The organism is Corynebacterium sp. P3-F1 (genome assembly GCF_030503635.1).
In the GTDB taxonomy this organism is placed as follows: Bacteria; Actinomycetota; Actinomycetes; order Mycobacteriales; family Mycobacteriaceae; genus Corynebacterium.
In genome coordinates this window covers 1204428-1317944 of sequence record NZ_CP129965.1, presented here as the reverse complement: position 1 = coordinate 1317944, position 113517 = coordinate 1204428, and the positions used below count along the sequence as shown (strand labels likewise).

Genomic DNA, 113517 nt, shown 5'->3' with positions numbered 1-113517 from the left:
CTCGTGGTCGGAGGGGCTGAGCAGACGGAAGCACAGTGCTGCTAGTGCGGCACCCACGAACGGTGCGAAGATGTAGATCCACAGGTTGGACCACCCGAAGTTGCCGTTGACCGTAAAGCCGAGTGCGACAGCCGGGTTGAAGCCGCCGCCGAAGATCGGGCCCACTGCGAAAGCACCGGTCATGACGGTGGCACCGACGGCGAGGCCGTAGAAGGAGTTATCGTCGTTCGCGTTAGCGGTGGCGACGTTGAGCACCACGAAGACGAGGATGAAGGTGAACTCTGCCTCGACGATGCTCGCGGAGCCGGACTGGATTTGTGCGGAAATTACCTTTCTGAGCAGGAAAGATGATACCGAAGAAGGCCCTCCGTTAGAAGCGTTTTGCTTTAACGACGGGCCTGCCGTTTGTGCCCGGGGGGGGACTTGAACCCCCACGTTCTTGCGAACACTGGCACCTGAAGCCAGCGCGTCTGCCAATTCCGCCACCCGGGCGGGCGACTAAGTTAACATAGCATGCGGTCACCCGCTTCCTCCAAATTCACTGGCAGATGCCGGTTTTCGGCTCAGTAGCTATGTTGTGGGAACCTTGAACCCTATACTGTCTGTCGAAACATTAGTGCTGGGAGTACCGCTGGAAGGAGGTGTGGGTAGATGGGCATGATGGACAGGCTGGCCAGGATCGACAGTTCTCTCCAACGCGGGCTGGACAATAGCTTTGCCGCGGTCTTCGGCGGGCGCGTCGTGCCCGCCGAGCTGGAGGAGCTGCTGAAGCAGGAGACACAGGACGGGTTGTTCAACAACGAGTACGACGAGTTGATCACCCCAAATGTCTTCGCAATCGGCGTGTCCAGCAAGGACTTGGAGAACTTGTCCCAGGACCCGGATCTGCCCACTCACCTCGCCGGCCAGCTCACACGTTTCATCCGTAATCAGAACCTTGGCCTGTACGGGCCCGTCGTCGTGCGGGTCGCGGAGGAGTCAGGTCTGCGGACCGGGCAGCTCCGCGTGTCGTCGTACGTCGACGAGGAACCGGACGTCCAGAGCGGGTTCGATGCGATCCTGTCGGACCGTTCTCCACACCACCAGGAGGCACCCATGACTCAGCCCCCCGCCGCCGCTGCTGCGAGTGACCCTTCCACAGGCGGCGCCGCCGTGACCCTGTTGCTGTTGGACGGAACTTCACGCACGTATCCCGTGCATGAAGGCTCCAACATCTTGGGCCGCTCCAACGATTGCGACTTCCGGTTGCCGGACACGGGTGTTTCCCGCCAGCACGCGGAGATCATTTGGGACGGCGCTACCGCGTTCCTGGTGGACCTGCAGTCCACGAACGGCACGACTGTCAACGATCAGCCGGTGGAGAACTGGGAGCTCGCAGACGGCGACGTGATCACGGTGGGCCATTCGAATCTTGAGGTGCGTATCGCAGGCACACGCCCCTACCCCGGCTCCGCCCTCGATTACGGCGCTCCGGCTGAACAGCCTGAGCAGTCAGGGCAGTCCGGGCAGGCTAGGCAGTAAGGTGGCGATCTGATTTATGGACTCTGCATTGATGCTCGGGGCCCGCTTCGGTCTCCTCATTCTTCTCTGGCTCTTCATTTTCGTGGTGCTCGCGGTGCAGCGGCGCGATATCAAAACCGCCGAGGTGGCGCAGCGCCGCAGCGGTGGAGCGCTAGTTCCCGCGTCGACGCGCCGCGAAAAAGCGCGTGAGGTCGTCGTCGTCGAAGGGCCTCTGCGCGGTTCCCACATGAATATCTCCACGGTGGAAGATCTCTCGTTGGGCCGCGCCGACGACAACGACTTCGTGCTCGGCGATGATTTCGCGTCTTCGCGCCACGCGCGCCTGTTCCGCCGCGGATCCGACTGGTTCGTGGAAGACTTGGACTCCCGTAACGGCACGTTTGTCGGCGGAATCCGCATCGACCAGCCTGAGCGCGTCCAAGTGGGAACCGACATCAAAATGGGGCGCACGATTGTGAGGTTGATGCCATGACGAACTTGAAGCTCAACTTCCACACCGCGTCGGACCGCGGGCTGGTCCGCGACAACAACGAGGACTCTGCCTACGCTGGCCCGCACCTGCTGCTGCTCGCGGACGGAATGGGGGGCCATGCCGCCGGAGAAGTCGCCTCCCAGCTCATGGTCGAGCACATGGAGCACTTAGACCGCGACCCGAAAGACGCGGATATCCTGGCGCTGCTCGGGGCGGCCGCCGACGATGCCAACGCATCGATTTCCGACTCCATTGCGGAGCACCCCGAGCAGGACGGGATGGGCACCACGCTCACTGCCCTGATGTTCGACGGCCGGAATATGGGTCTGATCCATGTGGGCGACTCTCGTGGCTACCGGCTCCGCGACGGTGAGCTGACCCAGATCACGGAGGACGACACATTTGTCCAGTCCCTGGTCAACGAGGGCAAACTACAGCCGGAGGATGTGTCTTCGCACCCGCAGAAGTCGCTGATCCTCAAAGCGTACACCGGCCGGCCAGTAGAGCCGCACCTGGAGTTGCTGCCCGTTCAGCCGGGCGACCGTTTCATGCTGTGCTCCGACGGCCTGTCAGATCCGGTCACCCACTCCACGATGGAGACCAGCCTCGCGGAAGGCACACCGGAGCAAGCGGTGACGCGGCTCATCGAGCTTGCGCTCCGCTCCGGCGGCCCGGACAACGTCACTGTCATCGTCGCTGACGTGGTGGATTCGGACTCCCCCGACTGCCCCGAACTTCCCGCGGCCTCCGCAATGGCTGGCGCGTTGGTCACCGGCGAGGAGCCGACGCACCCGGACACCGCTGCCGGCCGAGCCGCGAAGCTGATGGGGGCGCAGAGGAACAAGGGGGCGCAGGGGGCGTCGATAAGCAAAAAAGAGGAACGCGCATCCGACGATGAGGAGGATCACCAACGCCGCTCCGTGTGGCCGTGGGTGATCGGTGTGCTCGCGGTCGCTCTAGTTGGGCTCGGCGGACTGTGGTGGTTCGATTCCGCACGCTCCGACACATATTTCGTGGCGGTCAACGACCGGGACGAATTCGTCATCCAGCAAGGCATGAAGAGCACTCTGTTTGGCCGTGACATGCACAAACCGGTCCAGCAGGTCTGCATCAACGACGATAACCAGATCCGGCTCGTCGACAGCAACGACGTCCCTGGTGATTGCCGCGTGTTCGTCTTGTCCGACCTGCCTGAATCCACTCAAGGGCGCGTGCACAACCTCGGCACCGGGACGTACGCGGACGTCACGGGTCAGCTCAACCGGCTTGCCGACGACGCCTTGCCCCCCTGCGTCGACGAAACCGACGCAGGCAAATGCCGGGAGGTGAAATAGATGCGCCAGCTCTTCTCCCGCGGCCGGGAACTCTTCCTGCTCGTGCTGTCCGCCGCCCTGCTGCTGCTCATGCTCGTCGGCCTGGAATTGTCGCAGGGCCACGCGCTCACAGTGGACATGCTGTGGCTCGTGGGCGGCTTCATCGGCGTGTACGCAATCGCGCATATGGCCATGTGTTATGCCGCACCGCACGCTGACCAGGTGCTTTTGCCGCTAGCGGCGACGCTCAACGCGATCGGCCTCGTGATAATCTACCGGCTCGACCTCGAGACCGATTTTGGGCTCGCCCCGCGCCAGTTGATGTGGTCGCTAGTGGGAATTCTGTTCTTGGTGGCGACACTACTGATCGTGCGCGACCACCGCGAACTCACCCGCTTCTCCTACCTTTTGGGCCTGCTCGGACTCGTCCTGCTCGCTTTGCCGCTCGTGTGGCCGCAACCGCCGGACGCCGAGGCCCGCATTTGGATCTGGCTTGGCCCGTTCTCCATCCAGCCAGGCGAATTCTCCAAGATCCTGCTGCTTCTCTTCTTCGCTCAGCTATTGGCGCAGAAGCGCTCGCTGTTCACCGTGGCGGGGTACCGCTTCCTCGGCATGACGTTCCCGCGCCTGCGCGACTTGGCGCCGATCCTGCTGGTCTGGGCCATCGCGATTGTCATCATGGGCGTGTCCAACGACTTCGGCCCGGCACTGCTGCTCTTCGCCACCGTGCTGGGCATGGTCTACTTCGCCACCGGCCGCACAAGCTGGCTGGTCATCGGCCTTGGCCTGGTCGCCGTCGGCGGCATGGCCGTGTACAAGGTGTCCTCGAAAATCCAGGACCGTGTGTCCAACTTCCTCGATCCGCTAGCCAACTACGACACCACCGGTTACCAACCCTCCCAGGCGCTGTTCGGCCTGAGCTGGGGCGGCGTGACCGGCACCGGCCTGGGCTTTGGCCATCCGCAGATGGTTCCGGTGGCGCACGCGGATTACATCTTGGCCGCCATCGGCGAGGAATTAGGTCTGGTCGGGTTAGCGGCCGTTCTGATCATCTTCACCATCCTCATCACCCGCGGCTTCCGCACAGCGTTGGCGGTGCGCGACCCGTACGGCAAACTCGTCGCGTCGGGTCTGTCACTGACCATCGCAGTGCAAATCTTCGTCGTCGCTGGCGGCGTCTCGGCGATGCTGCCCATGACCGGCCTAACCACACCGTTCATGTCTGCCGGCGGTTCCGCAATCATGGCTAACTACATCCTGCTGGGCCTCTTGCTGCGCATCTCCAACAACGCCAACCGGCCTGTCGAAGACACCGAAAGCGTCAATGAACCCGAGCTCGTGGGGGTGCGATAGATGAATACGTCGATACGCTGGGGCGCGTTTGGTTCCATCCTGCTCACCGTCGTGCTCCTGGCAAACTTCACCTGGGTTCAGGCATTCCACGAAGACGAGTACGCCCGCAATCCGCTTAATTCCCGAAATTTCATCGAGGCCAAGAAGGTCGAGCGCGGCCAGATCAACGCCGGCGGCCAGATTCTCGCTGAATCCACCCCGGTGGGCGACGGCTTTTTCGAGCGCAGTTACCCGAATATGCCGTACTCGTTCGCACCTGTCGTGGGGTACCTGTCCGACCGCTACGGCGTAGCCGGCATCGAATCCGGTTTCAACGCCGACCTGAACGGCGAGTCCAATGCGAAGGGCAACCGCTTCCTGCGCACAAACCAGGACGGCCGGGTGGGCGACTCCGTTGAGCTGACCATCGACCCGAAGACGCAAGCAGCCGCGTACGACCAGCTGGAAAGCCGCGGCTACAACGGCGCTGTCGTGGCTATCCGACCCTCCACGGGCGAAGTCCTGGCTATGGCGTCGAACCCGTCGTACGACCCGAACGCAGTCGTGAACGAGGACAGCGCCGAATCGACGTGGGAGCAGCTGAACAACGCTCCCGGCCAACCGCTGCTCAACCACGCGACGCAAGAGCAGCTCCCGCCCGGCTCGATCTTCAAGATCATCACCACCGCAGCCGGCCTGAAAAACGGCTACACCCCGGATTCCCCGCTGACAGGCGAATCCGCCATCACGCTCCCCGGCACGGAGGTGCAACTTACCAACTACGGCGGGAACGCCTGCGGCGGCGCTTCCACAACCACTTTGCGCACCGCGTTCACCCTGTCGTGCAACACCGCGTTCGTCCAGATGTCCACCGAGCTTGGCGACGAACCACTGCGCCAAGCCGCCACCGCCTTCGGCGTGGGGCAGCGCTACGATCTCGGCCTGCCCAACGCCGCTGGTTCCCTGGGCGACCTGGAAGACCTGGCTGCTGTGGGCATGTCCGCCATCGGGCAGCGCGATGTGACGATGACAGCGCTGCAGGCCGCGGTCATGGCCGCAACCATCGCCAACGAGGGACGCCGCATGGAGCCCCATGTCGTCTCCCGCGTGGTCAGCCCCGAGATGAGGACGGTCCGGCAGATCCGCCCCCGCCAAGCAGCGGAAGCCGTGACCAAGGAAGAAGCCGAAACCATCACCGATTTGATGTTCAGCTCCGAACGCAACACCTACGGCTACAACGGCAACGGGTACGCCTCCAAGACCGGCACCGCCGAGCACGGAGAGAATCTCCCGCCGCACACCTGGTACGTCGCCTTCGACCCAGACAAAGATGTTGCAGTAGCGGTCGTGGTCAAAGACGGCGGCGGACTCGGCGAAAGCGCAACGGGCGGACAAGTTTCCGCCCCAGTGGGCCGCAACATTCTGGCCGTGGCTCCGGCCCCCAAGAAGGACGACAAGCAGGACAAGAACCCCGCAGGAGGCGCTGAGTAATGCACACCGACAACCGCGCTGAACTCCAAGAGCTGATCGGCCCCGACTACCAGCTCCAATGGATCATCGGGCACGGCGGGATGTCCACCGTCTGGCTTGCCGACGACCCCGCCAACGACCGCGAAGTGGCCGTAAAGGTGCTCCGCCCCGAATTCTCCGGCACCGAGGAGTTCCTCACCCGGTTCCGCAATGAAGCCCACGCCGCACAGGGCATCAATTCCGCGAATGTCGTGGCCACCTACGACTACCGCGAGATCCCCACGCGCGAAGGCTTCAACGCGTGCTTCATTGTCATGGAGTACGTCCGCGGTGAATCCCTCGCGGACCTGATCGCCCGCGAAGGCCAGCTGGAAGAGTCTGTCGCCCTCGACGTGCTCGAACAGGCGGCGCACGGGCTCTCTGTGATCCACCAACTGGGCCTGGTGCACCGCGACATCAAGCCGGGCAACCTCATGATCACCCAGAACGGCAAGGTCAAGATCACGGACTTCGGCATCGCTAAAGCCGCGTCCGCGGTGCCTCTGACCCGCACCGGGATGGTGGTGGGCACTGCCCAGTACGTCTCCCCGGAGCAGGCGCAGGGCTTAGAAGTCACTGCCGCCTCCGACGTGTACTCCCTGGCCGTGGTCGGCTACGAGCTGCTCACAGGGCAGCGCCCATTCACCGGCGACTCGTCCGTGTCGGTTGCACTCGCCCACGTGTCCAACGAAGTCCCGCCGATGTCCACCGCGATTTCCGCACCGACGCGCGAATTGATCGGCATCGCCCTGCGCAAAGACCCGGCAACCCGCTTCGCGGACGGAACAGAATTCCAGCAGGCCATTGCGGATGCCCGCGCCGGCGAGCGCCCCACCACCGCTGTGACAAAGAAAGTCCCGGTGGAGCCGACCCCGCAGGAGTCCACCGCGCAGCTTGCAGCCGTCACCGAAGCGACGACGATGCAGCCGGAGGCACCGCGCCCGGCCCCGCGTCCCCGGCCGCGGCCCCAACAGCCTGCGGTACAGAAGCAACCGCAAAAGAAGAGCTCCAGCGACGGCTTCGGAACCGGCGTGCTCGTGGCACTGCTGGTCATTCTCGCCGGCGTCGCCGCAGTGTGGGCCTTCACCTCCGGGCTTTTCGACGACATCGCGGGCAAGCCATCCAGCACCACCGCCACCAGCACAACGCAGGAAACCAGCTCCGCTCCCCCGACAGAAACTGTGACGGAAACAGAAACTCCGGAAGAGCGGCCGACAACGCACGAGCGCCGCACCCAGGCACCCCCATCAACGCTGTACAATTCGCCGGAAACGCAACGGCCCACGCAGCAGCAGCCGGAGCCTGCGCAACCGCGGCCAAACCACCAGACCCGCCAACCCCAGCAACCATCGGCACAGCCGTCGGAGGCTCCGGCCACGCAGCCGCAGCAACCGACCGCGAACGACAATCCGGGACTGAATATCCCAGGACTGCCCAACCCATAAACCCCATAAGGACCTTCGACACATGACTCTCATCGGCGACCGTTACCAGCTTGGTAACTCCATCGGCACCGGCGGCATGTCCGACGTCTACGTGGCCACGGACACACTCCTGGGCCGCGAAGTGGCAGTCAAAATGCTCAAGATCGACATGGCCCGGGACGAGAATTTCCGGGAACGGTTCCGCAAGGAGGCACAGAACTCGGCGCGATTGAACCACCCGAATATTGTCGCGGTCTACGACACCGGCGAAACTATTGTCGAGGGCATCTCCATTCCGTACATCGTGATGGAACACATCAAGGGCCGGGATCTCCGCGCGATTGTGCGCGAAGACGGCCCACTGCGGCCGGAAGAAGCAGCTGCGCTGCTCTACCCGGTCACGCTCGCGCTGCAGGCCAGCCACGACTCCGGAATCATCCACCGGGATGTCAAACCCGCAAACATCATGATCACCAGCACCGGCGAGGTGAAGGTGATGGACTTCGGCATCGCGCGCGCACTGGACGATTCCACTGCGGCGATGACGCAGACGTCCGCCGTGATCGGCACCGCCCAGTACCTCTCCCCAGAGCAGGCGCGGGGTAAGACGGCCGATAACCGCAGTGACCTCTACGCCCTCGGCTGCGTCATGTACGAGGCGGTCACGGGCACACCGCCGTTTGAGGGCGAAACCCCGTTTGCCGTCGCTTACCAGCACGTCCAGGAAGACCCGGAACCGCCGAGCGCGCGGATCCCGGATCTCACGGAATCGGAGGCGGTCAACGTCGACGCGGTGATCCTCACCGCAATGGCGAAGCACCCGGCGGACCGGTACCAGACGGCCCTGGAAATGGCCGACGACCTGCAGCGTCTTGAGCGTGGTGCGGTCACCGAGGCAGCACACAACCACCTGTCCGAGACAGACTTGGCGGACGCTCCTGCCCCCGTTCCGGAGGAAAGCCGGTACGCCCAGCACCGCAAAGAGACCCAGAAGTCCAAAAAAGGTGGCGAAAATACCGGCATGAAGGTCCTTGCGATCTTGATGGCGGCCGTGATGTTGTTGGGTGGCGGTGCGTTCGCCTTCAACAAGGTGCGTAACGACGACGAGGAAGAAGTAGCCAAGGACATGGTCTTCGTGCCCAAAGTCGTGGGCAAGAATCGCGATGAGGCTGTCCAGGAGCTGGAGAAACTGGGCCTGCAGGTCACGGTCAACGAGGCTCCCCATCCGGAAGTTCCCCGCGGCCAAGTTCTGAGCACTAACCCGACCGAGGGCTCGCAGTTGCAGAAAGGCACGAACATCACCCTCACAGTGTCGTCCGGACGCGAAATCACGGATGTGCCCGACCTCACCGACTTGAGCCCCCAAGACGCAGCCGCCGCGCTTGAAAAAGTTGGGCTCAAGCTTGCTGACGACATCAAGCGCGAACACTCCGACACCGTCCCCGTGGGCGTGATCATGTCGCAGGAGCCAGCTGCCGGCTCCCAGTTGTCGAAGGGGTCGAAGGTGAGAGTGACTGTCTCCGACGGCAGGGAGCAGATCCAGGTCCCCTCGCTGGAGGGCATGAACGCCGGCCAAGCGGAGTCCCTGCTGGCCTCCCTGGGCTTGAAGGCGACAACGGTCGAAGTGGACTCCCTCAAACCGAAGGATGAGGTTCTCGCCGTCGCTGGCCAGGGATCCGAGGTAGACCGCGGCACGACCATTGAACTGCGTGTGTCCAACGGGATGCTGATGAAGATGCCGAAGCTGGTCCGCCAGAACTGGGAACAGGCCGAAGCGACCCTGCGCAGCCAGGGCTGGACTGGCTCCTTGAAGTTCGGTCAACCAGTGGAAACCCCGGATCTGAACGATCACGGCCTCATCGCCGGGCACCGCCCGCCGGAGGGAACCGAGATCCGCAAAGACTCCGACATCACTGTCGACATCTGGAAGAACCCGATCCGCGAGGGCGTTGAGAGCGTCCTCCCGCGCCCGTAGCCGGCGAGACGCCCGTAGCCGGCGTGGGAGCCGCGGCTTCCTGCTGGTAAAGTCAGCGCTCAGAAGATCCCGATAGACACCTCGCGCTGCCTACCCAGCGGAGCCGAAAGCGCTCCGCATCTGGCAGCGCACGATGAAGGACGTGCAACATGCCTAAGGCAAAGGTCACTAAGGACACCGTCAGCACCCCATCCATCACCACATCCACCGGCGCGAACCGCACCCCGGTGAAGATCAATACCGGCGGCACCCCGGTCTGGTACAAGACCTTGATGTTCGGGTTCATGCTCGTCGGCCTGCTGTGGCTGGTGGTCAATTACCTCGCCGGCCCCCAGATCCCGTTCATGAACGAGCTCGGTCCGTGGAATTACGCGATCGGCTTCGGCGGCTTCATCATCGGCCTGCTTATGACCATGGGTTGGCGCTAAGCCGGCAACCCCAGCAACAGGAAAACCAGCGCTGCACCAGCGCTGGTTTTTTCATGCCCCCACTCAGCAGGTTCGAAACGTGTGGAAATCAACGTGTGGAAATCACGGTGTGTTCTTCACCGGTTTATCCCCAACAGTCCCCTTCCCGGAACCTGCAGGTCATTTTTCACAGGGCTGTGCACAACCCCGTGAATAGCAACTGTTATTTGCAGTTCAACGGGGTGAAATCGAGTTATCCACAGCTTGGGGAAAGTGGGACGGCAGTGACTAATCCACAGGTTCTTCCACACCCTGTGGATAACTCTGTGCGGGGTGGTGTGAGCGGATGCTTACACCGCAGAGTCGGAACCCGCGACGTAGTAACGCTGCTTGTTCACAAACTCGTCCATTCCCAACGGACCGAGCTCACGGCCCAAGCCCGACGCCTTCACTCCACCAAACGGCAGCTCGGCACCGCGGGCCTGCGGGATGTTCACGTGGATCATGCCGGTGTCGATCTTCGCGGCCACCTTCTTCGCGCGCTCCTCATCCTCAGACATCACGGCGCCGCCGAGACCGTAGCGGGAATCGTTAGCCAGCTCGATTGCCTCTTCCTCGGACGAGGCCTTGTACACCTCTGCGACCGGGCCGAAGAACTCCTCGTAGAAGGAATCGGAACCGACGGGGATGTCGGTGATCACAGCAGGGGTGATGTAAGCGCCCTTGCCGGTGACCTCGCCACCGACGTGCAGGTTAGCGCCTTCATCCACAGCGACGCGCAGCTGCTGCGCGAGCATCTCGGCGGCATCGCGGGAGGACAGCGGGTAGTACTCGTTGCCCTCACCCGGGTTGAGCGGGTCGCCCTCGCTGTAGGAGGATGCCAGCTTCACCAGCTCCTGCACGAACTCATCGTAGATGTCCTCCATAACGATGATGCGCTTGTTCGCCGTGCATGCCTGGCCGACGTTGCCGACGCGCTTCTGCCACGCCGTCTCAGCCGCGGCCTTCACGTCGGAAGAGTCCAGCACGAGGTAAGCGTCGGTGCCGCCGAGTTCCAGCACGCACTTCTTCAGTGCCTGGCCTGCCTGGGAAGCGATGGCGCGGCCGGCGGTCTCGGATCCGGTCAGGGAGATGCCCTGCACGCGGTCATCCTCGATCAGGGTGGAGATCTGGGAGTGCTCTGCATAAATGTTGGTGTACAGGCCCTTCGGGGCGCCAGCCTCGTCGAAGATCTGCTCGATCGCCGCGGAGGAGCGCGGGCAGATCTCGGCGTGCTTGACCATCACGACGTTTCCGGCCATGAGCGCCGGTGCCGCGAACCGTGCGACTTGGTAGTAGGGGAAGTTCCAAGGCATGACGCCCACGATGACCCCGAGCGGGACCTTGCGCATGATGGACGCGCCACCCTGGTTGTTCGGAATTTCTTCGTCGGCACCGAACTTTGCGCCGTTGTCGGCGTAGTAGTTGAAGATCTCAACGACATCGTCGACCTCACCGTCACCCTCAGTGATGGACTTGCCCATTTCTTCGGCGATGGTGCGGGAGAGTTCGTCGCGCTTTTCGTCGAAAAGCGATGCGACCTTGTGGAGGATCTCGGCGCGCTCTTCGAAGCTCTTTTCACGCCACTGCTTGAACGTTTCGCTCGCGGTGGACAGCGCCTGCTCTAGTTCGTCGTCGGTGATGAAGTCGAAGCTTTCGACAATTTCGTTGGTCTGCGGATTTTGTACGCGGAATTTCGTTGGCATGTACACAACGGTACGAGCGTCACGGGATATTCGCCATAACTTATTTCACCGGCAGCTTTTTCAAGCCCAGATCGGGACAGTGCTCGCAGCAGCCGCAGCTGCCAAACCAACCGCCGCACCTCCCCAGCGGACACGCGCGTCCTGCGAGGTGAGCGGAGCAGCCATGAGCGTGCCGGCGATGAGCCCGCCGAGGTGACCCCACAGGCTCACATTCGGCGTGATCAACGTGAAGATGAGGTTGCCGCAAACCAACACCAGCGGTGCCCGGAGGTCAGCGTGGCTGCGCGCTGCGACTGCCACGAGCAACGCCATTAAAGCGTAGAGAGCTCCCGAAGCGCCAGCGGTGGGTTCGTCAAAACCGAACATCAGCACCGCCGCCGAGCCTCCCAGAACACCGGCGATATAGGCCAGCGCAAAGGGACCCGTGCCCACGGCGCGCTCAACAGCGGCACCGACAACAACGAGCATGAGCACGTTCACCACTAGATGAGTGATGTCCAAGTGCATGAACCCGGAGGTCAGTGCTCGAAGCCAGCCGAAGCGCTCGTCGACGACGAAGGGGCCCCACAGGACCGTGAAGGTGCCGGCGCGGGAGGACCAGATGACGTCGATAAGCGAATGCGCGTCGAGCGCCGCAACGAGGAACGCCCCCACGCACAGCGCTACAATGACGGCTGTGGCGGGGGCGCCGTAAAGGACGCGGTTCAACCTGTGAACTACTCCGAGACCGTGACGGACTCGATGACCACGTCTTCGACCGGGCGGTCCATACGGCCCGTCTCGACGTTAGAGATCTCGTCGACGACCTCCTTGGATGCCTCGTCCGTGACCTCGCCGAAGATGGTGTGGCGGTTGTTCAGGTGCGGGGTCTGCGCGACCGTGATGAAGAACTGGGAACCGTTCGTGCCCGGGCCCGCATTAGCCATGGCCAGCAGGTACGGACGGTCGAACTGGAGCTCCGGGTGGAACTCGTCGGCGAACTGGAAGCCCGGGCCGCCGGTGCCGGTGCCGGTCGGGTCGCCGCCCTGAATCATGAAGCCCGGGATAATGCGGTGGAAAATAGCTCCGTCATAGAACGGACCCTCATTCGAGCCGGACGCGTTCTTGGTGGAGTACTCCTGGGTGCCCTTGGCTAGGCCGGTGATGACCTCGATCGTGGTCGGGGCGTGATTGCCGAAGAGGTCGACCACGATGTCGCCGTGGTTGGTGTGGAACGTCATTGTCTGAGTCTTCTGAGTCATGCGGTCTAGGATACGCGTCCCGCAGGAGAGCCGTCGCTGGACCCGAGCCGGCACCCGCATCGGCTTCGGCGCCGACCTGCCCGCCACAAAACCCGCCCCAAATGAGAAACCAGCTACTTGGATCCAGCTAATTGCACCTTTTCAGGCGAATGGCTGGATCCTAGTAGCTGGATCTAGGAGTGAGTCGGCCGGTCTGAGGGGCCGTAGGAGTCTAGAGCCCCTGGGCGACCTCGTCGCGGGCGGCGACCATGTTGGCCAGTGCCGGCTCGACCTCGGCGTAGCCGCGGGTCTTCAGGCCGCAGTCCGGGTTGACCCACAGGCGCTCGGCCGGGACGTTATCCAGGGCGGCCTTGATCAGCTCGACCATCTCCTCCTTGGACGGCACGCGCGGGGAGTGGATGTCGTAGACACCCGGGCCGATCTCGGCGTGGAAGGTCTCGTCGATGTCCTCGAGCAGCTCCATCTTGGAACGCGCGGCCTCGATGGAGGTGACGTCGGCATCAAGGCCGGCGACGGCGTCGATGATCTGGCCGAACTCGGAGTAGCAGAGGTGGGTGTGGATCTGCGTGGTGGGCTGTGCCTCCAGAGCCACGAGGCGGAAGGCGCGGACAGCCCAGTCGAGGTAGGCCGGACGGTCGTCGGCGCGCAGCGGGAGCAGCTCGCGGAGAGCCGGCTCGTCGATCTGGATGACCTTGATGCCGGCCTTCTCCAGGTCGGCGACCTCGTCGGCGAGTGCGACACCGATCTGGTCGGCGGACACGGACAACGGGACGTCGTCGCGCTTGAAGGACCAGGCCAGGATGGTGACCGGGCCGGTGAGCATGCCCTTGACCGGCTTGTCGGACAAAGACTGCGCGTACGCGGACCACTCGGTGGTCATGGCCTCCGGGCGGGAGACGTCGCCGACGACGATCGGGGGACGGGTGCAGCGGGAGCCGTAGGACTGGACCCAGCCATTCTCGGTGACCACGAAGCCGTCGAGAAGCTCGGCGAAGTACTGGACCATGTCGTTGCGCTCCGGCTCACCGTGGACGAGGACGTCCAGGCCGAGGCGCTCCTGCAGATCGATGACGTTCTTGACCTCGGTCTTGAGCGCCTCGTTGTACTGCTCGTCGTTGAGTTCGCCGGCGCGGTGGTCGGCGCGGGCCTTGCGGATCTCGGTGGTCTGCGGGAAGGAACCGATCGTGGTGGTCGGCAGTGCCGGGAGGCCGAGCTCCTTCTGAGCTTCCTGGCGCTCCGCGAACTCCGGCTGACGCTGAACGGTGCCCTCCGGCAGCTTGGCCACACGGTCGGTGACGGCTGCGTTGTGGATGCGGGTGGACTCTGCGCGGGTGCGTACGGCGCGGTCGGAGCGGCCGAATGCCTCCGGCGCGTTCTCCTCGCCGGCGACGAGAGCGGTGATCTCCTCGATCTTTTCGTCGGCAAACGACAGCCACGGAGCGACATCGACCGGGAGGTTCTTCTCGGCGTTGAGGGTGTGCGGGACGTGCTGCAGGGAGGTGGAGGTGGACACGTGTGCGTCAGCGGCAGTGCCCAGCTTGTTCAGCACTTCGACCTTCTCGCGCAGGTTGGCGGCCCAGACGTTGCGGCCGTCGATGAGGCCGGCGACGAGTGTGGTGTCCTTGCCGTCGAAGGCGGCGGCGACGCGTGCCGGGTAGTCGGTGTCGGCGTCGAGGGTCCACGGGGACAGGTCGACGTGGACTGCCTCCGGAGCGACCGTGGCCAGGGCGTTCAGGCCCTCGCGGGCGGAGCCGTACGGGGTGGTCACGTACACGTTCGGGCGGTTTTCTTCGGCCAGGAGCTTGGTCCATGCCTGCTCGGTGTACTTGGCCAGCTCAGCGTCCGGGGTGGACAGATCGGCGACCAGTGCCGGCTCAGCGACCTGGACCCACTCGACACCGGCTTCCTTGAGGGCGGCGAAGACGGCAGCGTAGGCGTCGACAAGCTTGTCCAGCAGCGACCACTCGACCGGCTTGGCCAGGGCGAGGAGGGTGACCGGGCCGACGAGCGCCGGGCGGACCTTGTGGCCGGCCTCGCGAGCTTCCTCGACGAGACGAAGCACGCGCTCCGATGCCGGGGTGATGTCCTGGCCAGCTTCAACCTCGGGCACGAGGTAGTGGTAGTTGGTGTCGAACCACTTGGTCATCTCGAGCGGAACGCGGGTGTCGTTGCCGCGGGCCAGAGCAAATTCCTCGTCCAGGTCGGTGCCGCCGGCGATCAGGCCGACGGTGAGGCCGGTCTCGAGCACCTGGTCGTAGTAGGCGACATCCGCCGGGATGGCGTAGTCCTCGGTCAGGCCGAGGTCGCGCAGATGGTTGTAGGTGTCGATGCGCAGTGCACGAGTGGTCGTGCGGAAGGTGTCGGCGTCGATGCGGCCGGACCAGTAGGACTCCAGCGCGCGCTTGAGCTCACGGTTGGCGCCGATGCGGGGGTAACCCTCGATCGTGGCCTTGGGGAAAGTACTCACAGTTTCTCCTTGGGGGTTTGCTATTTAGGTTCGATTCCGAGCCGCGACAGCAGGTCTTGCGTCACCGCCAGGTTGTTGTGGGTGTAGATGTGCAGGCCGCCCACGCCGGCGTCGAGAAGCTTGCCGGCGAGTTCCGCGGTGAGCTGCATGCCCACCTCGTATTCCTCGTCCGGGTCGCTCGCCGCCGCCAGCTTATCGACGACACGCTGCGGCACCTCGATCCCCGACAGCACGCCCATGCGCTGGGCCCGCTTCAGGCTCGTCATAGGCATGATGCCGGGGATCAGGGGGATGCGCACGCCCGCCATCCGGGACTGCTCCGCGAAGCGAAGGTAATCCTCCGCCTCGAAAAACAGTTGCGTAATGGCGAAATCCGCGCCGAGCCGCTGCTTGGACAAGAGCACGTCCAAATCGAGGTCGGGCGTGGGCGATTCCGCGTGCCCGGACGGGTAGCACGCCACCGAAAGAGCGAGTTTGCCCGCTGCGAGGCGGTAGGCGTTTTCTTCCTCGATCTCCCGGATCAGGGTCAAAAGCTCAGTGGCGTACTGGAGGTAGCCCTCCGGTAGGTGGTCCTCCCCCTCCGGGAGGTCGCCGCGCAGGGCGAGGAAGCCGCGCACACCGGAGTCGATGAGCGTGCGAATCCAATCGGCCAACTCCTCGGTGGGCCCCGCGGTGCACGCTAGGTGCGCGATCGTGGGCAGGTTGGTGCTCTCGCTGAGCCGGGAGATGAAGTCGGCGGTGCCCTGCAGCCACCCGGAGCGGCGGGAGCTGGTCACGGCAACGTAGTCGGGGTTGTAGGCCGCCAAGCCGGTGATGAGGTCTTTCAGCTTCGCCTCGTCTGCATCATGGCGTGGCGGGATGAGCTCGAAACTCAGGGCGGTCCTCGTCTGCCGCTTCACAGCGTGGCGGGCACCGTCGTGTGGTGCTTCGTCGAGGGGGTCCAAGGGCGCAGACGCCGACAGCCTCGACGAAAAGTGTCCTTCAGTCAACGAAGGAGTCCTTTCGTCCTATCGGTTCAGGTGTTCGTTCTGCCGGGCACGCGGGTGTCCGGTTGGCTGGGCTCAGCACTTGGAAACTGGTTGGAATGTAACCCGGCCCGGTTTGAGCGATCAAAGGGGTCCCCTGTTTCCGCGCCCATTGATGCAGTTCACGACTGTTCCGCGTGTGAATATAAAACCGCGAATTTCGCTGAAACTGAACCGAGCGGTTCACTTTCCGGGGAACTATAGCGAAGGACAGCGAAAGTCCGCGACGGTGTCCGCTCAGTTCACTAGTGTGGGGAAGCACATAGCGTTGCTCCACACGACGAAAGGCCAGAACACACGATGAACCTCCGCAATATCCGCATCGCCTCCGCGGTGGCGGGAACACTGTTCAACCGTTACCGCGACCTGAACAACGAGCAGAAGCGCGACGTGTACGAGGCCGTCCGCCTAATGGCGCGCGGCGACAACGACGAGATCAATGAAGACACCTCCAACTTCAGCGCCGCCCGCCTCCAGGCCGGCGATGTGACCCGTGCAGCTCACGCCCGCCTGGACCGCCGCCGCGCCCTGTTCGAGCAAGACCAGCTGGACAAAAAAGAGAAGAAGGAGCTGGAAAAGGCCCTGAAGAAACAGAAGAAGCAGGGCAAGAAATCCGGCAAGTCCGGCAAGAGCGGCAACGGCATTGCCCTTGGCGCCCTGATCCTGGCCCTGCTCGCCGCCATCGCCGGCGGTGTCTACTACCTCATCTTCGGCACCGATTCCCCGGCACCGGCTAAAAAGGCACCAGCCAAGAAGGTTCCGCAGAAGGCGGCGCCTGCGAAGCCGGCAGTGCAGAAGACTCAGCCGCCGACACAGGGTTCCACACGCGTCACCGCCGGTAAGGACCACGGTCCGCTCAGCGAGGAACCTGCGGAGCGCGATGAGGAGCTGCTGAACTCCATCGACGAACAGCTGTCCACGCTGGACACGCTCGATGACGCGCAGCGGGAGAATCCGGGCAAGTAGCAGGGCGAAGCTGGGCGCGGCGGTGCCGAGACACGGGGCTCTCGGTTTTTAGACGCTTGGACTCCGAAAAGAACCTTCCCGCCGCCACGCGGTGAGCAACCGGCCGAGAAGCCGGCGCTGCGGCCAAGGCCTGTCCCCCTTCTTCCTCTCCCTGTCGCTGTGGTTCGGCGGCCTGATTCTGTTCATGGTCTTCAACCCGATCTCCCGCCGCGCTATCGACTCGGGCACCAACCCGGCGCGCGTGGTCATGGGCTCGTGGATCCCCGCAGTCCTGGTCGGTTTGGTGCAGGCCTTCAACCTGTGGGTTGTGCAGGCCTTCGTGCTCAAGGTCGATCCGGTTCACCCGGTGCAGATGCTGCTGTCCTTGGGCTTCATCGCCGCAGTGTTCAACACCGCGATCTTGGCCATTTACGCCCTCTTCGGCCCGTCTGTGGGCCGCTTGATCACCATGGTGCTCATGTCGCTCCAGCTGGTGGCCTCCAACGGCCTCTACCCCCCTGAGGTGCAGCCGGACTTCATCCAGTGGGTCCACTCGTGGGATCCGATGCGATTCTCGGTGGACCTGATGCGCCACACGCTCTTTGGCACACTCCCTGGCGATAACCGCGTCGAAGTGGCCATGGTCGTCCTCGGCGCCGTCGGTGTCTTGTCCTTCCTGCTCGCCATGCTGGGCTTCTGGAAGGAGCGGGTGCTCATGGAGAAGGACATCCACCCGGAGCTGGACGTCTAACCTCTCTGCCCCCTCGCCTCGCAGCTCCGCCCCCTAACGCGTCTGCAGGTGCTCCAAGATGCGCCGCTCCAGCTCGCCGAATTCTGGTGAGCTGAGCACGTCCGTGCCGCGGGGGCGCGGCAGGTCTACGTCGATGATCTCCCGGACGGATGCGGGGCGTGGACTGAGCACCACGATCCGGTCGGAGAGCATGATGGCCTCCCGCACGTCGTGGGTGATCAGCATGGCGGTCCAGTCGTGCTCCGCCCACATCCCCTGCAACCAGTTCTGCAGCTCGGTACGGGTGAGGGAGTCGAGGGCGCCGAAGGGTTCGTCGAGAAGCAGGGTGCTCTTCTCCTGCACGACAGTGCGCAACAGTGCGGCGCGCTGGCGCATGCCGCCGGAGAGCTGGAACGGCAATGCTTCCTCGAATCCTTCCAGCCCGAACTGCGGGAACCATTCGCGGGCGCGGGCGCAGGCCTCTTTTTTGGGTACTCCCTGAACTTCAAGGCCGAGTGCGGCGTTGGCTTCGATAGTGCGCCACGGGAAGAGGAGGTCTTTCTGCGGCATGTAGGCTGTGGTGCCGTCGAAACGCCATTCTCCGGAATCGGGTTGGTCCAGGCCGGCGATGATATTGAACAACGTCGACTTGCCGGCGCCGGATGGGCCGATGAGCGAGACGAACTCGCCCGGCGCGACATCGAAACTCACACGGTCGAGCACCTGGCGGTCACCGAATGCGCGGCTGATCTGGTCGAGCTCAAGCACGCTCGGCCTTCCTTTCCTTGATGTGCCACGGAATGACCGCGCGCTCAATGAGATAGGTGGACAGGTAGAGCAAAATGCTGATCACCGCGGTGACCACCACAGCTGCCAGGACGAGGTCGGTGCGGAACGCGTTCTTCTGCACGCTCATGTAGATGCCCAGGCCCTTCTTCGCGCCGACGTACTCGGCGAAGATCGCGCCCGTCACCGCGTATGTGATGCCGATGCGCAGGGCTGTGAAGAACTCCGGCATCGCGGACGGTAACCGGACCATCCAGAATTCGCGCCATTTCGACGCTCCCATGCTGCGCAGCAGGTTCGATGCTTCGCGGTCGGTGCGGGCGAAGCCTTCGATCAAGCCGATGGAGATGGGGAAGAACGTCACAAGCGCGACCACCAGTGTCTTCGGCAGGAGACCGAAGCCGAACCAAATGATCATCAACGGGGCAATCGCCACCACGGGAATTGTTTGCGAGGCGACGAGCAGCGGGGTCAGCCCGCGCTTCAGGGTCGGCGAGAAATCGATCGCGATAGCGATGAGCCACGCACAGACCAGCGAGAGCGCGAAGCCAATCAGCGTCACCTGCAGCGTGGCGATCGCGTGGGTGCCCAGAATCTCGCGCTGCGCCCACCCGGAGCGGGCCACCTGCGACGGGGCCGGCAGCACCTGCGGACGCACGCCGGTGGCGCGCACCAGTACCTCCCACACCGCCAGCCCGACGAGGACGAAGAGCAGCGGGACCCAAATATTGCTGCTGAGTCCCCGCGCCCGCCCGGCGCCGCCTCCGGCGACCACCGACGTGGAGGCGGAAGCCGCGGGTTTAGTCGGCGATGTACTCATTGGTGAAGTAGGTGCCCCAGTCCGGAGCCTCGGTGAGGGGCTTGTTGGCGTCGTCGACAAGCAGCCCGTTGTCGAACAGGAACTGGCCCAGATCGGCCCAGTGCTCCTGCGTCTGGTGGCCGAACTTGCCGTTCTCGTCCAGCATGTACTTCTCGGAGAGCATGCGCTGGCTCTTCTTCAGGAATTCGAGGTCGGTGAGGATCTCCGGATTCTCCTTCTGCAGGATTTCGGCTGCCTCGTCCGGGTTGTCCACTGCGTCCTGGTAGCCGCGCTGGATGGCCTGGACGAATTTCTTGCTCTCCTCCGGGTGCTCGTTCATCCACTTGTTCCCGCCGATGATGAGCATCTGGTAGCAGTCCGGGAAGCCGTAGTCGGTGTAGGCGAAGTTCTGCAGCTTGACCCCGCGGTCCTCAGCCTCGATGCCCTCCCAAGCGACGTACGGAACAGTGAAGTCGACATCTTTGGAGTACAGCGCCTCGTACGCGGAGGTGCCCAGGGTGACCTCCTCGAACTCGCCCTTGCCGCCGGCGCCGCGGATGACCCCCTTCAGGATCGCGTGGTCTGCCGGAGAGCCGAAACCGCCGAAGGTCTTGCCGTCGAGATCGGCCGGGCTCGTGATGTCGTCGCGTTCGGCGAGAACACTGACTTCGGTGGTCCAGGTCTGCTCGACCGCCAGCACGGAGCGCACGTCCGCGCCCGCCGCCTTAGCCATGGTCATGCGGTCCTGGGTGTCCACCGCGAACTCGGCGTTGCCGGAATCGATGAGCAGGATCGGGTTGCTGTCGTTGTACGGCACGACCTCGACATCCAAACCAGCATCCTTGAAGTAGCCCTTGTTCATGGCCACGTACAGTCCGGTGTGGTTGGTGTTCGGCGTCCAGTCCAGCGCGAAGCGGACCTTGGTCATTCCGTCCTCATCGCCGGCGCCGCCGCCGCACGCCGCCAACATCATCGTGGATGCGAGCGCGGTGAGAAAAACGGCGATTTTCTTGCTAATGCCCATGTACCTCGGCCTTTTTCGGGGCGGACAGGTACAGACGCACGCAATCGTAGCGACCATCCCTCCGCCAGTGCTAACTGGTTCAGGTTCGACGGGTGTCATCTCAGCCTTCGCCTTACGGCGTCGCGGCGGTCTCGGACAGCCACAACGGCACCCCGTGTCACGCATTCCAGGGTATACCAAGGCCTCACCCGGCTTCGTGGGGCTTTCGCTTGTCGACGTTCCATGCTCCCCAACCGCCTTAAACCGCAGAAAGCCTGCGGAAAGGACCACCGTGAAAATTTTCAGACCAGAACTCTTGCAACTTATAGACAGACTGGTACAGTAAACACCACTGTTCGCAGACAGGTCAGTCTATACAGCGATTACCACAAGAAAGGAATCCCAATGTCCACTCTCCTCTCCGTCACTTTCGACAGCCCTTACGAGTTCACCGACCAGAAAATCCGCGAAGGATTCGAACAAGCCATTCCAGATCTGCAGCAGCTCCCTGGTCTGGTCTGGAAGGTCTGGACCTCGCAACCGGGTGAGGGACGCGGTGCCTCCTTCTACCTCTTCGATACTGAAGCTAACGCTAAGCAGTGGGGTGAAGGCCCGCTCGTGCAGACTCTTCAGGACCTTGGCAATTCCAACATCGAGGTGCAGTACTGGGAGGTCGAGGAAGAATTTTCCAAGCAGACTTTCGCTGTCCTCAGCCGCACGAACGCATAAATAGGTAGCACCAGAAGGAACTCACAGTGTCGATCCCCCAATCTGCCCAAGACTTCGGGCTCTTCGATGCCTTGATCGGCCGCCGCTCCAGGCGCGTCGGTCTGGGTGCCACCATTCCTGACGGCCCGCTGGCGTACGAGTCTCCGTTCGAGCCCGTTCCGCTTTCCGACGACGAGCGTGCTCTCCTCGCCTTTGCCGCACTCGGTGTGACCGGTTTCAACCTCGGTATGCCGCACACCGCATCCGGCGAATCCGATAAGGGAGCGAATTACATCGTCCGCTACCTGGGCCGTACGGCTCCGAGCGGTGCTGGCATCGAGTCCAGCGAGATTCTCATCACCGATGACTCGGGTACGTACATCTCCCAGACACGCAACCTGTCTCCAGACAAGATTGCAGAAATTGCGGAGTCGAAGACACTCGATGACTACGTCGCACACGCCAAGAATAATCTTGTCAAGCTTTCCGACGATCCCGTTACTCTCCCAGCAGAATGGGGCTTCATCGATAAACACAACTGGTGGACGGCTCTCCAACCAGGCACCACGTTGATCGTACCGGTGCTGGATTCCGCTGAATACGGTTTGAACCTCCTGAGTCTGCTTTCCGGCGAGGGCACCGTCGTGTGGGACGAGGCTTCGGACAGGCCCATCGGCAAGCCGGAGAAGTTGCTCAAGAGCGGTCACCTCAACGCCGAGATGAAGGTGCCGTACTCCTTCTTCGAGTCCTACCTGTTCAAGATGGCCAACCACGAACTGAGCCTGGCCCCCTACAATGCGCAGCTGGCATTGCAAGCTATCGGCCTAGGCGGATGGTTGTACGGCGGAATCAATTCTGATGCGCTGCTGGGAGCCTTCGCCGAGCAGGGGCACCGAGGCTTTGGTTTCACCTACGATCAGGCAGGACCCCAGAGCATTCCGAACCCGGTCGGCCTGCCCGAGTACTTTGAAACTCTCGCTCCGCCTTTCGTGTCGTCTCCGGGTGAAGCGGTGGAGACATTCATCGACCGCAAATTCGGGCCAGACGGCACGTATAAGTCTGCTCAGGGACCGTACAAGGATCAGCATGGCATCGCGTCGCAGATCCAGCGCGTAACCGATGAGCAGATCGAGTACTACATCTCCGTTGTGGAGGAGATCTACGAGCGCGACGGCCGTTACCCCGGGTCTGGTCCGACCGTTCTCTCCGGCATCTACACCCAGGCCACTCACATCGACCCGGAGTATTACGCGAAGTTCCACAACGACGACGCAATCCTAGAGACCCACCACAACCACTTCCAGGACTGGCACAACGGCGAACAGCCGCAGCGCCGTAAGTAATTCAGGTGTCCGGAACAGCGTCTCTGCGCCGGGAAACGTCTCCCTAGACGGCTGAGAAAACCAAGCAACCCCCTAGCAGTGCAGCATGCACTGCTAGGGGGTTCATTCTGTGGAGCATAGGGGAATCGAACCCCTGACCTTCGCATTGCGAACGCGACGCTCTACCAACTGAGCTAATGCCCCTTAACGGAAACATCTGAAAACGTTACGCTTGTCTCACGCTCACTCCAAAATCACGGCACCCTGCACACCCCGTTGAGTGTGTCCGGCCAATCCGCCTACGGGCGGAGTCTGACTAGTTCCCCTCCGGCACCGCGGCCGGCGTTCGCACCGCCCTGGAACAGATGCGCGGTATCGGCCACCGCTTCGTCCTCATCGACAGCACTACCCCCAGCTAAAGCGCCACACTGACCCCGCGGTAACCCACGGAGATTCATGGGAAACGATCTGGAAAATCCCGCCCACCACAGATGGCGGACGGGATGTGCGGGTCAACGGGGAGCCAGTTTTAGAGGAGGATCTTGCCCACGATCTTGGCGATGCCCTTAATCAGCGAGGACGCACCGTCGCCCTTGAGGAAGGACGGGGTGAAAAGGTCCTTGATCTCGCCGGCGCTCTTGATGATGCCGCTGGTGACGTCGAGGCCTTTCTTCGCGTTATCCAAACGCGCATTGGTGATCTCGATCTGAGCGCGGTCGCGCTTCTGCTTTTCCTCCCAGGTCAGCTTCGCCTTTTCTTCTTTCGCAGCCTTGCCGGTCTTCTCCACCTTCTCAGTCTTCGCAGTCTGCTCAGCCTTTGGTGCCGCCGTTGCGGCGGTGGAGACGGTGGCTGCAGTGTCCGCAGTGCTTGGGGTGTCGAGAGGCGCAGTGGTGGCGGCGTTGGCCGGTGTGGCGGCCAGAACCAGAGCGCCAGCAAGGACGGATGCTGCGGCGACATTGGAGAACTTCTTCATGTTGTGCCCTTTCTTGGTGAGGGTGAGATGTGAAAACGGAAGTGGCGCTCCGTGAGCTCCATGAAGGAATGCTAGGAGCTGAAATGGCCTCCTACTAGGGTGTTTTTAGCCTTCATGCAATGTCGGAACCAAAGTATCCGGGCCAGCCATTCCAGGAAATCGAGTGAGTGCTGCGCAGAGAGCGTCTGGGCGGTCCTTTTGGTCGAGTCTTCCCCTGAAGCACGCAGGCACTTTCGTGCACACCCGCTCGGACCCCCGTTTCACCAAAACAGAAAACCCTGCACCATGCGGTGCAGGGTCTCGGGCTGTGGAGCATAGGAGAATCGAACTCCTGACCTCCTCCTTGCAAGGGAGGCGCTCTACCAATTGAGCTAATGCCCCTTTGTTCCGAACTGGTGGGCCTAGCAAGAATCGAACTTGCGACCTCATCGTTATCAGCGATGCGCTCTAACCGACTGAGCTATAGGCCCGCTCGGAACTTCTAGAACATTACCCAGGCGACCCGTTGAACACCAAATCGCCTGGTCATCTTCGTATTCTGAATGTCTACGCTATGACTTGAGCACCCTTGACCACCCACTTGCACGGGAGCGGGTGCTGGCATATCAGCGGTAGTCGGTCAGCTCGAGGCCGAGTCCGCCGACGAGGTCCGTCAGTGCGTTGTAGATGAACGCGGTGAGCGGGGCCATGATGGCCACGAACACCACGCCGATCGCACCGGAGAGGCCCGCGAGGGCGATCACGAGGGGGAAATCGATGGCGGTGTCCCCACCCACGCCACCGATGAGCGAGTTGAAGGAGTCGACCACTCCGGCGGCGTCGACAGCCACGTAGAGCAGTGACACGGCAATCAGCCAGGCGGCAAAGCCGACGAGCGCCATGAGGATGCCCACCTTGAAGGCGCTCCCGGGTCGAATCCGGGTGACGCTCACGTTACGTACTGCCATGCGTTATTCTTTCCCGTCCGCATCGCCGGATTCAGACGACTCGTCGTACTCGTGGTTTTCGCCCACCTCGTCGGTCTCGACGGAGTTGACGTTCACCGGCTCAGCGCCCTGGTCGAGGGTCTTCTGGCCCTTGGCCACAGCGGTGGCTTCCTGCTCGCCCTCGTCCTCGACATTGACGTCGATGGCGAGGAGCTCGTTGCCCTCAGCCAGGTCCACGAGGCGGACACCCATGGTCGCGCGGGAGGACGGACGGATCTGGTTGATCTCGGTCCGGATCACACCGCCGGCGGCGGTGATGGCGAAGATCTGGTCGTCTTCCTCCACTGCGAGTGCACCGATGAGCTTTCCGCGCTTCGGGGTGTACTTGAAGGTCATCACACCCATGCCGCCGCGGCCCTGCGGGTTGTACTCGGAGATCGGGGTGCGCTTGCCGTAGCCGCCGGAGGTGGCCACGAGCAGGAAGTCGTCGTCCTTCACGGTGGTCATGGCCAGCAGCTGGTCGTCGCCGCGGAAGCGCATGCCCTTCACACCGGCGGTGGCGCGGCCCATCGGGCGCAGCTGCTCGTCGTCGGCGGTGAAGCGGATGGACTGGCCCTGTTCGGAGACGAGGAGGATGTCGTCGTCCTCGCTGACCAGGGAGGCACCGATCAGGGTGTCGCCCTCGTTGAGGTTGATGGCGATCAAGCCGGCGGAGCGGGCGGACTCGTAATCGGTCAGGCGGGACTTCTTCACCCGGCCGTCGCGGGTGGCCAGGACCAGGTACGGAGCGTCCTGGTAGGTCTGGATCTGAATGACCTGGGCGATCTTCTCTTCCGGCTGGAATTCCAGCAGGTTGGCCACGTGCTGGCCGCGGGCGGTGCGGCCTGCCTCCGGCAGTTCAAACGCCTTGAGGCGGTAGACGCGGCCGAAGTTGGTGAAGAAGAGGATCCAGTCGTGGGTGGAGCAGATGAAGAAGTTCTTCACCACATCGTCCTGCTTCAGCTCGGCGCCGCGGACGCCCTTGCCGCCGCGCTTCTGGGACTTGTAGGCGTCCACCTTGGTGCGCTTGGCGTAGCCGGTGGCAGTGATGGTGACCACGACGTTCTCGCAGGCGATGAGGTCTTCCTCGGTGACATCGCCGGTGGCGGCGACGAGGCGGGTGCGGCGCTCGTCGCCATGCTTGTCCACTACCTCTGCCAGCTCGTCGGCCACGATCTGGCGCTGGCGCTCCGGCTTAGCCAGGATGTCCTTGTAGTCGGCGATCTCGGCCTCGATGGCGGCCAAATCGTCGACGATCTTCTGGCGCTCGAGAGCGGCAAGACGGCGCAGCTGCATGGCGAGGATGGCGTCGGCCTGGACCTCGTCGACGTCGAGAAGCTCCATGAGGCCCGTGCGGGCCTCGTCGACCGTCGGCGAACGACGGATGAGCGCGATGACCTCGTCGAGCATGTCCAATGCCTTGACCAGGCCGCGCAGGATGTGGGCGCGCTTTTCGGCTTCGTCGAGGCGGAACTGGGTGCGCCGGACAATGACCTCGACTTGGTGGGCCACGTAGTAGCGGAGCATCTGGTCGAGGCGGAGGGTGCGCGGCACGCCGTCGACAAGCGAGAGCATGTTGGCGCTGAAGTTCGACTCGAGCGGCGAGTGCTTGTACAGGTTGTTGAGCACAACGCGGGGCACGGCATCGCGCTTGAGCGTGACCACGATGCGCATGCCCACGCGGTCGGAGGACTCGTCCTCGATCTTGGAAATGCCGGTGAGCTTGCCCGCGGCGACCTGCTCCGCAATGCCGGAGATGAAATTATCCGGGTTGACGTTGTACGGCAGCTCGGTGATGACAATGACCTGGCGGGTGCCCACTTCCTCGATCTCGGTGACACCGCGCATGCGGATGGAACCGCGGCCGGTGGTGTAGGCGTCTTTGATGCCCTGGTCGCCAACGATGAGGCCCGCGGTGGGGAAATCCGGGCCCTTCACGCGTTCCATGCACGCGTCGAGGGTGGTCTTTTCGTCGGCGTCGTGGTTGTCCAGAATCCAGTAAATGGCCTCCGCCAGCTCGCCCAGGTTGTGCGGCGGAATGTTGGTGGCCATACCCACGGCAATACCGGAAGAGCCGTTGAGCAGCAGGTTGGGCACCCGAGACGGCAGTACAACGGGCTCTTGCGCTTTGCCGTCGTAGTTGGGCACGAAGTCCACGGCATTCTCGCGGATATCGCGCACCATCTCCATGGACAGCGGCGTCATCTTGCACTCGGTATAACGCATCGCCGCTGGGCCGTCGTTGCCGCGGGAGCCGAAGTTGCCCTGGCCGTCCACGAGCGGGTAGCGCATGACCCACGGCTGGGCGAGGCGCACCAACGTGTCATAAATCGCGGAGTCGCCGTGCGGGTGGAATTGACCCATTGTGTCGGAGACCGGGCGCGCGGACTTCACGTAACTGCGCTCCGGGCGGTAACCGGAGTCGTACATCGCGTAGACAATGCGGCGGTGCACGGGCTTCATGCCGTCGCGCACGTCAGGCAGTGCGCGGCCGACAATGACGCTCATGGCGTAGTCGATGTAGCTGGTCTGCATCTCCTCATTGATGTCAATGGGGAGAATACGGTCGCTCTCGCTACCGCCACCGAAAATATCGTCACTCAAGGTTCAAGGCCTTCCAGTTAGAAATGTTCATAAAGCAGTTTACGCACCGCATGAACCATTCCCTCGCTGCCATGCGGTATCATAGTGATACCATCACGGCATGGCTATGACGCTCAGGCTGTCCGCCGAGGAAGACCGCGCGCTCGTTCTGCTCGCAAGCGCATGGGGGTGCAGCAAGCAGGAAGCAGCGAAACGCGCGATAGTCATTTCGGCGAGCAAGTTGCTTGACGACGCCGCAGTGGCCTCCCTCGCCACCAGCACCATCCCCGGCCGCGCCGCGTTGCAGGCCCGGATCCGCCGCGCCCGACCGCATGAAGCCGACTGATACGACTGATCCCACCAATCCGCCCACCACAACCAGTACAACCAGCACGACAAGCACGACAAGCACGAATCTGCCGACCGCATCCCATGAAACCTCTCAGCCCCGAACAGCTGCTCATCATCGCCGATGAGTGCTGCACGACGTGGGGTGTGACCGTGCGCAGATATTCCGCAATCTGCGCAGCCGCAGCGATTCCCGGCGCACGGTTGGAAGGACTTGCCATCTTCGACTCCCCCGCCGCCGCGGCCTCCGCGCTCGCCCGTGGCATCGAGCGCCTCGAGCCGCTGACTGACCACAACGAGGCTTTCGCCGGCTACGCCGCGGAGATCTACCGGCGCTGGTGCGAGAGCGACTGATTCATTGCCCCGGACAGCAGGCCGGGGGCACTCGCCTTAGAAAGCTCAGCAAAAAGAAGCTGACTTCGGCCGTTGTCGCTGAGGCACTTTCCGCCTCGTTGCTCGACGCCTCCGCCGCGGATGCGGCGGAGGACCGTTCCTCTTCCTCCAGCACTGTGACTGGGAACCGCGACAATGCGGGCGCGATCCCGGACGGCTATGAGGCTCCGGATCAGGGGCCGTTCGCTGGCGTGTACACCGGTTTCGCGCCGCTCTCGCTCTTCTTGTCTGCCGCGGCTGTGGCGGGGATCCTCGGAGCGATCGCCCAGTTGCCCCTGTGCGGGCTGAGCTGGATACATTCCGCGAACAGCTACCTTTCTAGCCCCCGTGTGGCACCGACCGAGCGCATCTGTTACGGTTGTGGCTGTTGTGGTTGCAGTGATTTAAGTGAAGCTGTGGCGGAAGAACTGCAACTGATGATTCGCTAAAACGGCCTTGCAGGCGCCGGCCCTCTCTCCCGGGAAGCGCATGCGGGGCCGTTTTGCTGTGCTCATAAGATGGACTTCATGACTGATCTGAAACTCCTCCTGAAGGACCCCACCCGCGGCCACGTCACCGATGAACTGGTCGCGCTCGCAGAGCAGACCATCGACAACCAGTCGGGGCTGACGGGCATGGCTCTCAAATCCGCTCTCGCCGCCGCTGAGAAGGTCGACGGCAACGCGATGCACACCGGCGTCAATCAGCTACTGCCCAACGTCGTCGAGGAACTGGAACCCTACTGGTCCGGATACAAAGGTTCCGGCGCGCACAGCTTCGGCGATTACCTGGCTGACAACGAGGAGAAGCTCACCGACTCCGTGCTGAAGATCGGGGATTCATTCTCCGGCCGTGCGCCCACTCCCGCGCAGAAGGTCTATTCGTCCATGCGCAGCAAGATCGGCGGCATTATTGCCCCGGCGCTGCCGGAATTCGGCGCGATCATCGAACGTCACGCTGAGTGACACCCCCAATTTCACCCGGCCCACGCGTGTCCGGGTGAAATTGGTAGCCTGGGCGCTCAAGACACGGGGTGCCCCGCCAAACTGGGGCTGAGATCACACCCGCCGAACCTGATCGAATTCGAATTCGCGGAGGGACTGTCTTCAACACACCCTGTGTCCGTTAGTTCCACATCTCATGGAAGGACACACAATGCCACGATTCAGCGAAGAGCTCCGTGAAACGCACCGCGAAACATGGGATGCCGCAGTAGGCCACCGGTTTGTGCGTGAACTTTTCAACGGCACGATTGACCCTGCCGTGATGGCGGGCTACCTGGTCCAGGACTACCGCTTCCTGGATAGCTTCCTGCAGCTGCTCGGCGCGGCGGTGTCCACCGCTGATGATCTGGCGCCGCGCCTGCGTCTTTCCCAGTTCATCGGCGAGGTCGCCGGCGACGAGAACACCTATTTCTTGCGCTCCTTCAATGAGCTGGGGGTGACCGACGAATTGCGCGAGAACACCCCCGACACTGCCGCCTGCGCAGGGTTCACTGGCCTGATGCGTGAAGCGGCGCAGACCCGCTCGTACGCCGCCGCCCTCGGCGTCCTGGTTGTCGCGGAGTGGCTGTACCTCGATTGGGCCACCAACGCCCCGGAGAAACGCCCGGAAAGCTTTGTGCACAACGAGTGGATCGAGCTGCACGACTACCCGGAGTTCCACACCCTCGTCGAGTTCCTCCGCAGCGAAGTCGACCGGATCGGTGAACGCAACGACGAGGACCGCGCCATCATTGACGATTACTTCGGCCGCGCCGTCCAACTCGAGCTGGACTTCTTCAACAACTCCTACGAACAACCGCTCGAGGTGTAAGAACATGAATCTCTTGTCGCTACTCAAGCAAGACGCCCCAGAGTGGGACGCATACATTCACCACGCATTCGTTGAGGACCTCGGTGAAGGAACACTCCCCCTCGAGGTGTTCCAGGACTACCTCGTGCAGGATTACCTGTTCCTGATCCAGTACGCACGCGCGAACGCACTCGCGGCGTACAAGTCCCGCACACTCGGTGAGATCCAGTCCGCCGCGCAAGCACTGTCCGCCACCATCACGGAGACTGAGCTCCACCACCGCCTGACGGAGCGCTGGGGCATCTCCCGCGAGGAGCTCGACCGCGCGCCCGAGAAGAAGTCGACGGTCGCCTACACCCGCTACGTGCTCGACACCGGCATGGCTGGCGACTTGCTCGAGCTGCAGATCGCGCTGGCTCCGTGCCAGATCGGTTACGCCGAGATCGGCACACACCTGGAGCCGAAGCTCGGGGAGAACGCCGACCACCCCTACGCTGAGTGGATTCAGGAGTACGCCGGGGCCGACTTCCAGAACCAGGCCGAGGCCATGACCTCGCTTCTGGACGACTTGTTGGGCACCCCCGCCGAAGAGATCAGGGGCACCCAGCGCTACGAGCGCCTGCTGGATATTTTCCGCACAGCAACGCGCCTCGAGGCGGATTTTTGGCAGCAAGCTCTCGACGCTTAAGTAGAGTCCACTAAAGGGAGTCCACGAATTCGTCGAGCCGTTCAGCGACCCGCTCCGGCTTCCGCGCCCACTTCGTGTGCCCGAGACCCCCGATGAGCTGTTCGACACGAACATCATCGGGGTCGAATTTATCGGCGAGGTATGCCACCGACGCCAATGTGCAGTCTTCGTCGTTAGTGAAACGAGTCAGAAGAATCGGGACGGTGACCTTTTTCATCTCCGCCTCATAGTCGATGTCCTGGCCCCGCAGATCCGCCAGCGAGTTGGTGTGCGCGAACCGTTTCCACTCCCGCACGTGCACATCGGACTGCCGGCCGTAACCGGCTAAGTCAACGCGCCCCGCCGGCCAGAAGCCGAGCAACGTGGACACCGCTGTCATGAACGTGCTGCCCAGCGCCACACGGCGGCGGTCCGCCCCCACGAACCCATTCTTGTACGGGCTGCCAGCACCGACGCCCATCATGCCCACCACGTTGAGCTCCTTCGCCTCCGGGCGCGCGAGGAACAGCGACCCCACCTGGCCGCCCATCGAGTGGGTCAACAGCACCGTCGGATAGTCCTCCGGAAGACCCAGCTCCTTCTTCGCCGCTCGGATCGTGGCAGGGTAATCCTCCGAGGCGGTGTCGTGGTAGCCCCAGCGCGCCTCACGCGACGCCTTGGCTTTGCTCCTCCCCTGCCCGCGGAGTTCACCGATCACGACAGGGTAGCCCCGGTTTGCCAATTCCTGCGCTGTCGGCCGGAAATAGCGCGCCCCCATGCCGAACCCCGGCCAGATAGCCACGAGCGGTTTAACGGCGTGTCCAGAAACGCTAGCACTGCCCGCTTCCCCCTTCGCCGGGAACACGAACACCGGCGACGTTGTCCCGTCCGGCAATGCCACATCCGCGTTGACGAAGGTGTAGTCGCGCGACTGACTGTTTTCACTCATGGGTTGTAGTGTGCCAGATCACAATGGCAGATGAGCGCTAACGAAAACCCCCGCACAAAAAATGCTAGTGGGAGTGCTTGACTTCCGCCTCTGCTTATCGACGACCCGAGTTTCCTTCACCGAAGTCAATCGCCGTCTTGGCCTGACCGACATCGACGAAGCACCAGTCGTAGAGCACACCGCTGAGCGCTGCCAGTGCAGCGATGGAACCGATCGCTTGACCGATCTGCTGCACGCCCGGCTGACCTGCAAAGGCTTGCAGTTGGAAGCAGCGCTCAACGACCGCCCGTCCTGCTCACCCAACGAGGGTGTGAGCGAAGATGTGTCCTTACACGTCGAGGAAGCGAACGTCCTTCGCCTTGCGGGTGATGAAGGAACGGCGGGCCGCCACGTCGTCGCCCATGAGAATGGAGAAAAGCTCGTCGGCGCGCTGGGCATCCTCAAGGTCCACACGGCGCAGCACACGGTGCTCCTTATCCAGGGTGGTCTCCCACAGCTCACCCGGGTTCATCTCGCCCAGGCCCTTGTAACGCTGGATGCCGTCGTCGGTGTTGATCTTGCGCCCCTCGTCCAGGCCCGCCTCCAGTTCAGCATCGCGCTCAGCGTCACTGAAGGCGTAGCCTGGCTCGCCCTTGGCCCACTTCAGCTTGTACAGCGGTGGGTTAGCCAAGTACACGTGGCCGTTGGCAATCAGATCCGGCATCAAGCGGTACAGCAGCGTGAGCAGCAGCGTCGCAATGTGCTGGCCGTCGACGTCCGCGTCCGCCATGAGCACAATCTTGTGGTAGCGGAGCTTGGAAATGTCGAATTCGTCGTTAATTCCCGTGCCCAACGCGGTAATGATCGCCTGGACCTCGTTATTGTTCAGCACACGGTCGAGGCGGGCCTTCTCCACATTCAGGATCTTGCCGCGCAGCGGAAGGATCGCCTGGTACATCGAGTCGCGGCCCTGCTTCGCCGAGCCGCCTGCGGAGTCACCCTCCACGATGAACAATTCAGAGACCACAGGATCCTTCGAACGGCAATCGGCCAACTTACCGGGCAGGCCGCCGAGGTCCGTCGCCGACTTGCGCCGCACGGATTCACGCGCCTTGCGCGCGGCCTCGCGTGCCTGGGACGAAGATACGGCCTTTTTAATGATCACCTTGGCTTCTGCCGGGTTCGCATCGAACCAGTCGTTCAAGTGCTCGTTGACCGCACGCTGTACGAAACCCTTGATCTCCGAGTTGCCCAGCTTCGTCTTCGTCTGGCCTTCGAACTGCGGGTCGCTCACACGCACGGACACAACCGCGGCGAGACCTTCACGGCAGTCGTCTCCCGTGAGGTTCGGATCCTTGTCCTTAATCAGCTTGTGCTCGCGCGCGTACCGGTTCATCAGCGTGGTTAGCGCCGCGCGGAAACCCTCCTCGTGCGTGCCCCCTTCATGCGTGTTGATGGTGTTGGCGAAGGTGTGGACAGACTCCTTGAAGCCGCTGTTCCACTGCATGGCGATCTCGAGCTCGTGCTCGTCGCCCTTAGCCTCGAAACCCACGGTGGTCGGGTGGATCGCCGTTTTGTTGCGGTTGAGGTAATCCACATAATCGATCAGGCCGTTCGGGTAGAAGAATGTGACTTTCTTCTCCCGCTTTTTCGTGGTCCCCGGCGCGACACCGGTTTCATCCGTACTGTCCTCGGTCTTCTCCGTCTCACCGGTATTTTCGGCTTCTGCGCCGTCTGTGGCTTCGGCATCATCGAAGGAGTCGCCCTCAATCACCTGAGCGGTATCGCCCTCCTCGGCGATGGCCTCGAGCTCCAGCTCCTCATCGGAGACACGCTCGTCCTTCAGGGTGATGGTCAGACCCTTGTTCAAAAACGCCATCTCCTGCAGGCGGCGAGAGATCGTGTCGTAGTCGAAGTCGACCGTCTCAAAGATCTCCGGGTCCGGCCAGAAGCGGATGGTCGTACCGGTTCCGCGTGCATTGGTGCCCTCCACCAAGTCCTCAGGGATGGCGTTGGTGAAGTTCTGGTACCAGTGCTTCCCCTCGCGCTTGATATCCGCCTCGACGCGGGTAGACAGCGCGTTGACCACGGAAATACCCACACCGTGGAGGCCGCCGGACACCGCGTAGGACTCGGAGTCGAATTTGCCGCCGGCGTGCAGCTGAGTCATGACAACCTGCACCGTCGGCGCGCCCGACGGGTGCATCTCCACCGGGATGCCGCGACCGTTGTCCACGACCTGAACTCCGCCGTCAGCAAGCAACGTCACCTCGACCTTGTCCGCGTAGCCTGCCATCGCCTCGTCGACGGAGTTGTCCACAACCTCCCACACCAAGTGGTGCAGACCGCGCACACCAGTGGAACCGATGTACATGCCGGGGCGCTTGCGCACGGCCTCCAACCCCTCGAGGATGGTGATCGATGACGCGTCATAATGCGGTTGTTGCTCGGCCACTTTCCCGAAACTCTCCTGTCACGGCGTAAGTACGTCTTTAACCTAGGCCATCTTACACGGTTGTGGTCCCCCACAAACGCACCGCTAGCGACAGCGACAGGGTGTTTCACGCACGTTTTACCCGTACGTGTCCCGCGGCCCCTGGCCCTTGACATGCAGCGGCCCGTAGCGCCAATTCTTGGTCTTCGGCGGGTAGACGTGCAATTTCGTAATCACCCCGGGCCCGATCTTCTCCGCGATCTGCGCCAGCACGGTGGACTGCATGTACTTCAGGTTCGTCGCCCAGGCCGTCTGATCGCAGGAGATGAATAGTTCACCGTTCTTGATCATGCTCACTTCGGTGTGCTGCGCGATTTTCTCCCCCACCAGCGATTCCCAATTCCCCATGACCCAGCCGTGCGCGATCGGCTCGGTCCATTCGCGCTGCGCGATCTCTTTCTTCAGCAGCGAGCCGAACCCGGAGACTGTGTAATCACGCTGCAACGCCCTTCCGTCCGGTCCCGTGGGCCGGCCGTGCTGCAACCGCTTTCCCGCCGCAGGTTCTAAAGCGAGATCCAGTCCGGGCACGGAGATTTCCGGGGCCGAGTCTTCTTCTGCTCCCATTGCTACGGCGAGCTTGCCCACAGAACGGCGCGGCACGATGTTCGTGCCCTGACCCGACAGCCGCGGAAGCTTTCCGCCACGGCGCTTCGCGGTCGCGCGGAGGTTCTCAAACGTGGCGTTGACCAGATCTCGCTGCGCGTCTTCGACGCGGTGAGGTTCACTCATGCGAGTTCCTCGATCCGGGAGACACGCCCGTCTTCGCTGTCTTCCATGACAACGCCGTATCTGGCGGACACATGATCGTCGAGATTTGCTGGAAGATCGTCGCCGACAGCCGCGGTGATGAGCACCTGTTGCGCTTTTTCCGCCACCGCGACGAGCCGCTGACGGCGTTTCGCATCCAATTCCGCGAACACGTCGTCCAAGATCAGCACCGGTTCCGCGCCGTCGGAGGCCAGCAGCGCATATTCGGCCAGATGCAACGCGAGCGCGAAAGACCACGTCTCCCCGTGGCTCGCATACCCCTTCGCCGGTTGGTCGCCGAGCATCAGCACGAGATCGTCGCGGTGCGGCCCGACGAGCGTCGTTCCGCGGTCGATCTCCTCCTTGCGGCGCCGCGAAAGCTCGGTGAGGAATGCTGCTTCCAGAATCTCCGGGTCGTGGGTGTCCACGCCAGCCAGCTTTTCGACGCCGCCGTCAACCGTCGAGCTGTACCCGATCCCCGCCGGCCGCGACTCCGGAGCCACCGAAGCGTACGCATCGTGCACCGGCTCCGACAGCTCCGCCACCAGCTTTTTCCGCCCCGCGATCACCTGCGAGCCGAGCGACACCAACTGCATATCCCAGGCGTCGAGCGTTGAAAGCGCGCTCGCGCCCTGATCGTCGCTGTAGCCGCGGCGCAGAAGCATATTTTGCGAGCGGAGCAGTGCATTGCGCTGCCGGAGCACCTTGTCGTAATCCGCTTTCGCACCGCCAAACCGCGGAGTGCGGATGCTGGCCAGGCCATCCAAGAATTTGCGCCTCTCACCCGGCTCACCCGCAACGAGGGCCAAGTCCTCGGGAGCGAAGACCACTGTGCGGAGAACACCGAGCATCTCACGCGGCGACTTCAAGCGCGTCCGGTTGATCTGCGCCTGGTTCGCTTCCTTCGGTTTGATCAGCAGGTGCGTTGTCAGTTCGCGGCCCTCGTTGACCGTCGTCACTGACACACGTGCGTTCTGCGCTCCGGCGCGCACCAGCGGCTGGTCTTGGGAAACCCGGTGGCTGCTCAACGTCGCGGAATAGATGACCGCCTCAACTATATTGGTCTTGCCGTGGCCGTTACGGCCCGAGAAAACGGTGACCCCTTCATCCAGCGCGAGGTTCAACTCCGGCCAGGAACGGAAATCACGCAGATCGAGCTCACGGACAAACACATCTATCCCGTTTAGCCCGGAAGACGCACCGGCATGAGCAGGTACGTGAAGTCGGTGGCCGGGGTCTGGAACGTCCCGTCCGCACCGGCCTCCGGCATCTCGTCCGGTTCCGGGATCATGATCGCCGGACGGGACGCTTCCGTGAACCCGAAGACGACTCGGTTGGTGGGAATGACGCTCAGACCGTCGCGCAAGTAACCGGAGTTGAAAGCAATGAGCAATTCATCCGCACCCGTGAACGCGCACTGGAGTGATTCGCTCGCTTCGCCGGAATCAGCGCCAGAGGCGTACAGCGTGACCTCGCCCTGCTGGAAGTGCATGCGTAGCTGCGCATTCCGGTCCGCGACCAAGCTGACACGGCGGATGGCCTCCACTAACGGTGCGATCTCCACCGACGCCATCGACGTGTGCGTCTTGGGCAGCAGCGGGGCGATATTCGGGAATTCCGCGTCCAGCATGCGCGTGGTGGTCTCACGGTTGCCTGAATGCAAGCCGAACAGGCCGTCGCCTCCGACATTCTCGTCATTGCCCACCGCGATTTCTACCGGCTCCTCCAGGTGGGTGTCCAAGGTGCGCGCGTTATCCAGCAGCGTTTTCGCCGGAATGAGCAGTTTCGCCTCGACGTTGCCGCTCACCGGCTCCCACTCCAGGGAGCGCAGTGCCAAACGGAAGCGGTCCGTAGCTGCGAGTTTCACCTGGTTACCGGAGATCTCCATGTGCACGCCAGTGAGCATTGGAAGCGTGTCGTCCCGGCCAGCCGCGGAGGCTACCTGGGTGACAGCGTTGACAAAGGTGGAGGTGTCCAGCGTGCCAGTGACCTCCGGCAGGGTGGGAAGCTGCGGGTAATCGTCCAACGGCATCAACGGCAGTTCGAAGCGGGCGGAGCCGCCCTGGAGCAGCAGACGGGAATTATCCACCAAGACCTCGACCGGCTTGGCCGGCATATTCGAGACGATGTCCGCCATGAGCTTGCCGGCCACAGCAACGCGGCCCGGCTCGGAAACCTCGGCGCTGACGCGAACGCGGGTGGAGACTTCGTAGTCGAAGCCAGCCAACTCCAAGCCGTTGTCATCCGCCGTGATCACCACAGCGCGAAGCACCGGCTGCGTGTTCTTCGTCGGCAAATTACGCGCGACCCACGCGACGGCGTCCGAAAGGTCGTCTTTGTGCACGCGGAATGACACGTTGTTGTCGTCCATGGTCCTCGTCGCTCCTTGCTTGGGCTGCCCGGGCACCCCGGTCACGGTGAGCTCACTTTCCGTCTCACCTTAAGCGGTGCGCAGTTAACCCTCAACGAGAGCCTGCCGACTGAAGTGGGCAGGCCCGGTGAGAGTTGTCCCCACGCTCTCTTTCTCTTGGTTTCAATACTAGGAAAAACATCGGCAATAACAGTAGGTGCTGTGCAGTCTGTGGAAGAGCACTAATTCGGGCACGTCGGCTCGGCGTGGCGCTTGTGGGGCACGGGTGTGTAATTTCTGTGGATAACTCGACGCGGTTGTGGATAAGACAACTGCTGCTGTTGTTTCTCACAACGAATCCGTGTCATTCCACCGCCAAATCACAATTTTATCCCGTGCCTGTGGGCAGAGCTTTCATTCTGTGGATAACCCGAACGTGACCAATTCCACTGAACCACATCCGTGAAATTACACATGTGTGAACATCTCTGTGGATAACTCAATCGCTGTGGAAAATGGCTGGGAGAACAAGAAAAAGACCACCGAGGACCGGAGGGGTCCTCAGTGGCGTTTCAAGGTGTCGTCGATAAGCCGCGGAAGCTAGCGAGCGCGGACGCTGTTCTTGATTATTTGGGTGAGTTCTTGGATTTCGTCATACGTCTCGCGGTTCTCCGTTATTTCCTTGCGGATCTTCCGGTCGGCGTACATGACGGTCGTGTGGTCCTTGCCCCCGAATTCTTGGCCGATTTTTGGCAACGACAAATCGGTGAGCTCGCGGCACAGGTACATGGCCAGTTGGCGGGCGTGCGCGACCACGCGCGTCTTGCCGGCGCCGGTGAGCTTGTCCATGGGCACCCGGAAATACTCGGCGGCGGCTTCCTTGATGGTTGCGGCAGTGATGGTCACGTCGCCCTCGTCCGGGAGGATGTCGCGGAGAGCTACTTGCGCTACGTCGAGAGTTATCGGCTCGTTGATCAATGAGGAATACGCAGAGACCCTGATGAGCGCGCCTTCAAGTTCGCGGATGGAGGACTCGAATTGGGATGCGATGAGCTCCAGCACGTCTTCGCTGACGCGCGTGCCGTCGGCCGCCGCCTTCTTCATCAAAATGGCGATGCGCGTTTCCAAGTCCGGCGGCTGAATATCGGTGATGAGACCACCTTCGAAACGCGTGCGCAACCGGTCCTCCAGCGTGGTCAGCTGCTTCGGCGGACGGTCGGAGGAGAGAATGATCTGCTTGTTGGACTGGTGCAGCGCGTTGAAGGTGTGGAAGAACTCTTCCTGAGTACCTTCCTTACCCTCCAAAAACTGGATGTCGTCGACCATGAGAATGTCCAGGTCGCGGTAGCGGCGTTTGAAGGATTCCTGCCGGTCGTCCCGCACGGAGTTGATGTAGTCGTTGGTGAACTCCTCGGAGGATACGTACTTGATGCGCAAATTGGGCTGCAACACCTGGGCGTAATTGCCGGCCGCGTGCAGCAAGTGTGTCTTGCCCAGACCTGATCCGCCCCAGATGAACAGCGGGTTGTACGCGCGTGCGGGATTCTCCGCGACGGCGACGGCCGCTCCGTTGGCGAATCGGTTGGAGGAGCCGATGACGAAGTTCTCGAAGGTGTACTTCGGATTCAGGCTCATTTCCCGGTCCGGGTCGTGCGCCGGTTTCTCGCGCGGAATGCGCTGCGGCGCCGGAACGATCGGGTGGCTCGATTGCTGGCGGGAGGATTCCTCGACCGGGTTTTCCTGCTGCTGCGCGTGGATGCGGGCAAGCTCATCCAGTCCCATCGGTAACTGCTCGCCCGCCAGCGGCGACGGGTTCGCCTCACGCGCCGGTGCCGGCGGGAAGGTGGGCTCCGAATAGGTGCTGTACCAATCGTCGGCGGAGCTGTCGGTGCGCGGTTGCGGTGCCGGTTGGTGAAGTTGCTGGGCTGGTTGTGCTTGCTGCGTCTGCTGCGTCTGCGGTTGTTCTTGTGGAGCAGGCGCGTGCACGGAAACGGCCAGGTTGCAGGACTGGCCTAGGTGGTGGCTGAGCAGCTCCACGATGTAGGGGCCCAGGTTGTTCTCCACTACGTTCTTCGCGGCGGTGTGCGGGGCGGAGAGAATGCAGTACCCGTCGACGAGCATGACCGGTTTCACCAGCTGCAGGTACGCGCGGTCCCCCGGTGAGAAGGTGGGTACGTGGGAATTGGGCCGCTCGGACAGGTTGAGCAGTTCGGCGACGATGTCCTGCCACAGAGCACTCAAACTCTGTTGGTCGTGTGCCATGAAAGCCCGCTTTCCTTTTCCCAATCGCTTCTACTGCCCGCCGCGCGGCACCACGGCCACGTCGGCGGGTTTTCACAACTCACATGAGTGTGAACATCGCCCTGAACATGTGAATCCACAACGTTATCCACAGGAGGATATCGCGCCCCTGTGGAGTTTATCCACAAGGAGACGATCACGCTGTGGATAAATTACTAATAACAACCATGGGTGTTTGACCTGGATTTTTACCGGGTCGAAGGTATCACCCTCAAGGTGTGATTGAGGTTTATCCACAGCGACGGTGGAATTTTTCCTGTGAAGTTGTGGTGATAAAGCTTTCTTACCCTGCTCCCCAGCGAACTGTCTAGGCGGCGGATGCTTCGCCGGGGCGCGGACTGCGCGGCATCAGCAAGCACGTTCGACCCCCCGCCGGACCTGTGCAGGCTGCGTCGGCGTGTCGGGGATTGACCTGCGGAAAAACACACTTATGTAATTTCGGGGGTGGACAAATTCTGGGTGAACTACCCCCGCGCGTCGATTTGGCCGGTGCGACGCCGATCACGTATCCTGGCATGGTCTGTCGCACTCTGTGGCCTCCCGGGTTCCCCGAGGAATCCGTGGCGATCACCTGGGTGCGCGTGAGAGCATCATTGGCGCCGAGCACCGGGCCGCCCCGTGCGGGCGAGTCAGCGCGGATGACGCAAGCCGGCAGCGGGACACGCTGTAAGAGCATCTCACTTCAATGTTGTGAACATGGCTGCCTCTTCCCGGGAAGGCGCGCCCGCCGTATGATGCGGCTCGCGCCGCTGGCCGCCGCATAGATTGCAAGGAGTACCCCGCCATGTCTAAGCGGACTTTCCAGCCGAATAACCGTCGTCGTGCACGCAAGCACGGCTTCCGCACTCGCATGAACACCCGCGCTGGCCGCGCTATTGTTTCCGCGCGCCGCCGCAAGGGCCGTTCCAAGCTCACCGCCTAGTTCACCTAGGTCCTCCTAGGTTTTCTCGAGCGCGCTGTGCTGCCCCGAGCCCACAAGCTCACCTCGTCGGCTGAATTCCGCCGAGTGATCTCCAAGGGCGGGCGCGCCGGCACCCGCACCGTTGTGGTGCACTACTACACCCGAACCGACACCGTCATTCACGGCGGTCCCCGGTTCGGGTTAATTGTGTCTAAGCAGGTAGGCAACGCTGTTACCCGCCACCGCGTGTCCCGTCAACTGCGCCATGTGTGCATGGACGTGGCGGAAAACTTGGACCGCGATGTCGATGTGGTGATCCGCGCGTTGCCGGCCAGCGCCAACGCCAGTAGTGCAGAGCTGGCTAAGGATGTGGAGTCTGGGGTGGCCAGGGGGCGTCGTAAAGGGGCGAAGCCCCGATGAGCTCCTACTTCAACACGGACGGCGAGCGCATTCCCGCACCTTCCGGCCCGCTCAGCAGGGTCATGGTGGGGTGCGTGCGGCTTTACCAAAAACATTTCTCACCCCTTAAGATGGGATCGACGTGCCGCTTCGAGCCAACATGCAGTGCATACGCGCTTGAAGCAGTGTCCCGGCACGGAGCGGCCCGCGGCGGCCTTCTCGCTCTTGTGCGGCTAAGCAAGTGCGGGCCATGGCACCCCGGCGGCTACGACCCCGTGATTTTCAACAGCTAGAAACAGGAGTTAGACAACCAGTGCTGAATTTCATCTACTGGCCCATCTCAGCGGTGCTGTGGTTCTGGCACAAGATCTTCGGGTACATCTTCTCGCCGGATTCAGGTGCCGCGTGGCTGCTGGCCATCGTGTTCCTGACGTTCACCATCCGTATCTTCCTGGTCAAGCCAATGGTGAACCAGCTGCGCTCCGGCAGGAAGATGCAGGAACTCCAGCCGAAGATGCAGGAGATCCGCGCCAAGTACGGCAATGACCAGCAGAAACAGGCGATGGAGATGCAGCGCCTGTACAAGGAAGCCAACATGAACCCGTTGGCCAGCTGCATCGTGCCGCTGGTGCAGATGCCGGTGTTCATCGGTCTGCTGCACGTGCTCCGCTCCTTCAACCGCACCGGCACCTCCGGCGGCGGTCTGGGCATGACCGTGGAGGAAAACCGCAACACCGCGAACTACATCTTCTCCCCTGAGGATGTCCAGTCCTTCCTGGATGCCCGTGTCTTCGGTGTGCCGCTATCGTCCTACATGTCCATGCCTGAGGAGCAGTTCGCGGCGTTCTCCCCGGCTGATTTCTCTCGCACTGACATCATCATCGTTGCACTCCCGATGGTCATCGCCTGTGTGCTGTTGACCCACTTTAACGCGCGCATGTCCATGAGCCGCCAGCGCGAGCGCATGGCCAAGCGCAAGGCGGAGCAGGTGGCAGCCGGCAAGAAACCGGAGCAGACTGGCCCGGGCTCGCCGGAAATGATGGAAATGCAGATGAAGACCATGAACGGCATGATGCTGTGGTTCCTCCCGGCAACCCTGCTGTTCACCGGCTTCCTTTGGCACATCGGACTGCTCACCTACATGCTGTCCAACAACGTGTGGACCTTCTTCCAGACCAAGATCGTCTACGCCAAGATGGACAAGGAAGAGGAAGAAGAGGAAGCCGCTCGGCGCGAGGCGAAGCGTGCCTCCGCCCCCGTCGCCGGTGCGCGCACCGTGGACAACCGTTCCAAGAAGCAGCGCCAGCGCGACGCCGCTAAGCAGCGCGCAAACAATCACCACCCAGAGAACCTACCGGAAGAGGCGCCGAAAGACGGCACGACCGTGACCAAGGTCGAGCCAACCGACACCCAGTCCGACGTCGGCCTCAAGCCCAAACCCGGTGCCAAGCCCGATAACCCGAAGAAGGGCAAGAAGAACAAGGGCAAAAACCAAGGCAAGAACCCGAACAACAAGCAGGGCAAGAAGAAGGGGAACTAAGGCACATGCCTGATGCAACACCCGCCCAGTGGGAGGAGGCGCCCGAGGCGGCGGCCCGGATCTTCGGTGACCGGTTTCCCCTCGCGCAGGCCTACCACGATTCCCTGGCCACCACCGCTGCCGAACGCGGCTTCATCGGGCCGAAAGAGGTCTCGCGCTTGTGGAGCCGGCACTTGCTTAATTGCGCCGTGATTGCCGAAGCCTTCGACGAGGGACTCAGCGTCGCCGACATCGGTTCAGGTGCCGGGTTGCCCGGCATCCCGCTCGCCATTGCGCGGCCCGACTTGAGCATCACGCTCATCGAACCATTGCTGAAACGTTCGACGTACCTGGGCGAGATCACCGAGGAGCTCCGCCTGAGCAACGTCACGGTGGTGCGCGGCCGCGCGGAGGAGCAGAAAAAGACGCTTTTCGACGTCACTACCTCCCGCGCCGTCGCCTCCCTGGGCAAACTGGCCTCCTGGTCCCTCCCCCTGGTTCGCCCCGGCGGATCCATGACTGCGATGAAGGGCGCGAGCGTGGCGGAAGAGCTGGAGCGCGACGCCAAGATCATTGCCAAAGCTGGCGGCACCGATGCGGAGATCCTCACCGCCGGCAAGGGCTTGCTGGAACAACCCACCACCCTGATCCGCATTGTGCGGGCTGGGTAACGGATGTCCGGGTGCTCTACTAGTCTGACACTGACTAGTTAGTTCATTTCGTTTCGCTTTTGACTTGACCGTGACGGGAGGCCATGTGGACGACCAGCAGTGGGATGACACCCCGATTGCTGCGGCGGCTCGCCGTGCGGCGCAGATGAGTAACGGGAAGGCGACGGTACCCAAGCCGGAGCAGCCGCGCCTGATCACTGTGGCGAACCAGAAGGGCGGCGTGGGTAAGACCACCACTTCGGTGAACCTGGCTGCTTCGCTGGCTAAATTGGGCCGGAAGGTTCTCGTCGTGGACTTGGACCCGCAGGGCAACGCATCCACCGCGCTTAGCGCGGGGCACCGCGACGGCGAGACGTCCAGTTACGAGCTGCTCATCGGTGCCGCCACTGCGGAAGAAGCCTTGCAGCGCTCCGGTGACAACGACAATCTGTGGTGCATCCCGGCCACCATCGATCTGGCGGGTGCGGAGATCGAGTTGGTCAGCTTGGTTCGCCGCGAATACCGCCTCGCGGACGCACTGCGCGGCGGCTTCTTGGGTGACCACGGCTTCGACTATGTCTTTGTGGACTGCCCGCCGTCGCTGGGTCTACTCACCATCAACGCAATGAATGCCGTTGACGAGGTGCTCATTCCGATCCAGTGCGAGTACTACGCACTCGAGGGTGTTGGCCAGCTGCTGAACAACATCACGATGATCCGCGGCGCTTTGAACCCGAATTTGCACATCTCGGCTGTCCTGCTGACCATGTTCGACGCTCGCACGAAGCTGTCGGAGCAGGTCGCGGAGGAGGTGCGCGGGCAGTTCGGCGATGTGGTGCTGCGCAACATGATTCCGCGTTCGGTGAAGGTCTCCGAGGCGCCCGGCTACGGTCAAACCGTCATCGAGTACGATCCGGGTTCCCGAGGCGCCCTGGCATATTTCGATGCGGCGCGCGAACTGGCTACCCGCGGCGATTACCAGCCGCATGAAACGACTGGGCCGATCGGTGTGAGCCCCGAAATTTTTGCTCAGCTGAGCGAGGAGGACGAGTAGAGCTATGGCAGAGCAACGCAAAGGCGGCCTTGGCCGCGGTCTGGCGGCGCTGATCCCTTCGAACCCGGACCACCACGAAAAAACGGGCCCGCTCGGCGACGGTGCGGCCGATGTCATCATCGGCGGGACCAAGGGTGCGCGCGACACCGAACCGACGAAGAAGAAGGTCAAGGGCGCCCCGACTATCCCGGGTGCGCCGTCCGTGGGCCGGTCGCCGTCCGTTCCGGCGGCAATGGTGACTGGTGCGAAACCCGCCGACTCTTTCGGTGCGACGTACCAAGAGATCCCGATCGGGGACATCTTCCCCAACGCGAAGCAGCCGCGCACCAGCTTCGACGAGGATGAGCTCGCTGAGCTGGTCCACTCTGTCAAGGAATTCGGCCTGCTCCAACCCATCGTGGCCCGCCCGGCGAAGGACGGCTACGAGCTCATCATGGGTGAGCGCCGCTGGCGCGCAGCTTCCAAGGCGGGGCTGAAGCGCATCCCCGCGATCGTGCGCGAGACCTCCGACGAGGACATGCTGCGCGATGCCCTGCTGGAGAATATCCACCGCGTTCAGCTCAACCCGCTCGAAGAGGCGGCGGCGTACCAGCAGCTGTTGGAGGAATTCGGTGTCACCCAGGAGCAGCTCGCCGACCGCTTGGGCCGTTCCCGCCCGGTGATCACCAACTCGATCCGCTTGCTCAACTTGCCTGTCCCGGTTCAGCGCCGCGTCGCCGCCGGGGTGCTCAGCGCCGGCCATGCCCGCGCACTTCTCGGAGTGAGAGTCGGTTCCGAGGCGCAGGAGCAGCTCGCCGACCGCATTGTCGCCGAGGGCCTGTCGGTCCGCGCGACCGAGGAAGCGGTGACCTTGCTCAACCGCCAGGGCGCGCTGCCGGAGAAGCTGAAGCGTGAGCCGACTCCGCAGCCTGAGTTCCTCACCCAGGCAGCCAGCCGCCTCGCCGACGAATGGGACACCAAGGTCTCCGTGACCATGGGCAAGCGCAAGGGCAAGATCGTCGTCGAATTCGGGGACCGCGACGACTTCGAGCGCATCATGTCGCTCATCGAGGGCACGGACTAGTTCACCAAGAACCTCCACCCAGCTCCCGCTGGGCGCTCACTGAGCGACGGTTAACCCTGTTCCTGCCGCAGCAGCTCGGTGAATGAGTAGGTTCCGGTGGGCTGATTGTCCTGCTCGAGCAGGTAGAGCCTCTTGACGGCGACGACGATGGCCTCGGCAATGGCATCGCGCTGGGTCGGATCGGTGACAATGGCCATGTCGTGGGCATTGGTCACATACCCCAGCACGATTTCCACAGACGGCATCTGCGTCATGCGAAGCAGCTCCCACGTGCGGCCGTGGTTGAAGCAGTTCCCCAAATCCGTGCGCGCGACAATTTCGCGCTGAATGAATCCGGAGAGCATCTCGCCCGTCATCGAGGATGCCCCGAGTTCGGAACCGAAGTAGAAGGTGGCGACACCGTTGGCCTTCTCATTCTGGTAGCGGTCCAGCTGCAAGGAAACCAGCAGGTCCGCTTCGAAGCTATTGGCAAGGTCCGCGCGCGCTTTAGCCGACGGGTTGTCGCCGCGGGGACGCGACATGATGGTCTCCATCCCGGCGGCGATCATGCGTGCCTCGATGCGCGAGGCGAGGTCCCACAGGATTTCTTCCTCGGTGATCTGCCCGTATGGCCCCTGGACAGTGACCATTTCTTCGGCGCTGAAATTCGGGTCAATGACCACGCGCTTGCCAGTCAGGTGGGGCCCTGCCATGCGGACCACTTCGCGTTCGCGGATTGCTTGGGTGGAGCCGCCGGTGATGCGGCGGCCCAGCAGACTCAACGCGTGCAGGGTTTCCGGACCGCAGACGCCGTCATCTTGAATGCCGTAATTCAGCTGGTAGTTCGACAGGGCGGCGTGGGTGTCGGGACCGAAGTGCCCATCGATCCGGCCAGAATAGAATCCCAGTTCCTGCAGCTGCTTCTGCAGTTGGCTGACATCATCGCCCACGAGAATCTGATTCGGCTGGTACGACAGCGCGCGTGCGCCCAAGGTATAGGAGGCGTGACGCAGCTCGCGCAACGTGATGCCGTCGATCTCACCGGACGGCAGGATGCCTCGAGCCTGCTGGAATGCTTTCAGCGTGGTGCTCAGTTCCTCGTCGAAGAACATCTCGTCCTGGGAAAACTTGCGCCGGTTCCACTCGCCCACATCGCCCGTGAAGTCGTCGAGCAACCCGAGGCGTGCGAGGGTCGAGCGGACTTCGGCGACGCGCGCGCTGGAGTCGCCCACCCGATACGTACCTAACACAAGTCACCTTCCTGACCACGAGCCTTGAGGATCGGTTTCATCTTACTGCCACTATTACTTCAGGAGCCTAACGGCATACCTGAGCACTGACGGGCTACAGGTGTGGTTGCAGCCGGGAGACGATCTCGGTTTTGGAAACCACGCCGACGAACTCGTCGACTTTCTGGCCGCCGTTGAAGATGAGGACGTTCGGGATGGACATGACCTGGAACATCGCGGCCAGGGTGCGCTCCTGGTCCACGTTCACTTTGGCTACCTTGACTTGGTCGCCGAGTTCGGCTGCCACTTCGTCCAAAATCGGGGAGAGTTTCTTGCACGGTCCGCACCACTGTGCCCAGAAGTCCACGATGACTGGCACGTCGGATTCGACGACCTCCGACTTGAAGGTGTCCTGAGTGATGTCGATGGTGTTAGTCATAGTCGTTTCTGCTCTGTCTTTCCTGCGTTCGCTGGGGCTTCGTCCCTAGAGGCTTTCGAGGTAGTGCTCGGCATCGATGGCGGCGCGGCAACCGGAGCCGGCAGCGGTGATGGCTTGGCGGTAGTAGTTGTCCACGAGGTCGCCGGCGGCGAAGACACCCGGAACAGAGGTCTTTGTGCTGGGCTGTTCCACAGTGACGTAACCTTCCGCGTCCGTGGTCACCTGGCCGTCGAGGAAGCTCGAACGCGGGTCGTGCCCGATGGCGACGAACATCGCTGTGGCATCCAACGTGGACTCCTCCCCCGTCTTCGTGTTCCTGATGCGCAGGCCAGCGACGCTACCGCCGTCTTGAAGAACCTCTTCGACGACCGAATCGGTGAGGAGCTCGATCTTGTCGTTCTCCTTCGCGCGGTCGAGCATGATCTGGGAGGCGCGGAATTCGTCGCGGCGGTGAATGACGGTCACCTTGGAGCCGAAGCGGGTGAGGAATGTGGCTTCCTCCATGGCGGAATCGCCGCCGCCGACAACTGCAATGTGGTGGTCTTTGAAGAAGAAACCGTCGCACGTCGCACAGGTGGACACGCCGCGTCCGGTGAGCTCCTGCTCACCCGGGATGCCCAGGTGGCGCGGTGCGGCGCCGGTGGCCAGGATGACCGAGCGAGCCTGGAATTCCTCGTCGCCGACGAAGACCTTCTTGATCTCGCCCTCGAGTTCCACCCGGTCCACCTGGTCAGCGCGCAGATCGGCACCGAAGCGCTCGGCTTGGGCCCGCATCTCCATCATCAGGTCAGGGCCCATGATGCCGTTCTGGAAGCCGGGGAAATTCTCCACCTCAGTGGTGTTCATCAGTTCGCCGCCGTACTCGTACCCTTCGAAAACAAGCGGTTTCAGGTCCGCGCGCGCGGTGTACAGTGCCGCGGTGTAGCCGGCGGGGCCGGAACCGACGACGATGACGTCGTGCACCGTGGAGCTGCTGTCCTCCGCACCGTTGTGTTCCGCAGCTTCCTTCATCTGTTCGGTCGCAGCGGTTTCCGGCGCGGCGTTGAAACCGCCCAGTGCGTTGGCGGTGGGAAAACTTGGTGCGTTCGGCACATTCGGCACATTGGGCACATTCGGCTCAGTCATGGATGCCAGTGTAGTTAACTGCCCATGGATTCCGTTAGCGCCTTTCTCGCGCGGTTGCGCCGTGATTTCACAGTTCCCGGGCGGACGCCCAGGTGGTTGGCGGCGGAGTTGATGGAGTGGCCCGCGACGTCGATAAGCATTAAAGCCCTGCGTTGCGCGGCCGGAAGTTGACTCATGGCCTGGCGGAGCGCGAGCAAGCGGTCGAGGTTGCCCAGCGGATCGTGCGCGAGGTACCGGTTTGCGTCTTGGTCGACCTTCTCCGAGTCGTCGAGGCTGGCGTGCTGCCTCTTGTTATCTGCGCGTTTCGCGTGGTCGTACCCGGCGTTGAGCACGAGACGGTGGAGCCATGTGGTCAACGCGGATTCGGAGCGAAAGGTGTGCATGTTGCGCGCGGCTTTGAACAGGGCATCTTGGACGATGTCTTGGGCGTCCTGTTCGTTGTGCGCGTAGCGTTTGGCTACCGCCATCATCTGCTTTTTATGCCTGTGGACGAGGATGGCGAATGCCTGGTGGTCCCCCGCGACATAGTCCTTGACCAGTGCTTTATCTGTCTTTTCCCGCTGTTGCTGTTTACGTTGAGCGTTTTGCCGGTAAGTGCGCGCCAACCGGCCGTGACTGTGCGTCATGCGTCCTCGTCCCCCGAACAAGTCCCCGATGAATGGTGCGGTGTCCATTCTGCCCGGCATGGTCGGGTGCCGCCCGCCAGTGGTGCGCACTTCAGTGCGCAGGTGTCACCGCATGCGCGATCCGATGACGGTGACGTCGCGGATGACGGCGGCCTTCGCATCCTTTCCGTTATTTTCTCCGTCCCCCTGGTCCGCAGAGGTGAAGGAGACGACGAGGCCGGTGACGGTTGGGTGATCTTCGATGTCGATGGTCGTGCGCTCGTCCTTCACGGTGCCGGTGGCCAGAATGCGCAGGTGGTTGACGTCCGTGTAGTTCTGGGTCTGTTCGTCTACGGCGTAGACGGTGTAATCCAATCCGCCGGTGGCGGAATCGATGTTGATTTCCTCCGGCACGAACGGGTTGCTGTCCTGGGGAGTGAGCAGAATTTTCTCCCCGGGTGACGCGGAGGCTGTGGTGCTGTCTTGGCCGTCCACCAGTGCGGCGAAGTCCGTGCTCTTGGCCGTGTCGGATGCGTCGCCCCAGGCGTTGGCTGTCAGCGGCGCAATGATGACGGGCAGTTTGCCGTGCGGAGCATTTTCAATGCCTTCCGAGACGTGTTCGGCGCCGTCGCGCGCGGATTCGCTGGTGATCGGCGAATCCGGGCGGTTGCTAAACAAGCCGACCAGGTACATCGTCAGCGCGGCGACGAGCACCACCGCCGTGATTGCCACGGCTACGAGCCCGGCTGTGCCCAATGTGCCCACTCCCTTCGCGCCGAAACCAGCTCGACGCGGCGTGTGTTGGGTGTCCACCGGATCCTGCTCCGGTTCCCGCACGAGCTTGCTCGGTGCGGCTTCACGGGCGATGGCGGAGAGGGACTCTCCAATCCTGCGGTAATCGGTCTGTTCAGAACGGGCGTCGCGGATGACCTCTGCCAAGGCTTCGGTCCCGGCTGCCCCCGCAAGAAGTTCGAGGGCGAAGGCGTACGCGGCATCATCGTTGCCGGTGGCTGCGGTGGGCAACACCGCGGGGAACGCGAGGATCACCGTGCCGTCATCGCTGACACGCATGCGGTTGCGGTTATCCAGTCCGAGCGGTACTCCCTGTTCGTGCGCCTGGGCGATGGAGGTTGTGAGCGGCACCATCGCGGCGGCGACCGCTTGGTCCAGGAGCGGTTCCCCGGCATCGGCGACGGTCTTCAGGTCGGAGCCAGGAACCCACTCCGCCACGACGACACATCCGGTGCGGTACCGGATCGTCTCAATGACTGGTGCAACGGCGGGCAAGTTCAGTTGATGCAGTTGGCTGGTGCGGTGGCAGACACCGGCTGCGTCCAGTGCCGCCTGACGCGGGTTCACAGGCGCGAGCGGGGCTGCGCCGCAGGTGTCCACGAAAGTCAGCGCGACCATCCGTCCGGTGCTTTGCTCCCGGGCCTGCCAGAACTGGGCGGACGAGCTTGCCCCGTAGTCGCGCAGGAGGCGGAAGCGGCCGTCGGACACGGCCGCGCCGGGCACGAGACGCGGGCCGCGGACCACGCCAGCGGACATCGGTGGCGGGACAGGTGACGTGTTGAACGTGTCGGAGACCAAGAACTGGGAGGAGACTTCTTGGGGGTCCACTTCCCCGACAGTGAATTGGTCGGATTCCTTGGTGCGCACGATGCGGCCCAGGCCCGGGATGCGGGCGAGGGCGGCGCCGAGGGTTCGCACCTCCGGCAGGTTGGAAAAGGACAGGGCGATGCCTGTGGCAATGACGAACACCGCGCCGAGGATGAGGATCTCCAGCAGCAGGCCGAAGGAGTCACGTCGGCCAAGTGCGACGGCCAGGCCCGGCATGCCGCCTGGGATGAGGTGGAGCAGGAAGCGCACGAGCAAGGTGGCTGCGATTCCCGCGAGACCGGCGGCAGCGGCCCACACGGAGGTGTGCAGAACCGACCCGGAATTCAGTGAGCCGAGCTTGCGTCGCAGCAGAAAAGCGCCGATGAGCGCACCGGCCACGAAACCGAAGCCGTTCGCAGCACCGAGCAGGACGACCACCTGGTCGGGGCGCGACGCAACCGTGGGCGCCAGCAGCGCCAGCACGACCTTGGTCAGCGTGATGCCGGCGATGATGAAGGTCGGCGTCCATGCTTCCTCGCGTGCATAGAAGACGCGCAGGTGCAGCATGACCAAGGCGTACGGGATGAGGGTGAAAGCGGCGAAGCTGAGCGTCATACCCAGTGTGCGGGCTTCTTGGTTGGTGAAGTTGCCGTAGCCGAACAACGCGTTACCGATGTCGGGCCCCAACGCCGTCATGAAAATGATGATCGGGATGAGCGCGAGGAACGTCAGCTTCGTGCCTAGCGTCAGGTCGCGCACCACCGCTTCGTCATCCCCGTCAGCGGCGTTTCGGGATAGCCGCGGCATGATGGCGGTCAGCAGCGTTACACCCACAATGCCGTAGGGCACCTGCAGCAGCTGCCAGTGTTGCATGTAGATGACGGGGGCGGAGCTGTCCACGCCCGAGGCGATTCTGTTGTTGATGATGTAGCCGGCCTGGGAGATGGCCACGTAGGTGACAATTGCCAGGGCCATTCCGCCGAACTGTTTCAGGCGTTCATCGATGCCCCACAGAGGGCGCAGGTCGATATTCAGCCGCCGTAGTGCCGGCAGCATGATCAGGCACTGCACCGCCACACCGAGCGTGGTTCCCAATCCCAGCAACAGAATGTGCGGGTCGGTCACCCCTGTGTGCTCCGCCGGGTCGAGTTGCCCCGGCAGGACCATGTACAGCAGCATGACGCCGATGGAGACCAGGTTGTTCGCCACCGGCGCCCACGCCCCGGGGCGGAACACTTCCTTGGTGTTCAGAATGGCCATGAACAAGGAGAACAGGCCGTAGAACATGATCTGCGGAAGCAGGAGGTAGGCAAAGGACGTCGCCTGCACCAGGTTGACGTGCCCGCCTTCCTTCAACATCACCTCGGTGAGAAGCGGCGCCCCGACAACGGTGATCACGGTGACGGCCGTCAGCAGAGTGATTGTCAGCGTGAACAACCGCCGGATGAAGGCTTCGCCGCGGTCGGGGTCCTCCTTCTCCGCGCGCACGAGCACGGGCACAACCAATGCCGTGAGCACGGAGCCGAGCACGATCTCTGTGATCATGTTCGGCAGGGTGTTGGCGGTGTTGAATGCGGAAGCGACTGCGCCGCCGAGCGCCGAGGTGATCATCACCGTGCGGATGAACCCGGTGATGCGCGACATCAGTGTGGCCACGGCCATGGAACCGGTGGACCGGACGACAGCTCTGTCGCTCGTTTGTTTTTCGTCCTCCGACGCCGCTACGGGCTGGTCCACCATGACACGCTCACCTTGGTCCCGGAAATAGTCTGCAATTGCACCTCGAACGAATCCCGGACTGCGTGGCTCAAGTTGAATCTGGGTGAAACTGCCCTGAGACCATCCTAGGAATTCTGGGTCAAGGGTATGTTAGTCGGCTTGCCTGGAATCTCTATCCCGTCGGCGTTTCCCCAATTGCGCGGTGACGGCGAGCACGAACAGTCCAGCCAGCAGCGACACCAGAAACAAGTTGCTCATCGACGCCCCCGCCGTTTGCACCCCGATCCTCACCGGCGGAGAGATCGGCTGGTTCTGGGGTGTGGCCAGGTATAGCTGCAGGTCGGTACGCTCTTTGTCCGAGGGCAGGTCCGCTGTCATCTGCAGAGTCAGCGATCCCCGCGCTGGGATCCGGAAATTCGGTGGGGTGTTCAGCAGGGCGCCGTCCGGCCCGCGGTAGAGAATCGTCGCATCCACGGGAAGAGGCAGGCCGTTTTGCGCGACGATGAGCAATGGCGACGATGCAGACGTGCGGGTGTAAACATTGCCCGGGGGGATGAGTGCGATTGAGGAGCGTAATTGCGACAGGGTGTCCCGGTCCCCGTTCAACCGCTCGCGCGTGAGTTTCTCTGCTTCCGCATAACCTTTGTACGCGCGCCGCTGCGTCACGGTCAGCGCTGTCAGCAGATCGCTGCGCAATGGCAGCGTATACCCGTAGCGCGTCAGCGCGATCGTACCGTCGTTAGCTAGCAGAGCAGTGAGGTCGTTGATGAAGCGTGCTTGCTGCGCGGAATTGAGCACCTCGGTGTCGGTGAATTCCGCGGGGTCGGATTCAGGGGCGCCCAGCTTATCGACGTCCCCCTGCTCCCCCTGCCCCGGTGCCCGCACGTAGTCCGCAAGCGCCATCGGCGCGGCAGTGCGGTCAGTCAACGAAGCGGTGACCGCTTCCATGACTGCCCGGGCGGTGGATGGTTCCCATGACGCGGGCGGGTTGACCAAGGTGGGGTCCAGCTCAGGTTGGTTCCCTTCCCTATAGGACGCCACCGATTGCGCTGCGGTGCGCACAGCAGTCGCTGCAGTCAGGTCCCGGGCCGCCTGAGAGTCTAGGGTGAAATCAAAGCGCAGGTTCTCGTCCGAGTATCCCGGGGTCTCCGGCAGCGGCCCGGTGGCGGCGAGGGTAGATGCCAGCGCCTCGTTGAACGTGACCGCATCCACTCCCGGGCTGAGCGAGACTTTTCGGGAATAAGTTCCAACGGTGTTGCCGGCCACCAGCACCCGCACCGTCTCCCCTGGCGCCGGTGCGGTGATCTCCCCCGCAGCCGGCAGCGCCGGGTTGTCCAAGTTGCTGCGCTGCTCCCCCTCGATACGGCCGCCGGGGGCGTCCGCCGTGCGCGCCCGCGCCGCTTGGTCGCGCTCCCACTCCGATTGCATGCCCGTTGCCGGCAGCGTGGATCGGCTCAGGTCGGCCCAGCCCATGCCCGGCGCGGCTTCGGGGATGAGGTACCCCGCGCCGGGCACGACCACGTTGCGCAGTACGGGGGTCTGCAACACACGTTCCAGGGTGAAGGGGCCGCGCTCCAGGGATTCGCGCATGAGCCAGGTGTCGCCGGTGCGCGCCACAGCGTTCAAGTCCGCGTTCGCCCACGGCAATGCCACGGTGCAATTGTCGTTGGCGGCGGCGCGCAGCTTGGTCAGCCATGCTTTGGCGTGATCGGATCCGGTGCCCGGTTCGGAGCCGGCACTGGTGTCGTCGCTGCCCCAGGAGTCTCGTAGGCGTTTCCGGTTCAGCCCGGGCGCTGGCCGGTCCTCATCTACCGTGTATCCCTCACCCATGCGCTCGACGGTGTCCAACAGCGCCGGGTCAACGGCCAAGCAGGTTGCCGCGCGCGCACCGTTGTCCTGCATCGCTTCGGTGTACGTGTCCACCAGAGCGTCGAGCCGCCCCCCGGGGGCGAGCTGATCGGCCAGGTTCTCGGACGAAAGGATCAGTGGCGGCCGGTTCGGTGCTTCTCCGGTTTCCCCTGGCACGATGTCCACCCGTGCGGAGATAGGAAACAGCACGCTCATTCCGGCCGGTGTCAGCGACGGTGCGGGCTCGGTGCCCGTTGTCGTCATATGCCACCGCTCGGTATCCAGTCGCATGCCGTCCTGCGCCAGCACGAGCATCATGGGCAGCGTGGTGGTCGCTGGATGCCTGTCAGTGGCGATTGTGATTGTCACGTCGGTCTCTTCACCCTGCTCTAAGGCGGGTACGTCGACCTCGTCGCCGGCGGGCCTGTATTCGGAAATCGCCGCGACTGTGGCAGCTCGTGCATCGGCCACCGACCCGGATGCCGGGCCCTGCAACGGAGCAATGGTCAGACCGGACGCCTCTGTTTCAGACTCGTTTCGGATGCGCACGGTGACGGAAACGGGGGTGCCGGAGGGGGTTGACGGTGGTGCGTCGATAAGCGAAAGCGTGAGTCCCTGCTTTCCGTCGTCCGGGCGAATGGTCGGGTTGATCCACTCGTGCGCGACTGCAGGGTCGTGCGGGTTGAGCGGAACGGGCTCCACGGCGGTAGTTGCTGGCACTCCTGTGCCCAGTGGTGCGCATGCGAGCGCCGCCGCAGCGAGCACCGCGGCTGCCCGATGTGTGCGCCGGGCCGTCACCGGGGAGTGGTCCTTCCCGCTTCCTTTTCCGCCCGCGCGTAAACCGGCATTTTGTCGAAGGCGGTGCGGGCCAATTTCCGCTCGTCCGCGTACGCCAAATGCTCGATCAGTTCGCTGACCGGCACCCAAGCAACCTCGGTGACCTCCGGGTCCTCGTCGTTCAGAACGCCGTCGACGTAACGCAGCAAGTTGTGGTGAACCGTCTTGTGGATGCGCACCCCGTTGGACACAAACCAGTAATCGATGGTGCCCAGCTCCGCGAACGGTTCGCCGATGATGCCGGTTTCCTCCCAGACCTCGCGGCGTGCGGTGTCCCACTGATGCTCGCCCTGCTCGACGTGGCCTTTGGGCATGGACCACAGCAGGCGGCCGCGGCGATCGAGCCGCCCGATGAGTGCAACGTAAATCTGCGACAGGTCCACGGAACCGTCGGGGGCGACGGCTTCTGCCATGCCGGAGACGACGAGGCCACCTGCACTGGTCTCGTCGCGGGTCTCCATGTTTTGCGAGGTGTGCGCAGCATGCTGCTGCGGCTTCCGGTATTTATTGGTGCCGCCGCCTCGGTTCCTCTGGCCGCCTCGCTGGTTATTCTTCTGGTTGCCGCCCTGGCGACGCTGGTTGTTGTTGCCCCCGCGGTGCTTGCGGCGGTTGCGGTTCTTGTTGTTGTTCTTGGTGCTGCCGCTGTTCCTTCCGTTGCCGCTGGAGTCGCTGGCGTGAGGGTTGCCCGCGTTGGAGCTGCTGGCGGCACTGTTGCTGCCCTTGTTTTGGGCGTGGCTCGACGCGCGCCGGCGGCGTTTGCGCTTGCGCGTAGAGTTCTGCGGCGAATCGGAGTCGCCGGAGGTGTGCGGAGCCATCCCTTGAATCGTATCCGGCCCTGGTGCCTGTGTGGTACTTGAGACCCGGCATCCCGGGTTTGTGCGGGGCTGTAAGGTTGTGCGGGTGACCACGCCGATGAACAGCATGATGAACAGTGCGACGAATTCCACCGACCCAGCGGAGCTGTTCAACCTGCCGGAGAAGGGGGATCCGACAGCTTTCATCGCTTTGCTGGCCCGTGCGGAGAGCGCGGTAAGCGAGCTCGCTGATCTGCTCGGGCCGCTCGCCGCGGCGTTCGCGGCGCAGGGCGAGTCCCTCTACCTCGTCGGCGGGCCCGTGCGCGACGCGATGCTGGGCCGGTTGGGCCACGATCTGGACTTCACCACCTCAGCCCGGCCCGAGACCATCAAGGCGATTTTGACGGACTGGGGCGAGGCTGTGTGGGACACCGGCATTCAATTCGGAACGGTGTCTACCGTGAAGCTGGGCCAGCAGGTGGAGGTGACTACCTTCCGTGCCGATCTGTATGACGGCGTGACCCGGAACCCCGAAGTCACCTTCGGCGACACCATCGAGGGAGACCTGGTCCGCCGCGATTTCCGGGCGAACGCCATGGCGATCGAACTTGTCCCCTCCACCGCCGCCGACGGAGCTGCAACGCTCAAGCTGGACTTCCACGATCCCGTCGACGGTTTGAAGGACCTTCTCGACCGTGTTCTGGACACCCCCCAGGCGCCCGAGGTGAGCTTCCGCGACGATCCTCTTCGCATGCTGCGCGCGGCCCGTTTCGTGTCGCAGTTGGGCTTCACCGTCAGCCCCCGCGTCAAACAGGCCATGACGGACATGGCGGAGGAGATCACCCGCATCACGGTCGAGCGCGTCCAGGCGGAGTTGGACAAGCTCATGCTGGGCCTGCAGCCGTGGGAGGGCATTGACCTGCTGGTGGAGACCGGTTTGGCGGACCACATCTTGCCCGAGGTCCCGGCGCTCCAGCTCGAGCGCGACGAGCACATGCAGCACAAGGACGTCTACGCCCACTCCCTCACCGTGCTGCGTCAGGCCACGGACCTCGAGGAAGAGGGCCCCGACCTGAAGTTGCGGTGGGCGGCGCTGCTCCACGACATCGGCAAGCCGGACACGCGCGAACTCAAGCCCGGCGGCGGGGTGTCCTTCCACCACCACGAGGTTGTCGGGGCGAAGCTGACCCGCAAGCGCATGCGCAAGCTGAAATACCCGAAGCACGTCATCGAGGATGTGGGGCAGCTCGTCTATCTGCACATGCGCTTCCACGGTTTCGGTGAGGGCCAGTGGACCGATTCGGCTGTGCGCCGCTACGTCACGGATGCGGGGGATCTCCTCCCCCGCCTGCACAAGCTCGTCCGCGCCGACTGCACCACGCGCAATCCGAAGAAGGCCGCCCGCCTGCAGCGCACGTACGACCAGCTTGAGGAGCGCATCGCGGATCTCTCCGCCAAGGAGGACCTCGCCCGCGTTCGCCCCGACCTTGACGGCAACGAGATCATGGAGATTCTGGGCCTCAAACCAGGCCCCGGGGTGGGTAAAGCCTGGAAGTATATGAAGGACCTGCGCCTCGAGCGTGGCGAGCTCGACCACGATGAGGCGGTTGCGGAGCTCAAGGCTTGGTGGGAGAAGGAAAATGGCTGAGTTCTTTTACGCGGACCGCTTGTTCACCGCGCTCGAACGCGAAACGCCGGCGCCCGGCATGCTGCTGGTCGCCGCGCCGGGCATGCTCGCCGAAGACTTCGCCCGCACCGTCATTTTGCTTATCGACGTCTCCCCCGACGCCACCTTCGGCGTCATCCTCAACCGCCGCAGCGAAGTGGCAGTCCACTCCGTCCTGCCCGAGTGGCTGCCTGAGGTGGCAAAGCCCCAGGCCCTCTACATTGGTGGCCCGCTGCGCCCCCAGGCCGCGATCGCTGTCGGGATGACCGCCACCGGCACCGTCATCGAGGACCACCCGGAGTTTACCCGGCTGGCTAACCGCCTGGTTCATGTGAATCTGCAGGCGGAACCTGCAAGCGTCGCCGGCCTGCTTGAAGGCATGCGTGTCTTCTCCGGCTACGCCGAATGGGCTCCGGGGCAGCTCGACGAGGAGATCGAACGCGGCGACTGGTACGTCGCCCCTGCCCTCCCCACCGATGTGATCGCCCCTGCCGCATCCGATCTGTACAGCGACGTGCTGCGCCGCCAGCCGATGCCTTTGCCGTTGTTCTCCACGTTCCCCGCGGACCTCGAGGACAACTAGTGCATGGGTGAGGAGATCCGCGCCGCGTTGAAGGACCTCTGGGTTGTCGGCCTGGGTCTCATTCCCCTCGGCCTGGCGTTCGGCCTGGTCATGACACAGGCAGGTTTCGCCTGGTGGTGGACCCCCATCTTCTCGGTGGTGATTTACGCCGGCTCGATGGAATTCCTTGCGGTTCAGCTCGTCACCGCGGGTGTCGGCCCCATGTCCGCCGCTGTCACCGGGTTCATGGTGAATTTCCGCCACATCTTCTACGGGCTCACATTCCCCCGCCACCGCATTTCGTCACTGCTCGGACGCGCGTATTCCACATACGCGCTCACCGACGAAACCTACGCCGTCATCTCCTCCCTCCCCCCGTCCACCCGCGCCAGCCTGTCCGGCACACGCATCCTTACCGTGCAGATCGTCTGCCAGCTTCTGTGGGTCCTTCCCGGAATCGCTGGCGCGCTTCTGGGGGTGGTCATCCCGCCGGAGGTCAAAGGCATGGACTTCGCCCTCACCGCCCTCTTCGTGGTGCTCGCCTACGAGTCCTTCACCTCGAACAAGGATTTCTCCCTGCCCCTGACCGCCACAGCCATCGCCGTGGTCGTCGCCGTGCTCGCCCCCAGCTGGGTCCTCATGGTCGCGCTGACCGCCTACTTCCTCGTCCTTCTCCTGCGCTACGCACTCCCGGGTGTCGACCGCGCCCTGGAGCTCCGCCCGCACGCAGACCCCCACGCCCAGCCCGGCGGGAGCCGTGAAGGATAACGATGGGCCTTCCAACCGGTGTCTCTCTCGGCATGGTCGCCGCCGTGCTCATCCCCGTGGCCATCGTCACCATCCTTCTGACAGTTCTTGTCATTTACACCCTCTCCGGCACCCGCGACAACCCCGGCGGGATCGGGGCCGCGCTCCTGGCCGCCGGCATTACGCTTCTGCTCCACGCCTGGCAGCGCCGTGCTGGACTATCAATTCTCGGGGGCACCGTCATCTACACGGCCCTCGTCAATCTCGTTCTCTAGCCCCGTTGTTGACCCGCCCCTCAGCCGCGCCACCCAGCCCTGCCACCCATCCACACGCCGCCGCGTTTGAGCTCTGGTGGCGCGGCTGAAACGTCGATAAGCGAAATCTGCGTGTTACGTGGGTGAATTTTCTATGTACGTGCTGCTTCATCTGGGATGAAGTCTTATGCTTGCTGTGCCGGAAGCCTTTTGCCCAAGGAGTCATGATGAAGCGCCGTATCGTTGCCGCAGTTCTGTCCGTTTCTCTCATCGCGGGCGCAGCACCTGCACACGCTGGTGAAGAGCGCCCGATCAAAGATGAAGGCAGCTCCATTAAGCCCATGCTGGAGCTAAGCTCCCCCTCTCACATGGCCGAGCACTCGAGCTTCGCTGACGACCAGGGGCTCGAGGACGCGTGGGGCAAAGCCACTCGCATGGGCTTCTTCTCCCCGCTGATCAAGGGCATCTACGACCTCGAGATCCCGGAATCTCTGCGGGAAGAAGGGGAGGACTACCCAGAGATAAATGCCAACTGGGGGAAGTACCAGTCCAAGGAGGCCCTGAACAAGGTGATCGGCAGCTCTCTGAAGTGGGATGCACATCAGGGGTACCGGATGGGTACAGGCCTGAACCTCTGGATCGCTGCCGGCGTTCTGGCGGGTCTGCTGGGCGGCGTGTTTGCAGCGAACTAGGCCGGTCTGATCCAGATTCCGTCCGCCGCTGATCTGGATCGCATGCATGCGGACGCTCTTCGTCAGCTCGACGCGCTTCTGCCGCACTAGTTTTGAGGCATCCCCCTAAATTGGGGACCTTTGAGGGTCTATTCTGAATTGCTCCCCGCTAACTGCGCTGGGTTTCTGGCGTGCAGTTAGGGGGAGCGCTTCGCTGCCGGGGGCTGAGCACCTGGTCCTCCGCGTCTAATCGGCCTGGGACGCTGACGTTTCTGTTAGGTGCCGTTCGAAAACATTGAGTTATCCACAGGGATGAGCTGGCTTTTTGCCTTCAGAATCGAATAATCAAGCTAACTGGTGACCGTTATCCAGCAGAATGGTTACACCTGTGTGAAAGAGTGTTCTATGAAACCAGCCGATGCACTCACTGAAAGCCACTGCCATGACTGCAGCGAGACCACCTGAATCCAGAGAGCCTGAAACCGACCCACCCACCTCCCCCGCCCCACCAACGAAAAAGCTGCGAATAGTGGAGAACTCACTGGCGAATCGCCTGATCCAGCGCCCATGACACACGAGGAATGCTTGGAGGCGATCACCGAATTGGAGAGGGAATTCGGGATGGAATTCCCCTTCCGCCCCGAGCCGCCGGAGGAGGTGGATGAGGAATCACAGACGCCGATGCTGAACGCCCAAGCAGAGGTAGACGACATGCCCCCGTTCTAAGGATCTCCCGCAGCCTCAGAAACAACGGTGTTTCGGTTGGAAGAGTGCAAGAGATCCCGCAGATCTGTCAGATCCGCCTAAACCGGTCCGCCTAAACCGGTTAATCTCGCAGATCCGGGAAGAGGGTTTGCGCCTCAGCCCAAAGTCCGGCGAATTCCTGCGGCTTAAGTACTTGGTGTTCGATGTCTTGGAATTCCGCGAGCCTGTCTGGATGCGGGACGACATCGAGGGGCATATTCGCACTGCCGTGCACCCGGCCGTCGATGACAGCGCCGACAATGGAATTGTCTGGGGTGAGTTCGATCATGCGGACCATGCGGCAGGCAGTTCGGGTGTCATCGATCTCCTCGAGCTCGGCCACATTGACCAGACCGGATCCGTCGGGGGCGACGAAGATCGTCTTCACAAACAAGGTCATCAAAAATCCCTCCTTTTATGCCTCACCCGCGGTGACCGTGCCACCGTTCTCACTCACGGGCACGGTCGTCATAGCTGAAGTAGCAGGGCCGGAAACGGGCTGGCCGGTGGCGATGTCGAAAACGGAGCCGTGGGACGGGCATCGCACCGTGTTTCCTTCCACCTGCGTGATCGGGCTTCCCTGGTGAGGACAGGTGGTCGAGTACGCGACGAACTGGCCCTCCGCCGGCTGGGCAATGATGATCTTGTCCACGATGACTGCGCTGCCGACGGGTACCTGTGTGGCGGCAACCTCGGCTGATGGCGCCTTGCCACAGGCGGCGATGAATGCGCCAGCGAATGTGGTGGCGGTTCCGAGCAGGAACGCGCGGCGCGAGCAGGATTGAGACCGTACGGGGCCCATGCCGACGTTAGAACTACTGGCAGCGGAGAACGCTGATGATGCGGAGGACGCTGACGATGTGGAGAACGAGGAGGGGGTGCCAATCATGGCTTCATCGTAGCTTGCTTCATGGTGCCAACGTACTCTCGGAGCTCCTTCGTCAGGGCCCCCATGTCGCGGACGGACCCGGGGTTCGGGTGGTTGTAGTCCACGTGGGTGTCGATGATTTTAGCTATCGCGGAGCCCGTGATGGCGCCAGCTGCACCTGCGGCGATGGCGTCGGCCACGTGCTGCGGAGTTGAGATGCCGAATCCTAGCAGAACGGGGGCGCCGTTGTAGGAGGAGATGTTGGAGACGACGTCGGCAAGCCCCTGCGTTTGGGATTCGCGCTCGGCACCAGTCACTCCGTCGCGGGACACGGCGTAAATGTAGCCGCGGGAGTGCGCGGCCACGCCTTCGAGCACTTCAGGGCGTGCCTGAGCTGGGGCGATGAAGACAGGGTCGATTCCGGCGGCGGTCGCCGCCTCGATGAAGGGCGCTCCTTCGCGGACGGGGACATCGGGGATGAGGACTGCGTCGGCGCCCGCTTCATGGAGTTCGTTGTAGAACGAATCCAGCCCGCGGACGTACGGGACGTTCGCGTACACGAGCATCCCGATTGGCACGTCCGGGTGGCGGCGGCGAATCTCACGGATCTGTTCGAAGCACGTATCCACGGAAGCGCCCCCGTCCAACGCTCGCAGATGCGATTTTTGAATGGTTGGGCCGTCGGCCGCAGGGTCGGAGAAGGGGATGCCGAGTTCGAGAGCGTCGGCACCGGCGTCGATAAGCGTGTCGATGATGTCGACGGCTTCTTTCGCCGTCGGGTCGCCGAGCATGACGAAGGGAACGAATGCGCCTTCGTTCTTGGCGCGCAGAGTATCAAACAGCGCGGTGAAACGGGACATTATTTCTCCTTCGTTGTGTTCAGTACGTATTCCGGGCGCTCTTCGAGCGCCTGTTGCACGTGAGCGACGTCTTTGTCGCCGCGGCCGGATAGCGAGACGAGGATGGTGACCGGCTGTTTGGCGTCCGTTGCCTCGTCGGCGCGCTGCAGCGCGTACGCGAGTGCGTGGGAGGACTCGAGCGCAGGGATGATGCCCTCCTTACGGGACAGAAGCTGGAAGGCGCGCAGGGCATCGCCGTCGGTGACAGGGACGTATTGTGCGCGGCGAGATTTGGCCAGGTGCGCGTGCTGCGGCCCGACAGCCGGGTAGTCGAGGCCCGCCGAAATGGAGTAGGACTCTTCGATCTGGCCGTCCGGGTTGCGCATCAAGTACGACTTCGTCCCGTGGAGGATGCCCACGGTCCCCGCGGCGATCGCGGCGCCGTGCTTGCCGGAGTCCATGCCCTCCCCTCCCGGTTCCGTGCCGACGAGTTGCACTGATTCCTCGTCGATGAAGTCCGCGAACATGCCGATGGCATTGGAGCCGCCGCCGACGCAGGCGACTACGACATCCGGTAGCGCGCCCGTCCGGTCCAGCATCTGGGCCTTGGCCTCTTCCGAGATGACCTTGTGGAATTCACGCACGATCGTCGGGAACGGGTGCGGGCCGGCCGCGGTGCCGAGCAGATAGTGGGACTCGTGGAAGGTCGCGGTCCAATCTCGAAGTGCCTCGTTCACGGCGTCCTTGAGGGTGCCGGAGCCGGAGTCCACGCCGATGACCTCTGCGCCCATCAGTCGCATGCGGTAGACATTCGGTGCTTGGCGCTCCATGTCCTTGGCGCCCATGTAAATGACGCAGTCGAGACCCATCAGAGCGCACGCTAGCGCCGTGGCGGTGCCGTGCTGGCCGGCACCGGTCTCAGCGATGATGCGCGTCTTGCCCATCTTCTTGGCCAGCAAGGCTTGGCCGATCACCTGATTCGTCTTGTGTGCGCCACCGTGAACCAAGTCCTCGCGTTTGAGGAAGATACGGGCGTACTCGTTGTCCTTTGTCAGGTTCCGTGCCTCAGTCAGTGGCGTTGGGCGTCCTAGGTAATCCCGCAGTAGCCCGCGGTATTCATCCATGAACTGGTCGTCGTTCCACGCGTCGACGAATGCCTGCTCGAGCTGGTCGAGTGCCGGAAGCAGAGACTCGGCGACGAACTGTCCGCCGAATTCACCGAAATACGCTGGCAGGATAGTGCTTCCGCCGTCGCGTGCCTGTGTGGTGTCAGTCATGGGTAATCCTTGTTGAGTGTTCTTCAGTATTCGAGTCAGGATTCGAGTTAGTACGGGAATCAATAATGGAAATTGCGGATCCGGTCGAAGGTGGTACGCAGGGCTCCGGCATCCTTCATTCCGGTCCACGAACCTGCGGACGCCGGGTATTCGACGCCGGAGTTCAGGTCCACCCCGAGGCATCCCACGGCGAGGGCATCCTCGACATTGTCGGGGCTCAACCCTCCGGCGAGGAGGCTGTGCGCGCGGACCTCGTCGGGGATCGTGGACCAGTCGAAGCCAATGCCGGATCCGCCGTCTTTCGCGTCGAGCACAAGCTTATCGACGTCGCCCGCCAGTCCCGCTGCCACTGCCGGCCCATCGGGCTCTGACATGGAGACGGCTCGCCACACTTCCACCCCGGGGTCGATGGATCGGACGGTATCGCGGACCGTTCGGACAAGGTCCCTCTCGGCGTCCAACGAGCCACGGTACGGGGCGTGGATCTGAACCGCGTGAATTCCCGGGAAGACCAGATCCTGCCACCCGTCGGTCCTTCGGCTCACTGCCACATAGTGCAATCCCGGCTCGTGAGCGATGATATCTTCCGATGTTTCACGTGAAACATTGCGGGGGCTGACCTCTTCGAAGATGAGGCCTCCGTAGAGGGCGCCGACTGCGCGAGCGACTTGTGCGGCTGACCGGGAGGTAAGACCACACACCTTGTTGGGCCCGTAGACCAACATGCGGGCGGCCCAGTCGATATCCGGGGTGCCGGTTAGGTGGGATCCGACGAGGAAGCCGTCGGAATGGTCGCCGAGGCGTCGAATGGTCTCGACATCGCGGATGCCGGACTCGGAAACAACGAGCGCGTCTTCGGGAGCAAGGGGCGCGAGGCGGGCCGAACGCTCGAGGTCGATGGACAGGTCGTGAAGATTCCGGTGGTTGATGCCAAAGATCTTTGCGCCCAGTTTCGTTGCGCGAGCCGCTTCTTCCTCATCGATCACCTCGGTGAGCACGTCCATGCCGAGGCGCTCTGCCTCGGCGGAAAGAGCCGTATATTCATCGTCGTCGAGAACGCTGAGCATGAGGAGAATGGCGTCGGCACCAAAATAGCGCGCGGCGTGGATCTGTGCCGGGTCGATGATGAAGTCTTTGCACAACACCGGAAGGTGCGTTGTGGCGGCGACAGTGGCGAGGTGGTCGTAGTCACCCCCGAAACGCTCGGGCTCGCACAGCACTGAGATTCCGGCGGCATAGCGCGAATAGACCGCGGCGATGTCTCCCGGTTGGTAATGTTCGCGAATCATGCCGAGCGACGGTGAGGAGGACTTGCACTCCATGATGAATCGCGTTCCGGGGCGGTCGAGCGAATCGTAGAGGGACCGGTCGGACCGCGGGAGCTCCGCGGGATCAACATGAGCGATGCGGGCTTTAATTGCGTCAATGTGACGTTTTCGGGACGTGATGATGCCTTCAAGGACGGTCGGCAACCCCGCAGACGGTCCTGTGTCGTATCCGCGCTGGTCAGAGGCTTGCTCGTTAGGCACTGTAGTCAGCTCCTTCGTGGGTGGAGAGCCAGTGGGCAACGGTGCCGCTGCTAAGCAATTGCTGTGCGCGCTCGACACCTGATGCGATGTCGTCGTCGAAGCCGTAGAGGTAGAAGATCGCTCCGGCGGTGGCGGCGACGGCATCGCGTTGAGCATCAGGGGCTTCGCCATTGAAGATCGCGCGGATCGCGGCGGCGTTCTCTTGCCCGTCGCCGCCTTCGAGCTCCTCGAGAGCGTACGTCGGCAGCCCCATGTCGCCGGGAGTGAGCGTGTAATGCTCGATGTTGCCGTCGCGGTCGAGCTCCCACACGAGGGTCTCTCCGTGGACTGCGAGCTCGTCGGTGCCGGCTCCATGCACGATCATCGCGCGGCCGCGGCCGAGCTCACGCATCGTCTCGGCGATGGTCTGGCCCAGATCCGGATTGGCAATGCCCATGATCTGGTACTCCGGACGCCCCGGCGACAGCAGCGGACCCAGTGTGTTGAACAAAGTGGGGATGCCCAAAGATTTACGAACAGGCTGAACATGGGCGATCGCGGGGTTGTAGGCCGGCGCGAAAAGGAAAGTGAAATTAGATGCTTCGAACTGGCGCACGGCGCGGTCCGGATCGAGGTCCAGGGGAATATTCAGCGCCTCGAGCACGTCGGCGGAGCCGGACTTGGAGGAGACGGACCGGTTGCCGCACTTGATCATCTTCACTCCCCCGGCGGCTGCAACCAGGGAGGCGGCAGTGGTGATGTTGATGGTGTTCTTGCCGTCGCCGCCCGTGCCGGCCGTGTCCATGAGGCCAGCACCCGTGATGGGGAAAGGACGGCCGGCTGCGAGGAATGCTTTGGCAGCACCGGCGATATCGGCGAAGGTCTCACCGCGGGTGCGCACGGTTGCCAGGAGGGCGGCGATGTGAACATCGTCGTAGTCACCCACAGTTAGCGGCACGAAGGCGTCCGTCGCCTCTTGCAAACTCGGTCCCTTGTTATCGAGGAAGCGACGAAGAGTTTCAAGTGAGGTTTGGCTAGCCATTGGTCGTGCCTTTCGTTGAGTGTTCCAACAATTGAGTGATTGAACGCTCCAAAATCAATGGTCCTTGGGGTGTGAGAATGGATTCAGGGTGGAACTGGAAGCCGATGGACATGCCGTCTTCGGATACGGCGGACATCACTATTTCTCCATTCTCACTCGAAATGCGAGCTAGGGGAACCAGATCATTGGGAACCCCAACGGTTCCAAGGGAGTGGTATCGAGCAACTGGAACCAATCGTCCGGGGGTGTAGCCGTGCTCCGGTCCATTGTCGGTTGTGAGCCCGCGGAAGAGCGGATGTCCGATGCCCTCCTCAGTCAGGTACATGGATTCGCTTACACCGTGGACGGGACCGCACGGGGTGACGCGGCCACCAAAGTGCTCGATGAGGGCCTGGTATCCGAGGCAGATTCCCAAGATCGGAATGGTGCCCTGGATACGTTCGATGAGCTCCATCATGCAGCCGGCGTCGGCGGGATATCCGGGGCCGGGAGAGAGAATGACGACATCCGGTTCTACGTCGAGCACCCGGTCGACAGTGACCGTGTTGCGAAAGACCATGAACTCCACATTCGGCATGGTCGCGAGTGCGTCGACGAGGTTGTACACAAAAGAGTCCTGGTTATCCAGGAGGACCACTCGGGCGGTCATCGGATCACCTCTACCTTGCGGCCGCTGGCCATGGCAATGGCGTTGAGGACGGCGTAGGCCTTGTGCAGAGTCTCGTCCGCTTCGGCCTGCGGGATGGAATCGCGCACGACACCAGCACCTGCCTGGACGGTGGCTACGCCGCCGCGCACGAACGCGGAGCGGATGACGATGCATGTGTCGAAGTCACCGTTGCCGCGCAGATACCCCACTGCCCCGCCATAGGAGCCGCGGCGGACGCCTTCGAGCTCACGGATTAGCTGCGTTGCGCGCAGCTTGGGGGCGCCGGTCAAAGTGCCCATATTCATGGACGCGCGGTAAGCGTCCAGGGCGTCGAGGTCGGCTGAGAGGGTCGCTGTCACGCGGGAGACGAGGTGCATGACGCGGGAGTAGCGGTCGACCTGGAGGAGCTCACGGACTTGGCGGGTACCGGGCTCAGCGACGCGTGCGAGGTCGTTGCGTGCTAGATCGACGAGCATCGTGTGCTCGGCGATCTCCTTGGCGTCGGTACGCAGCTCGAGCTCCATACGCGTGTCCAATTCATGCGTGGTGCCGCGCGGCCGTGTCCCGGCAATCGGGTACAGCTGCACCTCGCGGGAGGCAGCTGAGAACTTCAGGTTCGATTCGGGTGATGCGCCGAGGAGCTCATATGCGTCGCCGTTCCGGTCGAGTCCGCGGACATAGAACATGTACGGCGACGGATTCGTCTCGCGGAGGCACTGGTACGCGACGAACGCGTCCGGGCACTCGGCAGTGAACGCCCGCGCCGGCACCACCTGGTAGATGTCGCCGTTGTAGATATTGTCTTTGAGCTTCTCCACATCGCGGCGGAAGTCAGCGTCGTCAATGCTCGCTTCCACGCGCAGTGGCTCCTCGGCGCTGGATGAGCGGGGGGTGGGGGGCTCGGCGGCGTCGATAAGCTCGGCGAATTCGCGCATCCGCTTATCGACGTCCCCCTGTCCCCCATCCACCCCTGTGAGCCGAGCGGTGTTCGCGCGGTGGTCGATCGTGAGCACGATGTCCGCGAGGATGAATTGGTAGTCGGGGTACGTGTTCGTGCTATCGGCGACGCTGGGCAGGTCCTCGAAGGTGGCCAAGTAGTCGAAAGCGAATCCGCCGACGAGCATGGGAAGCGTGCTGTGCTCGGTGTCGGTGTAACCGGCACCAGTTGTGAGCGCACGGAGGACATCCGCGGAACTCGGCGCGGTGAGCCGCTCACGCTCGTCCGCGGCGGTGGAGACCGGGAAGCGGAAGGTGCGCTCCCCCGTCACGAAGTCCGCGAGCTGCCCGTGCAGGCGGTCTGCGATCGCCTCGCCGTCCGTGCTGAGTGCCTCCACCGCGACATCCGGTCCGTTGCACGTGACGCGTAGGGAAGCCCCGAGGACCGCGACCGACTGTAGCCCGGACTTGGTGGTGATGTCGGCGCTCTCGAGCAGCACAGAATCCGTCATGTCTGTGCCGCCGATAGCGGCGAATAAGGTCGACGCGTCGGCGTGGTAGCGCACATCGAGGTGCGTGACCTGGGGGCGGAACTCGCTCACGTCAGGCCTCCTTTCTGCAATGAGACTACCTGTCGTCTGCGCGGCGGGCGGCGTTTCGCAGGGCACCGAGATCGACTTGGGGGGCGGGCTGCGTGGCTTGAGAAGCGGAGTCAGTCTCGCTCTCTTTCGCTTGCGCGAAGAGCTTCGCTGCGCGTGCACCTTGGTTGCCGGCCGCGGCCACAGCGGCAACCGCGACGATCGCCAAGATCACGGGGCCGGCCCAGAGCCAACCGTCGGCGATGAAAGAAAAGGCTGCGCCGAAGACGAGGGCGAGACCGCCGAGGATCAGGTATGGACCGGTCACCTTGTGGGCCTGCACCCAGATCTCTTCGTCCTTGCGCACCTCCGGCACGTGCAACCCGACCATGTTATTGCCGGGCAAGCGGCCGAGGGCGGCGAGCACTCCTGGAATCAGCAAAGCGAGTGCGAAGATAATGAAGACAACACTGATAACCACTCCAGTCATAAACCAGCAGTCTACTTTCCGTGTGATGGAGCGCACGTGTTCGGGGGGTCCTGCGGAAACGCCGGTTTTTCTCTGGGGGTGAGGGTCAGGAAGAATAACAATTAATAAGGTGCGCTGCCGCCTTATTCATTTCCCCGTACCCCGCCTGACTCAGGCGTACCGAGCAAAGGGTAAAACATGAACACCAAGTCGATCACGAGGTCGCTGCTGTTCTGGATCGTCGTGGCCATCGTGCTCGGCATCTGCTGCAGCTTCTTCTTCCCGGAGTGGCTTGCCCGCATCTTCATCACGTTCAACGGGCTCTTCTCCAATTTCCTGGGCTTCTTCGTGCCCGTCCTTATTTTCGCGCTGATCACCCCTGCCATCGCTGGTCTCGGCCGCGGCGCCGGGAAGTGGTTGGGCATTACCGCCGGCCTGGCCTACGGCTCGACCGTGATCTCCGGTCTGATCGCGTGGGGTCTGTCCGCGGCGCTCTACCCCTGGATGCTCGGCGACCAGACGTTGGTCACGAATGTCGACGACGTGGACGCCGGTTCCCTGTCGCCGTTTTTCGAGGTGGAGATTCCCGCACCCTTCGAGGTGATGACCGCACTGGTCTTGGCTTTCTGTATCGGTCTTTCCATGACTGCCGTGAAGTCCGACACCATGTACAAAGTGGCCACCGAGCTCGAGAGCGCGATCATGAAAGTGGTCACCGCGTTCGTGATTCCGCTGCTGCCGATCTACATCTTCGGCATCTTCCTGAACTTGGGCATGAACGAGAATCTCGGCTCGACCATGGCGGCCTTCGGCAAGGTCCTGGTTCTGGCAGTCCTCATGACCATCGTCCTGCTGGTCTGCCAGTACCTGATCGCCGGCATCGTCGCGGGCATCAACCCGTTCACTGCGCTGCGCAATATGCTCCCGGCTTACTTCACGGCTCTGGGTACGTCGTCGTCTGCCGCGACGATCCCGGTCACCCTGCGTTCCACCCTGAACAACAAGGTGGACGAGAACGTGGCCGGTTTCGTCGTACCTTTGTGTGCGACGATCCACCTGTCCGGGTCCATGATGAAGATCGGTCTCTACGCGTTCGCCGTCATCTACATGGGCGGTCTCGACGTTTCTTGGGGTCTGTCGCTCGGATTCATTCTGCTGCTCGGCATAATGATGATCGCCGCGCCGGGTGTCCCGGGCGGTGCGATCATGGCGGCGACCGGCCTCCTCGCGTCCATGCTGGGCTTCACAGACGATATGGTCGCTTTGATGATCGCAGCCTACATCGTCATTGACTCTTTCGGTACTGCGGCCAACGTGACGGGTGACGGCGCCATCGCGCTCGTGCTCAACCGCTTCGCAGCCGGCAAGATCGAGGGCACGTCGCAGGAGCAGTCGCTTATCGACGACCGCCCCGCCACCGCCGAAGGCAGCACCCGCGTGTAGCTCCCCGGCCGATCCGTCCGAGAACCGATGTTTCACGTGAAACATCGGTTTTTTCGTGCGCGGTGATATTTTCCAGAACGGTTACGATGGGGCTATGGGATCGACTACGAGAGCTGTATTGGGAACAATCGGCAGCGCTGTTCTGCTCGGCGGCGCCGGAGCCGGGCTCGCGTACGCGCTGACTACCCCGCCGGTCGAAGATCATTACGCGGTAGAAGTGGCGCAGCAGGCCCCGAAGGTGGTCATCGACGATCCCGATGACGTCCTGACGCCTGAAGACGAAGAGCGCATGATGCGCGACGTCGAACGCCTCGACCACCCGGACGTGGTGAAGGAACTCCACTACATGGTCTTCGCGAAAAACCACGAGAACGTCTTCGACTCCGTCGAGGAGTACATGCGCGACAACCACCCCGATTTGATCGGTAATGCGGAGAACGCCGACAACCGCTTCGCTGACGGTCTAGCTATCATTGGAGTCGGTCTCGACCCACGCCAGGCGTTCGCTTATTACGGTGACGATGTCGTCCGTGAGCTCCAAGTGGACCACGGCCAGCGCGACGAGCAGGTCCTCGACGCGATGAAGCCCGGTGTGCGCGACGGCAATATTCCGGCGGGGTTATTCAATGCTGCTAAAACCGCCTTCGACAGGCAGGCCGCGCAGGACTACGGCTACAACAACGCCAAGAATGACCGTGAGGGCGGTGTGATTGGCGCTGGCGCCGCCGGGTTAGGACTCGGTGCTGCGGGTGCCGCCACGGGTTTCGCCATTTCCAACAGCCGCCGTAAGAAGATCGAACAGGCCCGTGAGGACTACCGGGCGATCACCACGGAATACACGGCACTCGCTGGGCGCCTCGACGAGATCGATATCCGCGCGAACTCCGTGTCCTCCTCCTTTGCCGACGCGGAGCTGCGCAAGCAGTGGCAGGAAGTCCGGGAAACTTTCTTCGGCTACCACGATGCTGTCAGCGGCGCCGGCGGGATCGGCGATATCCGCATCGACGACGACAAGGAAGCCCTACGCAACCACAAGAAACTCCGTAGTGCGGCCACCTCTGTCGAGCACGTGTCCAACGCGGAGGACAACATCAACCGCCTCTTCGAGATCGAGCAGGGCGATGCGGGCGCGCGCCGCGCCGCTCTCACGGAGATCCGGAAGGATGTCATCGAAGCGAAGCACAAGATCAAGAACAGGGGCCTGAAGAAGGACCTCGAGCTGCTCGAGCAGCGCATCAATGCCCTCGACGCTAACCCGGACTCCCCTGCATTCGTCGATGACTTCGTCCGCGTGCTCGGCGATTACCGTGTGTTGCTTGAGGAAGTGAAGCGCCGCGAATTCTCCGATGTGAAGGAATACGAGCCCCTGCGCAAGCCCGCCATCTACGACAGCGGCTACAACTACTACGGCTACGTCCCCTTCGTTGTCATGAACGATTGGCACACGAGCAACGTGCAGACACACGAGCAGCAAACCTCGGGTGGCGGCACCTCCGCAGGTGTAGCATCTTCCGGTTTCAGTGCGGCGGGAAGTTCATCCTCGTTTTAAGCTGGTCGTGTGACGGACGTCTTCTACGCAACGTATTACGGTTCCACCAAGCAGTACGCCGACGCGCTCGCGGCGCGGCTCGGGGTCACCGCCCGGGAGATCAGCGACGAGCAAGCAGCGCTTATCGACGCCTCCTCTGCCGACCCCATCATCGTCCTCTCCCCCATTCACGGGCCGTCGCACCCCGGTGTGAAGTTCGTCAAGGAGCTTGAAAAGGCGGGCGCCGCGGAAAAGCGACGTGTTGCTTTGGCGACTGTCGGCATGACGCTCGACGATGTCGTTGCCGCGCAGGACCCGGCGGGCGAGCTCTTGGGCAACCTCGCGGGGAGCGTGGAGCGCTTCTACTTGCCTGGCCGGATGAACTACTCGGAGTTAAACAGTAAGCACCGGAACATCATGAAGGGGCTCATCGCGATGCTCAGGATGAAACCGGGGAAGTCTGAGAACGACCAGATGATGATCGACACCTACGACAAGGACGTCGACCGCGTGGATTTGGGGCGGCTCGAACCAATCGTGGAGTGGGCTGAAAGCTGACCGCCCGAATTCCACGGTGTTTCACGTGAAACATTGATTTCGTCGTCCGGCCATGAACTGGTTCAGGTGGCCTACTACACTGGCTAACCATGACTAGCGCTACTGGACCGGCGTTCCGCTACTCTGCGGGCCTTGCCAACGAGATCGAACAGAGATGGCAGAAGCACTGGATCGACAACGGGACGTTCGATGCCCCGAACCCTGTCGGTCCGCTAGCGCCGGAGACGGGATCCACCGAGCTTCCGGCTGACAAGCTCAACGTTCAGGACATGTTCCCCTACCCCTCGGGTGCTGGCCTGCACGTGGGGCACCCGCTCGGGTACATCGCCACCGACGTGTTCGCGCGCTACAACCGCATGTTGGGCAAGAACGTGCTTCACACGCTCGGTTACGACGCGTTCGGTCTGCCGGCTGAGCAGTACGCGATTCAGACTGGTACGCACCCGCGCACCACGACGATGGCGAATATTGAGAACATGACCCGCCAGCTCGACGCGCTGGGGCTGGGACATGACCGCCGCCGCTCCGTGGCCACGACGGACCCGGAGTTCTACCGCTGGACCCAGTGGATCTTCCTGCAGATTTACAACGCCTGGTTCGACGATGAGCAGCAGAAGGCGCGCCCGATCTCCGAGCTGATCAGTGAGCTCGAGGCCGGTACGCGCACCACCAAGGATGGCCGCACCTACGCCGAATTGGATACCGCGGAAAAGCAGCGCGCGATCGACGAGTTCCGTCTCGTCTACCTCTCCGACTCCATGGTCAATTGGTGCCCCGGCCTGGGAACCGTGCTGGCTAACGAGGAAGTCACCGCTGACGGGCGGTCGGAACGCGGGAACTACCCCGTCTTCCGTAAGCGTCTGCGTCAGTGGATGATGCGCATCACCGCGTACTCCGACCGGTTGCTGGACGATCTTGAGCTGCTCGACTGGCCCGAGAAGGTCAAGGCCATGCAGCGCAACTGGATCGGCCGCTCCCGTGGTGCTGAGGTCTCCTTCCAGTCGGCTGCTGGCCCCATCAACGTCTTCACCACTCGTCCGGACACCCTGTTCGGTGCCACATACATGGTTCTCGCGCCGGAGCATGAGCTGGTGGATGAGTTGGTGGCGGATGGGTACGAGGGGGGCGTCGATAAGCGGTGGACGTACGGCGAAGCGACGCCGAAGGATGCTGTGGACGCGTACAAGCGCGCGATCGCGGCGAAGTCCGACGTAGAGCGCCAGGAGAATAAGGAGAAGACGGGTGTCTTCCTGGGCGCCTACGCCACGAACCCCGTGAACGGCGAGCAGGTGCCGGTGTTCATTGCGGACTACGTGCTCACCGGCTACGGCACGGGCGCCATCATGGCGGTGCCGGCTCACGATGAGCGCGACTATGAGTTCGCCACCGTTTTCGGGCTGCCGATCATTCCTGTGCTCGACGGCGGGAACGTGGATGAAGCGGCGTTCACGGAAGACGGTCCGCACATCAACTCGGCAAACGAGTCCGGTTTGGACCTGAACGGGCTGGGCAAGAGCGACGCCATTGAGAAGGCTATTTCCTGGCTCGTCGCAGAAGGTGCCGGTGAGGAACGTATCCAGTACAAGCTCCGTGACTGGCTCTTTGCCCGCCAGCGCTACTGGGGTGAGCCTTTCCCGATCGTCTATGACTCAGACGGTATGGCGCACGCGCTGCCGGAATCGATGCTTCCTGTGGAGCTTCCGGATGTGGAGGACTACAACCCGGTCTCCTTCGATCCGGACGACGCCGACTCCGAGCCCTCTCCCCCACTGGCGAAGGCGACTGATTGGGTGAACGTCACGCTGGACCTCGGCGACGGCGAGAAGCAGTACACTCGCGACACCAACGTCATGCCGCAGTGGGCCGGCTCCTCGTGGTACCAGCTGCGCTACATCGATCCGACGAACTCGGACGTTTTCTGCGACATTGAGAACGAGCGTTACTGGACCGGCCCCCAGCCGGAAAAGCACGGCGAGAACGACCCGGGTGGAGTGGACCTCTACGTCGGCGGCGTGGAGCACGCGGTCCTGCACCTCCTGTACGCGCGCTTCTGGCACAAGGTTCTCTTTGACTTGGGGTACGTGACGTCGAAGGAGCCGTACCGCCGCCTGTACAACCAGGGCTATATCCAGGCCTACGCCTACACGGATTCCCGCGGTGTTTACGTGCCGGCGGCGGAGGTCGAGGAGAAGGACGGGAAGTTCTTCTACAACGGCGAGGAAGTCAACCAAGAGTACGGCAAAATGGGTAAGTCCCTCAAGAACGCCGTCGCTCCGGATGATATTGCCCGGGATTTCGGCGCCGACACGTTGCGCGTGTACGAGATGTCGATGGGGCCGCTCGATACTTCCCGCCCGTGGGCGACGAAGGACGTCGTGGGTGCGCACCGCTTCCTCCAGCGCCTGTGGCGCTTGATCGTGGACGAGGAGACCGGAGAACTCACCGTCAGCGATGCCGCGATGAGTGACGATGACGCCAAGCAGCTCCACCGCACGATCGCCGGAGTGCGCGACGATTACGAGCATCTGCGCGACAACACGGTCGTGGCCAAGCTCATCGAGTACGTGAACTACCTGACCAAGGCGCGCGAGAGCAAGGAAAACGGCAATGTTTCACGTGAAACGGTGGAACCGCTCGTTCAGATGGTCTCCCCCGTCGCGCCGCACATCGCCGAGGAGCTGTGGGCGCGTCTCGGCCACGAAGGCACGATCACCTTCGAGTCTTTCCCCACTTTCGACGAGAGCTTGCTCGTCGATGACACCGTTGAGATCCCCGTCCAGATCAACGGGAAGGTGCGCGCGCGAGTTGACGTGCCGTCCGAGGCTACAAAGGAAGACATCGAGGGCATCGCGCTTGCCGACGCACGAGTGGTCGAGCTTATCGACGGCAAGAACGTGGTGAAGACCATCGTGGTGCCCGGCCGCATGGTGAACCTGGTGGTGAAGTAACTAGGTGCAAGCAGAGCAGCGGGTAACAAGGGGCGCCGCCCTCGGCGCTCTATTCGCCTACTCAGGCGTAGTGACTTCGCTGACGATGCTGAAGCAATTCTTCCGCATCGGGTACCTGTGGGATCCAGAGAATAAACCATTCCTCGGACACTCATTCATTCCCTTTCACGAGGTCTTCATCGCATCAACGTGGTTTGGTCCGCTCTTTGGCTACGGCGGCAACCTAGCTTTCTTCATTCCGATCGGCCTGCTTCTGTTCATCCTCACCGAACGGGTGAAATGGGCGACGGTGTTTGGCGGACTCTTTAGCATGGCCATTGAGGCGACGCAGTATTTCGCGCAACTGGGGTACACGGATATCGATGATTTCTTGATGAACACGCTGGGCGCGTTCGTCGGTGCCACAATCGCCCGCTGGTGCGGGCCGCGGCTCTACCGGCTCTGGGTCGGACTCACCTTCGCCGCCGTCGCAGTGTTCATCGGTTTTGTTCTCGCTGGAGATAGCCTTGGGGGCCCAGACAAGGTGAAGCAGCTCTAGACTGTGAGCTATGAGTGGTCCGAAGAACAACCTCACGGGCGGGGATGAGGAACGTGGGTGGTGGACGCGCACCGTCTTCCCCACGGGCGAGGAACCGGACCCCCGCTTCACCCTGGCCAATGAACGAACATTTCTCGCGTGGACACGCACCGCGCTCGCATTTCTGGCCGGCGGAATCGCGCTGGAGGCCTTCGGCCTGCCGGGTTTCGACGGAGACTGGCGCCGCACCGCATCCATCACTTTGATCCTCGTGGGCATGGCCATTTCGCTCGGTTCGGCAGTCAGGTGGGTGCGCATCGAGCGATCTCTCCGAAACGACCGCCCCCTCCCCGCGCCGGGCATCGTGCCTGTTCTCGGGGTAGGCATCACCGTGGCCAGCATCATTGTCCTGACGGCGTTGTACTAAGGAACCGTCATAGTGGCCCGAACACCGATTCCTGTTGCCGATTCCGGCTTACAACCGGAGCGAACTGCGCTGTCGTGGACGAGAACGGCCGCAGCCATGATGGTGTGCTCGTTGACGCTGCTGCGCTGGTCCGACAACTATTCCAGTTTGGTGTTCGGTGCGATCATTCTGCTGGCGGTTCTGGCGCTGTCAATCATCGTCCGAAACCGGGCCGAATACCGGGCGGAAGCGCACGGCGTGTACCACGAGCACGTGGAGCCCAACGCCATCGGAGTTCTGGCGATCACAGTGGGTATGGCCGTACTTGGAGGACTGGGGCTGTACTTAGTGGCTACGGGCTAAGGCGTGTCAGTCCAGATCCAGGAGCACAGCGAGCACTCCCCTGCCAGGCTCGGTGAGAACCGGCGCGGTCTCGGTGGATGAGGGCTCATAGATCCCCAACGCAATGAGAAGGTTCACTGTGAAGGAGGGATCCTTCGGTGGGGCGAGAAATGCGGGCGGAATGCCCAGACCGGCCGCGTTGGCTGCCCATGTGAGCACCTGTTCGCCGTCTTCGTCTTGGTGCACCTCGCAGAAGCGGTAGAACTCCTCCTCGAACATGTATAGGACGGCTTCGGCGCTGGTGACTAGATCGAGAGCATCCTCGTTGACGCAGAGCATCCCGTCGCGGGATTCCAAAAGGTCCGCGAATTGCAGAAAGGTGCGCAATGCGCCCAGGGCCGGCACCGCTTCCTCGCGGTGGTTGCCTGGGGAGATGTTGAGCGACAAGGCGTCGGCAAGCGAGCGCACATCTGGAGACCGTAGGGTGCCTCCCGACGTTAAGCGGATGGGTTCGGAGCAGTGGTAAATGAATGCCCGGATATTGGCCACAACGCGGGTGAACGGGTAGAGGTTGTCCTCCATGACATCCGGTGCGCGGTCCGAAAAGAACTCGGAGATCGCCGCGATCAATGTCGGATTGCGCTCAGGATTGGGGTCGAGCGCGAGAATTTGCTGCAAATCGGGGCGTGTCTCCATGAAGGAGTCGAATTCGTCGGTGAGTTCAGGAGCGCGCGGATCGTCGGAGAAATCCTCTGCGTCTTCCGTGAAAAGTTGCTCGGCAGTGAACGCGATGCGTTCGGCCACGGTGGTGTGGTCGGCTTGGGATAAACGCTGGATGAGGCGCTCGGGGCTCATCACCGGCATGAAGCTCAGCAGGAGCGGTGAGACTTTCATGTCGGGGTCCAGTCCCGCAGCCAAACGGCGCGCTTCCGTGTGAAACGCCGTCATGAGCTCAGGGCCGGCGCAGGGTTCGATGACATCGGGCCCTTGGGCGTCGATAAGCAGGGGCGACGGTGTGTCGATGTCCGTGACCCCGAGGATGTCCAGTTTGATGTTCCAGTTCGCCGACGGGTCGTAGACGTACGTCATTGAATCGATGTCGCCGAGGGTGAAGGCGGTCTCGTCGCGCTCACCGCCACTGGGGTTGGAAGAGAAGAGAATCGGCTCACCGTCAGCGGTGCCCATGTAGAGGTGCCCGGCTGCTCCGGAGAATCCGAAAGCAGCGTCAATGACGGGCGCGAATTCATCGAGACGGACATCGTCCTCGACATTGACCAGCCGCGAGATTTCGGGGCGTGATCCCTCCAGAGTCATGAGCAGCGTGAGGATCATGGTTGCTACCATACGGCGCTCCGCCCTCGCTTGCGGCGTGAAAAGTGCTGAGGGTGTCCACTCCAGTGGACGCTGCCTTAGTGGGCACCGCCGCCAAGCAAGATAGCTACAGCCTCGTCGTCGCCGGCATTGATGACGTGCAGCGTAGTGGTTCCTTCCTTGACAAAGCCCATCGTCTCAGGTTCCAAGGCGATGTCCTCGAGGAAGAGGTTCCCGGTGATGTTGAGCAGCGCATGGGAGTAGCCCTGGTCGATCACGAACACGAATTCCTCGTGGGGGCGGATGCGCAACTCCGCGCCCAGAATCTCCGCACCGAAGTCGATGGGACTGGATTTGCCGAAGATAGAGCCCGCGAAGACCCGGGCTTCCCCGGCTTCGACGCCATTGAAGCTAGTCAATCTGAAGGCGTCGGGTTCCTGCTGCTCAAAACCTTGAGGGTCCCAATTATGGGAGGAATCCACACAAAGGAGCACGCTGCGACGTTCCGTATTCTCCGCTCCGGGGTGGAGAACTCCTGGGTTCTTGTCACCGGAGAACTCCCACGTGATGGTCAGTGCATCATTATGGGGAACGGTGCCGACGGAATGCCATGCGCCAGGGCCGGTGTGGCTGGGGATCGGCAGCTGGCGCACATCCACGTCTGCCGCGCCAGGACGGCGCTCGTGCGGGGTGGTCATGACGCTCAGGCTACATGAGCTAGCGCAGCAGGGGGCGGGCGCGAAGGCTCAATTCTGCCGAGGCGAGGGCTCCGAGCACGGCGGTGATGAGAAGGGTTCCGGTGAAGAAGCCCGCATCCACGGGAAGCGCTCCAAGAGCGGAGCCGCTCGCGATCCCGACCTGGAAAGTGACCACGTAAATGGATGAGGCGCGGTTCTGGTTCGCACCCCCGGCGAAAAGAAAGATCGTTGTCGCAACAGTGGGGAGCCCTCCCCCGGCGAGACCGAGAAAGCCCACGACGAGGACGGCGAGAGCGACACCGAGAAGGTGCGAGCTCCCACTCAGGGCGAGAGCGAGTGCTCCGGTCAGGCCGGCCACGACGATCAACCCAGTGCCAATCACGTTCATGCGGATCATGCGGCGGTCAGCTCGCCGACCCGCGGAAATGACACCGACGATGCCGAAGAGGCCGTAGGCGGCCAGCCCGATTGCTACGAATTCCATGCCGGCCGTGCGCTGCACGAATAGGCCCAGATAGGTGTACGTGCAGAACAGGGCGGTGATGACCAACGCCAGGTAGACCACCAAGGCCGGCAGCGCCGAACGTTGCTGTTGTCCCTCCGGTTGCTCCTTCGGCGGAATGGCCGGCATTGACGGCAGGAAAAAGAACAGCAGCGTGAAGGCCAGAGCCACCATGATGCCCAGCACCCATGTTGCACTGCGCCATCCCAGGGCGCCGCCGATCAAGGTGGTCAGCGGGGAACCCGCCACCAACGCCATGGTCGACCCCAACGAGACGACCGCGACCGCCTTGCCTGTCGCACCTGCTGGTGCCAAGCGAGCCGCCATCGGATTGACCAAGGACCAGAAGAGACCGTGGGTCAACGCCGCACAAATTCGTCCGAGCGCAAGCACCCAGTAGCTGCTGGCAGAGGCTTGTAGAGCGATACCACCGAGGAGGAAAATCAGGGTGGCCATGAAGACCGGCTTGCGGTCGAGACTGCGGGTCACCTCCATCAATGGAATGGTGACCACGGCGACGATGGTCGCGTAGACCGTCATGAGCAGGCCGACCTGGCCCTCGCTCACCCCGAGATCTTGGGACATGGGGGTGATCAAACCGACGGCGAACATCTCGAACGTCACGTACACGAACGCGGCGAAGCCCATCGCCGAGAGCGGGAGGTACGGGAAAGATGTGTTGCGGGTAGTAGTCACCCGCACAGGGTAAATGTCTCACGGCCACCATGCGAGCTAGCCGACGATACGCGGTTCCGACTGCGGGAACACCAACAAGTGTGTAGCGGGTGAAAACAGCTTGAAACCCACATGAGGCACCGGATGAGAGTGGTAGAACATTAAATGAATCTCAGCAGTACGGAGATGCGATGCCCTACCAACCCGGCCCGTGGACTTCGACGCACACGGGCAAGACGTACCCGACAATCACGCAGTACGACCAGAAACACCTCGCGCTCATGGTGTTCTTCATCATGCTGTGCGGGATTCTCGTCGTTGCGGTGAAGAAACTGCCTGGGTCCGTTGTCAAGGCATCGCGCAAGGTGGCTGGGGCGATCATGGGGATCATCACTACCGCCTACTACTTGTGGGTACTGAACCCGAAGCGTTTGGTGTGGGACGAGACAGCTCCGTTCCACATCACGGACGCTCTGCGTGTGGTCACTCCGCTGGCGCTGGGCACCGGTAACCCCACGGCCACTGCGATCAGCTACTACTGGGGTCTCTTCCTCAACCCAATGGCGCTGTTCTTCCCGGATATGGCGTTCGTGCAGGACAACAAAGTGCTGCAGGAGGTCGCGTACTGGTACTTCCACATGGCGGCCAGCGTCGTTCCGGTGGTTCTGACATTTGGGCTGGGTTACCGCCCGAGCTGGAAAGACTGGCGGATGATCACGGGGGTGACAGTCGCATGGGCGGCTTTCGCGGCTACGATGAACCGGTTCACCGGCGGCAACTACATGTTCCTTGCGGACCACCCGCGCGGCTGGTCGCCGCTGCAGCTATTCGGCCGGTGGCCGTGGTACTTGGCCATCGTTGGCCCCGGAGTCATTGGAGTATTCGCGCTGCTCACCGCTGTGTGGAAGCTGCCGGCAGACCGGTGAACCGGTTCAGTTTCGCTGTCGCTGCGGGCACGGCGCGAGCGATAGCGCTGGCGTGAGTGGGACCGTCCCCGTACTCCGTTCGAGCGGCGAGTGCGCTTGCTACGCCGTGAATGACAACGGGCTGAGTATCACTCAGGAAAGCATCGTTGCCCCAGCGTGCAGCCGTCTGGGCAAGGTGGGCGCCGACGACACCAGCGAGGACGTCGCCTGAGCCGGGGGTCGCCGCCCACGAGGTCCCCGCATCCACGATGGAGTCCGTGCCGTCGTGGCGCGCGTTGCACATGATGGTGCTGCGACCCTTGCGGAGCACGATGCAATTCAAGGCCTCAGCGAGAGCACGGGTCTCCGCGAGCCGGTTTCCGGAGGCCTCGATGCCCTCAGCATCGCGGAACCGGGCGAACTCGCCGTCGTGCGGGGTGAGCACGGTCTGGCCGGCACGGTTACGAAGCAGCTTGCGCAATTCGGGGTCGAGGGAGAGGAGGGTGAGCCCGTCGGCGTCGATAAGCAACGGCTCCTCGCGGCCGAGCAAGTACGCGAGCTCGCTGTCCGCGGTGCTGCCCGTGCCCACGCCCGGACCGAAGACCCACGCTTGCACGCGCCCGGCATCTTCGAGCTTTCGCGTGACGACGACCTCCGGCCACGCCCGCACCACCTCCATCGCCTGCGGCCCGGCGTAGCGGACCATTGATGGTGTGGCGTTGACAGCGCCCGCGACGCAGAGGATTGCCGCGCCGGGATAGGTGTCGCTGCCAGCGCGGATGCCCACGACACCGCCGCTGTATTTGTCGTCGTGGAAACGCGGCTCCAGGTTCGGGACGTTCGTGCACCGCAGCTCCGTGAGGGTCTCCGGCCATTCGTGAGTCCCGCTCACTGCGCGGGACAGAGCCGCGGCGGCATTGATGGGGTCGAGGTTTCCGCTGATGGATCGCCCGTCGGCGAGATGTGGGTCGGCGAGCAGCTGAATGCCGCACTCAGGAGCGAGACCGTGCGCGAGGCGCCACCCGCCGAAGGTCACGGTGGCGTCGGCGGTGACGTGGATCGCGCCCACCTCACCAGTGTCCGCGTCGATGCCGGAGGGGACGTCGACAGCGAGTACGTGCGCGTACCAGTCGGCCAACCCCTGGATGACGCGGCCAGTCTCCTCGTCGAGACCGCCTGCGCCGCCGAGGCCGGTGAGCCCGTCGATAGCGAAGCGGTAGTCGCGCAGGTCCCGCGGAGTCTCCTTGAGCACGGTGCCGCCGGCGTTGCGGAAGGCCTCCAGCGCCGGTTCGTGCGCACTCCCCCATGCCAGCCACGCGTCGACGGTGTGGCCGGCCAACGCGAGCTCTGTACCGGCGTAGAGCGCGTCGCCGCCGTTACCGCCCTTGCCCACAATCAGGAGCGTCTTCGGCTTCTCCCGCATGAAGGCGAGAGGATCGGGCCACGTGAGCATTGTCTCCGCGGCCTCGAACACGGCGTGGGCCGCGGACTTCATCAACTCATCCGGCTCGGCCTGAGTCTCCAGCAGGGGCTTCTCGGCTGCCCGGATCTGTTCGGCTGTGTACGCGTAAACCATGCCTCCCACGGTAGCGATGCCGGCGCTACATGAGGAAGGGCTACTAGATGATGCGTTTCTCCCTGGCGGCGGCGATGGCGGCGGTGCGGTTGTCCACCCCGAGCTTGCTGTAGATGTGCACCAAGTGGGTCTTCACCGTGGCGGCCGAAATGAACAGTCGGTCGGCGATGTCGCGGTTGGAGGCACCGGTGGCTAGGGCCTCCAGGATCTCCATCTCGCGGGCGCTCAATGCAATATCGGGGCGGGTGAGACGCTCGGCAAGCACGTTCGCCACCTGGGGTGACAGAGTCCTCTCCCCTTTCGCGGCGGCGAGCACTGCGGCGCGCAGGTCTTCCTCCGGGGCGTCCTTGAGAACGTAGCCGAGCGCCCCGGCTTCCATCGCCCCGACGACGTCTGCCTGGGTGTCGTAGGTAGTCAGAATCAAGACGGGCGGACCACCCGCGGCCTGGAGTTTCTGTGCCACCTCGATGCCGGTCATGGTGGGCATCTGGATATCAGTCACCACCACATCCACCCCCTCAGGCAGATCATTGACAGCCGTGCCGTCGGAGCCCTGGGCCACGACCTCGATCTGCCCGTCGTTCTCCAGCACGGCGCGGAGGCCGGCGCGGACGACCGGGTGATCGTCGATAAGCATGATGCGGACCATTAGTCCTCCAAGGGGATTCGTGCCGCGAGCACGGTGCCGCGCGGCGAGCTTTCCAGTTCGAGCGTGCCCCCGACTTCGGCGACGCGGGCGCGCAGGCCTGTCAGGCCGTGGCCGGCGGGGCGCTTGACTCCCGTGCCGTCGTCGAACACATCCACTGTGGCGACATTACCCAGTTTCTCCACGGTGACGACCGCCTTGTTCGCGTGCGAATGGCGCACGATATTGCTCACGCCCTCGCGCACGATGCGCTCCACCACGCCCGCGGCCTCCCCGGTGATCAGGTCCGCGCCGGGAGCGACGAGGGTGAGGTCCAGCGGCGAATCGATGGCCTTCTGCCGGCTGCGTGCCGACGCCGCGACCGCCTCCAACCTCTCGCTCAACGGGGCCGCCTCCGGCGAGTTCGCGGTGATGAAACGCCGGGCCTCCGCCAAGTTGTCGCTGGCAGTCTCCACAATGGTGCCCAGGATCTCGCGTGCCTTGTCCACCCGCGCCGGGTCGCCGGATTCGAGGTGGCCGGAAGCCACGCGGCCGAATAAGACGATGCTGCTCAACCCCTGCGCCGTGGTGTCGTGGACCTCGCGCGCCAGCCGGGTGCGTTCCTGCAGGGCACCGGCTTGGTACTGGCTCTCCGCCAGCTCCAGCTGGGTGGCCTCGAGCCGGGCCGCGGTGAGCTTGTAGTGCTCAGCCTCCGCACGAAGTGCCTGGTACGCGTAGCTGGCCACCACAGCGACGAGTGTGCCGATGGTCGGACCAATGATCCCGCCGATCCCCGTCGCAGGGGCCATCACCGCGATTGTGAACGCTCCCGCCGCCAGCGCTGTGGCGAGCCCCACCGGGGCAGGGAACAGGTAACACGCGAGCATGACCAGCGGGAACTCTAGCCACGCGAAGTCCGGCGACGCCCACACGAGCGCGACCCAGAGCACCGCGACGGCGGCCAGCCACCCCCATTCGGCCCCGCGCGGCAGATTCTTACCGCGGTGGTGCAGCACAGTGCCGGCGAGGTAGAGGGCGGCGAAAACGAAGGCTAGACACGCGGTCAGCGCGGGGACGCGGGAGTCTGCGACGCCGATCAGGCCGACGACGAGCAGCAGTGCGACAAGCACATGCAGGCTCACGCGCAGAAAGGCGAGGATACGGCTGGTTGTTCTCACGGTTATTCACCGTATAACGCGGGGTGAACCATGCAGCGGCCCACCGCCAATCAACCGATCGGTTGACCAGTAAATCACCCACTCACCCGATGCGCTCTGACCTGCACAGACGCGAGAATTGAGTCATGTTTGTTGCTCTGAGAGATTTGCTGAATGCCAAAGGGCGCTTCGGCCTCATCGCAGGCGTGGTGGCGCTCGTGACTTTCCTCGTGGTCATGCTCACGGGTCTCACCGCCGGTCTGGGCAAGCAGAACACCTCTGCCCTCGAAGCCCTCGATCCGGCTGCCGTGACGTTCGACGACCCCGACAACCCGTCCTACACCACCTCGCGCATCGCGGAGGCGGATGAGGGAACCACCCCGCTGGGCACCGGCCAGACGCTGATGACCCGCGCTGACGGTTCCGAGGACTCCGTGGCTATTCTCGGCTTGCCCTCCGGCACGACGCTTCCCGACAGCCAGGTCCTCGAGGACCACGCAATCGCATCTAAGGCGCTCAAGCTTATCGACGGCGAGTCCATCACCGTCGGCGGCGCCCCCGTCACGGTCGGCACCCAGGCGGAGGACCTCTACTTCGCCCACTCCCCCGTGCTGTGGGTGCCGACGGAAACGTGGCAGGCCGCCATGCACACCGATGCCGTGGGCACGGTGGAGCTGTCCGACGACAAGGAGACCGCGCCGGAAGGCTCCGTCGCATTGAAGGACTCCTTCGACGCTCTGCCCGCCTACTCCTCCGAGCAGGGCTCCCTGAAGATGATCCAGGGCTTCCTGTACCTCATCTCCGCCCTGGTCACCGTTGCGTTCTTGAGTGTGTGGACCGCGCAGCGCACCCGCGACCTGTCCATCCTCAAGGCCATCGGTGCATCCAACAGCTACCTGCTCAAGGACAGCATCGGCCAGGCAGCCCTCATCCTCGCTCTAGGCGCTGTGATCGGCACCGCCGCGGCTGCGGGTCTTGGTGCTCTCGCCGCGAATGTCGCGCCGTTCGTCCTCTCCCCGGCCAGCGTGATCCTGCCTGCCCTGGCCATTTGGATCCTCGGCATGGGCGGCGCGGCCCTTGCCACCCGTTCTATCTCCCGCGTCGACCCGCAACTCGCACTTGGAGGTGCAGCTTAAATGACTACTGTTACTGACACCCGCCGCACGTCCCAGTCCACCAGCGGGCGCGCTCCCGCGCTGTCCATGAAGAATGTCACCGTCACGTTCTCGGACGGCGACGGACGCATCACCGCCCTGGACAACGCCAGCCTCACCGCTGAGCCACGCACCGTCACCTTCGTTGTCGGCGCGTCCGGCTCCGGCAAGTCCACGCTGCTCTCCGCTGCTGCTGGCTTACTCACTCCTGACTCCGGCACGGTGGAGATAGCCGGTGAGCCGATCAGCGACGATGTCCGCCTCAACCACGTCGGCATGGTCTTCCAGCAGCCCAACCTCATCGCATCTCTCACGGTGCGCGACCAGCTGCTGGTCACCGAGCACATCCGTGGCACCCGCGGCAGGGAGCTCGGCGCCAAGAAGTCCCACGCGGACGACTTGCTCGAGCTCGTGGGCCTCGAAGGCCTCGGCGACCGCCGCATGCAGCAGCTTTCCGGCGGCCAGCGTCAACGCGTCGGCATCGCCCGCGCCCTGATGGGCGTGCCGAGCCTCGTGCTTGCCGACGAGCCCACCGCCGCCCTCGACACCAACCGCTCCCAAGAGATCATCACGCTCCTGCGCAATGTGACCGAGGAGATCGGCCCGGCCTGCCTGATCGTCACCCACGAGACCGAGCTGATCGAAGACGGCGACCGCGTCATCCAGGTCAGCGACGGCCACGTCACGGAGGGCTAGGAGCGCACCAGCCCCTCCGGCTTTGACACGGCGTTTGCCAAATACCTATTCCTTCCAAATACCTATTCCAGGACACCTATTCACAAGGTCACGGTTCGTGGCTCACCTCTAGTCACGTGTTGAATAGGCATCCAGGAATAGGTATTTGGCTTTTGGGGCCGGTGGCCGGCGGGCGCGGCGCGGGGCTACAGCGGGGGTTACTGGCAGCCCGGGCACCAGTACAGCTTGCGGCCCTCGAGGACCTTCGTCTCAATCGGGGAGCCGCAGACGTAGCATGGGTCGGCAGCTCGGCGGTAGACGTACACTTCGCCGCCGTGGTCGTCCTTGCGGGGTTCACGGCCCATTGCTTCGGGCGTGTGTTCGGGGCGGACAGTGTCGATTCGCCCGTGGTCTACGCCGTACGCCATCAGCTTGGCCAAGTCAGTCCAGATCGCGTCGAATTGAGTGCGGTCCAGCTGGTTTCCGGGCAGCGCAGGGTCGATCCCCTGCCGGAACAGAACTTCGGCGCGGTAGATATTGCCCACGCCGGCAAACAGCTTCTGGTCCATCAGCAGGGAACCGATCGTGCGCTTCGAACGGTGCACGCGCTCCCACAGCGCCTCAGGAGGGGCGAGCTCGACGATCGGATCAAACCCGGACTTATCGACGATCCCAGCCGCCTCCCCCGGTGACATCAATTCGCATTTCTGCGGGCCACGCAGGTTCGCCGCGGTCTCCCCGTTAGAGATGTGGAGCCGCATTTGGCCCCACTCTTCCTCGGCCGGTTCAAAGCGAAGGGAACCGATCAATCCGAGGTGAATATAGACGGTGTGCTCGGGTTCTGAATCTTCACCACCGAAGTGAATGAACAGATGCTTGCCGTGGGCCGAGGCGCGGAGGAGACGTGTGCCGTCGATAAGCGATGCTTCGCGGGAAAATCTCCCCTGCGGGCTGGTCACCTCCACGGGGCCTGAGCGGAAATCCGCGTTGAGCGTGCGTGCGAGACGGTGGAGCACGTGACCTTCGGGCATTTATCCAGGTTACAGGGCTTGTTCTACTTGGGCTCGACCGGGGATTCGGAGACCACGACACCGTCTGAATCTGCGTACACGTACTCGCCCGGCACGAAATCGACGCCGCCGAGACGCAACACGACGTTCTCCTTGCCAATGCCGTCCTTGGCGGACTTGCGCGGGTTGGAGCCCAAAGCCTTGCAGCCGAAGTTCATCTTGGCCACCTCGGCGGAGTCGCGGATCGGGCCGTTGATGATCACGCCTGCCCAGCCGTTCTCGACGCCGGCTTCTGCGATCATGTCGCCCATCAGGGCCGTGTGCATGCTGGCGTGGCCGTCGACGACGAGAACCTTGCCCTCGCCCGGGGAGTTCAGCGTCTTCTTCACCAGGCCGTTGTCCTGGAAGCAGGAAATGGTGTGGATCTCACCGCAGAACTCCGTCTTGCCGCCGAAATTGCGGAACTGGATGTCGCAGCTGCGCACCTCCGTGTCGTGAATATCGGCGATATCGGCGGTGGCGATGAACTGGATGTCGGTCATGTCGTGCTCCTTGTTGTTCGGGATCGTTGCTGCTTATCGAGTCTACGCAGTTGCGTTAGCGCTGGTGGGGGTTCTACGAGGACACGAAAAACCCGCACTGCACAAGCGGCAGTGCGGGTTCAGTCAGTTCAAGCTAATTGCGCTTAGAACTGGCCCTCCTCGGTGGAGCCCTTCAGGGCGGTGGTGGAGGAGTTCGGGTCGACGGTGGTGGCGACGCGGTCGAAGTAGCCTGCACCGACCTCGCGCTGGTGCTTCACAGCGGTGAAGCCGCGCTCGGAAGCAGCCTGGAACTCGCGGTTCTGCAGGTCGACGAACGCCGGCATGCCCTCGCGAGCGTAGCCGTGTGCCAGGTCGAACATGGAGTAGTTGAGGGCGTGGAAGCCAGCCAGGGTGATGAACTGGAAGACGAAGCCCATCTTGCCCAGCTCCTTCTGGAACTTGGCGATCTCTTCCTCGTCCAGGTGGGAGGACCAGTTGAAGGACGGGGAGCAGTTGTAAGCCAGGAGCTGGTCCGGGAACTCCTCGTGGACGCCGTCGGCGAACTTCTTAGCCAGCTCGAGGTCCGGAGTACCGGTCTCCATCCAGATCAGGTCGGCGTACGGAGCGTAGGACTTCGCACGGTCGATGCAGGGCTCAACGCCGTTCTTGACGTAGTAGTAGCCCTCAGCGGAGCGCTCACCGGTCAGGAACTTAGCGTCGCGCTCATCGACGTCGGAGGTCAGCAGGGTTGCAGCTTCAGCGTCGGTGCGGCCGATGACAACGGTCGGGACGTTGAGGACGTCGGCAGCCAGACGAGCGGAGGACAGGGTGCGGATGTGCTGCTGGGTCGGGATGAGGACCTTGCCGCCCAGGTGGCCGCACTTCTTCTCGGAAGCGAGCTGGTCCTCCCAGTGGGTACCAGCGGCACCAGCCTGGATCATTGCGCGCTGCAGCTCGTAGACGTTGAGGGCGCCACCGAAGCCAGCCTCACCGTCAGCCACGATCGGGACGAGCCAGTTGTCCACGGAGGTGTCGCCCTCGACGCGGGAGATCTGGTCTGCGCGGGTCAGAGCGTTGTTGATGCGGCGCACAACGTTCGGGACGGAGTTTGCCGGGTACAGGGACTGGTCCGGGTAGGTGTTGCCGGAGAGGTTCGCGTCACCGGCGACCTGCCAACCGGACAGGTAGACAGCCTGAAGGCCGCCGCGGACCTGCTGCACAGCCTGGTTACCGGTGAGGGCACCCAGTGCGTGGATGTAGGAGCCGTCGCCCTTGGTGATGCCGTCCCAGAGGATCTCAGCGCCGCGACGTGCGAGGGTCTGCTCCTCGACGACGGTGCCCTGCAGCTCAGCGACCTGCTCTGCGGTGTAATCGCGGGTGACGCCCTTCCAGCGGGGGTTCTCGTCCCAGTCCTTCTGGATTTCCTGAGCAGTACGAGCCTGTCCAGTGGTGGTCATAGTGCTTGTCCCCTTTCAGTGGGTGTGTGATAGAAGCCTCTCACTACAAATAGTGAAGTGAGCCACGCTCATGGCGTTCATGTTCAGTATCCCTGTGTGCCCCGTGAAACGTCAACAGCGGCCCCCGCTAAAGGTTGCGGAGGGGGTGAGTTGACTACCTGGTGTCCGTTTCCTGTGGCGGCAATGTCCCCCCGTACATGCCCCCTCCCTTCCGTAAAAGAGCCTTATACCTGCAACGTGAGCAGGAAGCAGCCGTGGCCGAAGATGTCGTGGAGCGGGCATTGCCGGGGCAGCAAAGGCACGATTTCGGGGGTGGCGACCCCGCTGTGGGCACGAAATTTAACCCTAGGTGACAGTAATCACTTAGTCTTTCCAGCAACGTCCACCTAACACCACAGGGTTGATGTGGTGTCGTGCGCGCAACGGCACCTTTAGACTGGTGTCATACATATCAATTGGCTGAAAGGATCTCATTCGATGACTACGCCGCAATTCGAGGACCGCACCGAGCGCGTGGAGGCCGCTGGCCTGCAGGTTGCACGCCCGCTGTACGACTTTGTCACGGAGCAGCTTCTGCCGGAGATCAACATCGACGCCGAGAAGTTCTGGGCCGACGCAGCCCAGTACTTCGCTGAGCTGGCTCCGAAGAACAAGGCGCTGCTCGCTCGCCGCGACGAGCTGCAGGAGCAGCTGGACCAGTACTACCGCGACAACCCGGGCCAGCCGGATCCGGCGGAGCACGAGGAGTACCTGCGCTCCATCGGCTACCTGGTGGACCAGCCTCTCGACGGCGCGATCCGCACCCAGAACGTGGACGAGGAGTTCGCCAACGTCGCCGGCCCGCAGCTCGTTGTGCCTATTACTAATGCACGCTTTGCCATCAATGCCGCCAATGCGCGTTACGGCTCCCTGTACGACGCGCTCTACGGCACCGACGCGATCCCGACCGAGGGCGGCGCTGAGCCGGGGGAGGGCTACAACCCGGTCCGCGGCGACCGCGTGATCGAGTGGGCGCGCACCTTCCTCGACGAGGCTGTTCCGCTTGAGGGTGCTTCCCACGCTGACGTCGACTCCTACGAGATCGCGGAAGATGGCTCGCTGAAGATTACCGCCGACGGCAACGAGGTGGCTCTGAAGAACCCGGAGGCCTACCTCGGCTACCAGGGCGAGAAGAACGCCCCGACCGGCATAGTGCTGCGCAACAACAACCTGCACCTGATCATCCAGCTCGACCGCGAGCACCCGGTGGGCAAGACGGACCGCGCAGGCGTGGCCGACGTTGTGCTCGAGTCCGCTGTGTCCGCGATCATGGACTTCGAGGACTCCGCCGCGGCTGTGGACGGCACTGACAAGGCCGCCGCCTACGCCACTTGGTTCGGCCTGAACAAGGGCGACATCTCGGAGACCGTGTCCAAGGGCGACAAGTCTTTCGAGCGCACCCAGTCCGACGACCTCACGTTCACTTCCAAGGACGGCTCCGAGGAGACCCTCCACGGCCGCGCGATGATGCTGTGCCGCAACGTGGGCCACCTGATGACAAACCCGGCGATTCTCGTCGACGGCGAGGAAGTTCCGGAGGGCCTGCTCGACGGCCTGATCACCGTCGCTGCGGCGATCCCGGGTCTGCGCGAGGACAACCCGCACCGCAACTCCCGCACGGGTTCCATGTACATCGTGAAGCCGAAGCAGCACGGTCCGGAGGAAGTCGCGTTCACCAACGAGATTTTCGACCGCGTCGAGGAGATCCTTGGTCTGCCGAAGAACACCGTCAAGGTCGGCGTGATGGACGAGGAGCGCCGCACCTCCGCAAACCTGGATGCTTGCATCATGGAGGCGGCCGACCGCCTCGTGTTCATCAACACCGGCTTCCTCGACCGCACGGGCGACGAGATCCACACCTCCATGCAGGCGGGTCCGATGGTCCGCAAGGCCGATATGCAGACCGCTCCGTGGAAGCAGGCGTACGAGAACCACAACGTCGACGCAGGCCTCGCGCACGAACTGCCGGGACGCGCCCAGATTGGTAAGGGCATGTGGGCTGAGACCGAACACATGGCCGCAATGCTGGAGAAGAAGATCGGCCAGCCGCGCGAGGGCGCGAACACCGCATGGGTCCCCTCCCCGACCGGTGCGACGCTGCACGCCACCCACTACCACCAGGTGGACGTCCACGAGGTGCAGGACGAGCTGCGGGCGAACGGCCGCCGCGACTCTCTGAAGGACCTGCTCACCGTCCCGGTCAACACGGCGGGCGATAACTGGTCCGACGAGGAGAAGGCGGAGGAGCTGGACAACAACTGCCAGTCGATCCTGGGCTACGTGGTCCGCTGGGTCGAGCACGGCGTGGGCTGCTCCAAGGTTCCGGACATCCACGACGTGGACCTCATGGAGGACCGCGCTACCCTGCGCATCTCCTCCCAGATCCTGGCCAACTGGATCCTGCACGGTGTGGTCACTGAAGAGCAGGTTCTCGACTCCCTGGAGCGCATGGCGGTCAAGGTTGACGAGCAGAACGCCGGCGACCCGAACTACCGCCCGATGGCCGAAGACTACGACGCGTCCATTGGTTTCCAGGCCGCGAAGGACCTCATCCTCAAGGGCACCGAGTCCCCGTCCGGCTACACCGAGCCGATCCTGCACGCGAAGCGCCGCGAGTTTAAGGCGGCTAACGGTCTCGCATAGGAGGCGTCGATAAGCGAAAAAGCGCGCTGCGTCCCCCAGTGTTTGGGCGTGGTGCGCTTCACGCATGTCTGGAGGCGCGCGTATTCTCGCTAGAGGTCACGCGCATCTAACACGGGGAGAGTACGGAACATGGTGTACAACATCGGTTTTGACCGAGAGAAATACGTGCAGATGCAGTCGGAGCACATCTCGCAGCGCCGTCAGGAAATCGGTGGGAAGCTTTACCTCGAAATGGGCGGAAAGCTTTTCGACGACCACCATGCCTCCCGCGTCCTGCCCGGGTTCACGCCCGACAACAAGATCGCGATGCTCGAGCGCATCAAGGACGAGATCGAGATCGTCGTGTGCGTCGCGGCCGGCGACCTCGTCCGCCAGAAGGTCCGCGCGGATCTCGGCATCACGTACGAAGACGAGGTTCTTCGGCTTATCGACGTATTCCGTGAACGCGGATTCCTCGTCGACAACGTGGTGATCACGCAGTACGAGAACGGTGCCGACCAAGCGGACGCATTCCGGGCCAAACTCGAGCGCCTCGGTGTGACCGTGAGCCTGCACCGCGTCATTCCCGGATACCCGAACGACATTTCCCGGATCGTTTCCGAGGACGGTTTCGGGCGCAACGATTACGTGGCCACTTCCCGCGATGTGGTGGTCATGACCGCGCCGGGCCCCGGGTCCGGAAAACTGGCTACCTGCCTGAGCCAGGTCTACCTGGACAATCAACGCGGAATCCCGGCCAGCTACGCCAAATTCGAGACCTTCCCGATCTGGAACCTTCCGCTGGAGCACCCGGTGAACCTCGCGTACGAGGCGGCCACCGTCGACCTCGACGACATCAACGTCATCGACCAGTACCACCTCGCCGCCTACGGCGAACAGGTTTCCTCCTACAACCGTGACATCGAAGTCTTCCCGCTGCTCAAAGCGCTGCTACGCGAGGTGACCGGCGCCGAGCCGTACCAGTCCCCCACCGACATGGGTGTGAACATGGCCGGTTACTGCATCTCCGACGACGAGGCGTGCCGGTATGCCGCCAGCCAGGAAATCATCCGCCGTTTCCTCACCGCTCAGGTCGATGCGCGACGAGGTGACGTCGACCCGTCTGTACCTGACCGTGCGGCCAACGTCATGCGCAAGGCCGGGCTCAAGGTCGCAGACCGCCCCGTGGTGGGCCCCGCGCTCGCCATGGCGGAACGCACTGGGAATCCGGGGGCCGCACTGGAACTGCCCGGCGGTGAGATCGTGACCGGCAAGACCTCGGACCTGCTCGGTCCCTCTGCGGCGGTGCTGCTCAACGCACTGAAGAAGCTCGCTGGCATCGACGACGAGGTGCACCTCCTCTCCCCTGATTCCATCGAGCCGATCCAGAACCTCAAGACCCGCTACCTGGGGTCGCGGAACCCGCGGCTGCACACCGACGAAGTGCTCATCGCGCTCTCCGCCTCCGCATCCGCCGACGAGAACGCCCGCCTGGCGCTGGAGCAGCTCCAATCGCTGCGCGGTTGCGACGCGCACATCACCACCATCTTGGGCTCGGTCGACGAGGGCATCTTCCGCTCCCTCGGTGTCCTGGCAACCACGGAGCCGCAGTACTGGCGCAAGGCCCTGTACCACCGGCGCTGACGGACGCGATTTCCACCCCTTGCGCTGACTTCCTAGACTTGGGGTCATGACCAGCAAGATCCTCCTCTACTACCAGTTCCGCCCGATCCCGGACCCCGAAGCAGTGCGTCTGTGGCAGCGCGACCTGTGCGAGGGGTTGGGGCTCAACGGCCGCATCATCATCTCCCCCGACGGCATTAACGGAACCGTCGGAGGCGACATGGACGCCTGCAAGGCGTACGTGCGCAAAACCAAGGAATACTTCCGCGGCATCGAGTTCAAATGGTCCGAAGGCGGCGCCGAGGATTTCCCCAAACTCAGCGTCAAAGTGCGCGACGAGATCGTCTCCTTCGGCACGCCCGAGGAATTGCGTGTCGACGAACGCGGCGTTGTCGGCGGCGGCACCCACCTCAGCCCGGAGCAGGTCAACGAACTAGCGGCATCCCGGGACGACGTGGTCTTTTTCGACGGGCGCAACGCGTACGAGGCGGAGATCGGTAAATTCAAGAACGCGGTCGTGCCCGACGTGAACACCACCCACGACTTCATCGCGGAGCTCGAATCCGGTAAATACGACTGGATGAAGGACAAGCCGGTTATATCCTACTGCACCGGCGGTATCCGCTGCGAGATCCTCTCTTCGCTCATGATCAACCGCGGATTCGAGGAGGTCTACCAGATCGACGGCGGCATCGTCCGCTACGGCGAGAAATTCGGCAACCAAGGCCTGTGGGAGGGCTCGCTGTACGTCTTCGACAAACGCATGCACACCGAATTCGGGCCCGAGGGTGACGAAGACTTCGTCCAGGTCGGCCACTGCGTGCACTGCGGTCAGCCGTCGAACCAACACTATAATTGCGCCAATGAACCCCACTGCCGGCAGCAGTACGTCAGCTGCCCCGCCTGCTGGGAAGAAAACCCGTACTGCCCCGCGTGTAGCCAAGTCAGGGAAGAGCAGCGAAAGACAGTGAACCCGCGCGACTAGCGAACCGCCGTGGCCCCGAACCGCCAAATGCAGCTACCAACTTGCGGCTAAAGGCCAAAATTCGGCTGTTAGCTGCAACTTAGTAGCTGCATTTAGGGTGGAGTCCCGTGGGGTGATCCGCGGCGGCGCGGATCTGAGCCACGTGGTCCTCTATCAGATGCTGCCCCGGGCCAGCATTCCAACGGTGACAATCAGCCACGCCATCGTGAATGGGACAAGCGGGATCCAGAACACGCCCATCCAGGGGACCCAGCGCTCATAACGGTTGAGCTTGCGCACCATGATGACGGCGCAGCCGAGAAGCGCAACCACCGGTGGAATTGGCGCGATGACCGCCCACGTGGTGCGCCAGCTGTTGCTGCACAACCATTGCGCTTCACCAGCCTCACACAGCGGACCGCCGCTGATCCGGGCGATCACTGCGACCAGCCCGGCGACCACGAGTGTGAGAATGACGGATGCGACAGCGTAGATGACTGCTTGGCGGGTGGAGGCGCGGTTGCGCTCGTTCAGTTCTACTGGGTCCGGTTGATCGGCGAGCTCGTCGAAAGAGCGCGGCTCCGGCGGCACCTTGTTGTAGTAGTCCGCTGCGCTGTGCAGGTCATTTTCTGGGTGCTCAGGAATCTCACGCCTCAGGCCCGGGCGGCCCCGCCGAGGATCCTTGGACGGCTGCGGCTCACTAGTGGACATAGCAGAAAGTGTATCTCTGGCACCCGGGTTTGAAGAAGGGTGCGGTAAAGGCTTAAGGGAAGATCACCACCGGGACCGGGGCGTGGGTGAGAAAATCCTCGGTGCGGGCGTTGGTGAGCACCTTTGCGCGCTCTGTCGGCTGGGAGTCGAGGAAGAGAATGTCGCCCTTCTTCCACTTCTGGGAATTCACCACGGACTTCCATCCGTCCCCGGCGCTCACGCAGGTGTCTACCTCGAAATTCTTCGGTTCCGGAATGCCGAGGGTCCTGGCGGTGTCGCTGACACAGTCGCGGGCGCGGTCAAGCAGGGCGAGGGAGGACTCATTCCATTCGTCGATAAGCGGCGCGTTCGCCTCGAACGCGGCCTCGTAGCTATACGTCTCATTCGGTGAGAAAGCCATGATTCGCAAGTCCACGCCCAGCAGCATGGCGGCAGTCGCCGCGACCCGTATGCCGCGTGCAGATGCCTCCTCGCGCTCGTCGAGGAAGGCGTAGTTGACGCGGGTGATGCCCTTCTTGGACAGCTTGACGGCGCGGGGAGCGAAGCCCACGGAAATGGGCGAATAATGCATCATGGCCTCGGCCGTTGACGTGGCCATAAAACGGCCTTTCTTCGCCTTCGGCTTGGAACCCAGGAGAATGAGGTCCGCGTGGAACTGCTGGGCTTCTGTAGAGATGAGTTCGTGGCGGGGTGCCCCGTCCCGGAAGACAGCCCAGCTGTCGTCCCAGGAATCGTGCGGGGCGTGCTCCTTCAGCGCGGCGCGGATCGCGGCGACGCGTTTGCCTTCCGTCTCCCTGAACCACTTTTTGTATTTCTTGCTCTTCTTGCCGCGCAATGAAGACCACGGGCGCGGCGCGGTGCTGATTACCCGGACGGAACAGGAGGTGGTGCGCGAAAGCCACGCCGCGAATTCGACGGCTTCTTCACCGGACTGATCCCATCCAACGAGGATGCGCAGAGGACGCTCCTCACCGATTTCGGGGAGGAGCTCTGGGGTGAGAGGGTAATGGTTCATGTAGCGTGCATGTTAATCAAAAACCAACGGAGCCTTAATTTTATATGGCTCCGCTTTGCGCAGACAATTCATCCCCCGGTAAATTACCGCGGCGCTCGCGACGACTACTCGATGCTCCCCGTGTTGTAGGTGCGCGCAAGCTCGGCCAGAGCCGGCGTTGCAACCTTGAGTTGTGCAAGCGAGTCTGCGTCGAGGGTGGACACCATGTCGGCGACGTACTGCGTGCGTTCGTCCGCCACCCGGTTGTACTCTTGGATGCCCTTGTCGGTGATTTCCACCTTCACGCCGCGACGGTCCGTTTGATCGCGGACGCGACGAACGAGGTCGCGCTGTTCGAGCTGGTGCAAGGTGTTGGAGGCGGTAGGCATGCGAATGCCTTCCTCCTGGGCGAGCTGGCTGATGCGCATCGGGCCAGTCTCGATCAGGCGCTCCATGATCGACAACTGCGGTCCGGAGATGTCCGAGTGCTCGGCGATACGGAAATATGCGACGTAAAGCTTCGTGAGAAAGGGGCGGATTTCTCGGGCGACCTCGTAAGCGTCCTCGGCGGGGTTGTGTGACATGGAATCCAGTGTAGGTCCTCGCCGGAGAAATTAAGAAGCCGACACTAATTTTCCTGAGGCAAAGGATCGGAGAATTCCCAGGATCGAACCCGAAGAGTACGCTGGTGACGATGTTTCAAATGATTCACACTGTTTCCCACGAATGGGAGAGGCGTGCGGTCCTGCGTGAATTTCGCGCAGGAAAGAAGCTGCGGGACGAGGTGTGCGACGCCGATTTTCTGCTTCGCGCCGCAGGTAAGCACCACGGGGTCGAGGCAGCGCGACCGTGCCCGATCTGTGGCGGAATCATGCGAAATATCCTCTGGGTCTACGGGGAGAACCTCGGCCGCCGCTCCGGTTCAGCGCGAAGCGAAGCCGAAATCGCGGAACTTATCGACGAAGTCGGCGCACTCACCGTCCATAAGGTGGAAGTCTGCGGCGACTGCCGCTGGAACCATCTATTGAGCACGTCTGAAGCCGTTCCAGTTCAGTCAATTGACGTTTGAGGAAGTACTCTGTCCTAGAGGAATCTAGTAGGCAGGAACACTTCATTGGCACGAGAAACTGACTCCGGCAGCACATCCGGCAAGAAGGCGTCCGCGTCGCGCCGGGACACGTCGAAAAGCCGGGACACGTCGACTAAGAACTCAACGTCGAAGAGCACGTCGAAGAGCTCAGCGTCGGCTAAGAATAAGCAATCGACGGGCAAGAGTACTACGAAGGACTCCATGAAAAGCTCCGTGAAGAGCTCTAAAGCGGGGTCTTCCTCTAAGTCTGGTGCTTCGTCTTCATCTTCGTCTTCGTCCTCGAGTACGAAGGTGACCAAGAAGAAGAGTCGCAAGGGCCAATGGTTGGCTGCCTTTGCCCTAGCGCTCGCCCTGCTACTGGCGGTGCCGCTTACCGTCTTCGGTGTGAAATACGTGCGGGCGGATTTGCCCCAGCCCGGTGGGATTGAGACAGCACAAGTCTCCACCATCTTCGCCAACGACGGCACCACCCAGCTCGCACGCATCGTCCCGGCCGAAGGTAACCGTGAGCAGATTCCACTCGACGAGGTGCCCAAGCACGTCCAAGATGCGGTTCTCGCTGCTGAGGACCGCGACTTCTGGGAGAATTCCGGTTTCTCCTTCACCGGTTTCGGTCGCGCGGTGCTTGGCCAACTGACCGGCAACGACAGCGCGGGTGGTGGTTCGACCATCACGCAGCAGTACGTGAAGAACACCATCGTCGGAAACGAGCGCTCCTACCAGCGCAAGTTCAACGAGTTGGTCTACTCGATCAAGATGACCCGCAACTGGAGCAAAGAGGACATCCTCGCCGGCTACCTCAACACGATCTACTTCGGCCGCAACGCGTACGGCATCCAGGCCGCGTCGAACGCCTACTTCGACAAACCTGCCTCGAAGCTCACAGTTGAAGAGGGGGCGGTTCTGGCCAGCCTCATTCAGCTTCCCAGCCAGCTGGACCCGTGGAACAACGAGCAGGACTCGATGAACCGCTGGAACTATGTGCTCGACGGCATGGTCGAAATGGGGGCGTTGAGCCCCGAGGAGCGTACGGGCGCCAAATTCCCGGATACGCGCGACCCACAGACGTACTCCGCTTACACGGAAGCAACCGGCCCCAACGGTTTGATCAAGAACCAGGTCATCGCAGAGCTGGCCCAGGTGGGTATCAGTGAGGCCGATGTGACGAACCGTGGCCTGCAGATCACCACCACTATCGACCAGCGCACTCAAGACCAAGTCCTCGAGACCGCTGAACAGCAGCTGAGCCTGCTGCAGGAAGATGCCCGCACTGGCGTCGTGGCCATTGACCCGGCGACCGGAGCAATTAAGGGCTACTACGGTGGCGACGACGCGAGTGGTTGGGATTACGCCAACGCCGGTCTGCAGACTGGGTCCGCCTTCAAGATCTTCGGTCTCGCTGCAGCTCTCCAGCAAGGTATCCCCTTGTCGGCGTACTACGATTCCTCGCCGGTCACGGTGGGTAACAGAACCATTAACAATGACTCCGGCCAATACGGCGGTGTGACCAGCCTGTCGGAGGCGCTGAAGAACTCCTACAACACCTCTTTCATCCGCGTGCAGTCCGATTTGGACAACGGTGCGCAGGACACGGCCGACATGGCGCACGCTCTTGGTGTGGCACGCGAACTGCCGAACGTGCCGGAGACTCTCACTGAGAACGGCGGCACACCGTACGACGGCATCATCCTCGGCCAGTACCAGTCCCGTGTGCTGGACATGGCCACCGGTGTTGCCACCCTGATTAACCGCGGTGTGTGGCACCCGCCTCACTTTGTCCAGCGCGTCACCTCGGCCGACGGCGAGGTGCTCTACGAGTTCAACCCGGACTACAAGGAGCGCCGCGTGTCCAGCCAAGTCGCGGACAACGTGGTCGAGGCGATGCAGCCGATCGCCGGCTGGTCGAATAAGTCTTTGGCAGGCGGCCGCCCCTCCATTGCCAAGACGGGCACTGCGCAGATGGGCGACACCGGAGCGAATAAGGATGCTTGGATGGTCGGTGGCACCCCGCAGCTCGCAGTGGCTGTGTGGGTGGGCACCTCGGACAACACCTCCCCCATCTACAACCAGTGGGGCGGCAACATGTACGGGTCGATGACTCCAGGCTCGATCTGGAAAGGCGTCCTCGACGGCGTGCTAGAGGGCCAGGATTTCGAGGAATTCCACCCGGCCACACCGATCAACTGGGGCATCAACCCGTACTCCGGTGGCAGCTACGGCGGGGGCACGGCGCCGAGTTATCGGAGTTACCAGAGCTACCAGAGCTACGAGAGCTACGATGGTGGGTATTCGGGTGGCCAGCAGTACTCCGCCCCGACTAACCAGGCTGAGGCGCCGGCTGCACCGGCCCCAGCACCTGCCCCAGCTCCGGCACCTGCCCCAGCTCCGGCTCCGGCTCCGGCCCCGCCTGCGCAGGAGCCTCAGGTGGATATCGGAGGCTTGATCAACGAGTTGGTCGGATAGCGTGGCCCCACAGCGAAGCGGCACGACATGGCCTGACCCGGCTGACCGCGTTCAACCCGGTAGAACGGAGCCCGCAGCGACCGGAATGATGAACGTCCTCGGCGGGACAATGGGGCGGTTCGCCCAGATCGGCCGCGGCCGTTGGTGGACGCCGCTGCGCACGGTCATTGCTGTCGGGTGGGCCTTCCTAGCGCTGGGCGTCCTGTCGAAGTCCAACTGCGCTCGGGGCAAGCTTGTCGACGGCGCGATGCAGCTCAACTGGGACGGCAACCGCCAATACACCTCGTTCTGCTACAACGACATCGTCCCCCTGTACGGCGGGCGCGGGCTCGACCAGCCAGGTTTCGTCTACGACTATTCGTGGGTGGAAGGCGACATCACCCGGTACATGGAGTACCCGGTTCTGGGAGGACTATTCCAGGGACTCATGGGGTGGATCGCCAGAGCGACCTACCCGGTCGTCGATAAGCTGCTGCCCGATTCCGGCTGGTACTTTTACCTGACTGCTCTCGTCATGGCCGTGATTTGGGTGGCCACCGCGCGGATGGTCGCGGAACTGGCTGGCAACCGCATCTGGGACACGATTCTGGTCGTAGCCTCTCCCCTGCTCATCGTTCATGCGTTCACGAACTGGGATATCCCGTCGATCGCGTTCGCGGTTGGAGCGATGCTGGCTGCTCGCAACAAGCGTTTCTGGCTGGCCGGCGTCCTCATCGGAGCGGGAACCGCATTCAAGCTGTGGCCGCTCTTCCTTCTGGGCGCATACTTGGTGGTCTTCCTACGGCGCAAGGATCTGTTGCCGTGGTTCAAGCTGACTGTCGGCGCGGCCGCGACCTGGCTGGCAGTAAACGTGCCGCTGATGCTGCACAATTACGATTCCTGGCATGAATTCCAGCGCCTTAATACTGAACGCGGCTGGGAATGGACCACCATTTACGCCGTGATCTCCCGGGTGACCGGATGGAGCGGCTTCGATTCCAGCGATGGTGCGCCCGTCATTTTGAACACCGTGACTCTCGTGCTGTTCCTTGCTGGCTGCTTGTTCGTCTTCATTGCGGGCCTGAAAGCGCCCCAGACTCCCCGCGTTGCGGAGCTCGTCGTGCTCATCGTCGGTTTTTTCCTGCTCTTCAACAAGGTCTGGAGCCCGCAGTACTCGCTGTGGTTCGTCGTTCCCGCAGTGCTCGCTCTCCCCTACTGGCGGCTGCTGCTGACGTGGATGACGGTCGACATGATGGTGTGGCCGATCCTTATGTGGCACATGATGGGAACAGACAACCTTGGGCTGCCCGGCGGCATGCTGAACATCATCGTCATCGCCCGGGACGCCTTCATCGTGGCGATCATGGTCCTAGCCGTGCAGCAAATGTTCGGTCGGCGCCGCGACAAAGTCCGCGAAGCTCACTTCGGCTGCGACCCGCTCATGTCCACCCCTGAGGACTGGAAGGAGGCGAAACGCGCATGGGTGCAACCACAATCCTCGGAATCTGTTCCATCGGCCTCGCATTCCTCCTCTTTGTCGGCTGTTACTGGACAGTCGTGAACGACAAGCCCGTCGCTCTGTCTGTCGGACTTGGGCTGGCGGCATTCATCTTCATGACCTTCGTTCCGGTCTTCTTGGCCGTGTTCGTGGCAGCCCCGAACGCCGGGTAATAGCGTGCGCTGAGAGCTCCTGGGCGTCCTCGCCCTCGCGTTCCGTTCGCCGGACGTATGTAGGGTGAACATCATGAGCATGAGGAAACTAACTACTACGACCGCCGCAACCGTTCTCGCCTTTACCCTTGCCGGATGCGGTGAGGCTGAGCAAGCTGAGGATGAAGCGGGCGACAAGGTCTCAGGTGCACCCTTCACGGCCGAGGTGCCCGACACCGCCGAGTCTGCTTCCCCCGGTACCAGCGGCGGGACAGACGATCAGGTTGTGGACGATCAGGTTGTGGCAGCCCAGCACGATCTTCCGGCACAAGTCAGCGGCTACACTGACGAGGCGCAATCGGAGGTGGGTGAAGAAAGCGTCGCTCCCGAAGACGTCGAGCGCCTCTTGGCCGCTGCCAACAACAAGGAGGCCGGTGTGGAAATTGAGTGGGATGACGGCGGTTACTGGGAAATCGGATTCGGCGACATCGACATTGACATTGACCCGTACGGCCTCGTCCTCGATGTCGACAGGGACGACTAGTCGCCTGGTCGCTCCGGGGAAAGAGGATTTCTCCCTGTTCGTCTACTGGGGTACGCTGGACGGGTTGCTTGACGCAACGACCCTCCTGCCACTGCCACACGGGCGGTGGCCGAAACCATTGAAACGACCATAGGAGGTGATGAGGTCCGTGCGTCACTACGAAGTAATGATCATTCTTGACCCGAGTCAGGATGAACGCACTGTTGCCCCGTCCCTGGACAAATTCCTCGAGATTGTCCGCAAGGATAACGGCACGGTGGAGAACGTCGATGTGTGGGGCAAGCGCCGTCTTGCATACCCCATCGACAAGAAAGAAGAGGGTGTCTACGCGGTAGTCACCCTGGATTGCGCATCTGAGACCGTTCAAGAGCTCGACCGTCGTCTCAACCTGAACGACAATGTCATCCGCACCAAGGTTCTGCGCACCGACAACAAGTAGGCGCTGAACTTAGAGAACGGGCGCACAGGGTGAAACCCCAGCGCAAGGGCTGTGTCACGCGCGATCTATACACTAGGGAGCGCAAGACGAAACAACGTCGATCCAGAACACTGCTCACTGAGTTCACATGGTTCTAACGGCCCGAACGGTTCAAAGGTAAGGACGAAAAATGGCACAAGGCGATACCCCAATCACTGTCGTAGGCAACCTCGTTGCCGACCCGGAGCTGCGTTTCACGCCGACCGGACTTGCGGTCGCGAATTTCCGCATCGCATCCACTCCGCGCGTGTACAACCGCGAATCCGGTCAGTGGGAAGATGGCGAAGCTTTGTTCTTGACCTGCAACGTGTGGCGTGAGGCCGCGGAGAACGTTGCGGAATCACTGAGCAAGGGCATGCGCGTCATTGTGAACGGCCGCCTGAAGCAGCGTTCCTACCAGAACCGTGAGGGAGAAAACCGCACGGTGTTTGAAGTGGAGGCCGATGAGGTCGGGCCTTCCCTGAAATACGCCAGCGCCAACGTGAGCCGGAACTCCCGCGACGGGAACTCCGGCCGCTCCGGTGGCGGTTTCGGCGGAAACCAGGGCAACCAGTTCCAGGGCGGTCAGTCCACCGGTGGTTTCGGTGGCGGCAACCAAGGGAACCAGGGTGGCCAGTCTGGCCAGAGTGGCCAGCAGAGCAACCAGCCTGCGAATGACCCGTGGAATTCCGCTCCTCCCGCCGGCGGTTTCGGCGGCATGGACGATGAGCCCCCGTTCTAAAGCACAACGACAACCCACCATCAACTTTCAGAAGGAAAGGTAAGGATTATGAAGCTGATCCTCACCGCTGCCGTTGATAACCTTGGTGAACCCGGCGATATTGTCGAGGTCAAGGACGGCTACGGACGTAACCTTCTGCTTCCGCGCGGCCTGGCCATCGTTGCCACCCGCGGCGCCGAGAAGCAGATTGAGGACATCAAGCGCACCCAGCAGGAGCGTGAAGTGCGCGACTTGGACCACGCAAAGGAATTGCGTGACCAGCTCGACCAGCTGGAGGGCGTCACCGTCAAGGTACGCACCGCCAATAACGGAAAGATCTTCGGCTCGGTCAAGCCGGCCGACATCGCCGACGCTGTCTCTGCAGCTGGCGGCCCGAACCTGGACAAGCGCCGCATCAACGTGCCGAAGGGTCTTGTGACCAGCACTGGCGGCTACCAGGTCAAGGTCCGACTCCACGATGACGTGGAGGGCAAGGTGAACTTCGAGGTCGTGAGCGCTTAACAGCCCGTCTCACGGCGATCGCTTCCAGCGATCCAATGACAACAGCTTTGGTGTGGGCCCCACTTGTGAGGAGTGGGGCCCACCCCCTTTTTTATGGCGGGAGTGCATCGCGTTTGCGCCAAAATTTTGCGAGCATTCTATGGTCCGATGGTGCGCACAGGTGCTGTGGATAAGTGGTGGAAAAATGTGGTGCGCTGCCAGCCAGAATGCCTTCGAGTTGCAAAAACTGCGCAAAAAAGTGCGTTCTTTCGGTATGTCAAACCTGCAGGCTGTGAAGGTATTCGCCATCAATGATGCATTTTGAAAATGAATAAATAGGCGTGTACGTGCATGCATAGCTTACTCTGGGGACAAGTGAACTGGTTCTCCACAACTTATCCACACGGTGGGGCGCACTGCTGTGGAGAAAGTCGTGGGATTTAGAGAAATTGTCCACAGGGGCCTGTGGATAACTGCCGGGACGGATAGTTTAGCGGACTTCGCGACACTAGGGTGGGTCAGGTCGCGGGGTAACATCTCACACGATCTGACAACGTGAAGGAGCGCGAAGAATGGCATCGGGGACAGCGGGAAACAACGGGGGTCAATCGGGGCAGGATGCCTACAGCGGCGGAGACAGCTTCGCCGATGAGGCTGTACCGCTTCCGCCGGAGCCAAGCGACGGGCCGGGAGACTTCCGTTCCAATTCCGATGGCTCCTCGAGTTATGGCCGGCGGCGGGGCTTCAACCAAGAGCGGTACGATCTCACCGAATACCGCCAGCCGCCGCACGACCGGAAGGCAGAGCAAGGCGTGCTGGGCGCAATGCTGTTGAGTCCCGCCACCGTGGTCGATGTCATTGAGCTGCTGCGGGTGGAGGATTTCTATTTTCCCGCCCACCAGCTGATCTACCAGGCCATTCTGGACTTGTATTCGCAAGGCTCCGAGGTCGATGTGCTTATTGTCAGCGGCCGTTTGGACCGCTTGAACCAGCTGGAGCGCGCTGGAGGCGCACCGTATCTGCACACGCTGATCTCTGAGGTGCCCACATCGGCGAATGCGCGGTATTACGCCGACATCGTGGCGGAGAAGTCCACCTTGAGGCAATTGGTGGATGCCGGGACACGTGTGGCGCAGCTCGGTTACGACGGTGCGGACGGCATGGAGATCGAATCCTTGGTTGACCGCGCCCAGCAGGAAGTCTTCGCAGTGGCCCAGCAGAAAACAGGGGAGGATTACCGTGCTCTCGCTGACCTGCTCAAGCCCACGGTGGACGAGCTGGCCGCGTACGAGAAGGACGGTGGTCTCGCCGCCGGTGTGCCCACCGGATTCATCGACTTGGACCGGCTCACGAACGGCCTTCACGCGGGTCAGATGATCATTATCGCGGCGCGTCCCGGTGTGGGTAAGTCGACTTTGGCGATGGATTTCGTGCGGTCCTGCTCGATCCACAACGGATTGACGTCGGTGATCTTCTCTCTGGAGATGAGCGCCTCCGAAATTGTCATGCGCCTGCTCTCCGCCGAAACGGAGATCAAGCTGGCGGCCATGCGCTCAGGCCAAATGGAGGAATCCGACTGGGAAAAGCTCACCCATCGTCTCCGCGAGATTCAGGCGGCCCCGATCTTCGTTGATGATTCCCCCAATCTGACCATGATGGAGATTCGGTCGAAGGCCCGCCGGTTGAAGCAGCAGCACGGTTTGGACTTGGTGGTGCTGGACTACATGCAGCTGATGAGCTCGGGCCGCAAGGTGGAATCACGTCAGCAGGAGGTGTCAGAATTCTCCCGCCAGCTTAAGTTGTTGGCCAAGGAGCTGGAGGTTCCGGTCATTGCCATTTCCCAGCTCAACCGTGGGCCGGAGGCTCGCACCGACAAGCGCCCACAGCTGGCCGACCTGCGTGAGTCCGGTTCGTTGGAGCAGGATGCGGACATTGTCATGCTGCTGTACCGCCCCGACTCCCAGGACCGCGACAACGAGCGTGCCGGCGAGGCCGACATCATTGTGGCCAAGCACCGCGGAGGGCCGATTGACACCATTGCCGTGGCGCACCAGCTGCACTACTCGCGCTTTGTCAACATGGCCCGCGGTTAATTCCGCCAGCGACGAATTTAACGTCTAATCCAGCGCCTTGCCCGTTTGCTCGGGCAGCGTGAGGGCCGCAATGCATGCGAGTGCGAATGCCGCGGCGAAGACACCGAAGACTGCGGCTGGGCCACCGATGGCGAGTACCGGCGGCACAATCAGGGGAGCAATGATCGACCCGATCCTGCCGAATGCGGCCCCAGCCCCAGTACCGGTGGCCCGGATGGCGGTAGGGTAGAGCTCCGGACCGATGGCGTAGAGTGCGCCCCAGGCACCGAGGTTGAAGAACGACAACAGGCATCCGGCGGCGATGATTTGCCACGGTGCCGCAGCGAATCCGTAGAGGACAGCCGACAAGGCAGACCCAGCCAGGAAGGCCGACAGCGTGATGCGACGGCCCCACACCTCGATCAGCCAGGCGGCCGCTGCGTAACCGGGCAGCTGGGCGGCGGTGATGATGAGCGTGAAGGTAAACGACCGCACGAGGGTGAATCCTTGGTCCACCAGCAGCGACGGGATCCAGATGAACGCGCCGTAGTACGAGAGGGAGACCCCGAACCAGACTGCCCAGAATGCGGCGGTGCGCCGACGCATATCGGGGCCCCAGATTCCCCCACGCGCTGTCTTCTCCTCGGCGGTAGGCGCGGGTGTGGGTGAGTAGTCGATCCGTGTCGGGTCTGCTTCGGCTTCGAAAGACTGCACAATCGCTTCAGCCTCGTCGTGGCGGCCGACCGATTCGAGGAAGCGGACCGATTCTGGCAGGCCGAGCCGGACGTAGATGGCGTAGAGAGCGGGCACTGCGCCGAGGGCGAAACCCCACCGCCATCCGTTTTCGCCCTGGGAAACAACGAACGTTCCAATCACAGCGGCCATGATCCAGCCGACCGCCCAGAAGGCCTCCAGCAGAACGACCATCCGTCCGCGGACCTTGCGCGGGGAGAATTCGCTGACCAGCGTGGAAGCGACGGGCAGCTCTGAACCCAGGCCGAGGCCGACTAGGAATCGGAAAACCATCAGCGCGCCGACGGACCAGGCGAGGGCGGATGCACCGGTGGCGAGGCCGTAGAGCAGCAGGGTAGCAGCGAAGACTTGGCGGCGGCCGATCTTGTCAGCGAGCAGACCGCCGACGGTTGCGCCGACGGCCATTCCGATGAAACCGATCGAGGCGATCCACGAGGTGGTGGATTTATCCAGGTCCCAGTGCACAGCCAGTGCGGCGATGATGAAGGAGACGAGACCCACATCCATCGCGTCGAGCGCCCAACCGATGCCCGAGCCGAGGAGCAGCCGTTTGTGCTTCCCGGTCACCGGGAGCCGGTCGAGGCGTTCATTGCGGGACAGCGTGTTTGCGCTGGCAGGAGAGCTCATAGCCGGAAATCTTAGCCAGCGCTAATGGGTGAGCACTAGGCAAAAGCCAAAATCTATTCAGCTACGGTGTCCTCCCGCAGAGGGCGGAACCGGTTCAAGCGTAGCGAGTTGGACACGACGAAGACGGAGGAGAATGCCATCGCGATACCCGCAAGCATCGGGTTGAGCAGACCGGTTGCAGCCACGGGGACAAGGATCACGTTGTAGGCGAACGCCCAGAACAGGTTGCCCTTGATGGTGCGCAAAGTCTTGCGGGAGAGTCGGATCGCGTCCACGGCAGCCGACAGGTCGTTGCCCATCAGCGTGATATCGGCGGCTTCGATCGCGACATCGGTGCCCGATCCCATGGCCAGGCCCAGGTCGGCGGTGGCTAACGCTGCGGCGTCGTTGACACCATCGCCGACCATGGCGACGACCTTGCCGTCGGAGCGCAGCTTTTCGACGACCTCGACTTTGTCTTCCGGCAGTACCGACGCGGTCACACTGGCGGGGTCGATGCCGACGGCTTCTGCGGCAGCGTTGGCGGCACCCGGATTATCACCGGTGAGCAGGTAGGGGGTCAGCCCCAGATCGCGCAGGTCGGCGATAGCTTGCGCGGAAGTCTCTTTCACAGTGTCGCGCACGGCAATCACGCCGGCATCGGTGCCGTCGACGGTCACGGACACTGCTGTGGCGCCGGCTTCTTCGAGTGCGCGCGCCCGTTCTCCTGAGCCGCGGGCGACGGTGACAGACGCACCGTCGACAACCGCCCCGACGCCCTGGCCCGGGGTGCTGGTGAACTCCGTTGCCTCCGGGACTGCTAGAGAAGAAGCACCGGCAACGATGGCGCGCGCAATCGGGTGCTCCGAACCGGATTCGACAGCAGCCGCAAGCGCAAGCAGCTCGTCGGCGGTGAAACCGTTTGACGGCTCGACCGCGTCCACAGCCATTTCACCGGTGGTGACGGTGCCGGTCTTGTCCAGCACGATGGTGTCCACGCGCCGGGTGGATTCCAGCACCTCCGGGCCCTTGATGAGCAGACCCATACGTGCGCCGCGGCCGGTACCGACCAGGATCGCGGTCGGGGTGGCCAGGCCGAGAGCACACGGGCAGGCAATGATGAGCACTGCCACAGCCGCCGAGAACGCCTCCGGGTTCGGGTGCCCGAGAAGGAGGTGCGCAACGAGCGTGATCAGCGCAATCACTATGACCGCAGGAACGAACACGCGAGAAATGCGGTCCACGAGCTTTTCGACGGGCGCTTGCCCCGCCTGCGCCTGACGCACCAGTTCGCTCATCTGCGACAGGGTCGTCTCGGAGCCCACGCGAGTCGCTTCGACGACGAGGCGGCCGGTCTGGTTCACTGTCGCCCCGGTCACTGTGTCGCCCTCAGACACCTCGACCGGGACAGACTCGCCGGTGAGCATCGAGTTATCCACCGCGGACGACCCGGAGACCACCCGGCCGTCCGTTGCGATCTTCTCGCCTGGGCGCACCACGAACTGGTCGCCCACGGCCACTTGAGAAACCGGCACTCGGATCTCCTGGCCGTCGCGGATCACTGCGGCATCCTTCGCGCCCATTGTGGCGAGGTCGCGCAGTGCCTCGGACGATTTGCCCTTGGCCTTGGTCTCGAACCACCTGCCCAGGAGCAGAAATGTGATCACCACGGCGACCGTTTCGAGATAGATCTCGTCGGTGCCGTCGCCGTGCCCACCGGTGGAGAACGGGTGCATCTCCATGGTCATGCCCGGCTCTCCGGCGTTGCCGAGGAAGAGCGCCCACACCGACCACAAGTAGGCGGCGGTGGTGCCCATGGTGATCAGCGTGTCCATGGTGACGGTGCCGTGGCGCAGGTTCGTCCACGTCGCACGGTGGAACGGCGCGCCAGCCACCACGTAGACCAAGGTGGTCAGGGTGAACACGGCCCACTGCCAGTAGGTGAACTGCAGCGCCGGGATCATGGACACGAGCATGATCGGCACGGAAAGCAGCGCCGACCAGATGACGGTGTGTTTGAGGGAATCGGCCTCATTCTCCCGCGCCAGATCGATGCTGTCGTACGGGTCATGGGCACCAGCGGCAGATTCAGCGTCGTCATCGCTGCCAGCGGCTGACATCGCGAAAGCGTCGTAGCCTGCATCCCGCACCACCTGGATCAGCGCTTCGCGGTCGGTGCGTTCTGGGTCGTAATCCACCGAGGCTGTCTCGGTGGAGAAATTCACGTTGGCTTCCACCCCGTCGACCTTGTTCAACTTCCGCTGCACACGGGACGAACAGGACGTGCAGGTCATGCCTGTCACGCCCAAGTCAAGGTGTTCGAGCTGGTTCGAGGCCGCAATCGGAGCCGGAGTGCCCACCGCGCAATCATCCCTTCGTTCACGTCGTTCGCGCTTCACTCACTTACGTGAAACATAGAAAATGGCCCGGACATTCCCGCATCCGGGGAGTATCCAGGCCAACACCGGGCTTGTCCGGCCGCGCACTGTGCGCTTTAGACCAGCGTGTATCCGGCTTCTTTCACCGCTGCCGCGATTTGGTCGCGCTCGAAGCCCTCGCCGGTGACGGTGACGGCACCGGTGTTGTGATCTGCGGTCACCGCGGTCACGCCGGGGACCTCACTGACCTCTTCAACAATGCTGGCTTCGCAGTGGGCGCAGGACATGCCCTCAACGGTGTACTGAGTCTGATCTGCCATAGTGATCACCTTCCAAAAAGGTCGCGTTCCCGAAAACGGGATGAACGGTGCCCATGGTAGGACGTTCTAGGCGGATTCTAGGGGTCGTTGCAACATTTCCTAGCTTTCAGCTAAACCTAACAGCTCCGCCATCCGCTCCGCAGGAGTAGCAAAACCCAACGTCTTACGCGGCCGACAATTCAACCGATGAGCAACAAGCTCCAACTCCTCCCGCCCATAAACACTCAAATCCGCACCTTTCGGAAAATACTGACGCAACAACCCATTAGTGTTCTCATTCGTCCCCCGCTGCCACGGCGACCCCGGATCACAGAAATACACCGGACAATCCGTCGCAATGCTAAACGACCTATGACCAGCCATCTCTGAACCCTGATCCCAGGTCAACGACCCCCGAAGATGCTGCGGCAACGTCATAATCGCCTCCACCAGCGCATCACGCACCGCCACCGCACCATGCCCATCCGGCAAATGCAGCAACATCACATACCGCGTCGTCCGCTCCACCAACGTCCCAATCGCAGACCTTCCACCTGCACCGATAATCAGATCACCCTCCCAATGCCCCGGCACAGCCCGATCCTCAACAACAGCAGGACGATCGGCAATCATGATCATCGGATCAATAAACCGACTCCTCGCAACACGCTGACCACGCGGTTTACGCCGCGTCCGCCCCGTACGAAGGGCATGGGCCACCACCTTCTTCAACTCGCCTCTGGCCTGGCAATACAGCTCTTGATAGATCGTTTCATGACTCACATGCATAGTCTCATCGCCAGGGAATTCCCTGCGCAACCGGCCAGCCACCTGCTCAGGGGAAAACTCCATCCGCAACCACTGCCACACCTGCTGTTTCAACCGCGGATTCGCCGCAATCTTCGACACCTTCGGCCGAAACCTCCGAAGCGTTGACTTCCGGTGCGCCTCATACGGGCGATAAATGCCATCATCACCACTATTGCGACTAATCTCGCGCGAAATCGTCCCCGGATCACGCCCAAGCTCACGCGCAATCGCCCGAACCGATAAATTCCGATTCACCCGATCCGCGATGCGCTCCCGCTCCACCAACGACAAGTACCGCCGGTCAATCACCTTCTCCACCGCAGCCTGCGGCAACACCTCCACCGGAACACTGACCCGGCCATCAACATACGCAAGAACCTGCATAAGCCGTTTATAGCGATAAACTGCCTGGCCATCAGGCACAAACGGCACACGCCGACCACGTGTTTTAATCACCCCCTTATCAACATCAAGCGCACCACGTAACCCCATCCCACACGCAGCTGCAGCAGAACGACGATCCAACCCACAGGCCCGAAGCTCCAAATACTCCACTCGCCGCGCCGTAGCCACAGCCCGCCGACCCTCAGGAGCAGGACGGGGCCGCGCACCAATCGATATCCCCACCCGGTATACCGACGAAGGATTCACACCCAACCGCCGCACAATATCCATTGGCGCGACATTCTGGGCAAACAACGCAACAATCTCGTCAACCACCTGTGACGACAACGTCTTATTCCGCAGTGGTAACCCATCACGATGCGCAATCCGATACGCCGTAGCTAACGACCATCCCAGATCCAGCCCAGCCGCACGCACCGACAAACCATCACCCACCACCAACTGGTGGAACCGAGTGATCTCCTCAACCGGTGGATCCCACCGTGACACCGTCATCACCAACACCAACCCTTCAGATCAGTGTTGCAACGACCACTAGAACTTAAGCTATTCGCCGATAAGCGAAAAGCCCGCGTATTCGGCGGCGAGCGAAATTTGTTCGTCGGTGAATCCCTCGCCCCGCACGCGCATGATGTGCTCGTCCGCCTCGATCTTCACACCCTGAGTGCCCAGAACCTGACTCACCTCGTCCTTCAACTTCGCCACCGAAGCCTCGTCCGTGGGGCCTTCGAAATGGTAGTTCTTGGTCACGTGCTCTCCTTAGACAGCTGATTGCTCCGCGAGGGAATGAAGCAAGCGTTGATAGGGTTGAATCAACACAGACCCCGCTTTCACGGGGAACTTCCTAAATATGAGGTTACTAGAGCAGTTAGAGGAGCTGAAGAGTGAGTACCGTCAATGTAACTGAGGACACGTTCACCGAGACCATCGAGAACAACGACATCGTCATCGTCGACGCATGGGCAGATTGGTGCGGCCCGTGCAAGGCTTTCGCCCCGACATTCGAGAAGGCCTCCGAGCAGCACAACGACATCACCTTTGCCAAGCTCGACACCGAAGCTAACCAGGGTCTCGCCGCAGCTCTGCAGATTCAGTCCATCCCGACTCTGTTCGCCTTCCGCGAGGGCATTCTGCTCGGCCAGACCTCCGGCGCAATGCCGCCAGCTGGCCTCGAAGAGTTCATTCAGGCTGTCCGCGACGTGAACATGGAGGAAGTCCACCGCGACATCGAGCAGCAGAACGCACAGCAGGGCAACGCTTAAAAGTCGCCTGCTTATCGACGCATCACCTCCTAACGCCCCGCCCAAAGATGGCGTTAGGGGGTGATTTCGTGTGTTCTTCCTCGCCCGCGCACCGGCTCGTAGGCACGTAGACTCGGGAAACGAACAGGCTCGATAAGAGCAACCGACGAGCAAAGGACCCGCACCAATGGCTAATCCGTTCAGCAAGGGCTGGAAGTACCTGATGCAGTCGTTCGACTCCAAGATCGACGAGAACGCCGACCCGAAAATCCAGACCGAGCAGGCCGCGGCCGCGGCGAAGGAGCAGCACAACGCGATCACTCGCCAGGCAGCGGAGATCATCGGCTCCAAGAAGCAGCTCGAGCTGAAGATCAACCGCCAGCGGGACAAGCAAGCTGAACTCCAGCAAAAGACGCAGACCGCCCTGCAGATGGCTGACAAGGCAGCGGCCGAGGGTGATTCCGCGAAGGCGTCCCAGTTCAACACCACTGCGGAAACCCTCGCTGCCCAGCTCGTCGCTGTGGAGCAGGAGCTTCAGGACCTGTCCACCCAGTACGGCGCCGCCGAGCAAGCAGCCGCTCAGGCAGAGCAGCAGCAGAAGCAGTCCGAGGCGCGCCTGCAAGAGCAGATGAACGAGGTCAACCGCCTGCGCGCCCAGGCGGACCAGGCGAAGATGCAGGAGCACACCGCCCAGACTATGGACACCATCGGCCAGTTCAAGACCGACGACTCCGTGCCCACCTTGGACGGAGTGCGCGACAAGATTGAGCGGCGCTACGCCACCGCGCTCGGCCAGCAGGAACTGTCCGAATCCGGCGTGAACGGGGTCATGGCCGAGATCGAGTCCGGCCAGACCGATGTGGCGGCCAGTTCCAAGCTGGCGGAAATTCGCGCTGCCATGGAATCCGAGAACACGGGCCAGCTGACCGCCGGGACCGAGACAGGAACGGGCTCCGTCACGGATGCAGACACAGATGCCACGTTGGGCAACGCGTCGGGCGCGGAGGCTAATTCCGAACCCCAGGACGGGGAGCCGGCTGAGGAGAGCCTCGATCGTTTCGACGGTGAATCCCCGCAGGCCTAAGACTTAAAGAAACCTCGGGAGATCTCGAGAGACCCCGAGCGCCCGTAAGGAAAAGCCCAAAGTAAAAGCCCCGGACCGGGGCTTTTACTAGCTCTGCGAGCGGCGGATGTTGATCAGCACTCCGCGGATGCCGGAGTGAAAGCCGTCGCGCAGGTTCACGCGCTGGTGTTCGCTGAGCGTGTATTCGTGCAGAGTCTCGCAGGCGAACTGAAGCAGTGGGCGGTCAATTTCCGGGGGCAGGCCGCCACCCGAGAGCATGTGTGCCTTGTCGCGCTGTTCGCTTGAGGCGGCATTGTCGTACCACCACGTCGCGTACTGCTGGCCGACGTCGAACGGGGTCTGGAATCCGGAGGACGTCCACACCTCTTCCGGCAGCGGCACGTACCGCGAGCGGAGTTTCCGGCGCGGGGCCATCATCGATGGCTTCGGCATTTTACGCGGAGATGCCGCGGCGAGTTGCGCAGGTGAGGGCGGACTGGGCCGCGGGGAGCGGGCAGCCGGCGAGTGGCCCGACTGGTTCGTTGCCGACGGCTCGGCGGTATCGGACTCGGATGGCTCTGCGCACATCGCATCCACTGCGTCCACTTTTTCCCCGGTGTCTTCTGCGTTCATGGGGCCGTCCCTGGACTCAGTAGCTTCAGAGGCCGTGTGCTCCGAAGCAGCGGGATCGTCTTCCGCAGGTTGGCCAGCTGGGCGCAGCGGGGGTGCCAGACGGTCGCTATCCCCGCTGTCTGCCTCAGTGCCAGGTGGGGTGGAGGGAGAAGTGGCGCTTGTGCCGTCGATTAGCGCCTTGTCGGCGGCCGCGGATTCGGACAGCGGCTGCTCGCCATCGGGACGCGGAATATCGCACATGCCCTCCTGATCCTCTGCACCGGCGTCGTCCATGGGCCGTTCGTGGATGGTTGGCGGCAGCGGACCCTCGAGGACCTGGAGCTGCATGGCCTCGGCAAAATCCTCGCGCGGATCCAGAATGGTTGTGGAATCGCATGCGTGCCGCAGCGCCGACGACATGGAATCCCAGCCGAAACCGTACAGGTGCACGCGGATGCCGGCGTTCGTCGCTTCCTCGACGCCAGGGATCATGTCTGCATCCCCGCTGACCAGGACGAAGTCGGTGCACTGGCCGCGCATCGCGTTGACCACGATGTCGGCGACGAGACGCGTGTCCACACCCTTTTGTGTGCGGCGCTCGCCCCATTCAATGAGCTGGCCGGTGCGCAGCTGCACGCCGTCGCAGGTGCGCAGCGCGCGCTGGTAACGGTGTGGGCCGGAATCCGGGATGCCGTCGTACCAGAACTGGCGGTGAATCGGTTGGTGAAGTTGCTGGGTGATCATGCCCGAGAGGTTGTTCACCACCTCCGGGAGATCAATTTCTAATTGAGACCTCGCTCCTGTCTCCCACGAGTTGTAGAAACTCGCGAGCAGATATGACGTGTCCACAAAGACGAGTGTGCGTTCAAGCATGGCTCCTAAATCCGTATCTATTCATGTAGCTAAAGAAATTTGTTGCCCTCCCAGTGTGCCTCTTTTGCGCGACGCTCGCTGCTGCACGGCGCTGAACAGTGAAAACAGGATTACCGGGGAGGGGGCTGCGCCTGGTTTGAGGTAGCCGTTGCAACGGCGCCCCATTGGTTCTACGGTTAATTACTAGACCGACGAACCATTAAGGCTGGGGGTGCCCGGTGGT

At 62.7% G+C, this 113517-nt stretch carries 109 protein-coding genes, 4 tRNA genes and 2 riboswitches (2 of these 115 running past the window's edge); of the genes, 55 read left to right on the top strand and 58 right to left on the bottom strand.

The features are described from left to right. Both QYQ98_RS06140 and QYQ98_RS06135 read right to left on the bottom strand, forming a co-directional pair. On the bottom strand, positions 1-435 hold the 5' portion of the coding sequence (locus QYQ98_RS06140; protein WP_302006019.1) for an aquaporin. It extends 18 nt beyond the left edge of the window; the window shows 435 of its 453 coding nt (coding positions 1-435); it begins with the start codon at positions 433-435; the stop codon falls past the left edge of the window. After that, positions 409-492 (bottom strand) — tRNA-Leu (locus QYQ98_RS06135). The genes QYQ98_RS06140 and QYQ98_RS06135 overlap by 27 nt, the downstream gene beginning before the upstream one ends. A gap of 159 nt (positions 493-651) precedes the next feature. Here QYQ98_RS06135 and QYQ98_RS06130 point away from each other — a divergent pair. The 8 genes from QYQ98_RS06130 (at position 652) to crgA (ending at position 9974) form a co-directional block, all read left to right on the top strand. Continuing rightward, a complete protein-coding gene (locus tag QYQ98_RS06130) occupies positions 652-1521 on the top strand; it encodes a DUF3662 and FHA domain-containing protein (RefSeq protein ID WP_302006018.1) in 870 nt (289 codons plus the stop codon). 16 nt (positions 1522-1537) lie between these two features. Further along, positions 1538-1993: an FHA domain-containing protein gene (locus QYQ98_RS06125; protein ID WP_302006017.1), complete on the top strand. Its 456-nt coding sequence runs from the start codon at positions 1538-1540 to the stop codon at positions 1991-1993. Then, positions 1990-3327, top strand: coding sequence for a PP2C family serine/threonine-protein phosphatase (locus QYQ98_RS06120; RefSeq protein ID WP_302006016.1), 1338 nt, complete (start codon positions 1990-1992; stop codon positions 3325-3327). The genes QYQ98_RS06125 and QYQ98_RS06120 overlap by 4 nt, the downstream gene beginning before the upstream one ends. Beyond that, positions 3328-4659 (top strand): FtsW/RodA/SpoVE family cell cycle protein, encoded by a 1332-nt coding sequence (locus QYQ98_RS06115; protein ID WP_302006015.1) that lies wholly within the window; start codon positions 3328-3330, stop codon positions 4657-4659. Continuing rightward, the gene (locus tag QYQ98_RS06110) at positions 4660-6129 is read left to right on the top strand and encodes a penicillin-binding transpeptidase domain-containing protein (protein WP_302006014.1); all 1470 of its coding nucleotides are present in this window, start codon (positions 4660-4662) and stop codon (positions 6127-6129) included. Then, positions 6129-7592 (top strand): serine/threonine-protein kinase, encoded by a 1464-nt coding sequence (locus tag QYQ98_RS06105; protein ID WP_302006013.1) that lies wholly within the window; start codon positions 6129-6131, stop codon positions 7590-7592. Before QYQ98_RS06110 ends, QYQ98_RS06105 begins: the two co-directional genes overlap by 1 nt. 22 nt (positions 7593-7614) lie before the next feature. Further along, complete coding sequence (pknB, locus tag QYQ98_RS06100; RefSeq protein WP_302006012.1) at positions 7615-9546, top strand: Stk1 family PASTA domain-containing Ser/Thr kinase; 1932 nt, start codon at positions 7615-7617, stop codon at positions 9544-9546. Between the two features lie 149 nt (positions 9547-9695). Further along, on the top strand, positions 9696-9974 hold the full coding sequence (gene crgA, locus QYQ98_RS06095; RefSeq protein ID WP_302006011.1) for a cell division protein CrgA: 279 nt from the start codon (positions 9696-9698) through the stop codon (positions 9972-9974). 329 nt (positions 9975-10303) lie between these two features. Here the strand turns inward: crgA and QYQ98_RS06090 are convergent, their stop codons facing one another. The 5 genes from QYQ98_RS06090 to QYQ98_RS06070 all read right to left on the bottom strand — a co-directional run bounded on the left by QYQ98_RS06090 (position 10304) and on the right by QYQ98_RS06070 (position 16395). Next, complete coding sequence (locus QYQ98_RS06090) at positions 10304-11698, bottom strand: NAD-dependent succinate-semialdehyde dehydrogenase (RefSeq protein WP_302006010.1); 1395 nt, start codon at positions 11696-11698, stop codon at positions 10304-10306. A 60-nt stretch (positions 11699-11758) separates the two neighbouring features. Then, entirely contained in the window at positions 11759-12406 is a 648-nt protein-coding gene (locus QYQ98_RS06085) for a rhomboid family intramembrane serine protease (protein ID WP_302006009.1), read from the bottom strand. A gap of 8 nt (positions 12407-12414) precedes the next feature. Continuing rightward, the gene (locus QYQ98_RS06080) at positions 12415-12939 is read right to left on the bottom strand and encodes a peptidylprolyl isomerase (RefSeq protein WP_302006008.1); all 525 of its coding nucleotides are present in this window, start codon (positions 12937-12939) and stop codon (positions 12415-12417) included. Between the two features lie 211 nt (positions 12940-13150). Then, positions 13151-15406 (bottom strand): 5-methyltetrahydropteroyltriglutamate--homocysteine S-methyltransferase, encoded by a 2256-nt coding sequence (gene metE, locus QYQ98_RS06075; protein WP_302006007.1) that lies wholly within the window; start codon positions 15404-15406, stop codon positions 13151-13153. 20 nt (positions 15407-15426) lie between these two features. After that, the gene (locus tag QYQ98_RS06070) at positions 15427-16395 is read right to left on the bottom strand and encodes a methylenetetrahydrofolate reductase (RefSeq protein ID WP_302006006.1); all 969 of its coding nucleotides are present in this window, start codon (positions 16393-16395) and stop codon (positions 15427-15429) included. Positions 16396-16731: 336 nt separating this feature from the next. Between QYQ98_RS06070 and QYQ98_RS06065 the strand changes: the two genes are divergently transcribed. Together QYQ98_RS06065 and QYQ98_RS06060 are read left to right on the top strand one after the other, a co-directional pair. Beyond that, positions 16732-17397, top strand: coding sequence for a hypothetical protein (locus QYQ98_RS06065; protein ID WP_302006005.1), 666 nt, complete (start codon positions 16732-16734; stop codon positions 17395-17397). A 91-nt stretch (positions 17398-17488) separates the two neighbouring features. After that, positions 17489-18127: a YhgE/Pip family protein gene (locus QYQ98_RS06060; RefSeq protein WP_302006004.1), complete on the top strand. Its 639-nt coding sequence runs from the start codon at positions 17489-17491 to the stop codon at positions 18125-18127. Positions 18128-18160: 33 nt separating this feature from the next. On the opposite strand, the gene QYQ98_RS06055 is transcribed toward QYQ98_RS06060, so the two are convergent. From QYQ98_RS06055 to QYQ98_RS06045, 3 genes are read right to left on the bottom strand one after another with little or no spacing between them, the layout of a single operon-like run. Then, complete coding sequence (locus QYQ98_RS06055; protein WP_302006003.1) at positions 18161-18874, bottom strand: ABC transporter ATP-binding protein; 714 nt, start codon at positions 18872-18874, stop codon at positions 18161-18163. Then, positions 18867-19712 (bottom strand): ABC transporter permease, encoded by an 846-nt coding sequence (locus QYQ98_RS06050; RefSeq protein ID WP_302006002.1) that lies wholly within the window; start codon positions 19710-19712, stop codon positions 18867-18869. Before QYQ98_RS06050 ends, QYQ98_RS06055 begins: the two co-directional genes overlap by 8 nt. Continuing rightward, complete coding sequence (locus tag QYQ98_RS06045; RefSeq protein ID WP_302006001.1) at positions 19693-20715, bottom strand: ABC transporter substrate-binding protein; 1023 nt, start codon at positions 20713-20715, stop codon at positions 19693-19695. Before QYQ98_RS06045 ends, QYQ98_RS06050 begins: the two co-directional genes overlap by 20 nt. 38 nt (positions 20716-20753) lie before the next feature. Continuing rightward, a riboswitch (TPP riboswitch) is annotated at positions 20754-20880 on the bottom strand. Between the two features lie 219 nt (positions 20881-21099). Between QYQ98_RS06045 and QYQ98_RS06040 the strand changes: the two genes are divergently transcribed. Together QYQ98_RS06040 and QYQ98_RS06035 are read left to right on the top strand one after the other, a co-directional pair. Beyond that, complete coding sequence (locus QYQ98_RS06040) at positions 21100-21423, top strand: YdhR family protein (protein ID WP_302006000.1); 324 nt, start codon at positions 21100-21102, stop codon at positions 21421-21423. Between the two features lie 26 nt (positions 21424-21449). Next, a complete protein-coding gene (locus tag QYQ98_RS06035; protein WP_302005999.1) occupies positions 21450-22745 on the top strand; it encodes a hypothetical protein in 1296 nt (431 codons plus the stop codon). Positions 22746-22855: 110 nt separating this feature from the next. Here the strand turns inward: QYQ98_RS06035 and QYQ98_RS06030 are convergent. From QYQ98_RS06030 to gyrA, 6 genes are all read right to left on the bottom strand, one after another. Continuing rightward, positions 22856-22928 (bottom strand) — tRNA-Ala (locus QYQ98_RS06030). A 325-nt stretch (positions 22929-23253) separates the two neighbouring features. Beyond that, a complete protein-coding gene (locus QYQ98_RS06025; RefSeq protein ID WP_302005998.1) occupies positions 23254-23697 on the bottom strand; it encodes a hypothetical protein in 444 nt (147 codons plus the stop codon). Positions 23698-24005: 308 nt separating this feature from the next. Beyond that, a tRNA-Ala gene (locus tag QYQ98_RS06020) sits at positions 24006-24078 on the bottom strand. A gap of 12 nt (positions 24079-24090) precedes the next feature. Then, positions 24091-24167 (bottom strand) — tRNA-Ile (locus QYQ98_RS06015). Positions 24168-24302: 135 nt separating this feature from the next. Then, positions 24303-24644, bottom strand: a complete 342-nt coding sequence (locus QYQ98_RS06010; RefSeq protein WP_302005997.1) for a DUF3566 domain-containing protein — start codon at positions 24642-24644, stop codon at positions 24303-24305. A 3-nt stretch (positions 24645-24647) separates the two neighbouring features. Continuing rightward, a complete protein-coding gene (gene gyrA, locus QYQ98_RS06005) occupies positions 24648-27266 on the bottom strand; it encodes a DNA gyrase subunit A (protein WP_302005996.1) in 2619 nt (872 codons plus the stop codon). Between the two features lie 100 nt (positions 27267-27366). Between gyrA and QYQ98_RS06000 the strand changes: the two genes are divergently transcribed. The 6 genes from QYQ98_RS06000 (at position 27367) to tenA (ending at position 30447) form a co-directional block, all read left to right on the top strand. Then, positions 27367-27591, top strand: a complete 225-nt coding sequence (locus QYQ98_RS06000) for a CopG family transcriptional regulator (protein ID WP_302005995.1) — start codon at positions 27367-27369, stop codon at positions 27589-27591. Between the two features lie 86 nt (positions 27592-27677). Next, positions 27678-27947 carry a TetR family transcriptional regulator gene (locus tag QYQ98_RS05995; protein ID WP_302005994.1) on the top strand — a complete coding sequence of 90 codons (270 nt, stop codon included), beginning with the start codon at positions 27678-27680 and terminating at the stop codon, positions 27945-27947. 98 nt (positions 27948-28045) lie between these two features. After that, complete coding sequence (locus QYQ98_RS05990) at positions 28046-28414, top strand: hypothetical protein (protein WP_302005993.1); 369 nt, start codon at positions 28046-28048, stop codon at positions 28412-28414. Positions 28415-28492: 78 nt separating this feature from the next. Continuing rightward, positions 28493-28930: a hypothetical protein gene (locus QYQ98_RS05985; protein ID WP_302005992.1), complete on the top strand. Its 438-nt coding sequence runs from the start codon at positions 28493-28495 to the stop codon at positions 28928-28930. Between the two features lie 54 nt (positions 28931-28984). Further along, a riboswitch (TPP riboswitch) is annotated at positions 28985-29083 on the top strand. Between the two features lie 37 nt (positions 29084-29120). Next, a complete protein-coding gene (locus tag QYQ98_RS05980; RefSeq protein WP_302005991.1) occupies positions 29121-29780 on the top strand; it encodes a TenA family protein in 660 nt (219 codons plus the stop codon). Between the two features lie 4 nt (positions 29781-29784). Next, positions 29785-30447 (top strand): thiaminase II, encoded by a 663-nt coding sequence (gene tenA / locus QYQ98_RS05975; RefSeq protein WP_302005990.1) that lies wholly within the window; start codon positions 29785-29787, stop codon positions 30445-30447. Between the two features lie 10 nt (positions 30448-30457). Here tenA and QYQ98_RS05970 read toward each other — a convergent pair whose 3' ends face one another. From QYQ98_RS05970 to dnaA, 7 genes are all read right to left on the bottom strand, one after another. Continuing rightward, positions 30458-31375 (bottom strand): alpha/beta fold hydrolase, encoded by a 918-nt coding sequence (locus tag QYQ98_RS05970; RefSeq protein ID WP_302005989.1) that lies wholly within the window; start codon positions 31373-31375, stop codon positions 30458-30460. Between the two features lie 94 nt (positions 31376-31469). Further along, positions 31470-31610, bottom strand: a complete 141-nt coding sequence (locus QYQ98_RS05965; protein WP_302005988.1) for a hypothetical protein — start codon at positions 31608-31610, stop codon at positions 31470-31472. Positions 31611-31703: 93 nt separating this feature from the next. Further along, the gene (gene gyrB, locus QYQ98_RS05960) at positions 31704-33809 is read right to left on the bottom strand and encodes a DNA topoisomerase (ATP-hydrolyzing) subunit B (RefSeq protein ID WP_302005987.1); all 2106 of its coding nucleotides are present in this window, start codon (positions 33807-33809) and stop codon (positions 31704-31706) included. 117 nt (positions 33810-33926) lie between these two features. After that, a complete protein-coding gene (locus tag QYQ98_RS05955; protein WP_302005986.1) occupies positions 33927-34577 on the bottom strand; it encodes a DciA family protein in 651 nt (216 codons plus the stop codon). After that, positions 34574-35767, bottom strand: a complete 1194-nt coding sequence (recF, locus tag QYQ98_RS05950; RefSeq protein ID WP_302005985.1) for a DNA replication/repair protein RecF — start codon at positions 35765-35767, stop codon at positions 34574-34576. The genes QYQ98_RS05955 and recF overlap by 4 nt, the downstream gene beginning before the upstream one ends. Before the next feature lie 11 nt (positions 35768-35778). Then, positions 35779-36966, bottom strand: coding sequence for a DNA polymerase III subunit beta (gene dnaN / locus QYQ98_RS05945; protein WP_302005984.1), 1188 nt, complete (start codon positions 36964-36966; stop codon positions 35779-35781). A gap of 579 nt (positions 36967-37545) precedes the next feature. Then, entirely contained in the window at positions 37546-39207 is a 1662-nt protein-coding gene (gene dnaA / locus QYQ98_RS05940; RefSeq protein ID WP_302005983.1) for a chromosomal replication initiator protein DnaA, read from the bottom strand. 823 nt (positions 39208-40030) lie between these two features. Between dnaA and rpmH the strand changes: the two genes are divergently transcribed. The 7 genes from rpmH (at position 40031) to QYQ98_RS05905 (ending at position 44832) form a co-directional block, all read left to right on the top strand. Then, positions 40031-40168, top strand: a complete 138-nt coding sequence (rpmH, locus tag QYQ98_RS05935) for a 50S ribosomal protein L34 (protein ID WP_076598259.1) — start codon at positions 40031-40033, stop codon at positions 40166-40168. A 36-nt stretch (positions 40169-40204) separates the two neighbouring features. Continuing rightward, complete coding sequence (rnpA, locus tag QYQ98_RS05930) at positions 40205-40567, top strand: ribonuclease P protein component (protein ID WP_302005982.1); 363 nt, start codon at positions 40205-40207, stop codon at positions 40565-40567. Next, entirely contained in the window at positions 40564-40839 is a 276-nt protein-coding gene (gene yidD / locus QYQ98_RS05925) for a membrane protein insertion efficiency factor YidD (RefSeq protein ID WP_302005981.1), read from the top strand. The genes rnpA and yidD overlap by 4 nt, the downstream gene beginning before the upstream one ends. A 20-nt stretch (positions 40840-40859) precedes the next feature. Then, on the top strand, positions 40860-42086 hold the full coding sequence (gene yidC / locus QYQ98_RS05920) for a membrane protein insertase YidC (RefSeq protein WP_302005980.1): 1227 nt from the start codon (positions 40860-40862) through the stop codon (positions 42084-42086). A 5-nt stretch (positions 42087-42091) separates the two neighbouring features. Beyond that, a complete protein-coding gene (gene rsmG / locus QYQ98_RS05915) occupies positions 42092-42736 on the top strand; it encodes a 16S rRNA (guanine(527)-N(7))-methyltransferase RsmG (RefSeq protein WP_302005979.1) in 645 nt (214 codons plus the stop codon). 85 nt (positions 42737-42821) lie between these two features. Continuing rightward, the gene (locus QYQ98_RS05910; RefSeq protein ID WP_302007704.1) at positions 42822-43769 is read left to right on the top strand and encodes a ParA family protein; all 948 of its coding nucleotides are present in this window, start codon (positions 42822-42824) and stop codon (positions 43767-43769) included. A 4-nt stretch (positions 43770-43773) separates the two neighbouring features. Then, complete coding sequence (locus tag QYQ98_RS05905) at positions 43774-44832, top strand: ParB/RepB/Spo0J family partition protein (RefSeq protein WP_302005978.1); 1059 nt, start codon at positions 43774-43776, stop codon at positions 44830-44832. Between the two features lie 50 nt (positions 44833-44882). On the opposite strand, the gene QYQ98_RS05900 is transcribed toward QYQ98_RS05905, so the two are convergent. From QYQ98_RS05900 to QYQ98_RS05870, 7 genes are all read right to left on the bottom strand, one after another. Continuing rightward, positions 44883-46061: an N-acetylmuramoyl-L-alanine amidase gene (locus QYQ98_RS05900; protein WP_302005977.1), complete on the bottom strand. Its 1179-nt coding sequence runs from the start codon at positions 46059-46061 to the stop codon at positions 44883-44885. Between the two features lie 94 nt (positions 46062-46155). Continuing rightward, positions 46156-46479: a thioredoxin gene (gene trxA, locus QYQ98_RS05895; protein WP_302005976.1), complete on the bottom strand. Its 324-nt coding sequence runs from the start codon at positions 46477-46479 to the stop codon at positions 46156-46158. A 45-nt stretch (positions 46480-46524) separates the two neighbouring features. Continuing rightward, positions 46525-47490: a thioredoxin-disulfide reductase gene (gene trxB, locus QYQ98_RS05890; RefSeq protein WP_302007703.1), complete on the bottom strand. Its 966-nt coding sequence runs from the start codon at positions 47488-47490 to the stop codon at positions 46525-46527. A 128-nt stretch (positions 47491-47618) separates the two neighbouring features. After that, on the bottom strand, positions 47619-48230 hold the full coding sequence (locus QYQ98_RS05885; protein ID WP_302005975.1) for a sigma-70 family RNA polymerase sigma factor: 612 nt from the start codon (positions 48228-48230) through the stop codon (positions 47619-47621). Positions 48231-48335: 105 nt separating this feature from the next. Next, positions 48336-51548 (bottom strand): murein biosynthesis integral membrane protein MurJ, encoded by a 3213-nt coding sequence (murJ, locus tag QYQ98_RS05880; protein ID WP_302005974.1) that lies wholly within the window; start codon positions 51546-51548, stop codon positions 48336-48338. A 129-nt stretch (positions 51549-51677) separates the two neighbouring features. Continuing rightward, the gene (locus QYQ98_RS05875) at positions 51678-54173 is read right to left on the bottom strand and encodes a hypothetical protein (RefSeq protein ID WP_302005973.1); all 2496 of its coding nucleotides are present in this window, start codon (positions 54171-54173) and stop codon (positions 51678-51680) included. Continuing rightward, positions 54170-55027 carry an NUDIX hydrolase gene (locus QYQ98_RS05870; RefSeq protein ID WP_302005972.1) on the bottom strand — a complete coding sequence of 286 codons (858 nt, stop codon included), beginning with the start codon at positions 55025-55027 and terminating at the stop codon, positions 54170-54172. Before QYQ98_RS05870 ends, QYQ98_RS05875 begins: the two co-directional genes overlap by 4 nt. 97 nt (positions 55028-55124) lie before the next feature. Here QYQ98_RS05870 and QYQ98_RS05865 point away from each other — a divergent pair, with 97 nt between their 5' ends. From QYQ98_RS05865 to QYQ98_RS05840, 6 genes are all read left to right on the top strand, one after another. Beyond that, positions 55125-56654, top strand: coding sequence for a CCA tRNA nucleotidyltransferase (locus tag QYQ98_RS05865; protein WP_302007701.1), 1530 nt, complete (start codon positions 55125-55127; stop codon positions 56652-56654). Next, on the top strand, positions 56647-57255 hold the full coding sequence (locus QYQ98_RS05860; RefSeq protein ID WP_302005971.1) for a YqgE/AlgH family protein: 609 nt from the start codon (positions 56647-56649) through the stop codon (positions 57253-57255). The genes QYQ98_RS05865 and QYQ98_RS05860 overlap by 8 nt, the downstream gene beginning before the upstream one ends. A 3-nt stretch (positions 57256-57258) precedes the next feature. Next, the gene (locus tag QYQ98_RS05855) at positions 57259-58002 is read left to right on the top strand and encodes an AzlC family ABC transporter permease (RefSeq protein WP_302005970.1); all 744 of its coding nucleotides are present in this window, start codon (positions 57259-57261) and stop codon (positions 58000-58002) included. Between the two features lie 2 nt (positions 58003-58004). After that, positions 58005-58256, top strand: coding sequence for an AzlD domain-containing protein (locus tag QYQ98_RS05850; RefSeq protein ID WP_302005969.1), 252 nt, complete (start codon positions 58005-58007; stop codon positions 58254-58256). A 203-nt stretch (positions 58257-58459) separates the two neighbouring features. Further along, positions 58460-58927, top strand: coding sequence for a hypothetical protein (locus QYQ98_RS05845; RefSeq protein ID WP_302005968.1), 468 nt, complete (start codon positions 58460-58462; stop codon positions 58925-58927). Between the two features lie 546 nt (positions 58928-59473). Beyond that, complete coding sequence (locus QYQ98_RS05840) at positions 59474-59632, top strand: hypothetical protein (protein ID WP_302005967.1); 159 nt, start codon at positions 59474-59476, stop codon at positions 59630-59632. Positions 59633-59732: 100 nt separating this feature from the next. Here the strand turns inward: QYQ98_RS05840 and QYQ98_RS05835 are convergent, their stop codons facing one another. The 9 genes from QYQ98_RS05835 to QYQ98_RS05795 form a co-directional block, all read right to left on the bottom strand. Further along, positions 59733-60050 carry a hypothetical protein gene (locus QYQ98_RS05835; RefSeq protein ID WP_302005966.1) on the bottom strand — a complete coding sequence of 106 codons (318 nt, stop codon included), beginning with the start codon at positions 60048-60050 and terminating at the stop codon, positions 59733-59735. A 15-nt stretch (positions 60051-60065) separates the two neighbouring features. After that, positions 60066-60452, bottom strand: a complete 387-nt coding sequence (locus tag QYQ98_RS05830) for a Rieske (2Fe-2S) protein (protein ID WP_302007700.1) — start codon at positions 60450-60452, stop codon at positions 60066-60068. Between the two features lie 83 nt (positions 60453-60535). Further along, on the bottom strand, positions 60536-61378 hold the full coding sequence (trpA, locus tag QYQ98_RS05825; RefSeq protein ID WP_302005965.1) for a tryptophan synthase subunit alpha: 843 nt from the start codon (positions 61376-61378) through the stop codon (positions 60536-60538). Beyond that, entirely contained in the window at positions 61378-62634 is a 1257-nt protein-coding gene (gene trpB, locus QYQ98_RS05820) for a tryptophan synthase subunit beta (protein ID WP_302005964.1), read from the bottom strand. The genes trpA and trpB overlap by 1 nt, the downstream gene beginning before the upstream one ends. 59 nt (positions 62635-62693) lie before the next feature. Then, complete coding sequence (gene trpCF, locus QYQ98_RS05815; RefSeq protein ID WP_302007698.1) at positions 62694-64106, bottom strand: bifunctional indole-3-glycerol-phosphate synthase TrpC/phosphoribosylanthranilate isomerase TrpF; 1413 nt, start codon at positions 64104-64106, stop codon at positions 62694-62696. Between the two features lie 49 nt (positions 64107-64155). Then, positions 64156-65184 carry an anthranilate phosphoribosyltransferase gene (gene trpD, locus QYQ98_RS05810; RefSeq protein WP_302005963.1) on the bottom strand — a complete coding sequence of 343 codons (1029 nt, stop codon included), beginning with the start codon at positions 65182-65184 and terminating at the stop codon, positions 64156-64158. Next, the gene (locus tag QYQ98_RS05805) at positions 65177-65833 is read right to left on the bottom strand and encodes a gamma-glutamyl-gamma-aminobutyrate hydrolase family protein (RefSeq protein WP_302005962.1); all 657 of its coding nucleotides are present in this window, start codon (positions 65831-65833) and stop codon (positions 65177-65179) included. The genes trpD and QYQ98_RS05805 overlap by 8 nt, the downstream gene beginning before the upstream one ends. Further along, positions 65830-67371: an anthranilate synthase component 1 gene (locus tag QYQ98_RS05800; RefSeq protein ID WP_302005961.1), complete on the bottom strand. Its 1542-nt coding sequence runs from the start codon at positions 67369-67371 to the stop codon at positions 65830-65832. Before QYQ98_RS05800 ends, QYQ98_RS05805 begins: the two co-directional genes overlap by 4 nt. Before the next feature lie 25 nt (positions 67372-67396). Further along, a complete protein-coding gene (locus QYQ98_RS05795) occupies positions 67397-67837 on the bottom strand; it encodes an SdpI family protein (RefSeq protein WP_302005960.1) in 441 nt (146 codons plus the stop codon). A gap of 177 nt (positions 67838-68014) precedes the next feature. Here QYQ98_RS05795 and QYQ98_RS05790 point away from each other — a divergent pair, with 177 nt between their 5' ends. The 7 genes from QYQ98_RS05790 (at position 68015) to QYQ98_RS05760 (ending at position 75579) form a co-directional block, all read left to right on the top strand. Then, positions 68015-69259, top strand: coding sequence for a dicarboxylate/amino acid:cation symporter (locus QYQ98_RS05790; protein WP_302005959.1), 1245 nt, complete (start codon positions 68015-68017; stop codon positions 69257-69259). A gap of 118 nt (positions 69260-69377) precedes the next feature. Beyond that, complete coding sequence (locus QYQ98_RS05785) at positions 69378-70808, top strand: DUF5129 domain-containing protein (protein WP_302005958.1); 1431 nt, start codon at positions 69378-69380, stop codon at positions 70806-70808. Between the two features lie 9 nt (positions 70809-70817). Continuing rightward, entirely contained in the window at positions 70818-71345 is a 528-nt protein-coding gene (locus QYQ98_RS05780; protein ID WP_302005957.1) for a flavodoxin domain-containing protein, read from the top strand. 89 nt (positions 71346-71434) lie between these two features. Further along, positions 71435-74293, top strand: coding sequence for a leucine--tRNA ligase (leuS, locus tag QYQ98_RS05775; RefSeq protein ID WP_302005956.1), 2859 nt, complete (start codon positions 71435-71437; stop codon positions 74291-74293). A 4-nt stretch (positions 74294-74297) separates the two neighbouring features. After that, positions 74298-74831: a VanZ family protein gene (locus tag QYQ98_RS05770; RefSeq protein ID WP_302005955.1), complete on the top strand. Its 534-nt coding sequence runs from the start codon at positions 74298-74300 to the stop codon at positions 74829-74831. Positions 74832-74841: 10 nt separating this feature from the next. Beyond that, the gene (locus tag QYQ98_RS05765; RefSeq protein WP_302005954.1) at positions 74842-75237 is read left to right on the top strand and encodes a YidH family protein; all 396 of its coding nucleotides are present in this window, start codon (positions 74842-74844) and stop codon (positions 75235-75237) included. A 12-nt stretch (positions 75238-75249) separates the two neighbouring features. After that, positions 75250-75579, top strand: coding sequence for a DUF202 domain-containing protein (locus QYQ98_RS05760; RefSeq protein WP_302005953.1), 330 nt, complete (start codon positions 75250-75252; stop codon positions 75577-75579). 6 nt (positions 75580-75585) lie between these two features. On the opposite strand, the gene QYQ98_RS05755 is transcribed toward QYQ98_RS05760, so the two are convergent. From QYQ98_RS05755 to QYQ98_RS05745, 3 genes are all read right to left on the bottom strand, one after another. After that, entirely contained in the window at positions 75586-76890 is a 1305-nt protein-coding gene (locus tag QYQ98_RS05755; RefSeq protein WP_302005952.1) for a hypothetical protein, read from the bottom strand. A gap of 77 nt (positions 76891-76967) precedes the next feature. Further along, complete coding sequence (locus QYQ98_RS05750) at positions 76968-77567, bottom strand: hypothetical protein (protein ID WP_302005951.1); 600 nt, start codon at positions 77565-77567, stop codon at positions 76968-76970. 19 nt (positions 77568-77586) lie between these two features. After that, a complete protein-coding gene (locus QYQ98_RS05745; protein ID WP_302007697.1) occupies positions 77587-78717 on the bottom strand; it encodes an MFS transporter in 1131 nt (376 codons plus the stop codon). A 218-nt stretch (positions 78718-78935) separates the two neighbouring features. On the opposite strand from QYQ98_RS05745, the gene QYQ98_RS05740 reads away from it, so the two are divergent. Next, entirely contained in the window at positions 78936-79670 is a 735-nt protein-coding gene (locus tag QYQ98_RS05740) for a TIGR02206 family membrane protein (RefSeq protein WP_302005950.1), read from the top strand. On the opposite strand, the gene QYQ98_RS05735 is transcribed toward QYQ98_RS05740, so the two are convergent. The 3 genes from QYQ98_RS05735 to QYQ98_RS05725 are packed head-to-tail and all read right to left on the bottom strand — an operon-like array spanning position 79636 to position 83028. Beyond that, the gene (locus QYQ98_RS05735) at positions 79636-81225 is read right to left on the bottom strand and encodes a bifunctional ADP-dependent NAD(P)H-hydrate dehydratase/NAD(P)H-hydrate epimerase (protein WP_302005949.1); all 1590 of its coding nucleotides are present in this window, start codon (positions 81223-81225) and stop codon (positions 79636-79638) included. The two genes, QYQ98_RS05740 and QYQ98_RS05735, sit on opposite strands and share 35 nt — an antisense overlap. 43 nt (positions 81226-81268) lie before the next feature. Further along, entirely contained in the window at positions 81269-81874 is a 606-nt protein-coding gene (locus QYQ98_RS05730; RefSeq protein ID WP_302005948.1) for a response regulator transcription factor, read from the bottom strand. Continuing rightward, a complete protein-coding gene (locus QYQ98_RS05725; protein ID WP_302005947.1) occupies positions 81874-83028 on the bottom strand; it encodes a sensor histidine kinase in 1155 nt (384 codons plus the stop codon). Before QYQ98_RS05725 ends, QYQ98_RS05730 begins: the two co-directional genes overlap by 1 nt. 125 nt (positions 83029-83153) lie before the next feature. Here QYQ98_RS05725 and QYQ98_RS05720 point away from each other — a divergent pair, with 125 nt between their 5' ends. Next, positions 83154-84143, top strand: coding sequence for an ABC transporter permease (locus QYQ98_RS05720; protein ID WP_302005946.1), 990 nt, complete (start codon positions 83154-83156; stop codon positions 84141-84143). Further along, positions 84144-84857, top strand: a complete 714-nt coding sequence (locus QYQ98_RS05715; RefSeq protein WP_302005945.1) for an ABC transporter ATP-binding protein — start codon at positions 84144-84146, stop codon at positions 84855-84857. Between the two features lie 197 nt (positions 84858-85054). Here QYQ98_RS05715 and QYQ98_RS05710 read toward each other — a convergent pair whose 3' ends face one another. From QYQ98_RS05710 to aceA, 3 genes are all read right to left on the bottom strand, one after another. Continuing rightward, positions 85055-85867: an Fpg/Nei family DNA glycosylase gene (locus tag QYQ98_RS05710; protein WP_302005944.1), complete on the bottom strand. Its 813-nt coding sequence runs from the start codon at positions 85865-85867 to the stop codon at positions 85055-85057. 23 nt (positions 85868-85890) lie between these two features. Further along, entirely contained in the window at positions 85891-86388 is a 498-nt protein-coding gene (gene rraA / locus QYQ98_RS05705) for a ribonuclease E activity regulator RraA (RefSeq protein WP_302005943.1), read from the bottom strand. A 143-nt stretch (positions 86389-86531) separates the two neighbouring features. After that, positions 86532-87824: an isocitrate lyase gene (aceA, locus tag QYQ98_RS05700; RefSeq protein WP_302005942.1), complete on the bottom strand. Its 1293-nt coding sequence runs from the start codon at positions 87822-87824 to the stop codon at positions 86532-86534. Between the two features lie 477 nt (positions 87825-88301). Between aceA and QYQ98_RS05695 the strand changes: the two genes are divergently transcribed. From QYQ98_RS05695 to QYQ98_RS05685, 3 genes are all read left to right on the top strand, one after another. After that, positions 88302-90506 (top strand): malate synthase G, encoded by a 2205-nt coding sequence (locus QYQ98_RS05695; RefSeq protein WP_302005941.1) that lies wholly within the window; start codon positions 88302-88304, stop codon positions 90504-90506. 129 nt (positions 90507-90635) lie between these two features. Beyond that, positions 90636-92129, top strand: a complete 1494-nt coding sequence (locus QYQ98_RS05690) for a DUF1846 domain-containing protein (RefSeq protein WP_302005940.1) — start codon at positions 90636-90638, stop codon at positions 92127-92129. 46 nt (positions 92130-92175) lie between these two features. Continuing rightward, a complete protein-coding gene (locus tag QYQ98_RS05685) occupies positions 92176-93093 on the top strand; it encodes a rhodanese-related sulfurtransferase (protein WP_302005939.1) in 918 nt (305 codons plus the stop codon). 153 nt (positions 93094-93246) lie between these two features. On the opposite strand, the gene QYQ98_RS05680 is transcribed toward QYQ98_RS05685, so the two are convergent. The 3 genes from QYQ98_RS05680 to QYQ98_RS05670 form a co-directional block, all read right to left on the bottom strand. Continuing rightward, a complete protein-coding gene (locus QYQ98_RS05680) occupies positions 93247-93783 on the bottom strand; it encodes a hypothetical protein (RefSeq protein ID WP_302005938.1) in 537 nt (178 codons plus the stop codon). 52 nt (positions 93784-93835) lie between these two features. After that, a complete protein-coding gene (locus QYQ98_RS05675; RefSeq protein WP_302005937.1) occupies positions 93836-94798 on the bottom strand; it encodes a universal stress protein in 963 nt (320 codons plus the stop codon). A 104-nt stretch (positions 94799-94902) separates the two neighbouring features. Next, the gene (locus QYQ98_RS05670) at positions 94903-95361 is read right to left on the bottom strand and encodes a MarR family winged helix-turn-helix transcriptional regulator (protein WP_302005936.1); all 459 of its coding nucleotides are present in this window, start codon (positions 95359-95361) and stop codon (positions 94903-94905) included. Between the two features lie 110 nt (positions 95362-95471). On the opposite strand from QYQ98_RS05670, the gene QYQ98_RS05665 reads away from it, so the two are divergent. Continuing rightward, positions 95472-95846, top strand: a complete 375-nt coding sequence (locus QYQ98_RS05665) for a DUF5318 family protein (RefSeq protein ID WP_302005935.1) — start codon at positions 95472-95474, stop codon at positions 95844-95846. A gap of 14 nt (positions 95847-95860) precedes the next feature. Here the strand turns inward: QYQ98_RS05665 and QYQ98_RS05660 are convergent, their stop codons facing one another. Continuing rightward, the gene (locus QYQ98_RS05660) at positions 95861-96166 is read right to left on the bottom strand and encodes a hypothetical protein (RefSeq protein ID WP_302007813.1); all 306 of its coding nucleotides are present in this window, start codon (positions 96164-96166) and stop codon (positions 95861-95863) included. On the opposite strand from QYQ98_RS05660, the gene QYQ98_RS05655 reads away from it, so the two are divergent. From QYQ98_RS05655 to dnaB, 7 genes are all read left to right on the top strand, one after another. Continuing rightward, positions 96069-98330 carry a transglycosylase domain-containing protein gene (locus QYQ98_RS05655; RefSeq protein WP_302005934.1) on the top strand — a complete coding sequence of 754 codons (2262 nt, stop codon included), beginning with the start codon at positions 96069-96071 and terminating at the stop codon, positions 98328-98330. The two genes, QYQ98_RS05660 and QYQ98_RS05655, sit on opposite strands and share 98 nt — an antisense overlap. Before the next feature lie 85 nt (positions 98331-98415). Then, positions 98416-99870, top strand: a complete 1455-nt coding sequence (locus QYQ98_RS05650) for a glycosyltransferase family 87 protein (RefSeq protein WP_302007696.1) — start codon at positions 98416-98418, stop codon at positions 99868-99870. Positions 99871-100059: 189 nt separating this feature from the next. Beyond that, the gene (locus QYQ98_RS05645) at positions 100060-100503 is read left to right on the top strand and encodes a hypothetical protein (protein WP_302005933.1); all 444 of its coding nucleotides are present in this window, start codon (positions 100060-100062) and stop codon (positions 100501-100503) included. Positions 100504-100651: 148 nt separating this feature from the next. After that, positions 100652-100942: a 30S ribosomal protein S6 gene (gene rpsF, locus QYQ98_RS05640; protein ID WP_302005932.1), complete on the top strand. Its 291-nt coding sequence runs from the start codon at positions 100652-100654 to the stop codon at positions 100940-100942. A 169-nt stretch (positions 100943-101111) separates the two neighbouring features. After that, positions 101112-101702 carry a single-stranded DNA-binding protein gene (locus QYQ98_RS05635; protein ID WP_302005931.1) on the top strand — a complete coding sequence of 197 codons (591 nt, stop codon included), beginning with the start codon at positions 101112-101114 and terminating at the stop codon, positions 101700-101702. A 48-nt stretch (positions 101703-101750) separates the two neighbouring features. Continuing rightward, complete coding sequence (rplI, locus tag QYQ98_RS05630) at positions 101751-102203, top strand: 50S ribosomal protein L9 (protein ID WP_302005930.1); 453 nt, start codon at positions 101751-101753, stop codon at positions 102201-102203. Positions 102204-102754: 551 nt separating this feature from the next. After that, positions 102755-104275, top strand: a complete 1521-nt coding sequence (gene dnaB, locus QYQ98_RS05625) for a replicative DNA helicase (protein ID WP_302005929.1) — start codon at positions 102755-102757, stop codon at positions 104273-104275. Between the two features lie 24 nt (positions 104276-104299). Here the strand turns inward: dnaB and QYQ98_RS05620 are convergent, their stop codons facing one another. From QYQ98_RS05620 to QYQ98_RS05600, 5 genes are all read right to left on the bottom strand, one after another. After that, complete coding sequence (locus tag QYQ98_RS05620; protein ID WP_302005928.1) at positions 104300-105634, bottom strand: MFS transporter; 1335 nt, start codon at positions 105632-105634, stop codon at positions 104300-104302. A gap of 53 nt (positions 105635-105687) precedes the next feature. Then, positions 105688-107907, bottom strand: coding sequence for a cation-translocating P-type ATPase (locus tag QYQ98_RS05615; protein WP_302007695.1), 2220 nt, complete (start codon positions 107905-107907; stop codon positions 105688-105690). Positions 107908-108107: 200 nt separating this feature from the next. Next, positions 108108-108311 (bottom strand): heavy-metal-associated domain-containing protein, encoded by a 204-nt coding sequence (locus tag QYQ98_RS05610; protein WP_302005927.1) that lies wholly within the window; start codon positions 108309-108311, stop codon positions 108108-108110. A gap of 99 nt (positions 108312-108410) precedes the next feature. Continuing rightward, on the bottom strand, positions 108411-109625 hold the full coding sequence (locus QYQ98_RS05605; protein WP_302007689.1) for an IS30 family transposase: 1215 nt from the start codon (positions 109623-109625) through the stop codon (positions 108411-108413). A gap of 426 nt (positions 109626-110051) precedes the next feature. Further along, entirely contained in the window at positions 110052-110255 is a 204-nt protein-coding gene (locus tag QYQ98_RS05600) for a transporter (protein ID WP_302005926.1), read from the bottom strand. 134 nt (positions 110256-110389) lie between these two features. Here QYQ98_RS05600 and trxA (QYQ98_RS05595) point away from each other — a divergent pair, with 134 nt between their 5' ends. Next, positions 110390-110767, top strand: a complete 378-nt coding sequence (trxA, locus tag QYQ98_RS05595) for a thioredoxin (protein ID WP_302005925.1) — start codon at positions 110390-110392, stop codon at positions 110765-110767. Between the two features lie 166 nt (positions 110768-110933). Further along, a complete protein-coding gene (locus QYQ98_RS05590; RefSeq protein WP_302005924.1) occupies positions 110934-111830 on the top strand; it encodes a PspA/IM30 family protein in 897 nt (298 codons plus the stop codon). Between the two features lie 87 nt (positions 111831-111917). Here the strand turns inward: QYQ98_RS05590 and QYQ98_RS05585 are convergent, their stop codons facing one another. Next, on the bottom strand, positions 111918-113294 hold the full coding sequence (locus tag QYQ98_RS05585) for an NYN domain-containing protein (protein ID WP_302005923.1): 1377 nt from the start codon (positions 113292-113294) through the stop codon (positions 111918-111920). Positions 113295-113512: 218 nt separating this feature from the next. Here QYQ98_RS05585 and QYQ98_RS05580 point away from each other — a divergent pair, with 218 nt between their 5' ends. Next, positions 113513-113517, top strand: the 5' portion of a protein-coding gene (locus tag QYQ98_RS05580) for a GntR family transcriptional regulator (protein ID WP_302005922.1). The gene runs 370 nt beyond the window's last position; the window shows 5 of its 375 coding nt (coding positions 1-5); its start codon is at positions 113513-113515; the stop codon falls past the right edge of the window.

Excerpts from the sequence above, each read along its gene's own strand:
- QYQ98_RS06130 (WP_302006018.1), top strand. The coding sequence starts at position 652 with ATGGGCATGATGGACAGGCTGGCCAGGATCGACAGTTCTCTCCAACGC.
- QYQ98_RS06125 (WP_302006017.1), top strand. The coding sequence starts at position 1,538 with ATGGACTCTGCATTGATGCTCGGGGCCCGCTTCGGTCTCCTCATTCTT.
- QYQ98_RS06120 (WP_302006016.1), top strand. The coding sequence starts at position 1,990 with ATGACGAACTTGAAGCTCAACTTCCACACCGCGTCGGACCGCGGGCTG.
- QYQ98_RS06115 (WP_302006015.1), top strand. The coding sequence starts at position 3,328 with ATGCGCCAGCTCTTCTCCCGCGGCCGGGAACTCTTCCTGCTCGTGCTG.
- QYQ98_RS06110 (WP_302006014.1), top strand. The coding sequence starts at position 4,660 with ATGAATACGTCGATACGCTGGGGCGCGTTTGGTTCCATCCTGCTCACC.
- QYQ98_RS06105 (WP_302006013.1), top strand. The coding sequence starts at position 6,129 with ATGCACACCGACAACCGCGCTGAACTCCAAGAGCTGATCGGCCCCGAC.
- pknB (WP_302006012.1), top strand. The coding sequence starts at position 7,615 with ATGACTCTCATCGGCGACCGTTACCAGCTTGGTAACTCCATCGGCACC.
- crgA (WP_302006011.1), top strand. The coding sequence starts at position 9,696 with ATGCCTAAGGCAAAGGTCACTAAGGACACCGTCAGCACCCCATCCATC.
- QYQ98_RS06090 (WP_302006010.1), bottom strand. The coding sequence starts at position 11,698 with ATGCCAACGAAATTCCGCGTACAAAATCCGCAGACCAACGAAATTGTC.
- QYQ98_RS06080 (WP_302006008.1), bottom strand. The coding sequence starts at position 12,939 with ATGACTCAGAAGACTCAGACAATGACGTTCCACACCAACCACGGCGAC.
- QYQ98_RS06065 (WP_302006005.1), top strand. The coding sequence starts at position 16,732 with ATGAACCTCCGCAATATCCGCATCGCCTCCGCGGTGGCGGGAACACTG.
- QYQ98_RS06050 (WP_302006002.1), bottom strand. The coding sequence starts at position 19,712 with ATGAGTACATCGCCGACTAAACCCGCGGCTTCCGCCTCCACGTCGGTG.
- QYQ98_RS06045 (WP_302006001.1), bottom strand. The coding sequence starts at position 20,715 with ATGGGCATTAGCAAGAAAATCGCCGTTTTTCTCACCGCGCTCGCATCC.
- QYQ98_RS06040 (WP_302006000.1), top strand. The coding sequence starts at position 21,100 with ATGTCCACTCTCCTCTCCGTCACTTTCGACAGCCCTTACGAGTTCACC.
- QYQ98_RS06025 (WP_302005998.1), bottom strand. The coding sequence starts at position 23,697 with ATGAAGAAGTTCTCCAATGTCGCCGCAGCATCCGTCCTTGCTGGCGCT.
- QYQ98_RS06010 (WP_302005997.1), bottom strand. The coding sequence starts at position 24,644 with ATGGCAGTACGTAACGTGAGCGTCACCCGGATTCGACCCGGGAGCGCC.
- QYQ98_RS06000 (WP_302005995.1), top strand. The coding sequence starts at position 27,367 with ATGGCTATGACGCTCAGGCTGTCCGCCGAGGAAGACCGCGCGCTCGTT.
- QYQ98_RS05995 (WP_302005994.1), top strand. The coding sequence starts at position 27,678 with ATGAAACCTCTCAGCCCCGAACAGCTGCTCATCATCGCCGATGAGTGC.
- QYQ98_RS05985 (WP_302005992.1), top strand. The coding sequence starts at position 28,493 with ATGACTGATCTGAAACTCCTCCTGAAGGACCCCACCCGCGGCCACGTC.
- QYQ98_RS05980 (WP_302005991.1), top strand. The coding sequence starts at position 29,121 with ATGCCACGATTCAGCGAAGAGCTCCGTGAAACGCACCGCGAAACATGG.
- tenA (WP_302005990.1), top strand. The coding sequence starts at position 29,785 with ATGAATCTCTTGTCGCTACTCAAGCAAGACGCCCCAGAGTGGGACGCA.
- QYQ98_RS05970 (WP_302005989.1), bottom strand. The coding sequence starts at position 31,375 with ATGAGTGAAAACAGTCAGTCGCGCGACTACACCTTCGTCAACGCGGAT.
- QYQ98_RS05955 (WP_302005986.1), bottom strand. The coding sequence starts at position 34,577 with ATGAGTGAACCTCACCGCGTCGAAGACGCGCAGCGAGATCTGGTCAAC.
- dnaN (WP_302005984.1), bottom strand. The coding sequence starts at position 36,966 with ATGGACGACAACAACGTGTCATTCCGCGTGCACAAAGACGACCTTTCG.
- dnaA (WP_302005983.1), bottom strand. The coding sequence starts at position 39,207 with ATGGCACACGACCAACAGAGTTTGAGTGCTCTGTGGCAGGACATCGTC.
- rpmH (WP_076598259.1), top strand. The coding sequence starts at position 40,031 with ATGTCTAAGCGGACTTTCCAGCCGAATAACCGTCGTCGTGCACGCAAG.
- yidD (WP_302005981.1), top strand. The coding sequence starts at position 40,564 with ATGAGCTCCTACTTCAACACGGACGGCGAGCGCATTCCCGCACCTTCC.
- rsmG (WP_302005979.1), top strand. The coding sequence starts at position 42,092 with ATGCCTGATGCAACACCCGCCCAGTGGGAGGAGGCGCCCGAGGCGGCG.
- QYQ98_RS05905 (WP_302005978.1), top strand. The coding sequence starts at position 43,774 with ATGGCAGAGCAACGCAAAGGCGGCCTTGGCCGCGGTCTGGCGGCGCTG.
- trxA (WP_302005976.1), bottom strand. The coding sequence starts at position 46,479 with ATGACTAACACCATCGACATCACTCAGGACACCTTCAAGTCGGAGGTC.
- trxB (WP_302007703.1), bottom strand. The coding sequence starts at position 47,490 with ATGAAGGAAGCTGCGGAACACAACGGTGCGGAGGACAGCAGCTCCACG.
- QYQ98_RS05885 (WP_302005975.1), bottom strand. The coding sequence starts at position 48,230 with ATGACGCACAGTCACGGCCGGTTGGCGCGCACTTACCGGCAAAACGCT.
- murJ (WP_302005974.1), bottom strand. The coding sequence starts at position 51,548 with ATGGTGGACCAGCCCGTAGCGGCGTCGGAGGACGAAAAACAAACGAGC.
- QYQ98_RS05870 (WP_302005972.1), bottom strand. The coding sequence starts at position 55,027 with ATGGCTCCGCACACCTCCGGCGACTCCGATTCGCCGCAGAACTCTACG.
- QYQ98_RS05865 (WP_302007701.1), top strand. The coding sequence starts at position 55,125 with ATGAACAGCATGATGAACAGTGCGACGAATTCCACCGACCCAGCGGAG.
- QYQ98_RS05860 (WP_302005971.1), top strand. The coding sequence starts at position 56,647 with ATGGCTGAGTTCTTTTACGCGGACCGCTTGTTCACCGCGCTCGAACGC.
- QYQ98_RS05855 (WP_302005970.1), top strand. The coding sequence starts at position 57,259 with ATGGGTGAGGAGATCCGCGCCGCGTTGAAGGACCTCTGGGTTGTCGGC.
- QYQ98_RS05850 (WP_302005969.1), top strand. The coding sequence starts at position 58,005 with ATGGGCCTTCCAACCGGTGTCTCTCTCGGCATGGTCGCCGCCGTGCTC.
- QYQ98_RS05845 (WP_302005968.1), top strand. The coding sequence starts at position 58,460 with ATGATGAAGCGCCGTATCGTTGCCGCAGTTCTGTCCGTTTCTCTCATC.
- QYQ98_RS05840 (WP_302005967.1), top strand. The coding sequence starts at position 59,474 with ATGACACACGAGGAATGCTTGGAGGCGATCACCGAATTGGAGAGGGAA.
- QYQ98_RS05835 (WP_302005966.1), bottom strand. The coding sequence starts at position 60,050 with ATGACCTTGTTTGTGAAGACGATCTTCGTCGCCCCCGACGGATCCGGT.
- QYQ98_RS05830 (WP_302007700.1), bottom strand. The coding sequence starts at position 60,452 with ATGGGCCCCGTACGGTCTCAATCCTGCTCGCGCCGCGCGTTCCTGCTC.
- trpA (WP_302005965.1), bottom strand. The coding sequence starts at position 61,378 with ATGTCCCGTTTCACCGCGCTGTTTGATACTCTGCGCGCCAAGAACGAA.
- trpB (WP_302005964.1), bottom strand. The coding sequence starts at position 62,634 with ATGACTGACACCACACAGGCACGCGACGGCGGAAGCACTATCCTGCCA.
- trpD (WP_302005963.1), bottom strand. The coding sequence starts at position 65,184 with ATGGCTAGCCAAACCTCACTTGAAACTCTTCGTCGCTTCCTCGATAAC.
- QYQ98_RS05805 (WP_302005962.1), bottom strand. The coding sequence starts at position 65,833 with ATGACCGCCCGAGTGGTCCTCCTGGATAACCAGGACTCTTTTGTGTAC.
- QYQ98_RS05795 (WP_302005960.1), bottom strand. The coding sequence starts at position 67,837 with ATGACTGGAGTGGTTATCAGTGTTGTCTTCATTATCTTCGCACTCGCT.
- QYQ98_RS05790 (WP_302005959.1), top strand. The coding sequence starts at position 68,015 with ATGAACACCAAGTCGATCACGAGGTCGCTGCTGTTCTGGATCGTCGTG.
- leuS (WP_302005956.1), top strand. The coding sequence starts at position 71,435 with ATGACTAGCGCTACTGGACCGGCGTTCCGCTACTCTGCGGGCCTTGCC.
- QYQ98_RS05765 (WP_302005954.1), top strand. The coding sequence starts at position 74,842 with ATGAGTGGTCCGAAGAACAACCTCACGGGCGGGGATGAGGAACGTGGG.
- QYQ98_RS05755 (WP_302005952.1), bottom strand. The coding sequence starts at position 76,890 with ATGATCCTCACGCTGCTCATGACTCTGGAGGGATCACGCCCCGAAATC.
- QYQ98_RS05750 (WP_302005951.1), bottom strand. The coding sequence starts at position 77,567 with ATGACCACCCCGCACGAGCGCCGTCCTGGCGCGGCAGACGTGGATGTG.
- QYQ98_RS05745 (WP_302007697.1), bottom strand. The coding sequence starts at position 78,717 with ATGGGCTTCGCCGCGTTCGTGTACGTGACGTTCGAGATGTTCGCCGTC.
- QYQ98_RS05740 (WP_302005950.1), top strand. The coding sequence starts at position 78,936 with ATGCCCTACCAACCCGGCCCGTGGACTTCGACGCACACGGGCAAGACG.
- QYQ98_RS05735 (WP_302005949.1), bottom strand. The coding sequence starts at position 81,225 with ATGGTTTACGCGTACACAGCCGAACAGATCCGGGCAGCCGAGAAGCCC.
- QYQ98_RS05730 (WP_302005948.1), bottom strand. The coding sequence starts at position 81,874 with ATGGTCCGCATCATGCTTATCGACGATCACCCGGTCGTCCGCGCCGGC.
- QYQ98_RS05720 (WP_302005946.1), top strand. The coding sequence starts at position 83,154 with ATGTTTGTTGCTCTGAGAGATTTGCTGAATGCCAAAGGGCGCTTCGGC.
- QYQ98_RS05715 (WP_302005945.1), top strand. The coding sequence starts at position 84,144 with ATGACTACTGTTACTGACACCCGCCGCACGTCCCAGTCCACCAGCGGG.
- QYQ98_RS05710 (WP_302005944.1), bottom strand. The coding sequence starts at position 85,867 with ATGCCCGAAGGTCACGTGCTCCACCGTCTCGCACGCACGCTCAACGCG.
- rraA (WP_302005943.1), bottom strand. The coding sequence starts at position 86,388 with ATGACCGACATCCAGTTCATCGCCACCGCCGATATCGCCGATATTCAC.
- aceA (WP_302005942.1), bottom strand. The coding sequence starts at position 87,824 with ATGACCACCACTGGACAGGCTCGTACTGCTCAGGAAATCCAGAAGGAC.
- QYQ98_RS05695 (WP_302005941.1), top strand. The coding sequence starts at position 88,302 with ATGACTACGCCGCAATTCGAGGACCGCACCGAGCGCGTGGAGGCCGCT.
- QYQ98_RS05690 (WP_302005940.1), top strand. The coding sequence starts at position 90,636 with ATGGTGTACAACATCGGTTTTGACCGAGAGAAATACGTGCAGATGCAG.
- QYQ98_RS05685 (WP_302005939.1), top strand. The coding sequence starts at position 92,176 with ATGACCAGCAAGATCCTCCTCTACTACCAGTTCCGCCCGATCCCGGAC.
- QYQ98_RS05680 (WP_302005938.1), bottom strand. The coding sequence starts at position 93,783 with ATGTCCACTAGTGAGCCGCAGCCGTCCAAGGATCCTCGGCGGGGCCGC.
- QYQ98_RS05675 (WP_302005937.1), bottom strand. The coding sequence starts at position 94,798 with ATGAACCATTACCCTCTCACCCCAGAGCTCCTCCCCGAAATCGGTGAG.
- QYQ98_RS05670 (WP_302005936.1), bottom strand. The coding sequence starts at position 95,361 with ATGTCACACAACCCCGCCGAGGACGCTTACGAGGTCGCCCGAGAAATC.
- QYQ98_RS05665 (WP_302005935.1), top strand. The coding sequence starts at position 95,472 with ATGTTTCAAATGATTCACACTGTTTCCCACGAATGGGAGAGGCGTGCG.
- QYQ98_RS05655 (WP_302005934.1), top strand. The coding sequence starts at position 96,069 with ATGAAAAGCTCCGTGAAGAGCTCTAAAGCGGGGTCTTCCTCTAAGTCT.
- QYQ98_RS05650 (WP_302007696.1), top strand. The coding sequence starts at position 98,416 with ATGATGAACGTCCTCGGCGGGACAATGGGGCGGTTCGCCCAGATCGGC.
- QYQ98_RS05645 (WP_302005933.1), top strand. The coding sequence starts at position 100,060 with ATGAGGAAACTAACTACTACGACCGCCGCAACCGTTCTCGCCTTTACC.
- QYQ98_RS05635 (WP_302005931.1), top strand. The coding sequence starts at position 101,112 with ATGGCACAAGGCGATACCCCAATCACTGTCGTAGGCAACCTCGTTGCC.
- rplI (WP_302005930.1), top strand. The coding sequence starts at position 101,751 with ATGAAGCTGATCCTCACCGCTGCCGTTGATAACCTTGGTGAACCCGGC.
- dnaB (WP_302005929.1), top strand. The coding sequence starts at position 102,755 with ATGGCATCGGGGACAGCGGGAAACAACGGGGGTCAATCGGGGCAGGAT.
- QYQ98_RS05620 (WP_302005928.1), bottom strand. The coding sequence starts at position 105,634 with ATGAGCTCTCCTGCCAGCGCAAACACGCTGTCCCGCAATGAACGCCTC.
- QYQ98_RS05615 (WP_302007695.1), bottom strand. The coding sequence starts at position 107,907 with ATGACCTGCACGTCCTGTTCGTCCCGTGTGCAGCGGAAGTTGAACAAG.
- QYQ98_RS05610 (WP_302005927.1), bottom strand. The coding sequence starts at position 108,311 with ATGGCAGATCAGACTCAGTACACCGTTGAGGGCATGTCCTGCGCCCAC.
- QYQ98_RS05590 (WP_302005924.1), top strand. The coding sequence starts at position 110,934 with ATGGCTAATCCGTTCAGCAAGGGCTGGAAGTACCTGATGCAGTCGTTC.
- QYQ98_RS05585 (WP_302005923.1), bottom strand. The coding sequence starts at position 113,294 with ATGCTTGAACGCACACTCGTCTTTGTGGACACGTCATATCTGCTCGCG.